The 114,636-nt window shown below is 41.3% G+C and carries 118 protein-coding genes, 1 pseudogene and 1 riboswitch (2 of these 120 running past the window's edge); of the genes and pseudogenes, 89 read left to right on the forward strand and 30 right to left on the reverse strand.

Annotation, left to right across the window (positions count from 1 at the left end):
* From ACY8D0_RS13925 to ltrA, 4 genes and pseudogenes are all read left to right on the forward strand, one after another.
* Positions 1-220 carry the final stretch of a cysteine desulfurase gene (locus ACY8D0_RS13925; protein WP_462411097.1) on the forward strand. Its footprint begins 1,010 nt before the window's first position, so the window shows 220 of its 1,230 coding nt (coding positions 1,011-1,230); its start codon lies off the left edge, out of view; it ends in the stop codon at positions 218-220.
* A complete protein-coding gene (gene sufU, locus ACY8D0_RS13930) occupies positions 210-647 on the forward strand; it encodes a Fe-S cluster assembly sulfur transfer protein SufU (RefSeq protein WP_462411098.1) in 438 nt (145 codons plus the stop codon). The genes ACY8D0_RS13925 and sufU overlap by 11 nt, the downstream gene beginning before the upstream one ends.
* Before the next feature lie 58 nt (positions 648-705).
* Entirely contained in the window at positions 706-2,103 is a 1,398-nt protein-coding gene (gene sufB, locus ACY8D0_RS13935) for a Fe-S cluster assembly protein SufB (protein WP_462411099.1), read from the forward strand.
* Between the two features lie 591 nt (positions 2,104-2,694).
* Positions 2,695-3,956 (forward strand): annotated as a pseudogene (gene ltrA / locus ACY8D0_RS13940) (group II intron reverse transcriptase/maturase).
* 114 nt (positions 3,957-4,070) lie between these two features.
* Here ltrA and pdxR read toward each other — a convergent pair.
* The gene (gene pdxR / locus ACY8D0_RS13945; protein ID WP_462411100.1) at positions 4,071-5,549 is read right to left on the reverse strand and encodes a MocR-like pyridoxine biosynthesis transcription factor PdxR; all 1,479 of its coding nucleotides are present in this window, start codon (positions 5,547-5,549) and stop codon (positions 4,071-4,073) included.
* 106 nt (positions 5,550-5,655) lie between these two features.
* Here pdxR and ACY8D0_RS13950 point away from each other — a divergent pair, with 106 nt between their 5' ends.
* From ACY8D0_RS13950 to yunB, 8 genes are all read left to right on the forward strand, one after another.
* Positions 5,656-6,438, forward strand: a complete 783-nt coding sequence (locus tag ACY8D0_RS13950; protein ID WP_462411101.1) for a PhzF family phenazine biosynthesis protein — start codon at positions 5,656-5,658, stop codon at positions 6,436-6,438.
* A gap of 137 nt (positions 6,439-6,575) precedes the next feature.
* Entirely contained in the window at positions 6,576-7,835 is a 1,260-nt protein-coding gene (locus tag ACY8D0_RS13955; RefSeq protein WP_462411368.1) for an MFS transporter, read from the forward strand.
* A gap of 30 nt (positions 7,836-7,865) precedes the next feature.
* Positions 7,866-8,519, forward strand: a complete 654-nt coding sequence (locus tag ACY8D0_RS13960) for a LysE family translocator (RefSeq protein ID WP_462411102.1) — start codon at positions 7,866-7,868, stop codon at positions 8,517-8,519.
* A gap of 659 nt (positions 8,520-9,178) precedes the next feature.
* Positions 9,179-10,030: a DUF72 domain-containing protein gene (locus tag ACY8D0_RS13965; protein WP_462411103.1), complete on the forward strand. Its 852-nt coding sequence runs from the start codon at positions 9,179-9,181 to the stop codon at positions 10,028-10,030.
* A gap of 56 nt (positions 10,031-10,086) precedes the next feature.
* On the forward strand, positions 10,087-10,911 hold the full coding sequence (locus ACY8D0_RS13970; RefSeq protein WP_462411104.1) for a sulfite exporter TauE/SafE family protein: 825 nt from the start codon (positions 10,087-10,089) through the stop codon (positions 10,909-10,911).
* A gap of 7 nt (positions 10,912-10,918) precedes the next feature.
* Positions 10,919-12,268: a bifunctional metallophosphatase/5'-nucleotidase gene (locus tag ACY8D0_RS13975; RefSeq protein WP_462411105.1), complete on the forward strand. Its 1,350-nt coding sequence runs from the start codon at positions 10,919-10,921 to the stop codon at positions 12,266-12,268.
* 65 nt (positions 12,269-12,333) lie between these two features.
* On the forward strand, positions 12,334-12,636 hold the full coding sequence (locus ACY8D0_RS13980) for a YunC family protein (RefSeq protein ID WP_462411106.1): 303 nt from the start codon (positions 12,334-12,336) through the stop codon (positions 12,634-12,636).
* Positions 12,637-12,744: 108 nt separating this feature from the next.
* Complete coding sequence (yunB, locus tag ACY8D0_RS13985; protein ID WP_462411107.1) at positions 12,745-13,530, forward strand: sporulation protein YunB; 786 nt, start codon at positions 12,745-12,747, stop codon at positions 13,528-13,530.
* A 434-nt stretch (positions 13,531-13,964) separates the two neighbouring features.
* Here yunB and ACY8D0_RS13990 read toward each other — a convergent pair whose 3' ends face one another.
* Positions 13,965-14,957, reverse strand: a complete 993-nt coding sequence (locus ACY8D0_RS13990) for a M23 family metallopeptidase (protein WP_462411108.1) — start codon at positions 14,955-14,957, stop codon at positions 13,965-13,967.
* Positions 14,958-15,201: 244 nt separating this feature from the next.
* Here ACY8D0_RS13990 and lipA point away from each other — a divergent pair, with 244 nt between their 5' ends.
* Entirely contained in the window at positions 15,202-16,125 is a 924-nt protein-coding gene (gene lipA / locus ACY8D0_RS13995) for a lipoyl synthase (RefSeq protein WP_462411109.1), read from the forward strand.
* Between the two features lie 38 nt (positions 16,126-16,163).
* Here the strand turns inward: lipA and ACY8D0_RS14000 are convergent, their stop codons facing one another.
* Positions 16,164-16,805 carry a YhcN/YlaJ family sporulation lipoprotein gene (locus ACY8D0_RS14000; RefSeq protein WP_462411110.1) on the reverse strand — a complete coding sequence of 214 codons (642 nt, stop codon included), beginning with the start codon at positions 16,803-16,805 and terminating at the stop codon, positions 16,164-16,166.
* Positions 16,806-16,918: 113 nt separating this feature from the next.
* Between ACY8D0_RS14000 and ACY8D0_RS14005 the strand changes: the two genes are divergently transcribed.
* Complete coding sequence (locus ACY8D0_RS14005; protein ID WP_462411111.1) at positions 16,919-17,194, forward strand: YutD family protein; 276 nt, start codon at positions 16,919-16,921, stop codon at positions 17,192-17,194.
* A gap of 33 nt (positions 17,195-17,227) precedes the next feature.
* Here ACY8D0_RS14005 and ACY8D0_RS14010 read toward each other — a convergent pair whose 3' ends face one another.
* Both ACY8D0_RS14010 and ACY8D0_RS14015 read right to left on the reverse strand, forming a co-directional pair.
* On the reverse strand, positions 17,228-17,512 hold the full coding sequence (locus ACY8D0_RS14010; protein WP_462411112.1) for a cytosolic protein: 285 nt from the start codon (positions 17,510-17,512) through the stop codon (positions 17,228-17,230).
* A 43-nt stretch (positions 17,513-17,555) separates the two neighbouring features.
* Positions 17,556-17,822, reverse strand: coding sequence for a DUF3055 domain-containing protein (locus ACY8D0_RS14015; protein ID WP_462411113.1), 267 nt, complete (start codon positions 17,820-17,822; stop codon positions 17,556-17,558).
* Between the two features lie 181 nt (positions 17,823-18,003).
* On the opposite strand from ACY8D0_RS14015, the gene ACY8D0_RS14020 reads away from it, so the two are divergent.
* From ACY8D0_RS14020 to ACY8D0_RS14030, 3 genes are all read left to right on the forward strand, one after another.
* The gene (locus ACY8D0_RS14020; protein WP_462411114.1) at positions 18,004-19,308 is read left to right on the forward strand and encodes an EAL domain-containing protein; all 1,305 of its coding nucleotides are present in this window, start codon (positions 18,004-18,006) and stop codon (positions 19,306-19,308) included.
* 22 nt (positions 19,309-19,330) lie between these two features.
* Entirely contained in the window at positions 19,331-19,768 is a 438-nt protein-coding gene (locus ACY8D0_RS14025) for a DUF86 domain-containing protein (RefSeq protein WP_462411115.1), read from the forward strand.
* A 266-nt stretch (positions 19,769-20,034) separates the two neighbouring features.
* Positions 20,035-20,799 carry a TIGR01457 family HAD-type hydrolase gene (locus ACY8D0_RS14030; RefSeq protein WP_462411116.1) on the forward strand — a complete coding sequence of 255 codons (765 nt, stop codon included), beginning with the start codon at positions 20,035-20,037 and terminating at the stop codon, positions 20,797-20,799.
* Between the two features lie 32 nt (positions 20,800-20,831).
* Here ACY8D0_RS14030 and ACY8D0_RS14035 read toward each other — a convergent pair whose 3' ends face one another.
* Positions 20,832-21,338: a phosphatidylglycerophosphatase A family protein gene (locus ACY8D0_RS14035; protein ID WP_462411117.1), complete on the reverse strand. Its 507-nt coding sequence runs from the start codon at positions 21,336-21,338 to the stop codon at positions 20,832-20,834.
* Between the two features lie 197 nt (positions 21,339-21,535).
* Here ACY8D0_RS14035 and yutH point away from each other — a divergent pair, with 197 nt between their 5' ends.
* A complete protein-coding gene (gene yutH, locus ACY8D0_RS14040; RefSeq protein ID WP_462411118.1) occupies positions 21,536-22,558 on the forward strand; it encodes a spore coat putative kinase YutH in 1,023 nt (340 codons plus the stop codon).
* Positions 22,559-22,622: 64 nt separating this feature from the next.
* Here the strand turns inward: yutH and ACY8D0_RS14045 are convergent, their stop codons facing one another.
* Complete coding sequence (locus ACY8D0_RS14045; protein WP_406603197.1) at positions 22,623-22,844, reverse strand: NifU family protein; 222 nt, start codon at positions 22,842-22,844, stop codon at positions 22,623-22,625.
* A gap of 213 nt (positions 22,845-23,057) precedes the next feature.
* On the opposite strand from ACY8D0_RS14045, the gene ACY8D0_RS14050 reads away from it, so the two are divergent.
* The gene (locus ACY8D0_RS14050) at positions 23,058-23,384 is read left to right on the forward strand and encodes a YuzD family protein (protein ID WP_462411119.1); all 327 of its coding nucleotides are present in this window, start codon (positions 23,058-23,060) and stop codon (positions 23,382-23,384) included.
* Positions 23,385-23,423: 39 nt separating this feature from the next.
* Here ACY8D0_RS14050 and ACY8D0_RS14055 read toward each other — a convergent pair whose 3' ends face one another.
* Complete coding sequence (locus tag ACY8D0_RS14055; RefSeq protein ID WP_462411120.1) at positions 23,424-24,491, reverse strand: NAD(P)/FAD-dependent oxidoreductase; 1,068 nt, start codon at positions 24,489-24,491, stop codon at positions 23,424-23,426.
* Positions 24,492-24,731: 240 nt separating this feature from the next.
* Here ACY8D0_RS14055 and ACY8D0_RS14060 point away from each other — a divergent pair, with 240 nt between their 5' ends.
* Together ACY8D0_RS14060 and ACY8D0_RS14065 are read left to right on the forward strand one after the other, a co-directional pair.
* Complete coding sequence (locus ACY8D0_RS14060; RefSeq protein WP_462411121.1) at positions 24,732-24,971, forward strand: YuzB family protein; 240 nt, start codon at positions 24,732-24,734, stop codon at positions 24,969-24,971.
* Positions 24,972-25,099: 128 nt separating this feature from the next.
* Complete coding sequence (locus ACY8D0_RS14065) at positions 25,100-25,465, forward strand: HesB/IscA family protein (protein WP_462411122.1); 366 nt, start codon at positions 25,100-25,102, stop codon at positions 25,463-25,465.
* Positions 25,466-25,569: 104 nt separating this feature from the next.
* Here the strand turns inward: ACY8D0_RS14065 and ACY8D0_RS14070 are convergent, their stop codons facing one another.
* The gene (locus ACY8D0_RS14070; RefSeq protein ID WP_462411123.1) at positions 25,570-26,568 is read right to left on the reverse strand and encodes an NAD(P)/FAD-dependent oxidoreductase; all 999 of its coding nucleotides are present in this window, start codon (positions 26,566-26,568) and stop codon (positions 25,570-25,572) included.
* A gap of 398 nt (positions 26,569-26,966) precedes the next feature.
* Here ACY8D0_RS14070 and ACY8D0_RS14075 point away from each other — a divergent pair, with 398 nt between their 5' ends.
* From ACY8D0_RS14075 to kapD, 9 genes are all read left to right on the forward strand, one after another.
* Positions 26,967-28,193 carry an NAD(P)/FAD-dependent oxidoreductase gene (locus tag ACY8D0_RS14075; RefSeq protein ID WP_462411124.1) on the forward strand — a complete coding sequence of 409 codons (1,227 nt, stop codon included), beginning with the start codon at positions 26,967-26,969 and terminating at the stop codon, positions 28,191-28,193.
* Between the two features lie 320 nt (positions 28,194-28,513).
* Entirely contained in the window at positions 28,514-28,639 is a 126-nt protein-coding gene (locus ACY8D0_RS14080) for a YuiA family protein (protein ID WP_462411125.1), read from the forward strand.
* Between the two features lie 170 nt (positions 28,640-28,809).
* The gene (locus ACY8D0_RS14085) at positions 28,810-29,136 is read left to right on the forward strand and encodes a YuiB family protein (protein ID WP_462411126.1); all 327 of its coding nucleotides are present in this window, start codon (positions 28,810-28,812) and stop codon (positions 29,134-29,136) included.
* 265 nt (positions 29,137-29,401) lie between these two features.
* Positions 29,402-30,010, forward strand: coding sequence for a 3D domain-containing protein (locus tag ACY8D0_RS14090; RefSeq protein ID WP_462411127.1), 609 nt, complete (start codon positions 29,402-29,404; stop codon positions 30,008-30,010).
* A 90-nt stretch (positions 30,011-30,100) separates the two neighbouring features.
* Positions 30,101-30,481, forward strand: a complete 381-nt coding sequence (locus tag ACY8D0_RS14095; RefSeq protein ID WP_462411128.1) for a DUF309 domain-containing protein — start codon at positions 30,101-30,103, stop codon at positions 30,479-30,481.
* 62 nt (positions 30,482-30,543) lie between these two features.
* Positions 30,544-32,052, forward strand: a complete 1,509-nt coding sequence (locus tag ACY8D0_RS14100) for a leucyl aminopeptidase (protein WP_462411369.1) — start codon at positions 30,544-30,546, stop codon at positions 32,050-32,052.
* Positions 32,053-32,568: 516 nt separating this feature from the next.
* Entirely contained in the window at positions 32,569-32,808 is a 240-nt protein-coding gene (locus ACY8D0_RS14105) for a hypothetical protein (RefSeq protein ID WP_462411129.1), read from the forward strand.
* Positions 32,809-33,030: 222 nt separating this feature from the next.
* Positions 33,031-33,411 carry a PaaI family thioesterase gene (locus ACY8D0_RS14110; protein ID WP_462411130.1) on the forward strand — a complete coding sequence of 127 codons (381 nt, stop codon included), beginning with the start codon at positions 33,031-33,033 and terminating at the stop codon, positions 33,409-33,411.
* Between the two features lie 173 nt (positions 33,412-33,584).
* Entirely contained in the window at positions 33,585-34,208 is a 624-nt protein-coding gene (kapD, locus tag ACY8D0_RS14115) for a 3'-5' exonuclease KapD (protein WP_462411131.1), read from the forward strand.
* 37 nt (positions 34,209-34,245) lie between these two features.
* Here kapD and kapB read toward each other — a convergent pair whose 3' ends face one another.
* Positions 34,246-34,629 (reverse strand): kinase-associated lipoprotein KapB, encoded by a 384-nt coding sequence (gene kapB, locus ACY8D0_RS14120; RefSeq protein ID WP_462411132.1) that lies wholly within the window; start codon positions 34,627-34,629, stop codon positions 34,246-34,248.
* 118 nt (positions 34,630-34,747) lie between these two features.
* Between kapB and ACY8D0_RS14125 the strand changes: the two genes are divergently transcribed.
* From ACY8D0_RS14125 to ACY8D0_RS14150, 6 genes are all read left to right on the forward strand, one after another.
* On the forward strand, positions 34,748-35,491 hold the full coding sequence (locus ACY8D0_RS14125) for a peptidylprolyl isomerase (protein ID WP_462411133.1): 744 nt from the start codon (positions 34,748-34,750) through the stop codon (positions 35,489-35,491).
* Positions 35,492-35,569: 78 nt separating this feature from the next.
* Positions 35,570-35,779: a hypothetical protein gene (locus tag ACY8D0_RS14130; RefSeq protein ID WP_462411134.1), complete on the forward strand. Its 210-nt coding sequence runs from the start codon at positions 35,570-35,572 to the stop codon at positions 35,777-35,779.
* Between the two features lie 152 nt (positions 35,780-35,931).
* Positions 35,932-36,252, forward strand: coding sequence for a hypothetical protein (locus ACY8D0_RS14135; protein ID WP_462411135.1), 321 nt, complete (start codon positions 35,932-35,934; stop codon positions 36,250-36,252).
* Between the two features lie 146 nt (positions 36,253-36,398).
* On the forward strand, positions 36,399-37,595 hold the full coding sequence (locus tag ACY8D0_RS14140) for an alanyl-tRNA editing protein (RefSeq protein WP_462411136.1): 1,197 nt from the start codon (positions 36,399-36,401) through the stop codon (positions 37,593-37,595).
* 143 nt (positions 37,596-37,738) lie between these two features.
* Entirely contained in the window at positions 37,739-38,116 is a 378-nt protein-coding gene (locus ACY8D0_RS14145) for a PH domain-containing protein (protein ID WP_462411137.1), read from the forward strand.
* 44 nt (positions 38,117-38,160) lie between these two features.
* Positions 38,161-38,424, forward strand: a complete 264-nt coding sequence (locus tag ACY8D0_RS14150; RefSeq protein ID WP_462411138.1) for a DUF1871 family protein — start codon at positions 38,161-38,163, stop codon at positions 38,422-38,424.
* 366 nt (positions 38,425-38,790) lie between these two features.
* On the opposite strand, the gene ACY8D0_RS14155 is transcribed toward ACY8D0_RS14150, so the two are convergent.
* The gene (locus ACY8D0_RS14155) at positions 38,791-39,015 is read right to left on the reverse strand and encodes a helix-turn-helix transcriptional regulator (protein WP_462411139.1); all 225 of its coding nucleotides are present in this window, start codon (positions 39,013-39,015) and stop codon (positions 38,791-38,793) included.
* 207 nt (positions 39,016-39,222) lie between these two features.
* On the opposite strand from ACY8D0_RS14155, the gene yugI reads away from it, so the two are divergent.
* On the forward strand, positions 39,223-39,621 hold the full coding sequence (gene yugI / locus ACY8D0_RS14160; protein ID WP_462411140.1) for a S1 domain-containing post-transcriptional regulator GSP13: 399 nt from the start codon (positions 39,223-39,225) through the stop codon (positions 39,619-39,621).
* Positions 39,622-39,708: 87 nt separating this feature from the next.
* Positions 39,709-40,911 (forward strand): ornithine--oxo-acid transaminase, encoded by a 1,203-nt coding sequence (locus tag ACY8D0_RS14165; RefSeq protein ID WP_462411141.1) that lies wholly within the window; start codon positions 39,709-39,711, stop codon positions 40,909-40,911.
* A 316-nt stretch (positions 40,912-41,227) separates the two neighbouring features.
* Here ACY8D0_RS14165 and ACY8D0_RS14170 read toward each other — a convergent pair whose 3' ends face one another.
* Positions 41,228-41,458, reverse strand: coding sequence for a DUF378 domain-containing protein (locus ACY8D0_RS14170; RefSeq protein ID WP_462411142.1), 231 nt, complete (start codon positions 41,456-41,458; stop codon positions 41,228-41,230).
* 143 nt (positions 41,459-41,601) lie between these two features.
* Between ACY8D0_RS14170 and ACY8D0_RS14175 the strand changes: the two genes are divergently transcribed.
* From ACY8D0_RS14175 to ACY8D0_RS14185, 3 genes are all read left to right on the forward strand, one after another.
* On the forward strand, positions 41,602-42,765 hold the full coding sequence (locus ACY8D0_RS14175) for an iron-containing alcohol dehydrogenase (RefSeq protein ID WP_462411143.1): 1,164 nt from the start codon (positions 41,602-41,604) through the stop codon (positions 42,763-42,765).
* Positions 42,766-42,918: 153 nt separating this feature from the next.
* Positions 42,919-44,265 (forward strand): glucose-6-phosphate isomerase, encoded by a 1,347-nt coding sequence (locus ACY8D0_RS14180; RefSeq protein WP_462411144.1) that lies wholly within the window; start codon positions 42,919-42,921, stop codon positions 44,263-44,265.
* 106 nt (positions 44,266-44,371) lie between these two features.
* The gene (locus tag ACY8D0_RS14185; RefSeq protein ID WP_462411145.1) at positions 44,372-44,779 is read left to right on the forward strand and encodes a YugN-like family protein; all 408 of its coding nucleotides are present in this window, start codon (positions 44,372-44,374) and stop codon (positions 44,777-44,779) included.
* A gap of 1 nt (position 44,780) precedes the next feature.
* Here ACY8D0_RS14185 and ACY8D0_RS14190 read toward each other — a convergent pair whose 3' ends face one another.
* Positions 44,781-45,767: a potassium channel family protein gene (locus ACY8D0_RS14190; RefSeq protein WP_462411146.1), complete on the reverse strand. Its 987-nt coding sequence runs from the start codon at positions 45,765-45,767 to the stop codon at positions 44,781-44,783.
* 168 nt (positions 45,768-45,935) lie between these two features.
* On the opposite strand from ACY8D0_RS14190, the gene ACY8D0_RS14195 reads away from it, so the two are divergent.
* The 4 genes from ACY8D0_RS14195 to ACY8D0_RS14210 all read left to right on the forward strand — a co-directional run bounded on the left by ACY8D0_RS14195 (position 45,936) and on the right by ACY8D0_RS14210 (position 50,263).
* Positions 45,936-47,609, forward strand: a complete 1,674-nt coding sequence (locus tag ACY8D0_RS14195; RefSeq protein ID WP_462411147.1) for a DUF6044 family protein — start codon at positions 45,936-45,938, stop codon at positions 47,607-47,609.
* Positions 47,610-47,628: 19 nt separating this feature from the next.
* Complete coding sequence (locus ACY8D0_RS14200) at positions 47,629-48,669, forward strand: glycosyltransferase family 2 protein (protein ID WP_462411148.1); 1,041 nt, start codon at positions 47,629-47,631, stop codon at positions 48,667-48,669.
* 134 nt (positions 48,670-48,803) lie between these two features.
* Entirely contained in the window at positions 48,804-49,433 is a 630-nt protein-coding gene (locus ACY8D0_RS14205; protein WP_462411149.1) for a LysE family transporter, read from the forward strand.
* 53 nt (positions 49,434-49,486) lie between these two features.
* On the forward strand, positions 49,487-50,263 hold the full coding sequence (locus ACY8D0_RS14210) for an enoyl-CoA hydratase-related protein (RefSeq protein ID WP_462411150.1): 777 nt from the start codon (positions 49,487-49,489) through the stop codon (positions 50,261-50,263).
* A 67-nt stretch (positions 50,264-50,330) separates the two neighbouring features.
* On the opposite strand, the gene ACY8D0_RS14215 is transcribed toward ACY8D0_RS14210, so the two are convergent.
* Together ACY8D0_RS14215 and ACY8D0_RS14220 are read right to left on the reverse strand one after the other, a co-directional pair.
* On the reverse strand, positions 50,331-51,695 hold the full coding sequence (locus tag ACY8D0_RS14215; RefSeq protein ID WP_462411151.1) for an amino acid permease: 1,365 nt from the start codon (positions 51,693-51,695) through the stop codon (positions 50,331-50,333).
* Positions 51,696-51,763: 68 nt separating this feature from the next.
* Complete coding sequence (locus ACY8D0_RS14220; RefSeq protein WP_462411152.1) at positions 51,764-51,925, reverse strand: hypothetical protein; 162 nt, start codon at positions 51,923-51,925, stop codon at positions 51,764-51,766.
* Between the two features lie 238 nt (positions 51,926-52,163).
* Here ACY8D0_RS14220 and ACY8D0_RS14225 point away from each other — a divergent pair, with 238 nt between their 5' ends.
* On the forward strand, positions 52,164-52,964 hold the full coding sequence (locus tag ACY8D0_RS14225; RefSeq protein WP_462411153.1) for a TraR/DksA C4-type zinc finger protein: 801 nt from the start codon (positions 52,164-52,166) through the stop codon (positions 52,962-52,964).
* 59 nt (positions 52,965-53,023) lie between these two features.
* Here the strand turns inward: ACY8D0_RS14225 and ACY8D0_RS14230 are convergent, their stop codons facing one another.
* On the reverse strand, positions 53,024-53,230 hold the full coding sequence (locus ACY8D0_RS14230) for a YozQ family protein (RefSeq protein WP_462411154.1): 207 nt from the start codon (positions 53,228-53,230) through the stop codon (positions 53,024-53,026).
* Between the two features lie 91 nt (positions 53,231-53,321).
* Here ACY8D0_RS14230 and ACY8D0_RS14235 point away from each other — a divergent pair, with 91 nt between their 5' ends.
* The 6 genes from ACY8D0_RS14235 (at position 53,322) to ACY8D0_RS14260 (ending at position 57,811) form a co-directional block, all read left to right on the forward strand.
* Positions 53,322-53,462 (forward strand): hypothetical protein, encoded by a 141-nt coding sequence (locus ACY8D0_RS14235; RefSeq protein ID WP_462411155.1) that lies wholly within the window; start codon positions 53,322-53,324, stop codon positions 53,460-53,462.
* A 26-nt stretch (positions 53,463-53,488) separates the two neighbouring features.
* The gene (locus ACY8D0_RS14240) at positions 53,489-54,385 is read left to right on the forward strand and encodes a cation diffusion facilitator family transporter (protein WP_462411156.1); all 897 of its coding nucleotides are present in this window, start codon (positions 53,489-53,491) and stop codon (positions 54,383-54,385) included.
* Between the two features lie 226 nt (positions 54,386-54,611).
* Positions 54,612-55,550 carry a magnesium transporter CorA family protein gene (locus ACY8D0_RS14245; protein WP_462411157.1) on the forward strand — a complete coding sequence of 313 codons (939 nt, stop codon included), beginning with the start codon at positions 54,612-54,614 and terminating at the stop codon, positions 55,548-55,550.
* 234 nt (positions 55,551-55,784) lie between these two features.
* The gene (locus ACY8D0_RS14250) at positions 55,785-57,005 is read left to right on the forward strand and encodes a helix-turn-helix domain-containing protein (protein WP_462411158.1); all 1,221 of its coding nucleotides are present in this window, start codon (positions 55,785-55,787) and stop codon (positions 57,003-57,005) included.
* A gap of 176 nt (positions 57,006-57,181) precedes the next feature.
* Entirely contained in the window at positions 57,182-57,358 is a 177-nt protein-coding gene (locus tag ACY8D0_RS14255) for a hypothetical protein (RefSeq protein ID WP_462411159.1), read from the forward strand.
* Between the two features lie 57 nt (positions 57,359-57,415).
* The gene (locus ACY8D0_RS14260; protein WP_462411160.1) at positions 57,416-57,811 is read left to right on the forward strand and encodes a cytosolic protein; all 396 of its coding nucleotides are present in this window, start codon (positions 57,416-57,418) and stop codon (positions 57,809-57,811) included.
* Positions 57,812-57,846: 35 nt separating this feature from the next.
* Here the strand turns inward: ACY8D0_RS14260 and ACY8D0_RS14265 are convergent, their stop codons facing one another.
* Positions 57,847-59,385 (reverse strand): MDR family MFS transporter, encoded by a 1,539-nt coding sequence (locus ACY8D0_RS14265; RefSeq protein ID WP_462411161.1) that lies wholly within the window; start codon positions 59,383-59,385, stop codon positions 57,847-57,849.
* 195 nt (positions 59,386-59,580) lie between these two features.
* Complete coding sequence (locus tag ACY8D0_RS14270; protein ID WP_462411162.1) at positions 59,581-60,144, reverse strand: FAD-dependent oxidoreductase; 564 nt, start codon at positions 60,142-60,144, stop codon at positions 59,581-59,583.
* 155 nt (positions 60,145-60,299) lie between these two features.
* On the opposite strand from ACY8D0_RS14270, the gene pxpB reads away from it, so the two are divergent.
* The 3 genes from pxpB to ACY8D0_RS14285 are packed head-to-tail and all read left to right on the forward strand — an operon-like array spanning position 60,300 to position 62,733.
* A complete protein-coding gene (pxpB, locus tag ACY8D0_RS14275; RefSeq protein WP_462411163.1) occupies positions 60,300-61,028 on the forward strand; it encodes a 5-oxoprolinase subunit PxpB in 729 nt (242 codons plus the stop codon).
* Positions 61,025-61,792, forward strand: a complete 768-nt coding sequence (locus ACY8D0_RS14280; RefSeq protein WP_462411164.1) for a LamB/YcsF family protein — start codon at positions 61,025-61,027, stop codon at positions 61,790-61,792. Before pxpB ends, ACY8D0_RS14280 begins: the two co-directional genes overlap by 4 nt.
* Positions 61,789-62,733, forward strand: a complete 945-nt coding sequence (locus ACY8D0_RS14285; RefSeq protein WP_462411165.1) for a 5-oxoprolinase subunit C family protein — start codon at positions 61,789-61,791, stop codon at positions 62,731-62,733. Before ACY8D0_RS14280 ends, ACY8D0_RS14285 begins: the two co-directional genes overlap by 4 nt.
* Before the next feature lie 256 nt (positions 62,734-62,989).
* On the opposite strand, the gene ACY8D0_RS14290 is transcribed toward ACY8D0_RS14285, so the two are convergent.
* The 7 genes from ACY8D0_RS14290 to ACY8D0_RS14320 form a co-directional block, all read right to left on the reverse strand.
* A complete protein-coding gene (locus ACY8D0_RS14290) occupies positions 62,990-64,201 on the reverse strand; it encodes an MFS transporter (protein WP_462411166.1) in 1,212 nt (403 codons plus the stop codon).
* 13 nt (positions 64,202-64,214) lie between these two features.
* Positions 64,215-64,628 (reverse strand): MarR family winged helix-turn-helix transcriptional regulator, encoded by a 414-nt coding sequence (locus ACY8D0_RS14295; protein ID WP_462411167.1) that lies wholly within the window; start codon positions 64,626-64,628, stop codon positions 64,215-64,217.
* 310 nt (positions 64,629-64,938) lie between these two features.
* Positions 64,939-68,388, reverse strand: a complete 3,450-nt coding sequence (metH, locus tag ACY8D0_RS14300) for a methionine synthase (protein ID WP_462411168.1) — start codon at positions 68,386-68,388, stop codon at positions 64,939-64,941.
* Positions 68,366-70,228 (reverse strand): bifunctional homocysteine S-methyltransferase/methylenetetrahydrofolate reductase, encoded by a 1,863-nt coding sequence (locus ACY8D0_RS14305; RefSeq protein WP_462411370.1) that lies wholly within the window; start codon positions 70,226-70,228, stop codon positions 68,366-68,368. The genes metH and ACY8D0_RS14305 overlap by 23 nt, the downstream gene beginning before the upstream one ends.
* Before the next feature lie 3 nt (positions 70,229-70,231).
* Positions 70,232-71,419: a cystathionine beta-lyase gene (metC, locus tag ACY8D0_RS14310; RefSeq protein WP_462411169.1), complete on the reverse strand. Its 1,188-nt coding sequence runs from the start codon at positions 71,417-71,419 to the stop codon at positions 70,232-70,234.
* Positions 71,419-72,531, reverse strand: a complete 1,113-nt coding sequence (locus ACY8D0_RS14315) for a methionine biosynthesis PLP-dependent protein (RefSeq protein WP_462411170.1) — start codon at positions 72,529-72,531, stop codon at positions 71,419-71,421. The genes metC and ACY8D0_RS14315 overlap by 1 nt, the downstream gene beginning before the upstream one ends.
* 139 nt (positions 72,532-72,670) lie before the next feature.
* Positions 72,671-72,786, reverse strand: a riboswitch (SAM riboswitch).
* 83 nt (positions 72,787-72,869) lie between these two features.
* Positions 72,870-73,223 (reverse strand): helix-turn-helix domain-containing protein, encoded by a 354-nt coding sequence (locus tag ACY8D0_RS14320; RefSeq protein ID WP_462411171.1) that lies wholly within the window; start codon positions 73,221-73,223, stop codon positions 72,870-72,872.
* Between the two features lie 669 nt (positions 73,224-73,892).
* Between ACY8D0_RS14320 and ACY8D0_RS14325 the strand changes: the two genes are divergently transcribed.
* The 20 genes from ACY8D0_RS14325 to acpS all read left to right on the forward strand — a co-directional run bounded on the left by ACY8D0_RS14325 (position 73,893) and on the right by acpS (position 93,915).
* On the forward strand, positions 73,893-75,719 hold the full coding sequence (locus tag ACY8D0_RS14325) for a polysaccharide biosynthesis protein (protein WP_462411172.1): 1,827 nt from the start codon (positions 73,893-73,895) through the stop codon (positions 75,717-75,719).
* A 48-nt stretch (positions 75,720-75,767) separates the two neighbouring features.
* Positions 75,768-76,922: a DegT/DnrJ/EryC1/StrS family aminotransferase gene (locus ACY8D0_RS14330; protein ID WP_462411173.1), complete on the forward strand. Its 1,155-nt coding sequence runs from the start codon at positions 75,768-75,770 to the stop codon at positions 76,920-76,922.
* Between the two features lie 37 nt (positions 76,923-76,959).
* Entirely contained in the window at positions 76,960-77,700 is a 741-nt protein-coding gene (locus tag ACY8D0_RS14335; RefSeq protein WP_462411174.1) for a YveK family protein, read from the forward strand.
* Complete coding sequence (locus ACY8D0_RS14340) at positions 77,681-78,385, forward strand: CpsD/CapB family tyrosine-protein kinase (protein ID WP_462411175.1); 705 nt, start codon at positions 77,681-77,683, stop codon at positions 78,383-78,385. Before ACY8D0_RS14335 ends, ACY8D0_RS14340 begins: the two co-directional genes overlap by 20 nt.
* A gap of 14 nt (positions 78,386-78,399) precedes the next feature.
* Positions 78,400-79,167, forward strand: coding sequence for a tyrosine-protein phosphatase (locus ACY8D0_RS14345; RefSeq protein ID WP_462411176.1), 768 nt, complete (start codon positions 78,400-78,402; stop codon positions 79,165-79,167).
* A gap of 77 nt (positions 79,168-79,244) precedes the next feature.
* Positions 79,245-80,159, forward strand: coding sequence for a beta-1,6-N-acetylglucosaminyltransferase (locus tag ACY8D0_RS14350; RefSeq protein WP_462411177.1), 915 nt, complete (start codon positions 79,245-79,247; stop codon positions 80,157-80,159).
* 31 nt (positions 80,160-80,190) lie between these two features.
* Entirely contained in the window at positions 80,191-80,808 is a 618-nt protein-coding gene (locus tag ACY8D0_RS14355; protein WP_462411178.1) for a sugar transferase, read from the forward strand.
* Between the two features lie 37 nt (positions 80,809-80,845).
* Positions 80,846-81,925 (forward strand): polysaccharide pyruvyl transferase family protein, encoded by a 1,080-nt coding sequence (locus ACY8D0_RS14360; protein ID WP_462411179.1) that lies wholly within the window; start codon positions 80,846-80,848, stop codon positions 81,923-81,925.
* Positions 81,918-83,132 (forward strand): glycosyltransferase family 4 protein, encoded by a 1,215-nt coding sequence (locus tag ACY8D0_RS14365; protein WP_462411180.1) that lies wholly within the window; start codon positions 81,918-81,920, stop codon positions 83,130-83,132. Before ACY8D0_RS14360 ends, ACY8D0_RS14365 begins: the two co-directional genes overlap by 8 nt.
* A gap of 15 nt (positions 83,133-83,147) precedes the next feature.
* Complete coding sequence (locus ACY8D0_RS14370; protein WP_462411181.1) at positions 83,148-84,458, forward strand: nucleotide sugar dehydrogenase; 1,311 nt, start codon at positions 83,148-83,150, stop codon at positions 84,456-84,458.
* The gene (locus ACY8D0_RS14375) at positions 84,439-85,626 is read left to right on the forward strand and encodes an O-antigen ligase family protein (RefSeq protein WP_462411182.1); all 1,188 of its coding nucleotides are present in this window, start codon (positions 84,439-84,441) and stop codon (positions 85,624-85,626) included. The genes ACY8D0_RS14370 and ACY8D0_RS14375 overlap by 20 nt, the downstream gene beginning before the upstream one ends.
* Positions 85,623-87,164: a murein biosynthesis integral membrane protein MurJ gene (gene murJ, locus ACY8D0_RS14380; protein ID WP_462411183.1), complete on the forward strand. Its 1,542-nt coding sequence runs from the start codon at positions 85,623-85,625 to the stop codon at positions 87,162-87,164. The genes ACY8D0_RS14375 and murJ overlap by 4 nt, the downstream gene beginning before the upstream one ends.
* Positions 87,165-87,188: 24 nt before the next feature.
* Complete coding sequence (locus tag ACY8D0_RS14385; RefSeq protein ID WP_462411184.1) at positions 87,189-88,337, forward strand: polysaccharide deacetylase family protein; 1,149 nt, start codon at positions 87,189-87,191, stop codon at positions 88,335-88,337.
* Between the two features lie 65 nt (positions 88,338-88,402).
* Complete coding sequence (locus ACY8D0_RS14390) at positions 88,403-89,398, forward strand: GNAT family N-acetyltransferase (protein WP_462411185.1); 996 nt, start codon at positions 88,403-88,405, stop codon at positions 89,396-89,398.
* Between the two features lie 156 nt (positions 89,399-89,554).
* On the forward strand, positions 89,555-90,187 hold the full coding sequence (locus ACY8D0_RS14395; RefSeq protein WP_462411186.1) for an acetyltransferase: 633 nt from the start codon (positions 89,555-89,557) through the stop codon (positions 90,185-90,187).
* A gap of 30 nt (positions 90,188-90,217) precedes the next feature.
* On the forward strand, positions 90,218-90,460 hold the full coding sequence (locus ACY8D0_RS14400; protein WP_462411187.1) for an acyl carrier protein: 243 nt from the start codon (positions 90,218-90,220) through the stop codon (positions 90,458-90,460).
* Between the two features lie 145 nt (positions 90,461-90,605).
* Complete coding sequence (locus ACY8D0_RS14405) at positions 90,606-92,144, forward strand: amino acid adenylation domain-containing protein (RefSeq protein WP_462411188.1); 1,539 nt, start codon at positions 90,606-90,608, stop codon at positions 92,142-92,144.
* Between the two features lie 73 nt (positions 92,145-92,217).
* Positions 92,218-92,448: a hypothetical protein gene (locus ACY8D0_RS14410; protein ID WP_462411189.1), complete on the forward strand. Its 231-nt coding sequence runs from the start codon at positions 92,218-92,220 to the stop codon at positions 92,446-92,448.
* Positions 92,445-93,509 carry a 3-oxoacyl-ACP synthase III family protein gene (locus tag ACY8D0_RS14415; RefSeq protein ID WP_462411190.1) on the forward strand — a complete coding sequence of 355 codons (1,065 nt, stop codon included), beginning with the start codon at positions 92,445-92,447 and terminating at the stop codon, positions 93,507-93,509. Before ACY8D0_RS14410 ends, ACY8D0_RS14415 begins: the two co-directional genes overlap by 4 nt.
* A 37-nt stretch (positions 93,510-93,546) precedes the next feature.
* Positions 93,547-93,915, forward strand: a complete 369-nt coding sequence (gene acpS, locus ACY8D0_RS14420) for a holo-ACP synthase (protein ID WP_462411191.1) — start codon at positions 93,547-93,549, stop codon at positions 93,913-93,915.
* A 398-nt stretch (positions 93,916-94,313) separates the two neighbouring features.
* Here acpS and ACY8D0_RS14425 read toward each other — a convergent pair whose 3' ends face one another.
* The 3 genes from ACY8D0_RS14425 to ACY8D0_RS14435 form a co-directional block, all read right to left on the reverse strand.
* Positions 94,314-94,790, reverse strand: coding sequence for a VanZ family protein (locus ACY8D0_RS14425; RefSeq protein ID WP_462411192.1), 477 nt, complete (start codon positions 94,788-94,790; stop codon positions 94,314-94,316).
* A 127-nt stretch (positions 94,791-94,917) separates the two neighbouring features.
* Positions 94,918-95,976 (reverse strand): lactonase family protein, encoded by a 1,059-nt coding sequence (locus ACY8D0_RS14430; RefSeq protein ID WP_462411193.1) that lies wholly within the window; start codon positions 95,974-95,976, stop codon positions 94,918-94,920.
* Between the two features lie 221 nt (positions 95,977-96,197).
* Entirely contained in the window at positions 96,198-97,745 is a 1,548-nt protein-coding gene (locus tag ACY8D0_RS14435; protein WP_462411194.1) for a response regulator transcription factor, read from the reverse strand.
* A gap of 315 nt (positions 97,746-98,060) precedes the next feature.
* On the opposite strand from ACY8D0_RS14435, the gene ACY8D0_RS14440 reads away from it, so the two are divergent.
* The 4 genes from ACY8D0_RS14440 to ACY8D0_RS14455 all read left to right on the forward strand — a co-directional run bounded on the left by ACY8D0_RS14440 (position 98,061) and on the right by ACY8D0_RS14455 (position 101,299).
* The gene (locus tag ACY8D0_RS14440; protein ID WP_462411195.1) at positions 98,061-98,771 is read left to right on the forward strand and encodes a DsbA family protein; all 711 of its coding nucleotides are present in this window, start codon (positions 98,061-98,063) and stop codon (positions 98,769-98,771) included.
* A 1-nt stretch (position 98,772) separates the two neighbouring features.
* Positions 98,773-99,183, forward strand: coding sequence for a disulfide oxidoreductase (locus ACY8D0_RS14445; protein WP_462411196.1), 411 nt, complete (start codon positions 98,773-98,775; stop codon positions 99,181-99,183).
* Positions 99,184-99,292: 109 nt separating this feature from the next.
* Positions 99,293-99,574, forward strand: a complete 282-nt coding sequence (locus ACY8D0_RS14450; protein ID WP_462411197.1) for an AbrB/MazE/SpoVT family DNA-binding domain-containing protein — start codon at positions 99,293-99,295, stop codon at positions 99,572-99,574.
* Between the two features lie 54 nt (positions 99,575-99,628).
* Positions 99,629-101,299, forward strand: a complete 1,671-nt coding sequence (locus ACY8D0_RS14455) for an ABC1 kinase family protein (protein ID WP_462411198.1) — start codon at positions 99,629-99,631, stop codon at positions 101,297-101,299.
* Between the two features lie 84 nt (positions 101,300-101,383).
* Here ACY8D0_RS14455 and ACY8D0_RS14460 read toward each other — a convergent pair whose 3' ends face one another.
* Positions 101,384-101,830 (reverse strand): Dps family protein, encoded by a 447-nt coding sequence (locus ACY8D0_RS14460; RefSeq protein WP_462411199.1) that lies wholly within the window; start codon positions 101,828-101,830, stop codon positions 101,384-101,386.
* A gap of 349 nt (positions 101,831-102,179) precedes the next feature.
* Between ACY8D0_RS14460 and ACY8D0_RS14465 the strand changes: the two genes are divergently transcribed.
* From ACY8D0_RS14465 to thrB, 5 genes are all read left to right on the forward strand, one after another.
* Positions 102,180-102,776, forward strand: coding sequence for a cell wall hydrolase (locus ACY8D0_RS14465; RefSeq protein WP_462411200.1), 597 nt, complete (start codon positions 102,180-102,182; stop codon positions 102,774-102,776).
* Between the two features lie 163 nt (positions 102,777-102,939).
* The gene (locus tag ACY8D0_RS14470; RefSeq protein ID WP_462411201.1) at positions 102,940-104,064 is read left to right on the forward strand and encodes an HAD family hydrolase; all 1,125 of its coding nucleotides are present in this window, start codon (positions 102,940-102,942) and stop codon (positions 104,062-104,064) included.
* Positions 104,065-104,299: 235 nt separating this feature from the next.
* Complete coding sequence (locus ACY8D0_RS14475) at positions 104,300-105,592, forward strand: homoserine dehydrogenase (protein ID WP_462411202.1); 1,293 nt, start codon at positions 104,300-104,302, stop codon at positions 105,590-105,592.
* Positions 105,589-106,662: a threonine synthase gene (gene thrC, locus ACY8D0_RS14480; protein WP_462411203.1), complete on the forward strand. Its 1,074-nt coding sequence runs from the start codon at positions 105,589-105,591 to the stop codon at positions 106,660-106,662. Before ACY8D0_RS14475 ends, thrC begins: the two co-directional genes overlap by 4 nt.
* Entirely contained in the window at positions 106,649-107,563 is a 915-nt protein-coding gene (gene thrB, locus ACY8D0_RS14485) for a homoserine kinase (RefSeq protein WP_462411204.1), read from the forward strand. Before thrC ends, thrB begins: the two co-directional genes overlap by 14 nt.
* Before the next feature lie 82 nt (positions 107,564-107,645).
* Here thrB and ACY8D0_RS14490 read toward each other — a convergent pair whose 3' ends face one another.
* A complete protein-coding gene (locus ACY8D0_RS14490) occupies positions 107,646-107,789 on the reverse strand; it encodes a hypothetical protein (RefSeq protein ID WP_462411205.1) in 144 nt (47 codons plus the stop codon).
* 119 nt (positions 107,790-107,908) lie between these two features.
* On the opposite strand from ACY8D0_RS14490, the gene ACY8D0_RS14495 reads away from it, so the two are divergent.
* The 5 genes from ACY8D0_RS14495 to ACY8D0_RS14515 form a co-directional block, all read left to right on the forward strand.
* Positions 107,909-108,658 carry a glucose 1-dehydrogenase gene (locus ACY8D0_RS14495; protein ID WP_462411371.1) on the forward strand — a complete coding sequence of 250 codons (750 nt, stop codon included), beginning with the start codon at positions 107,909-107,911 and terminating at the stop codon, positions 108,656-108,658.
* A gap of 108 nt (positions 108,659-108,766) precedes the next feature.
* A complete protein-coding gene (locus tag ACY8D0_RS14500; RefSeq protein ID WP_462411206.1) occupies positions 108,767-112,015 on the forward strand; it encodes an AfsR/SARP family transcriptional regulator in 3,249 nt (1,082 codons plus the stop codon).
* Positions 112,016-112,266: 251 nt separating this feature from the next.
* Positions 112,267-113,454, forward strand: coding sequence for a substrate-binding domain-containing protein (locus tag ACY8D0_RS14505; RefSeq protein ID WP_462411372.1), 1,188 nt, complete (start codon positions 112,267-112,269; stop codon positions 113,452-113,454).
* 84 nt (positions 113,455-113,538) lie between these two features.
* Positions 113,539-114,294: an ABC transporter ATP-binding protein gene (locus ACY8D0_RS14510; protein ID WP_462411207.1), complete on the forward strand. Its 756-nt coding sequence runs from the start codon at positions 113,539-113,541 to the stop codon at positions 114,292-114,294.
* On the forward strand, positions 114,287-114,636 hold the start of the coding sequence (locus tag ACY8D0_RS14515) for an ABC transporter ATP-binding protein (RefSeq protein WP_462411208.1). Its footprint extends 361 nt past the window's final position; only the first 350 of its 711 coding nucleotides appear in the window; it begins with the start codon at positions 114,287-114,289; its stop codon lies beyond the right edge, outside the window. Before ACY8D0_RS14510 ends, ACY8D0_RS14515 begins: the two co-directional genes overlap by 8 nt.

Consider the following 114,636-nt stretch of genomic DNA (forward strand, 5'->3'; position numbering starts at 1 on the left):
TAATCTAGACGATGTTCATCCACATGATGTGGCAACGGTTTTGGATGCCGAAGGAATAGCTGTCAGGGCTGGACACCATTGTGCTCAGCCATTGATGAAATGGCTGAAGGTTTCGGCAACGGCACGTGCCAGCTTTTACCTATATAATACGGAAGAAGATATTGATAAACTCGTTGAAGGGCTTGTCAAAACAAAGGAGTATTTCAGCGATGTCTTCTAATTTAGATGCACTCTACCGAAGAGTAATTATGGATCATTATAAAAAACCACGTAACCGTGGGGTTTTAGAGGATAGCAGCCTAACGATTAATATGAACAACCCGACCTGCGGCGATCGGATTCAGTTGACGATGAAAGTCGATGAAGGAATTGTCCAAGATGCCAGATTCGAGGGGGAAGGTTGTTCGATTTCCATGTCATCCGCTTCCATGATGACAGAAGCGATTAAGGGCAAAAAGGTCGAGGATGCCTTAAAGATGGCAACCATCTTTTCAGATATGATGCAGGGTAAAGACGTGGACGAGGATCTCGATTTAGGTGATATCGAGGCATTGCAGGGGGTTTCCAAATTCCCTGCAAGGATAAAGTGTGCAACCTTGGCATGGAAGGCCATGGAAAAAGGGCTAAAAGAGGACGGCCAACATTAATACAGGTGTTCGGGGCTAATCAATGGTCCCGTTCATTTAGGAAAGGGAGGAATCGACGATGGCGAAAAAAATGCCGGAAATCGGGGATTATAAATATGGCTTTCACGATAAAGACGTTTCCATATTCCGTTCAAAACGCGGGCTGACACGTGAGATTGTCGAAGAAATTTCCAAAATGAAGGGCGAGCCTCAATGGATGCTGGACTTTCGTTTGAAATCACTGGAGATTTTCTACAGCAAGCCAATGCCACAATGGGGCGGAGATTTGAATTCTTTAAACTTTGACGAGATTACTTATTATGTAAAACCATCTGAGAAATCTGAAAAGTCATGGGATGAAGTGCCAGAAGAAATTAAGGCGACTTTTGATAAATTAGGGATTCCTGAAGCCGAGCAAAAATATCTTGCAGGGGTTTCCGCGCAATACGAGTCTGAGGTTGTTTACCACAATATGAAGGAAGACCTTGAAGCATTAGGCATTGTCTTTAAAGATACAGATTCCGCTTTAAGAGAAAACGAGGATATCTTCCGGGAGCACTGGGCAAAAGTAATTCCGCCGACTGATAACAAATTTGCGGCATTAAACTCTGCAGTATGGTCTGGTGGATCTTTCATTTATGTGCCGCCTGGCATTAAGGTTGATACTCCATTACAGGCGTACTTCCGAATTAACTCCGAAAACATGGGACAATTTGAAAGAACGTTGATTATCGTTGATGAAGGAGCTCATGTGCACTATGTGGAAGGCTGTACAGCACCAGTTTACACAACCAACTCCTTGCACAGTGCGGTCGTTGAAATCATCATCAAAAAAGGCGCTTATTGCCGCTATACCACAATCCAGAACTGGGCAAACAACGTATACAATTTGGTTACCAAGCGTGCCGTTTGTGAAGAAAATGCCACAATGGAATGGATTGACGGTAACATCGGTTCCAAGTTAACTATGAAGTACCCTGCCGTTATTTTGAAAGGTGAAGGTGCCCGCGGCATGACGTTATCGATTGCGATTGCCGGTAAAGGCCAGCACCAGGATGCCGGTGCTAAAATGATTCACCTTGCACCAAATACTTCTTCAACGATTGTATCGAAATCAATCGCGAAGCACGGCGGTAAAGTAACTTACCGCGGTATGGTCCAATTTGGACGGAAAGCCACAGGTGCACGTTCTAATATTGAGTGTGATACATTAATTATGGATAATGAATCAACGTCTGATACGATTCCATATAACGAAATTCAAAATGATAATATTTCACTTGAGCATGAAGCGAAGGTATCAAAGGTATCGGAAGAGCAATTGTTCTATCTAATGAGCCGCGGTATTTCTGAGCAGGAAGCAACGGAAATGATCGTAATGGGCTTCATCGAGCCATTTACCAAAGAGTTGCCAATGGAATATGCTGTTGAAATGAACCGATTGATTAAGTTCGAGATGGAAGGTTCTATTGGATAACAAAGAAAAAACCCTTGTATATCAAGGGTTTTTCTTATGTTGTGTGCCCGGCATGGGTGCAGGCTCTAGGGTGCGAGTCCCGAACGGCGAAGGCAGTAGTAGCCGTAGCTTAAGACAAGGATATGCGGGGTGACCTTCATATCTGAAGGAAGTCAGCGGCAAACTCCCGCTCCGAGGAACACGAATCTCATATAAGGCTAGGTGACTCTGGTTGAGTCTGCAATACAGGACAAAGTCCATACTGTCGAAGGGGTCACAGAGTAAATGAGGCGGAGACATGGAAGGAAAGTCTGCACTCTTACCCGGGGAGAACCTGTCGGTATGCCGTACTCATGCGGTTAGCCTATCCGTGAGGATAGGTTGAACGACAGGCGTTAGCAGAGCAGAAGCCATAGTACCTGTCCGCTTAAGAGGACAGGGAAGGGCTGAACCAGTTATGAAAGATAGGGACTAGGAGTATCTTTCCTTCAATGAAACAGAAAACATGTACCTGTCTAATGAAAGAAACGGTGAATCCGTGGGGGTTGTTAAACAGGGTGGAGAACGGAAAGAACACAAGCAGAACACCTATCTACGCAGGAGGTTATATCGATGTTAATGGAACGAATCCTGTCACGGGAAAACCTACTTAACGCAATTAAAAGGGTTGAAAAGAATAAGGGGAAACACGGAGTAGACGAAATGCCCGTCACGGCTCTACGTGGACATATTATTCTCAACTGGGCGAAACTTAGAAAATCCCTCTTCGAGGGAACCTATATCCCAACCCCCGTCCGTCGAGTCGAAATCCCGAAACCAGGCGGCAAAGGGAGAAGGAAACTAGGAATCCCAACCGTGACAGACCGTTTCATTCAACAGGCAATCACCCAAGTGCTTACTCGAATGTATGACCCAGTATTCTCTGAAAGTAGCTTTGGTTTTCGCCCAAACAGGCGAGCGCATCAGGCAGTTAAATTAGCCCAAAGTTATATAGAAGAAGGTTATAGATGGGTAGTAGACATCGACCTTGAAAAGTTCTTTGACAAAGTTAATCATGATAGACTAATGAGTAAATTAGCCATTAGAATAGAGGACAAGACTCTCCTCCAACTAATCAGACGATTCCTAACTTCGGGTGTTATGGAAGCCGGACTCATCAGTCCTAACCTTGAAGGGACACCGCAAGGGGGTCCGCTAAGTCCCCTTCTTTCAAATATTGTCTTGGATGAACTGGATAAAGAATTGGAACGCCGAGGACATCGTTTTGTCCATTACGCAGACGATTGTAATATCTACGTGAAATCTAAAAGAGCTGGGGAAAGAGTTATGAAGGCGATGACCAATTTTATCGAAGGAAAACTTAAGCTGAAAGTTAACAAGGAGAAAAGTGCAGTAGACCGCCCTTGGAAAAGAAAATTCCTTGGATTCAGTTTTACAAGTAACCTCAAACCGAAGATAAGAATTTCACCTCAGTCAATTAAGCGGTTTAAAGATAAAATCAGACTACTCACAAGCAGACGAAAATCAATTACGATGGAAGTCAGAATTCATAAACTCAATGAATACCTTGTGGTTGGGTCAACTATTACCAATTAGCTGATACTCGCTCAGTAATCACGAAGCTCGAAGGATGGTTAAACCTAAGGTTAAGAATGATTCGATGGAAAGAATGGAAACTTCCACGAACTAAGGTCAAGAAACTAATTAAATTGGGCGTACCGGAAGAAAAAGCACACGAATGGGGAAATACGAGAAAGGCTTATTGGCGAATTTCCAAAAGTCCAATCCTTCATAAAACACTAGGGAAAGCTTATTGGCTTTCCCTAGGACTGAAAAGTATCACTGCAAGATATGACGTACAGTGTTCGACATAATTTGGAACCGCCGTATACGGAACCGTACGTACGGTGGTGTGAGAGGGATAAATGGAGGTTAGTCGCCTCCCCCTATCTCAATTATCTCCAGAAGCTTTTACATAGGAGGTCTATTTAAAAATATGGCGAACTATCTTGTTTAATTTTTGAGTCAATTGCCAATTGAAGGATGTTACAAATGGTTTTTACACCCTGTTCTAATTGTGGCTCATTCATATATGAGAAACTTATTCGTAGATGATGATTTTCCTGGTTTGTAGGAAAACAAGTTGAACCAGGCAAAAAAGTGATTTGTTCATTCTTTGCTTCTAATAAGAGGTGATCCGTATTAAGCCAGAAAGGAAGAGTGAGCCATACATTTAATCCCCCTTTTGGTACGAACCAAGAAACCTCTTTAGGTGAATGTTGTGACAGAATCTCCAGAACAAGATCACGCCTTATCTTTAGAGCTGTTCTTAATTTTTTTAAATGATCCATCATTCTTTTTGAAGTAATAAATGGAATGATGGCTTTCTGTGTAAGCAAAGGACTGCCTAAGTCGGCGTTAGCCTTGGCAGCTAATAGACGTTTAAATATAGAGCCAGAAGCAGCTAATATTCCAATTCTACAGCCTGGAGCTAATATTTTGCTTAAACCTTTCAAGTAAATGACATGACCGTCTTGGTCCAGACTTATCATCGATGCAGGTGGTTTTCTTTCAAAATAGATTTCACTACATGGATCATCCTCAATCACTAAACACTGCGTACTTTTAGCAATCTCAATAATTTGTCTACGACGTTTTGTGGGCATCACAGCACCAGTTGGATTGTGAAAAGTAGGGACGGTATAAATGATTTTAGGTTTATACTTATCACACAAATTCTGAAGTAAATCAACTCTCATCCCATCACTGTCAACAGGTATGGTAAGGATTGTTGCACCTCTCCCACGAAACACATCAATAGCTCCTGGATAGGTCGGGGCTTCCATGACTACCACATCACCTGGTCCAACGAATGTACGAGCAACTAGGTCTATTCCTTGTTGTGAACCACTTGTAGCTAAAATATTATCTGGGGTAGTTGGAACATCCATTCTTTTTAAATACTCAACCATAGCCTGTCTAAGTTCTTTATCTCCTTGAATTTCTCCATATTGTGATAGAACTTTTGGATTCTCAGAAAGCATCTTATGAATTTCTTGCTCTAAATATCGATTAGGTAAGAGTCCAGGATCTATCATAGAAGATGAAAGATGAATTTTTTCAGGGACTTGATGGAAACGAGCAAATTGAGACCTAGGTAAATAATCTTGAATGGAAAGCTGCCAATCGTAGGAAATGGCCCCTTCCTTTTTTTCAGCTTCTTTGATATTTGTCTTTCTTATAAACGTTCCTTTCCCTTGAACAGATGTGATATACCCCTCTTGTTCTAGCTTTTGATAGGCCTTTACTACAGTAACTAAACTTACTCCAATCTGTTTTGAGAGTTCTCTTACAGAAGGTAATTGTAAATCTTCTTCTAAGAGATCTGAACGGATATGATCGAGAATGGAATGGTATATTTGCTTTGTTAATGAAATGTCAGCATTACGTTGAATCTCAATGTGCATGACTTAATCTCCTTTAAGTGTTATACAAAGGGGTTGAGTGTTATATACAAATAAATGTAAACTATCAATAAATTGTTAAACACATTATAACACTGGAGGAATTGTGATGAAATATTTTGTAGTTGATGCTTTTGCTGAAAAAGTGTTTGAAGGAAATCCAGCAGGAGTATGTATCATGAATGATTGGATTTCAGATGAACTCATGCAGAAAATAGCGATTGAAAATAACCTATCGGAAACAGCATTTGCAGTAAAAGAAGGGGCACATTATCGACTGCGATGGTTTACACCTGGTGGAGAGATTAACCTTTGTGGGCACGCCACGTTAGCAACGGCATTTATCATTCTGAATTATTATGAGGAGCATTTGAATAGTGTCAAGTTCAATACAATTAGTGGAGAATTAACGGTAAATAAGCAAGATGATTTATATGAACTGGATTTCCCTTCCGTTCCTTCGGAGGAAATTTGTTCAACTGATCAAATGATCAAAGCCTTGGGAATTGTGCCAAAAGAAACGTACTTAAATAGAGATCTTGTTTTCGTATTAGAGTCCGAGGAAGAAGTGAGAAACGTAACTCCTGACTTTGCCCAATTAGAAAGATTACCAGAAGGATTGGGTGTTTGTGTTACAGCCAAAGGCAGTGAATTCGATTTTGTTTCCAGAGGTTTTTTCCCTAAGTTAAAAGTAAACGAAGATCCAGTAACGGGTTCTTTGCATTGTAGCCTAATTCCTTTTTGGGCAAAAAGATTAGAAAAACAGGAATTAGTTGCAAGACAACTATCTAGCAGAGGCGGTACTCTTTATTGTAAACATGAAGATACACGAGTAAAGATGGCTGGGAGAGCCGTTCTATATTCAGTAGCTGAATTAAATATTGGGATTTAATGTCTAAGACTTTTATTTTTCTTTCGCTTTCTTATACATGATATGAATGCTGCAGTAAAAATCTTTTGCTGTCACATTTGAGTTAGATTTTGTTTATGTTTGAACCAGTATTATTTTTTTTGATGGCGGGTGAAGACTTGAAACGTATTCATTATAGTTGGGTTGTTTTATTTGTCGCTTTTTTTTCAATTCTTATAGCTGGGATAATAAGTTCATCATCAGGTGTGTTCATTGTCCCTTTTGAATCTGACTTTGGATGGGAACGCTCAACAATCTCATTTGCTTTTGCGATTGGGCTTCTACTATACGGTATCTCTGGTCCTTTTATGGCAGCTCTAATAGAAATGACGGGCTTAAAGAAAATGATGATTTTAGCCATGACAACGTTATTAGTCGGTGTGTTGCTCACCTATATTATGGTGAAACCTTGGCAGTTAACCTTGATTTGGGGAGTTATTATTGGCTTAGGTTCTTCGTTATTCCTAACCGTATTAAGCCCATATATTGCAAATACATGGTTTGAAAAAGGAAGAGGATTCGCACTTGGTATTTTAACAGCGAGTACGGCAACTGGACAATTAGTCCTCCTCCCTTTACTAGCGTACATCATAGAGATGCATTCATGGAAATGGGCGATGGGTCTTATTCTTATCCTCAGTGTCATTATGCTGGCAGTCATCCTATTATTTATGAAAAACTCACCAAAAGAAATAGGACTTCTTCCATATGGGCAAGAAAAGGAATTAAGTGTAAGTGAAAAAGTCCAAAAGAAAAATCCTGTAATTATTGCCTTTCAAACCTTATTTGAAGTGGTAAAAGTCAAGGAATTTTGGTTGCTAGCAGTAAGCTTTTTTATCTGTGGACTTTCAACTAGTGGCTTAATCGGAACTCATTTTATTTCTTACTGTATAGGCTTTGGTTTTACTGCTGTTGCGGCGGCATCCATGCTTTCATTGATGGGCGTGTTTGATTTAATAGGAGCCACTCTTTCTGGTTGGCTATCTGATCGATTTGATAATAGATGGTTGTTGTTTTGGTATTACGGTTTGAGAGGAGCTTCACTTGTATGTCTCCCATTTGCTCTCTCTGAAGGCTCAATACCTTTGATTATTATTTTTTCAATATTTTATGGACTAGATTGGGTTGCAACCGTACCACCAACAATTAACATTTCAAGACAGATCTTTGGAATAGAGAAAAGTGTTGTAGTGTACGGTTGGCTCTTTGCATCCCATCAATTAGGCTCAGCCCTGGCAGCAGGCGGGGCAGGAATCATATATAAGATATTCAATTCATATTCATGGGCATTTGCTTTAGCAGGAATGTTTTGTGTACTAGCAAGTCTATTTGTGATAGTTATAAAAAAACAACGCAAGGTTGAGATTCAATCCATGTAGCTAATTAAGAATGGAAGGAGATTTGCTTGTATGTCCCATTATTATATGTTTATTTTTGTATCCCTTATTATCATTATCTCTCCAGGGCCTGACTTTATTTTGATTACTAAAAATGCACTTACAATTAATAGACATGCAGGTCGTATGACTTCATATGGAGTTGTGACAGGACATATTATTTATGCAACAGCTTCTATCCTTGGGTTCACGGCCATTATTGCAAAATCTATAGTGCTTTTTGAAGTCATCAAATATACTGGAGGTGTTTACCTTTTTTATCTAGGAATTAAAGCAATCCTGACCAGTATAAAGAATAAGGAAAAAGAAAACACAGAAATTAAATCGAATTTAGAGGCTGAATTACAAGTTGCTCAAAAAAATTCAAAAACTAAAACTTCTTATTTCCAAGGATTAGCAAGTACACTTCTAAATCCTAAAGCCATTATGTTTTATATTTCTTTTCTTCCACAGTTTATTGATTTAAAAGGAAATATAATTCCGCAGTCCGTGATGCTCGCAGGGCTTTTTATAATAACTGTTTTATTGTGGTTTACTTTATATCTTTACATTCTTACTTACATTAGTTCGTGGTTTAAAAAACCTTCTGTAGAAAGAATCTTTGACCGAGTTTCTGGTATAGCACTAATTTATTTAGGAATAAAGTTAGCACTTGGAAAAAATTAATTTTAGATTATTGTTTCAATCTTAGTTATAGGTAAGGATGATATTGGTACTTTGCACTAACTGGGGACATGAATCTAAAGTGAAAAATATGTGAATTTTTTCACTTAAACTATAGGGTGCATTACTTCAATAAAAACGGTCGTCGAAAGACGTTTTTTATTTAGAAAGGAAAAAAAACAGCCAAAAAAGGCTGCTGCCTATTAGCAGCCTGTTGCTTGGTTTGGCTTCTTGACCATTTATATTTAATATTGCATGTGCTAAAATTTTATGTTCAAAATCCTTATTTTATACGGCTCCAAGCTATGCCATGCCGTGCAAAGTTCGTGCAAAGATTAGTTTATAACAACAGTTTGAAATAATTCCCAAAAGTCTATATATCAATAGTTGTAGGGGCTTTTTTGGATGTGGTTTGATGCTATTTTAAGTACTTTTAATCAAGTTCGAGATGGAAGGATCCATCGTTAATTGCAAAATTACCCGCTTGCTGTAAATGGCAAGCGGGTTTTTGCATTATAAATGAGTACTCTAAGATGAGAAATATTTACTCCGGATAAATGCCTTCCACTCTCGGATAGGCTGAAATCACTCTCGTGCAGGACTAAACCATTTACAGGTAGTAAAAAGGTTATGCTATTATAAATGAAAAGGAGGTGTGCCAAGTGATATCTATCGGATTAACAGGCTGGGGAGACCATGACAGTCTTTATCCGGGAAAAATTGCTGCCAAGGATAAATTAAAAGAATATGCCGGACACTTTCCGATTGTCGAGGTAGACACTTCATTTTACGCCATTCAGCCAAAGCGCAATGCGTTAAAATGGGTCAATGATACCCCGCCCGGCTTTCAATTTATTGTCAAAGCCTATCAGGGTATGACCGGCCACATGCGCACAGAGATTCCTTTTGATACCAAACGGGACATGTTCCATGCTTTTAAAGATCCGCTGGAACCATACATTATCAACAAAAAACTGGCCATGGTCTTGTTCCAATTTCCTCCCTGGTTTGATTGCAAACGTGAGAATGTTGACTATTTACGTTGGTGCAAGCAGGAAATGGAAAAGATCCCTTGTGCCCTCGAATTTCGGCATCAGTCATGGTTTGCCCCGGAGTATCGCCAAGGTACGCTCGATTTTATGAAGACGGAAAAATGGATTCATAGTATCTGTGACGAACCACAAGCGGGTGAAGGTTCCATACCAGTTATATTGGAAACGACCTGCCCCAACAAGGTACTTGTCCGATTCCACGGACGTAATGTCCATGGCTGGCAAAGGCAAAAGCGGAGTACAGCAGATTGGCGGGATGTCCGTTATCTCTACCGCTATAATCAACAAGAGTTAGAAGAATGGGTGGAACAACTGCAAACACTCACAGCACATTGTGAGAACATCTATTTGTTATTTAATAATAACTCAGGCGGAGATGCCGCTGACAATGCGAAACAAATAATCGACCTCTTACATATAGAATACGAAGGCCTAGCCCCAAGGCAAATGGATTTATTTTAAAATGACAAGCCCGCTATGTAATAAATAAACAAACACAGAGGGTGGACCTAAATCTCATGGAATGGATTTTATTAGTGGTAATAGGAATAGCGGGCAGCTCGATTGGGTCACTAATTGGCATGGGAGGAGGAATTATTGTTGTTCCGGCCCTGCTCTATTTATCCACCCTTACATCAACATTCAGTCATCTTACACCGCAGATTGTCGTGTGGACATCCCTGTTCACAATGATTTTTACGGGCCTGTCATCGACATTGGCTTACATGAAACATAAGACAGTCGACTATAAAAGCGGCTTAATCTTCCTAATCGGCAGTGGCCCGGGAAGTATTCTCGGTGCCTGGGTGACAGAAAAACTGGGCTTGCACTCATTTAGTATTTACTTTGGAGTATTTATCCTGTTTGTATCTTTTATTTTGGTGATAAAAAATAAATTACGTCCGCTTCCTTACCAAAAGGACAGGGGGATTAACCGGACGTTCACTGATAACAGCGGCAAGACCTTTGAATATGGTTTCAATCCGGTTCTTGGCATTGTCATTTCACTGGTGGTGGGGTTTTTATCAGGAATATTTGGAATAGGCGGCGGTTCATTAATGGTGCCGGCCATGATATTATTGTTCTTTTTCCCGCCCCATGTGGCAACAGCCACATCGATGTTTATGATTCTTCCAACCTCAATCCTAAGCTCAATTACGCATATTGCATTAGGAAATGTAAACTGGCTTTATGCATTGGCCTTAGTGCCAGGAGCTTGGATAGGGGCCAAGGTGGGAGTTTGGTTGAATACCCGGCTAAAAAGCAAAACCATTGTTTTGCTCATCAGAACCATCCTTATCATTGTCGGGATCCGGTTAATTTATCAAGGAATAATGGGGTAAGTTGAGAATGGAAACGATTCATATCTATCATACTAATGATCTTCACAGCCATTTAGAAAATTGGCCGCGAATCGAACAGTACTTAAAAAAAAATAAACACCGGCATGAGCAGAATGGGGAGGATGTGTTTACATTCGATATTGGCGATTTTATTGACCGATGGCACCCCTATACGGAGGCGACCATGGGAAAGGGGAGTATTCCACTTTTGAATGATTGCCAATATGATGCGGTTACCATTGGAAACAATGAAGGTGTCAACCTGCCTCACCATGATTTGGACCATCTTTATGATGACGCAAGATTTGCGGTTGTTACGGCTAATCTTTACCATGAAAATGGGGAATACCCTAACTGGATTAAGCCCTTTACCGTTTATCAATCAAAGCGGGGAACACGTATCGGTGTCCTTGGACTGACTGCACCGTTTCCACAGCTTTATCAATTGCTCGGCTGGAAAGTGACCGACCCGTTTTCAGAACTTAAAAAGTGGTTGAAACCCCTGAAGAAAGAGGCGGATGTGATCATTTTATTATCTCATCTTGGCATTCGGGATGACGAACGAATTGCCGATGAATTCCCGGAAATTGATGTCTTGCTTGGGGCACACACGCACCATGTTTTTGACAAGGGGAAGGCAATCGGGAACATGCTTATGGGGGCTGCGGGGAAATTCGGCTACTATGTCGGTGAAATGACGTTAACGCTAAGCGATGCTAAAGAAGTCATCCAAAAACAAGCTGTAGTCCACGGTGTTGAGGATCTGCCGCCAGTACAGGATGAAACAGAGCGGGTCAACGGGTATTTTGAAGCAGGTAAAGGGATGCTGAACCAAACCATTACGATTTTACAGCAGCCTTTGACCGCCGATCCGTTTAAAGAAACGGAACTATCAAAGCTTCTGTGCGGGGCGCTTAAAGACTGGTGCCAAACTGACTGTGCCATGTTGAATGCCGGGCTTTTGTTAGGCCCGTTAACAGGATCTGTCACAGACTTTGATTTGCTGGCCATATGTCCGCACCCCATCAACCCATGCAAAGTGGAACTGACGGGACTTGAACTCCAGGCTATATTGGAAGAATCAAAGGAACAGAGCCTGCATCAAAGGCAAATTAAGGGGCTTGGTTTTAGAGGGGATGTCATCGGGAAATTCGTCTATGATGGTCTCGAATTCAGTGGTCTAACCATTAAAGTGGCCGGTAAGGAATTGGACCCGTCTATGACCTATTCATTGGCCTTGCCGGATATGTTTACATTTGGACATTTTTTTAAGGATGTACTAGCTTCTAAACAGAAGCATTATTTCCTGCCCGAGTTCCTGAGGGATATCCTAAAATGGAAGCTGCAACAGCTCTAGGTACCTGCATTACACGCTTTCTTGACTCTTAACATAAATTGTATGGAGGAAAGGAGTGTGGAACAGTGATTAATCTTTCACCAGTGGAAATTGGCGGCCATACCTTTTTGGCTGTCACGGTTTTACTCCCAAAAACGACTTTGCTTGCCGTGACAAGCGATAAGGGATATATCATGTGCGGTGCTTTGGACGTCGCGCTGCTTAATGATAAATTGAAGGACAGGGGAATCATAGCTGGACGGGCTGTAGGCGTCAGGACAATCGAACAATTATTAGATGCCCCGCTCGAGTCAGTTACAATAGAAGCTGAGAAACTGGGAATTTATCAAGGAATGATGGGCAGGGATGCCTTGCTGAAAATGATATGAAAGCCTGTTTAAATTGCAGGCTTTTACATAATCCTATGATGATTTTGTTATTTTCAGGGCTAGTTCACTTCTTCCAAGCATACATATAGCTTGAAGGGGTGATTTTTTTTGGCTAAATTTCGTAAATATCGCCGGCCGCGGGGCCCGCTGCCTTTTCGGTATGTTTTACTGATATCATTTATTTGCTTCCTTCTTACAAGCGTGATTGGGGTGTGGTTAGTCAACAAAGGCATTGAACCCACTCTCATGAGATATGCGGAAACAGAAACTAGAAACATTGCTTCATTGGTCATCAATAGGGCCATCACAAAGCGAACTACTAACATTGGGGAAAATAATGAAGTGATTAAAATAACCCCGGGACAAAATGGAACAGGACAAAATGCGCAATTAAATACGGACTTAATCAACAGGGTATTGGCAGAAACCACCGCACAAATTCAGAAAAACTTAAAATCGGCCAGACAGGGAAATATCGCTTCACTCGAGCAGTTTACAGACGTGGAAATTGAAACGGAAGATACAGGAGAAGAAGACGGGATTGTCTGGTATGTCCCGTTAGGGCAGGCCACCAATATTACCTTATTGGGGAACCTCGGTCCTAAAATTCCGGTAAAATTTACCGCCATAGGTGAGGTGGAGCCGGATGTGCATATTGAATCGGAGAGCATTGGCATTAATAACACTTGGATTAAAGTTTCAGTGGATATACAGGTTTCCGTGCAAATCATTACCCCGTTTGCCACAAAAATTACCAAGCTCAAACAAAGTATTCCCGTTGGCAACGCCCTTTTAGAGGGAGAAGTGCCGCAATTTTACAATGGTGGTGGTGGTACCACTCCATCCATTCAAATTCCTGATAAGCAGACGGACACAAAGAAATCCGGAAATTAAGCATGTTTAGTACCATTCTTGGCCGCAAAAACGCTGTTGAAAGTACTCAGGCAGCGTTTTTGTTAGAAGGACCCTCATTTATTTAGATAAGAAAGTATATAATGTTTGACTTTGAGAATTGTCCAGCTTCAGCGCCCTAGCACCTAGTGTCCTTCGGTCGGTCTCCGCCCTACGATAAGTCAAGCACGAATGCGCTCCGCTCTTCGTGTTTCCTTTATCCCGTTCAACGGGCAGTAGATTCTCAACTGCCCGTAAGAACCCGATTGGTTCAACTAACAATCAGCGAGAAAAACGTTCGCTGATTGACGTTTCACCTTATCTCAGTAGGAGCCCTCCACAAAGGAAAGCTTCGGAGCATAAGCTTCGCACGAAGGAAAAGCGTTAGCTTTTTCGAGGAGGCCAATGCGGTGCTGACCAGAGCGCTTGCGCTTTTCTTATTTTCGCAGGCTCATTCTTTCTAAACGTTTCCATTTGGCCAAATGCGGGTATGGGTCAAATGACCACTCTGTTAATCCATTGTCCTTATACATTCCATAATGCAAGTGAGGCGGGAATTTGCCTGAGGTTCCCGGCGGGCCGTAACCGGTGCTTCCAACCCCGCCAATCACCATGCCTGGCTCGACAATTTGCCCCACATGGAGCCCCTTGGCAAAACCACTTAGATGGGCAAAATAATGATAGGTGTTATTGATATCACGGATGCCGATTCTCCAGCCCCCGAATTTGTTCCACCCCTTCATTTCAATGATCCCATAACATGTGGCTCTAACCGGTACCCCATATCCGGCAAAGATATCTGTGCCTTCATGGATCCTCCGGCCACCCCAGCCGCGGGCATCCCCCCATGTGCTTCGATAGCTGTGATTGCTGCGCAATGGAACAGGAAACACATTTTTATCCAAATCAATACGGCCAAAATGCCGGTATACTTTTGCTTTCCCGACTATGATCCCAACGGTTTTATCTCGATGATAATAATTCCATAAACCAATTTTTAAATTATCTTCGTCCACCCCATAGGTGAGAAGGTAGTTTGCAAATGCATATAAGGTATCTTCATCGCTTTTTAGGCTGGCTCTGCCATCCCCGTCCCCATCTACCCCAAATCCGTTAAAAAACTGAATAATGGCTGGATTTTCATCATTGGGATTTGGATTCGTCAAACCTGCCCATTTTTCTGGTGGAAAGTAAATGGCAATCGGATTTTCAGGTTTTGGCAAATCCCGGCGGACTTGGCGGATGCTTCTTTCGTATTGGTCAACTGCAGCCAAGTAGTACCATGGAATTTGCGTGACCGTCTCCACTTTTTGGTAAAGCTTCATTCTTTCCTGATAGGGGTCCGCTTCAGATGGGGCGGCCAACGCTTTCGTGACACACCATTGCGGGATTAGAAGCAGAAAAGCTGCAATAAATATAACAGTCCGCACGGAAATTCTCCCTTCCCATTTATTGTACGAACTTAGTTTATGAATTCTAACTTAATTCATTATCGCTAATAATTGGTAAACTATAAATATTTACCCAATTGACCGGTTAAATCGCTTTAAATCAAGTATAGACATCGGTTATGCGGCCTTATTTGCTTGTGAATCCTATTTGCAATATGTTAAAGTGACAAGAGACACTCATTTGTTATACATATAGACAGAAGTAAAGCAAGGAGGGAATCAAATGAGCAAGAACGAGGAAATACTTAGAAAACCGGACTGGTTAAAAATAAAGCTTAATACAAACGAATCTTATACAGGTCTAAAAAAACTAATGCGGGAAAAAAACCTGCACACGGTATGTGAAGAGGCACGCTGTCCTAATATCCATGAATGCTGGGGCGTAAGAAGAACGGCTACTTTCATGATCTTGGGAGATGTCTGCACTCGTGCATGCCGTTTCTGTGCTGTTAAAACCGGGCTGCCAACCGAATTGGATTGGAAGGAGCCGGAACGTGTGGCAGATTCCGTTCAGATTATGAACTTAAAACATGTGGTCGTCACCGCAGTGGCCCGCGATGATTTAAAAGATGGGGGCTCCGCTGTTTTTGCGGAAACGGTCCGGGCTATCCGCCGGAAAAATCCATTTACCTCAATTGAGGTCCTGCCTTCCGATATGGGCGGAAAGGAAGAAAATTTACGGACTTTAATGGATGCCAAACCGGATATTCTTAATCACAATATTGAAACGGTCCGGAGGTTAACACCAAGAGTCAGGGCCCGCGCCAAATATGACCGATCACTGGAACTCCTGCGCAGAGCAAAAGAGATGCAGCCAAGCATCCCGACTAAGTCCAGCCTCATGGTGGGTCTTGGTGAAACGAAAGAGGAAATCTTAGAGGTCATGGACGATTTAAGGGCAAACCATGTCGACATCATGACAATTGGCCAGTATCTGCAGCCGACAAAAAGCCATCTGAAAGTTGTCAAGTATTATAGCCCTGATGAATTTAATGAGCTCAGGGAGATTGCTCTGAGCAAGGGATTTAACCATTGTGAAGCTGGTCCACTGGTCCGTTCATCTTATCATGCGGATGAGCAAGTCAATGCCGCTGCCAAGCATCGGCAGCTGCTTGGGGAACAAAATGCCCAACAGGAACAGGCATAGAAAAAAGAGTTCAGGCAATGGTCTGAACTCTTTTTTCGTTACTTCAAGTTATTTTTCATATTGTTATCATCGGCTGTACGTCCATTTGCATCTTCATTGCTGTCAACCGGGTTTCCTTGCGGGCTTTTTAGCATCCGCTTAATCAAAGAAGTTACTTGATTTCTTGCTTGTGCACTGCCTGAATCCAAATGGGCCAAATTCTCCACGTCCCGCATTAACGTTTTATTATCGGAAACATACACATGATAATATCGGGGAACAGCCGACATTGCGGTTCTTTTGACTTGGTCTGCCGTATAATTACGGTCCTTCGTGTTGGAATCATAAACAACCAATACTTCTTGGTCCGTCACGAGTGTTGCTACATCATTGACGTTCGGCATACTGGTGCTGTACTTGCTGATGATATTGGCCAACTGTTCGCGGTCAAGCGCGGCATAATGATCATCCACCTCATTATCGTTCATAACTGGACTTTTCTGATGCCGGACAAAACCATAATCTTTGCTTACATCCCGAAGATTCTTTCTGGCTCCCTCATTATAGAGTTCGTGCCGTTTATTATTGACATTTATCGTATTACCGCTTTCTTCATAAACATCCCGGTTTGTGCTGTCTTTTGAACAGCCCGACACGGCTGTTATGGCACATAATCCGAGGATCACGAATAATTTTTTCAATTCAATCGACCTCCTTTTTTTAGATTGGCCAATCGGCGTGATTTTTTACTTAGTAATTGATGGTGAATCGGTTATAATGGAAATAAGATGTGCCCGCAAAATGAGGTGAAACCATGATTGTTTTGAATAACACGGGGTATGAACTGGTACAAGAATACAGGGACGGATTTAATGAAGAGGCGATTAAAGCAAGGTATAGTGATATATTATCCAGATATGATTATATTGTGGGTGATTGGGGCTATGGCCAACTTCGATTAAAAGGCTTCTTTGAGGACCAAAATCAAAAGGCAACTTTCGATACAAAAATTAGCACACTGAGTGAGTATCTATATGAATACTGCAATTTTGGCTGTGCGTACTTTGTCTTGAAAAAGTCCAAAAAGTAACGAAGGATCCAGAATAGGACCCTTCGTTTATTTTTACTCACTATATTGGCCTTGTTCATCTGTTTTCGGGTCATCATGTGGTGGGTGCGCACCTGGCATTTGCCGTGGCAGGCCCTCATGCAAGGCCTTGTTTTCATAATTGAAACTGCTGTAGCGGCGCTGCCCCTGTTTCCATGAAGTACTTTTCAGCTCGACTCGCTTATCCTTGTTAATCGGAGAGCCAAACGGGCCATCCGGAAATTCTTCTGCGGTTAAGTAATTTCTTTGTTTCTCTACATTGGAAAAATCGGAATAGAGATTTTCATCCTGATTAAGCATGACCTCACTCCTTTTCGATTATTATGACTTACCTTATAGCATCCTAAACAATTTCTTGTAAGAAGGATCTTAGTTCCTCTGCTTCTTCCTCACTTATTTGAAAAGCGTATTCCAGATAACCTTCCTCTTCCAAATCATCCGGACCAATAATCGCAAATCGATTCCCCTGCATATTTAATACAAGGTATTTCCCGTAATGTCGATCCGATTGGACAATGGCTAAATCATAGCGCTGGTTTTCACCAACAAAGCTGACAAATCTGGTCTTGGTATTCTCTTTATCATCATATAAAAAAAAACGCTCTTTCACCGATTACATTCTCCTTTTATTTTCAATTATTCCCTAACTTATATAGTATCAAATTAAGCTTAATGTGGGGAGTATGGAATTTTCCCAATATGCTTTTCAAAGAATTTCTAAGTAAAAAAATTCGAATATTGTCAAAATATGCTACAATATACCTAACCAAATCAGCGTAAGGGATGATTAAATGGTTCGGAAGTATTTTCAAAAGGTGAAAAATATCCTGAGTTGGGGTAAAATTTTTATGCCATTATCCTCATTGCGCATTTATCCCCCGCAATTTGTCCTGCGCGATCCGGTGGTAGAAGGGGTGAAAGCCGCTTTTGAAGCAGGCGTTGATGTAGCGGTGATTGTATTCAATGTCCAATATTATAACGAATTGGCTAAACTGCAAGGTCAATCCGAATATTTTATGTTGATGAATTCATTAAAAGAGTCGTTTCGGTCCGCTGTGCTAAAGGAAATTAACCAGCAGCAGATTATTACCCTTCATGATTTTTACGGGGACGGACTAACTCTGTTTATTCGGGTTGATTCCGAACAGCACCTGGTTTTCGAAATAGAAAGGGTTAAGGATAAATTGATTCAAGAGGTGGAAGGGTATTTAGTAAAGTTATTTCCATCGGTTCGGTTTCAATTTGAAAGTGGTTATATGTTTGTGGATAAAAGATATGGATCGATTCAGGATTCTGTGTTGAAAGCCCATATGCAGGCCATCGCCATCGCGGAGAAAAAATTGTCATCCAAATACAACAACATGATACATACCATTAAACAAATTATTTCCCAAAAAAATATCAGGTTGATGGCGCAGCCGATCATTGATGTCGCAACCAATGAAATTCGTGCTTGGGAGATGCTAACACGAGGTCCAAAGGGCACATCTTTAGAAGACCCGCTACCGCTCTTTTCCGTTGCGAAACAAACCGGTACGTTATATGATTTGGAATTGCTTGTCATTGAAAAAGCATTTGAACAAATAAAAACAACCAGATGCCGCCATGAAATTTTTGTTAACTGTACTCCCCTTACCCTTGCAAACATTCTTTTCACAAGGGATTTACAAAAATTAATGCAGAAATATACCACAATTTCACCAAAACAAATAACAATAGAAGTGACGGAAAACGATTCTATCGAAGGATTGAAGAATTTCATTTATAATATAAAAAGGCTGCGGTTGATGGGATTTAGAATTGCCATTGATGACACAGGCTCGGGTTATTCCAACTTGAATACCATCACTGAAATCATGCCAGATGTCATAAAAATTGACCGGTCATTAATTCAGAATATTGATAAAAATTCTGTCAAGGAATCAATGTTGAAAGGATTGATGCTAGTGGCCAGAGAGGCAGGGTCAATTGTGGTGGCGGAAGGGATTGAAAATGAAGCGGAAGCCTATGTCCTAACAAGAAATCAAGTAGATTTAGCCCAAGGCAATTTCTATGCTCCCCCGACCATTTTAAGGCCGGATATTGCAACCTGGTAAATACCTAAAGGAAGTGGCGTACATGTATTTTGTTGACCGCGATCAAATTGAAACGAGATTAAATTATTTAGAAGCACAAATCAACCTGTTTGAAGAGCAGCAAAATTGGCCCGATGCTTTAAGTCAAGCTGCCTTGGAACGACTCACGCAAATGATGCTGGAATCCGTGCTGGACGTAGGAAACGCTATGATTGATGGGTTTATTATGCGCGATCCGGGGAGTTATGATGACATTATTGACATATTAATGGATGAAAAGGTTATTTCAGCTGGGACAGGCAGCAGTTTGAAAGTCCTTATCCCGTTCCGTAAAAAGCTGGTCCAACTTTATACCGATATTGACCATGCGGAGCTGAAAGAACAATTCACACAGCATCTGAAGGCTTTAAAGATTTTCCCAAGAAATGTCCGTGACTATTTGCTAAACGAGCTGGGACCTGTATCAGCCTTCAAAAATTAATTGGACCGTTTCAGGACGGTCTTTTCTTTTTGGATGACCCTGTTAAACAATATGGCCGATATTTAAAAATTCTGTTGATTGGAGCAGATAAGCTCGCCTCCAGCGGGAGTACGGGGCAGGGGAGACCCTCACGCAGGTGCTTCCAGGAGGCTCTCCCGGCACGCCCGCGGGTTTGCTGAGCGACTGGAGCGGAATCAACAGCTTTTTAACAGATCCTTTTGGACAAGACATCAACGGGCAATATATACATAACAGGAGGCTTACAAATGAAAAGCTACAAAGGTTATTTAATTGATTTGGACGGAACGATGTATCGGGGCACAGAAAGGATAGAGGCTGCTTCTGATTTTGTTAAAAAACTAAAAAATAAGGGAATTCCCTACCTATTTGTGACCAATAATTCGTCCCGGACGCCTGCACAGGTGGCTGAAAAACTTCGCGGTTTTGATATACCTGCCGAGGAGAAATTGGTGTTCACCACCAGCCAAGCTACCGCCAATTACATTTATCAAGAAAACCCGGAAGGCACGGTTTATGTCATTGGTGAGGAAGGCCTCCATACGGCCATAAAGGAAAAAGGTTTTCAAATGGCAGGAGAAACAGCTGATTATGTGGTAATCGGGATTGATCGGGATATCACCTATGAAAAATTGGCAACAGCCTGTTTGGCTGTCCGCAATGGGGCAGGGTTCATCTCGACCAATGGCGATATTGCTATTCCGACTGAAAGGGGACTGCTACCAGGTAATGGCGCATTGACATCCGTGGTCACCGTTTCCACTCAAATAAAGCCTGTGTTTATTGGAAAGCCTGAAGCCATTATTATGGAGCAGGCATTAAAGGTGTTAGGTTCGGCAAAAGAGGAAACTTTGATGGTTGGCGACAACTATGATACCGACATTACGGCCGGGATCAAGGCCGGAATGGATACTCTGATTGTCCATACAGGCGTGACCACCAAAGAAATGCTGACTGGTTACGCCGAGCAGCCTACGTACTCAGTTGATTCACTCGACCAATGGGAACCATAAGAAAAGGATGGGGAATTCCCATCCTTTTCTATTTAATCATCCTTATTTACTCCTGCTGCTCTGTGCGCCAGCCTGCTGGAGGCCGCAGCCGCGATGGCGCCCACGATATCATCTAAAAATGTATGGCACTCGCCAGTTGATTTGTCATTTAAACGGGCTAAAATGCCAGGCTTTTGTTTATCAATAAAGCCATAGTTGGTAAAACCTATGGATCCGTATACGTTTACGATTGAAAAAGCCAGGATTTCATCCACTCCATAGAGGCTTTCATCCGTGGCGATGATGGTTTGCAATGGTTCTTCCAGCATCTTTTTTTCTCCAAGAACATCCAGCTGGATGCCAGTAATAATGGCATTTTGAACTTCGCGCTTGGACAGGACCCGCTCGACGTTCTGGATGCAATCTTCCATTTGCAAGTTTTCATGGTATTTTTCCTGCAGGTAAAAAACTAAGTCCGCGATGTCCTGTATTGTGACTCCTCTTGCATTGAGCCATTTTCTGGCGGTTTCTTCCACAATGTCCATATTTCTTTCTGCCATGTTTAATCACCTATTTCTTCAATTTTCACTATATATATACTGCATTTCCATAATATATGCAATTTTACCACTTGCAATTGGAGAAAAACAATTTTCAGCATTTTTTAGTTTTTTGTTAAACATCCCACCGGAAAAACAAGTTTCCCAGTTATAAAACATATACTTGATGTAGATGCCAATCCTAGGGAGGTGGAGGAATGTTTCAAAATATGCTCGAGCAGCAATATGGCATACAGGTTGAGCAGGGGCAGCTAGAGATAAACCGTTGTCCTGCCCTAAAAGGAAATGGCTGGATTTATCTAATTGCTAATCCGGGCAGCCGAGAGGCAACTGATATAGATGAATTAGTCCAGATAACAGAGCATTTGAATCAGTTGGGAGATAAGGGCGTCCCTATTTTCTTGGCAGACAAAAATGGAAACCGGGTGACCGAATGGGAACATAAACAATTTTGTGTACTTGCCAGCCAACAAACGACAGATTTTCAGAGGCGGCCAAGATTAGGAAGAAAGCTGGCTAAATTCCATGAGCGGGGCAGGAGGATGCCGTTTCAAATTCAGCGGACCAGCCGTATCGGGCAGTGGAAACGCTTTTGGGAAAAGCGTCTTGAACAAATGGAAGGCGTGTGGAATGGACTGTTGTTCCAATCTCCAGAAGATGAGTTTGAAAGACTGTTTATCGAATCTTTCCCTTACTATATGGGGTTAACGGAAAATGCCATTCAATATTTAGTGGATACCGAACTGGATGATGATCCCCTGGAAACTGACAATGGGACAGTCTGCCATGAGCGGTTCACCCAAAAGACCTGGGAGCCGTCTTCCGGTTCTTGGTCGATAAAGTTTCCATTTGAATGGGTATTTGATCACCGCAGCCGGGATTTGGCAGAGTGGACAAGGGAGAGGTATCTGCGGAACATACAAACGTATGATATAGATGTTAGAAATTTTTTTGAACAGTATCAAGGCGTGGCCCCATTGTCTTCATTTTCGTGGCGTTTGCTATTCTCACGTTTGATTTTTCCGCTCCATTTCTTTGAGTGTGTGGAGGGCTACTATATTACTGAATCCGAGCAGGAGAAAAAGCTGTTAGAGGAACGGTTGGGAAAAATCCTTAAACAGTCTTCCGAATATGAAAGGTTTCTTGCACAGTTTTACCAATTGGCGGGCGCCCCCGTCAGGAGAATGAACCTTCCACAGTTAGAGTGGCTCTATCAATGAATGTGAATGCCAGTTAACAAAAAAGCGATTGCTAAAAACAGCAATCGCTTGAAACTTTGTCTAATTAAAATACCTGTTCTACTTCCATAACTCCGGGAACTTCTTCTAAAAGGGCTCTTTCAATACCGGCTTTTAGTGTAATGGTCGAGCTTGGGCAAGAACCGCATGCGCCGAGTAAGCGTAGTTTTACAATGCCCTCCTCCACATCAACTAATTCGCAATCCCCGCCGTCGCGAAGAAGAAATGGGCGTAATTTATCTAGTACATCTTGAACTTGTTCAAACATCTCTTTATCTTCCAAACTAATCGACTCCTTTCCTAATTATATTATAATGGTATTTACATTAAAAATCCATTCCTAGAAATGGGGGATTGTGCAAGAACCGGCTTAATTTTTTTTCGGTACTAAAGGGAGAATGGAGGAGGTAAAAGAGCACACAGTTTGGTATATGTTTGGCCGTATTGATAAAATGAAAGAAAAATGATAGGGAATGGTTGAATGGAAAACGAAAAGGTGGAAATTGTCCTTTATGGTGCTGAGCAGCTATGCCCCAGCTGTGTGAACCTGCCGTCCTCAAAGGAAACATTTGAATGGCTAGAGGCTGCCATTGCCAGAAAATTTCCCGGCCAGGCTGTCAAAATGACTTACGTGGACATCTATCAACCTGCAGGGGACTGCGGGAAAATCACTTTTGCCAAACAGGTCATTGATGAGGAGATGTTTTATCCGGTTGTCGTTATCGGGGAAAGGGTAGTCGGTGAAGGAAATCCCCGGTTAAAAACCATATTTGCGGAACTGGAGAAACTTGGATTTAAGCCGGAGTGAATAATTAGAGGCTGACTCAATGGAGCCAGCCTCTTTGCTTCACCCATTATGAAACTTATACATCCATAATACCCCGGATTTTAGCAGCCGGGCTACACGCCCTGTGATCGGCCGCTCTGCCATTAACCCAAATCCTTGTTTTTTACCAAGAGAGCCAAGGACGCCTTTCAGCTTAATCGGTGGAAATTCCACAGGAGGCTCTTCATCATTCCATCTTTTTCTTAACACGTCTACAATCTGCAATGCCTGTCCTTCGGCAAGTTGTGCGCTTGGGGCATGGGGAAGACTGGCGCAATCCCCCACCACAAAAATGTGTTCATCTTCGGGCAGGTGGTGCAGGGGCGTCACCACGAGCCGCCCCATGGCATCCTTTTGGGCATCGAATTGCCGGACTACTTTGCTGGCCTGAATGCCTGCAGTCCAAACGATTACATCGCAATAGATTGGCTTGTCATGATTATAAAGCGTATTTTCTTCTACTTTAGTAATGTTCGAGTTATTGATGATCACAACGTTATGCTTGAGGAACCAATTTTCTACGTAAGTGCTAAGTCTAGTGGGAAAAGCAGAGAGAATATGTTTGCCCCGATCAAATAATTTGATTTGAAGGTCCTCCCGGCTTTCACTCAGTTCGCTGGCCAGTTCAACACCGCTAAGACCAGCACCAACAATTCCCACCACAGAGCCGGGGCCCAGATTGTTTAAGGCTGCATAGGTGCGGCGGGATTGACCAATCGATTGGATGCTATAGGTAAACTCTTCAGCACCTGGTACACCATGGTATTTGTCCTCACAGCCAAGTGCGATGACCAAATCATCATAGAAGAGCACTTCGTTGTCTTTAAGGTATACGATTTTTTCAACCGGTTCAATTCGGGTTACTTCTCCATACTTAACGGTAAGTCGTGGATGCTCCGGGAAACTAACACGGATTTCTTTGTCTGAAACCGTTCCGGCGGCCAACGCATAGTATTCGGTTTTTAAACAGTGATAAGGTACCCGGTCGACAAGTGTAATCGATACATCCTCTGGAAGCTGGTTAGGTAACAGCTCGTTGAGAATCTTCATCCCCCCGTAACCGCCTCCTAGTACAACAAGGTTTTTCATTTTTATATCCCCTTTTATTTGCTTTCTCGTCCCCTAAACGCGAAAAAAATAAAAATTGTTTGATTTACCTAATAATCATAAATTTTCAGTCCATTTAACACCAACTACGAGTATAACGAAAGTGTTACAAAATCACAACAAATATAACGTGTGAGCCTTGACAAGGTTTTCATGCTTTCCCCTGTTGACGTGGAACTAAGATTTGGAGTACGCTAAATAATTAGCGGAGAGGTGAAATAAATGATCCAGATCATCGTCGAATTTTGCGTCAGCAATCTAGCAAATGGTGCCCAACAGGCGTTTGAAAAACTAAAAAAAGATCCTAATTTGGACGTGATTGAATATGGCTGTTTGAGTTACTGTGGTAAATGCGCACGTACACTGTATGCCCTTGTCGATGGCAAGGTTGTAACGGGGAATACACCGGATGAGCTGGTTGAACATATTTACCAACATCTCGAAACCACCAGTGCTTATTAAATAGGAACAAGCCCGATTCCAGTTCTATGGAAACTTCATAGTATATATTGAAGCTTAAACAGTTGAGGAGTTTACAGTATGTGTATATACTATATATAAAACCTCATGGAAAAGGAGGGAATACCATTATGAGTAACGATGTTATCGTTTTAACTGAAGCAGCTTCACTGCAAATAAAAGACATGATGAAGCATAATGAAGAAGAGGGTGCCTTTTTGCGTGTCGGGGTAAAAGGCGGCGGCTGCAGCGGCTTATCCTATGGCATGGGCTTCGACCACGAGGTCAAGGAAGACGACATCCAAACTGAACAGTTTGGCATAAAGGTTCTAGTTGACCGTGAAAGTGCCCCTATCTTAAAAGGCACCAAGATTGATTTTAAACAATCCATGATGGGCGGCGGCTTCACGATTGATAATCCAAACGCCATCGCTTCCTGCGGCTGCGGTTCGTCATTTAGAACAGCAGCAGTGTCCGGAACTCCGGAAGAATGCTAACTGTATATAAGAAAAGCGCAAGCGCCCTGGAGCTAGACAATTCTCAAAGACTGGATATACTTGCTGATACGACCAAAAAGGCGCCCCAAAGGCGCCTTTATTATTTATTTATCAAACATGGAAGAACTATGCAGGGGTTGGATTCTTGCTTTTGGATCCATAAAGGCCTTGGCGTTGTTAACCGCAGTCGGGGCTTCTCCAAAGCCGCAGGCAATTAATTTTACTTTACCCTCGTAGGTGCAAATATCACCAGCAGCGTAAATTCCCGGTATATTGGTCTCCATTTTGGAGTTAACCACAATGGCATTCTTTTCAATCGTGAAACCCCATTCCTTGATCGGGCCTAACGAAGAAACAAAGCCGTAATTACAAATAACCGCATCAACATCAAGGGTTTCTGTTGCGTCGCCGTTTGCACTCTTCAGTACAACTTGTTGAATCCCTTTTTCATCCCCGATTAATTGTGCAGGGACAAATGGTGTTTTTACGTCTACTTTCGAGTTGAATAAATTTTCTACACTGTGTTCATGTGCCCGAAACTTGTCGCGCCTGTGCACGATGGTGACTTTTTCAGCAATCGGCTCAAGCATTAGCGCCCAGTCAACAGCTGAGTCGCCGCCGCCAAATACCACGACTTTTTGTCCGGCAAATTGGTTTAGGTCTTCAATGAAGTAGTAAAGGTTTTTCTTTTCATATTGTGCGGTATCTTCAAGCTCCAGTCGGCGGGGCTGAAATGCACCATTTCCGGCAGTGATAATCACTGTTTTGGAATAATGCTCTTCTTTATCGGTTGTTAGCTTAAACGTGCCATCTTCTTGCTTTTCAAGTTTATCTACGGATTGCTCCAAAACAACAGTTGGCTCGAATTTAGCCATTTGTTCTTTTAAGTTATTAACTAATTCTTGTGCTCGAATTTTGGGAAACCCGGCTACATCATAAATGTATTTCTCTGGGTATAGTGCTGATAATTGGCCGCCTAATTGTGGCAGGCTTTCAATTATTTTCACGGATGCTTGTCTCATACCTCCATAAAAGGCAGTAAAAAGGCCAACTGGACCTCCACCGATGATCGTTATGTCAAAAACCTTCTGATCTTCTTGCACTCCGATATCCCCCTAACTAGTAGTAACAACTCCACACACTATCATATCACAAATTCATTATTTCCTCACATTTTTCCTTGACCCTCCACGCTTGATTCGCTTTTAAGTCAGATGAAAAGTAATATGCAATAATTGGGAGTTTTTTATGATATAAATGACTTGAATTTTCTTGGCAACTGGCATAAGATGTAATGTGGATATATTGTTAACATTGTGTGACAAAATAGGTACATTAATTTGAACAAATGTATTTTATTTCTAACCAATGGTCAGAAGTACTCCTTTCTATAGATTCATTCGTGAATTTTATCACATACTTTTTATTTTTCAGTAAATTAATACTCACCAAAGAAGTGTGCAAATTATTAAGGAGTCAAATTATACTTAAAAAGGTGGAAGTGATCACTTTGAGAAAGCCAAAGATTGTAATTCTCGGTGCAGGATACGGCGGGCTTATGACTACTGTACGATTGCAAAAGCAAATCGGTGTAAATGAAGCCGATCTTGTATTAGTCAATAAAAATGACTACCATTATGAAACCACTTGGTTGCATGAAGCTTCAGCTGGTACGCTTCATCATGACAAGGTTCGGTATGATATCCGCGATGTCATTGACCGCAGTAAAGTGGATTTTGTTCAAGACACGGTAGTGGAGATCAAAAAAGATGAGAAAAAAGTCATCTTAGAAAATCAGGAAGTGGAATATGACTATCTTGTCATTGCCTTAGGCGGAGAGCCTGAAACATTTGGCATTAAAGGTCTAAAAGAATATGCTTTTGGCATTGTTAACGTAAATTCATCCCGGCAGTTGCGTGAACATATAGAATATCAATTTGCTACCTATAATATGGAAGCTGAGAAAGACGATACACGTTTAACTATTATAGTGGGCGGAGCCGGTTTCACAGGAATTGAATTTCTTGGCGAGCTAACTAACAGAATTCCTAAGTTGTGCCGTGAGTACGACATAGACCCTCATAAAGTAAAAATTCTTTGTGTAGAGGCTGCACCGACTGTACTTCCTGGTTTTGATCCGGAACTAGTGAAATATGCAATGTCCCAGTTAGAGCGCAAAGGTGTAGAGTTTTTAATCGGAACAGCCATTAAAGAGTGTACTCCAGAAGGAATCTTTGTGGCAAAAGGAGACGCAGAGCCTTACGAAATTAAAGCCGGTACTGTCGTTTGGGCAGCGGGTGTCCGCGGTAATGCCATTATTGAAAAATCAGGATTTGAAGCCATGAGAGGCCGGGTGAAGGTTACTCCGGAACTTCGGGTACCAGGTCATGAAGATGTGTTTGTGATAGGTGATAGTTCACTTGTCATCAACGAGGAGATTAACCGTCCATTTCCTCCAACTGCGCAAATTTCTATGCAGCAAGGTGAGAATGTGGCGCGCAATATAGCCAGATTGGTTCGTAATAAACAGGACCTCGAATCGTTTGAGTTTGATAATAAGGGTACGGTTTGCTCCCTTGGTGAAGACGATGCGATTGGTGTCGTATTCGGCAAGAAACTTACAGGTGCACCGGCTTCCTTTATGAAAAAAGTCATCGACAACCGTTCATTGTTCATGATTGGCGGCGTTGGTCTTTTACTGAAAAAAGGGAAATTCAAAGTATTTTAAAGAAAACTCGCTGATTCGCGAGCCTTAAGGGCGAAGACAGAGGCGAAGTTCGTCGAAAAGCACAGCTTTTCGATTGTGATGCTGATGCTTGAAGCTTTAGTGAACTTATGACTGATAGGAAGTTTTTTACACTTTCCTATCGTAAAAAAGGGCAGGGGAACCTGCTCTTTTTTCTATAAAAAAATGCGACACCTGAAATTACGAGGAAACTGCGAAATAACTGCTTTTCTTGCTGGTTTGTAAAAACTTCACTCTTTTCTTTTTTGATTATTCATGATATATTATCTGAAAATTAAGTTAATACGAAGGAGGAAGCTGGGATGGCAGTGAAGAGTGTGGATACAAAACCGTGTGATTATTGCTCTGGCGTTGGATATTTCCAATTACTGCTGGGGGGATCGGAAACTTGTTCCTCCTGTGAGGGTACGGGGAAGAAAAAGGAATAACTAAAAACATTGACAAAACCTCTTCGGCATGATTTGAAGAGTTATTTTTTTTTTGCTGCATTTCTTAAGTACCGGTTTTTATGTCGATAGTTTGCAAATACTAATCTGTTTTTATTGACTCCCTTTTTGACATTCAGTACACTAAAAGTTGATGCAAAGGGGGAATTTCCATGCAACAAATGAACATTGTTGTCCTGATTATATCGATTGTGCTATTTTTTGTGTTATTTTTTGGAATCGCTTTTATACTGAATATGCTTCTTCGCATGTCGTGGATTATGGCAGTCATTTATCCGATTGTGGCGATCTTTATTGTGGACAAAGTACGGTTTATTGAGTACTTTACAAATAGTGAAACTTCTTTTTATGAGTTAGGACAGCGGATTAGTTCGCTTGCTACGGCGGATATTCTCATCCTATTGAGCGGACTGGCAGGTGCCATTGCGGCAGGGTTTACAATAAAACAATTACGAAAAAACGGCTATCAGATGTTTTAGACCGTCCCGGTGGGATTGGTCTTTTTTATTTTTGGCTCAGCGAACCGCGGGCGTGCCGGGGAGCTCCTCAGCGCTATAAGCGCCTGCGGGGTCTCCAATGCCCCGTACTCCCGCAGGAGTCGAGCTTATCCGCTTTAATCAACAGAGTATATAAATATCAACTATATCCTTTAACAGAGCCTTATTTTTTTAAGATTTCTAGCATCCTCCCTGAATATTTCCGGTTTTCTTGGGAATGAATATTTTGGGAGGAGTGAAATTTTTAATGAATATAATGAAAAATTGGATAAAACGTTTTTCCATGACTTGTTTATTCTTAATGGCATCCTTCGTTACGTTCCAATCGATTTCGGGTGTGGATGCCCATACATTGATTTCGCGGTTGTCGGATAGATTCTCTATTAGCATGGCAGTTGCCGCCCCATCGTCATCTTTGGAGGATGCTTTTGATTGGTCCAAATATCCAAAACAAACTGTCACAGCTACCGGATATACGGCCGGAGTGGAATCAACAGGAAAACAGCAAGGTCACCCGGAATATGGAATAACATACTCGGGGGTTAAGGTGAAGCGGGATTTGTTTTCGACGATCGCTGCTGATTTATCGGTTTTCCCAATCGGGACAATCCTATTTATTCCCGGCTATGGTTATGGAGTGGTAGCCGACAAAGGGGGAGCCATCAAAGGCAATCGCCTAGACCTCTATTACGAAACGGTAGAGGATGTTTATCAGCAGTGGGGCAAAAGAACGGTTGATGTGTATGTTGTCCAGAAAGGCACGGGGAAAATAACCGAAAAAGAGCTGCAAGCCTTGAATGAGGATAAATCCTTACAGGTTTTTAGACAGCAATATATCCATTCCGAAAATCGATAGCAGGCCGAGGGGCCTGTTTATTTTTTATAGCATATCTCTCCTTCCTTCCTTAAAATAAAAATATAATCGAAAATAAAGGGGAAGGATATCATGGCGGACTACCCGATGGAATATTATGAGTTTTTTGTCTGTTTTAACGAAGGAGATTATTACACATGCCATGACTTGCTCGAAGAAATGTGGATGACGGAAAAAGACAATTTGTTTTTAAAGGGCCTGCTGCAAATGAGTGTGGCAATCTACCATTATGAGTATGGCAATGTTAAAGGGGCGAGAGCGATGATGCGGACGGCCCATGAGTATTTACAAACCTACCTGCCCAAGTTTTGGGGACTCGACTTGGAAAAGGTATATCCCTTCATTGAACGGGCATTAGACATCTTTCCAAAGGAAATTGACCGTGTCCCGTTTGAACATGTAAATCAACTGCCCCAACTGGCCAGGCTGTTTTTGTATCTGGAAGATGATTAGATAGTCGAAATAAAATTACTTTTCCGATATAATATATTGGAAGTTTGCGGAGGTGAAAGATGATGTTTGAATTTAAAAAAGAATTGTCAGCAGCGGATAAACACGAAGGATTGATTATCGGATTGTTTGATAAACCGGAAAAGTTTTCAGGGCCACTCGCGATATTGGACGAATCTTTTGATGGTCAGCTGACCGAACTGGTGAAAGCAGGAGATATTTCAGCCAAGCTAAAGCGGGTCAGCAAGGTACATAGTTTAGGGAAATTCGGGGCTAAACGAATTTGGTTTATCGGATTAGGCAAAGAAAAAGAGTTAACCTTTGATCAATTAAAAAACGCCTTTGGTAAAGTTTTTAAAGAAGTAAATGGGAGCAAACTGAACGAGGCAGCTATTTATTTGGATTCCTTTTTGGCAGAGAGATTGGACGGTTCAGATGCAGCCCATGCAGCCGGAGAAGCGTTTGCACTGTCCACTTACCAATATGAAGGATATAAACAAAAGTCAAATGAACCGGAACGAAGGATTGAGACTTTAACTTTTTACGGCGAGTCCACAGAGGAAGAGGAGCTGCGTGCTGCGGTAACGGTTGGATATGCGTTTGGAGGAGGGACCAATTCGGCAAGAAGCTTGGTTAATACCCCAGGTAATCTTCTAACCGCAACGGATTTAGCCAATTATGCGGCCGACTTGGCAGCCAAGTACCAATTTGAAGTAGAAATACTGGATAAAACGGAAATTGAAAAGCTCGGCATGGGAGCTTTTTTGGCGGTCAACCAGGGATCAGTCGAGCCTCCAAAAATGATTGTTTTGAAATATCAAGGGAAACAGGAATGGACTGACGTGATTGGTTTAGTCGGCAAGGGGATTACCTTTGATACAGGTGGATATTCCATCAAAACAAAAGCCGGAATTGTCGGTATGAAAACTGACATGGGCGGTGCGGCTGCGGTCCTTGGGGCAATGGAGATTATCGGGGAAATAAGACCTGAACAGAATGTTGTTGCTGTTATTCCTTCCACTGATAATATGATTAGCGGCAATGCTTTTAAGCCAGATGATGTGATTACATCGATGAGCGGCAAAACCATCGAAGTTTTGAATACGGATGCCGAAGGCCGCCTTGTTCTAGCTGATGCCATCACCTATGCTAAGCATCACGGTGCCAACTATTTAGTGGATGTGGCCACACTAACAGGAGGAGTCATTACCGCCCTTGGCCTCCACACAACAGGAGCCATGACCAACAATGAACCGCTATATGAACAGGTTTTAGAGGCTTCCATGGAAGCGGGGGAGCAAATGTGGCAACTGCCGTTATTTGAGTCGGAAAAGGAACGGGTCCGAAACAGCCCGGTAGCGGATTTGAACAACTCTCCAGGCAGGGAAGGGCACGCCATTGTGGCCGGTGCCTTTATTGGTGAATTTGCGGAGGAAACCCCATGGGTCCATTTGGACATTGCGGGGACCGCGACTTCCTCAAAACCGTATGATTTGGGTCCTGCCGGGGCGACGGGAGTTATGACCCGGACACTGGCATTGTTTGTCGAGAGTTTTGAGCCTGTGAAAAAATAAATAATACAAGGGCTGGCCTGCGAAAGGGTCAGCCCTTTTTCAAAAGAAAAAAGCATTAATCTTTTGGGAATTACCTAGCTCCAGCTCCCTTGCGACGAGGCGCCTTCGCTCTCCTCCTTACGATAGGTCAATCACGAATGCTCCTCCTGCTCATGTGCTCATGCGCCAAAGCATATTCGGAGAAGCGGCTGTTCAGCTCGTCGTAAAGCCAAGGATGACTATTTCAGGTAGTTGCTTGGCTCTCCGTGTTTCTTCCTTTAGCTAATCGGAATTTATTGCCTAAATTCTGAACGCATGAGTTCAACTATGCCTCTGTCAGCAACGGCTTGCCAGTCCCAGTCGGCAAGTTTTCACTTATCTCAGTTGGAGAGCTCCGGGTCTGTCGAGCGCTGACCAGGGCGCTTACGCTTTTCTAAGTACAGGTACTAGGCTGTCAGCCCACGCCAAACCTTGCCTTACTGCATATGAAGTAATATAGGTAAAATAGAACCTAATACAAAAGGAGGTAAGGCCTCAATGTACCCATATTATCGAAGCTCCTATCCGGTTGGTGACCAAAGGTTTCTCGGTTGGGGATGGGGGTTGCCGTTGGCAATTGGCGGTCTCAGTTTTTTAGGGGGACTGATTGGAGGCGGATTAGGCGCAGCTTCAGCACGCCCGTTTTATCCGGGTTTTGGTTATCCAGGTTTTGGTTATCCAGGTTTTGGCTATCAAGGGTTTGGCTCTCCCGGATTTGGCTACCCAGGGTTTTATTAAAAAAGGAAACAGCTCGTATCCATGGGCTGTTTTTTCCTTGGACAATAGTTATTTGCAAAACTCTGTTAAACCGACTGAAAATAGAAAATCAGTTTATTGGAGTGGAAATCTCCAGCCTCTTTTCATTTAGCAGTGCCATTTGCAAAAAAAATAAAGGTAATCCAATAAAATTATAGAATATTTAGATTAATATAAACGATACATAAGAGAGGAAGGAAAAACGTGCAAGATACGTTAATTGCCACACTCGGGATTGAATTAGTTCAAGTTGAAAAGGGAAAAGTCATTGCCACCATGCCGGTAGATGAACGGACCCGGCAGCCATTTGGCATTCTGCATGGAGGAGCATCGGTTGCATTGGCTGAGACGGTTGCCAGTATCGGGGCCTTTGAATTAGTCGACCAAGAAACGGAAGTTGTTGCAGGGCTTGAAATTAATGCGAACCATGTTCGGCCTAAATCAGACGGAACAGTGACGGCCGTAGGGACTATTTTGCATAAAGGGAAAACAACCATGGTTTGGGATATCAAAATAACAGACGAACAAGACCGGCTGATTTGCGTTTCCCGATGCACGATGGCCATTATAAAAAAGAAAAATTAATAATGGACTAGGAAGGGATAGAAATATTTTCTATCCTTTTTTTGCCTTTGTTTATTCAAAATTTAAAAAATTTATTGTGGATTCATGCTATAATGTAAGATATAAGCACAATTTTTTAGTACAGGTTTTTTATATAATGTATTGTGAATATCAATGAAAAGGTGGTGAAATGGATGGCCGGAAAGAATCAGTATCTATTTATTGATTTTGAGTTTACGATGCCGGAACGAAATACCCGGGGAAAGGATTTTTATGCTGAAATCATTGAGGTTGGCATTGTTGCCGTGGTTAATGATCAAATAACGGAACAGTTCTCATCGTTTGTCACGCCACTTAAATTTTCCAAATTATCGGAACGGTGTAAAACATTCTTACATATCTCGCAGGAGCAAGTAGACACGGGCTTGTCTTTCTTTGAATTTATCCGTAAATTGGAGGAATTTAATAAAAGTAAACTGGACACCACCATTGTTACTTGGGGAAATATGGACATGAAGGTGTTACGGCAAAATTGTTTAGCTGCAGGAATCCCCTTTCCGTTCAAGGCACATGAATTGGATTTGTCTATGGAGTACAAACGGTTCTTTGGAGACCAAAATCAGACAGGACTTTGGAAAGCAGTCCAAGAGTATGGAAAAGAAGGAACGGGCCGGCATCATCGTGCCTTGGATGACGCTTTGACCACCTACAATATCTTTAAACTGGTGGAAAAGGATAAACGATATCTGGAAAAGCCAAAACCCACCACAATCGGAGACCGGGTTGATTTTTCAAAACTATTAAATGAATTCGCATAAAAGGCCAAATCCTCTAAAAAGATTTGGCCTTTTATTATTATTCTTTGAAATAATCCTTTTCCAACGAATTAATGGATTGCAAGCTTTTTTCTGACCACTCTGATAATTGACCACTCAGTTCGTCTTTCATCTTAAGAACCGCATTTTGCAGCGATTGTTTATAATCCGGTACGTCTCCGTCGAACGGTTTAACCATTTGTTTTGGTATGTTGGCCTGCTCCCTGTAACTAAGAGCCCTGCGTTCATGGAAAAAGCCTACATCAGCCTCTTTTGGATGATGCAAGTCACCTTGCATCGGATGTTTGACGACTGCCAATACTCTAACTAAATAATGTTGCAGCCGGACTTCTGTGATTTCCCCGATATACTTTCCTGTTTTGTAGATTCCCGTTACGATTGTACCTGCCTGCATGTCCTCCACATAATCACTCCTTAATCCCAAGATATGTTTCTTTCATTTTATTATGAAAAAGGCTAAATTAAAAATATAGTGCTGTCCATGATTTTGATTAAAGTCAAAAATTCGGAGGAAAACTAATATGAGAAAGTATGGGGTAATTAGTTTGATAGGCATCATAATGGTTATGTTCCTTGCTCTCGCTGGCTGCGGGACAAGCAGTAACAAGGGGGCGAAACCGGAAATTTCTAAACCTAAGACGGATCAGAAGGAAGGAGACAGCCAAGTGGCAAACGCAGTTTATCCCCAGTTGACAAATGAGGTTTCGGATACCGAGCGGCTGGTGGAAATGGAGACATCTATGGGGAATATCAAAATTAAATTGTTCCCGGAATATGCTCCGAAAGCAGTCGAAAATTTTATCACCCATAGTGAACAGGGTTATTATAATGGGCTGATTTTTCACCGGGTTATTAAGGATTTTATGATTCAAGGTGGTGACCCAAAAGGGAATGGAACCGGCGGGGAAAGTATCTGGGGGAAACCGTTCGAGGATGAATTCTCACAGAATCTGTTCAATGTCCGCGGGGCATTATCCATGGCAAATGCCGGGGCCAATACGAATGGAAGTCAGTTCTTTATCGTTCAAAGCACGAAACTGGACCCGTCTATGAAAGAACAATTGAAAAAAGCCGGTTATCCGGACGAAATCATCAAGGCATATGATCAGAATGGCGGAACACCATGGCTCGATGGCCGGCATACTGTATTTGGCCAGGTGGTTGAAGGAATGGATGTGGTTGACGCCATTGCCGGCACTTCTGTCGATGCTAAGGACAAGCCGGAAAGTGATGTGACGATAAAGGAAATTAAGGTCTTAAAATAAGCTGATTAGTGGATGGAATTATTTCATATTGCTATAATTAGTTATTAATATGTGTTCTCTGCAGAAAGGGAGAATAAAATGTTTCATTCACTGGTGTTGTCTTTATTCCTTTATTTTCCAGAGGATAAATCGGAATATGTACCTGCCGTCATTTCGTTGGTAATCTTTATGGCGGGAGCCATTGTTGCCATGCGTTTATTTGTGAAAATATCCAAACGGGAAGAGCAGCAGGCAAAGCAATTAGAAGAACGCTTAAAAAACAGTCAAACCGGACCAAAGGACAGCTGAAAAGAGGCTGTTCTTTTTTTTTGTCGTTATGTTGAAATGGATAAGCCTGTTTTCGTGGATTGGTTTAATTATTTAACAAACTTAGGTGAACATCTAAGCTAATCCAAAAAGAAAGACATACTCTATCATGAGACACAAAGGAGGCGATCACTATGACAAAACGACAATTTCCAGGAGGGTTACAAGGAATGCCTGGCCAAATGGGAGGATTCCCGCAAATGGGAGGATTCCCGCAAATGGGAGGATTCCCGCAAATGGGAGGTTCCCCGCAAATGGGAGGATTCCCGCAAATGGGAGGATTCCCGCAAATGGGAGGTTCCCCGCAAATGGGAGGATTCCCGCAGATGGGAGGTTCCCCGCAAATGGGAGGATTCCCACAAATGGGAGGTTCCCCGCAAATGGGAGGCTTTCCGCAATTACAGTCCGGCCAATATGGGAGCCAGTATCCATTTAGGAAGGACAAGAAAAAATAACAGCTTTAGAATATGTTCAAATGGACATAATCCCTAAACTCATTCTAAGACCTGCCTTCTCCTTAGGGGCAGGTTTTCATTTTGAATGGGTTCTACTATACTGAAGTTATAGGTGAAATGGGAACAAAAGACGAGGAGTGTTTAAATTGGCTACAAAACTTTATTATGATGATGCATATATAAAGAATTTTACTGCTCATGTTATGAGACAGGAACAGGACAAAGACGGCAAATGGCGGGCAGTATTGGACCAGACCGCTTTTTATCCCACTGGAGGGGGCCAGCCGTACGATACTGGTTTTATCGGAAATCAACAAGTGGTTAATGTCGAAGAAATAGACGGAGAAATTTTTCATTATCTTGAGAGTCCTTTACATAATCCTGATAACGAGATACGCTGCACGATTAACTGGGAACGACGGTTTGACCATATGCAGCAGCATGCAGGTCAACATATCCTTTCTGCAGCCTTTGAACAATTATTTGAATATAAAACAATTGGATTCCACCTTGGGAATGATGTGGTTACCATTGATCTGGAAACTGAAGAGCTGACAGAAGACCAAGCTGATGCCGCTGAACGTTTGGCAAATCGAATGATTTTGGAAAACCGAGCCATTGAGACGAAGTGGGTAACCGAAGCGGAGCTATCAAAATACCCTCTCAGAAAGGAAACAAAGGTAAAGGACAATATTCGGTTGGTCATTATTCCAGAATATGATTATAATGGATGCGGCGGCACCCACCCCAAAGCCACTGGTGAGGTACGTGCGATTAAAATATTGAATTGGGAAAGGCAGAAGAAAAAAGTCCGTCTTACGTTTATATGCGGGGAGCGGGTTTTAACCCAGTTTGGCCAAAAACAAAAAATTCTCTTGGAATTAACGAAATTATTAAATGCACCAGAACGAGATATGGAACAAGCCGTTAATAGGATGTTGGAAGGGGCAAAAATAACCGAAAAGCAGCTTGAAACACAACAAGCAATGCTGCTTCAATATGAGGCAAGAGAGCTGCTCGAAAATAGGGACGATCGTTTTGTAGGAGCGGTATTTCAAAATCGTACCATACAGGAGCTTCAAAAGTTAGCACGATTAATGGTTGCAGAAAATAGTCAAGCCGTTGTGTTCCTGATCTCAGAAAATGAAAATCGTCTTCAGCTTGTATGTGCACGGGGGGAAGCGCGGGCTGAGAGCATGAAACAAATACTGACTCATGCCCTTACACTTATCAACGGAAAAGGCGGCGGCAGTGACCAGTTTGCCCAAGGCGGCGGAGATGCGCTGATTTCTGGAGAGCAGCTATTGGAACATGTGCAGCAATCTGCCTGCGAAAGGTCATAGTGGGTATACTTCAAAGGCATAATAATATCAGGTTAAAGAAGATATCACTAATGATGAAAAAATATAGGTAATAGGCACTGGTGAGTTTTCTAACCTGGGCTCATTATGTATACTTACACTATTAAAGTATGAGGGTGATATGTATGGGTTTCTTAGATGGCTTAATGGGCAATGCCTCCGAGGTCAATGCAGCTGAAATAGAGAAGGAATATGTTAAAATTCTGGCCCCTGGTGAAAGGATTGAAAAGGCTTATAAGCTAATCCGGGATTTGTTTATTTTTACGAATAAGCGGTTAATTTTAGTGGATAAACAGGGAGTAACCGGCAAAAAGGTAGAATATCATTCCATCCCTTATAAAAACATAACCCACTTTAGTATCGAGACAGCTGGAAACTTTGATTTAGATGCGGAATTGAAAATTTGGATTTCCGGAAACGCTCTGCCGCTGCAAAAGCAATTTAATAAGAACTTAAATATTTACGAGCTTCAAAGTGTCCTCGCTGCCTATGTGCTAAAATAAGATACTTTGAACGACACAAACCGAAAAAAGTAATAGGTGGAAACATGAGAGAAGAAGTTCAAACCAATTTAAAGTTTGTCGATATGTTAAACGAATGGGACCCATTCAAACTAAGTGCCGGAAGCTATGAAACGGAAATTGCCGATGTGATTCAGGCAGTTCATGTAATAGATGATCCGGACAAACTAGCAAGAAATATCCAAGGTATTTATGAATTTTCATTTGAAAAAGTCATTCCCTTTGAGAGCTGTTACCATGTAGCTTTAAAATTATTAGAAATTAAGGCAAACCAATCCTGTTCGTTATAGCTTTGCTTTTGCAATAGGCTCTGTTAAACAATACTATTGATTTCTGTCATTCTGTTGATGGGAGCAGATAAGCTCGACTCCTGCGGGAGTACAGGGCTAGGGAGACTCCCCCGGCACGCCCGCGGGGTTCGCTGAGCTTCATTCGCTGCAATTAACAGCCGATTAACAGAGCCATGCAATAAAAAAACGGACAACCATACAACAGTTGTCCGCTCAAAAAGGGGGGGAATACTAGAAAGCTTATACAATAAGTTTATCCAGTAATTTCTACCCTTATACGTCTTCCATGAAAAAATGAAAGAGAATGAAGAAAATCCTGCAAGGTTTAGTCCTTATTCTCTTTTATTATCATTGTCGGCAGGTCCGTTATGAGGAGGCTGTACGATGTTTCAGGCTGTCATTGAGCACGGAAGCGGGGATATCTAATACAGTGGACAGCCTTAATATAGTCTCATTACTCGGAATTTGCTCTCCGGATTCATACTTTTCAATCGTATGAATTCCCACTCTCATTCTCCTTGCAAGCTCTTCCTGGGTCATCTTCCTTATTTCCCTTGCGTCTTTTATCGTTTGCCCCATTGATTGACTCATCCTGATCACCTCTTTTTTAAATATAGTTTAACGCTGGAATGCTCTCTGGTGTCGGAATTGTTATGAATATTATGTTACAAATTATGGGTATTTTTTCGTTAATTTCACATAAGATACGGATACTGCTTTGATTTGGGAGTCTAATTATGATATAATTTTTTATTGCATATAAATAGGAAATTAATTTGTATATTTAGGAGTGTTTTCATGTCAGAAAAAATTGAACCAGGAAGTATCATAACAGGAAAAGTAACAGGAATTCAACCATACGGAGCATTCGTGGCATTAGACGAAAATACGCAGGGTCTTGTTCATATTTCAGAAATTACCCATGGGTATGTAAAGGATATTAATGACCACCTTAAAGTAGGCGACGAAATTAAGGTAAAGGTTTTATCTATTGATGAGAATGCAGGGAAAATCGGTCTTTCCATCAAAGCTACGGAAGAGGCTCCTGCACAAACCGTAAAGGCTAAAAAACCCCGGAAGCGCCAGGCAGCCGCCATTATCCCAGAAGTTGAAGGACAACAGGGATTCAACACGTTAAAAGACAAGCTGCAAGAGTGGATTGACCAATCACAGCGAGAAGACTTAATAAAAAAATAACCATAATAAGGCCTAGGACTTGCATATTATTTGTTTGTACTAGTCCTTATTTTTTTAAATTCACTATCGGTAAGGGGAGGAATGGTTATGTCATCCATCGAAGATAAGTCAAAGGAAATTATTGAAGTGACAGACAAGTATGGAGCAAAAAACTATAACCCGCTGCCAATTGTAATCTCTTATGCCGAAGGTGTATGGGTCAACGATCCCGAAGGCAATAAATATATGGATATGTTAAGCGCATATTCCGCTGTTAACCAAGGTCACCGGCATCCTAAAATCATCCATGCATTAAAGGAACAGGCAGACAAAGTCACGTTGACTTCCCGTGCCTTTCATAATGATCAGCTTGGACCATGGTATGAGAAAATCTGCCGGTTGACCAACAAAGACATGGCTCTTCCGATGAATACAGGAGCCGAAGCCGTGGAAACCGCTATAAAAGCAGCACGCCGCTGGGGTTATGATGTAAAGGGAATCGAGGAAAACCAGGCTGAAGTAATCGGTTGTTCCGGCAATTTCCATGGGCGGACAATGACAGCGGTATCATTATCATCAGAGGAAGAGTATCAACGGGGGTTTGGCCCGATGCTTCCGGGCATCAAACTCGTTCCATATGGTGATTTGGAAGCATTAAAAGCAGTGATAACGCCGAATACGGCTGCCTTCATAGTGGAGCCAATCCAAGGGGAAGCAGGAATCGTCATCCCGCCGGAAGGGTACCTAAAATCTGCCTATGAGCTTTGCAAGCATAATAATGTGTTATTTATTGCTGACGAAATTCAAGCGGGTTTAGGAAGGACGGGAAAAATGTTTGCCTGCGATTGGGAGGGAATTGAGCCGGATATGTATATCCTTGGGAAAGCACTGGGCGGAGGTGTGTTTCCGATTTCCTGTGTTGCGGCTGATAAGGACATTTTAGGCGTATTCAATCCAGGTTCACATGGGTCGACATTTGGAGGAAATCCAATGGCTTGTGCAGTTTCAATGGCCTCCCTCGATGTACTGGTGGGTGAAAAGCTGGCGGAACGATCACTCCAACTGGGAGAGTATTTCATCCGTGAGTTAAGGCAATTAAAAAATCCGAAGATTAAAGAAATCCGCGGACGGGGATTATTTATTGGCATGGTACTTGACGAACCGGCCAGAAAATACTGTGAACAGCTAAAAGAACAAGGTCTATTGTGCAAGGAGACACACAACACGGTTATCAGGTTTGCCCCGCCATTGGTCATCACTAAGGAAGAATTGGATTGGGCCATGGAAAAGATTCGGAAAGTATTTGGTTAAGATCCAAAAAAGAAAGTCTTGATCAAAAGAAATTGTTGATTTTATAAATCTCTGTTGATTGGAGCGGATAAGCTCGACTTCTCGAAAATCCTCAATGATGCTATCGCATTTTCTTCGTGCGTGGGCAGGGTTCCGAGGTTGAATTTCAATGTTCTGCGGGAGTACGGGGCAGGGGAAACCCTGCAGGTGCTTCCAGCGCCGAGGGGCTCCACAGCACGCCCTTGAGTTCGCGGAGCTTCTTTCGCGGCAATCCACAGCCAATTTAAAGACAAAAAGAAAAGCCGGCCAATTTTGCCGGCTTTTCGGTTGTGCTTACTTATGTCTGGCTTGTTTCAGGAGACCTTACAGTTTCACGATTTGGCTTGAATAGAAGGCCGAGGTTAATCAGACCTGCAATGCCGACCAAACCATATATAATTCTGGAAAGGGCACTGTCTTGGCCGCCAAAGATGCTGGCGACTAAATCAAATTGAAAAAAGCCAATCAGCCCCCAGTTGATGGCGCCGATAATGGTAAGAACAAGTGCAATACGTTGGATAGCGCTCAAAATGGTTCCTCCTTTTTTAGGTAATATTCATATCAGTTATAGAATTAGATAATGGCCTTAAAATATTCATGGAAAAAGAACAAATTTTTTTGGCAAAACAACAGACTATACTATAATGAAGAATGGAAAGGATGGTGTTGAATTTGCAAAATTTCACTTTTAGAAACCCGACTAAACTAATCTTTGGAAAAGAACAACTTGAACAATTAAAAACAGAGGTACCCCGTTTTGGTAAAAAGGTATTGCTTGTCTATGGCGGCGGAAGTATTAAACGGACCGGTCTATATGAGAACGTCATCAACCTGTTAAAAGAAATTGGGACAGAGGTTTTTGAACTTTCCGGTGTGGAACCGAATCCACGAATCACAACTGCCCGCAAAGGTGTTGAAATTTGCAAACAGGAAGGAATTCAATTTTTGTTAGCAGTAGGCGGCGGAAGTGTCATCGACTGCACAAAACTAATCGCTGCCGGTGCAAAATATGACGGTGACGCTTGGGACCTTGTGACCAAAAAAGCATTTGTCAAAGAAGCTCTTCCATTTGGAACGGTATTGACTCTTGCGGCCACTGGATCTGAAATGAACTCGGGCTCGGTCATCACCAATTGGGAAACCAACGAAAAATATGGCTGGGGAAGTCCGTTAACATTCCCGCAGTTTTCTATTTTGGACCCGGTACATACATACTCCGTACCAAAAAATCAAACCATTTACGGTATCGTCGATATGATGTCACACGTTTTTGAACACTATTTTCATTTAGAAGAAAACACGGACTTTCAGGACCGCATGTGCGAAGGATTGCTTTTGACAGTGATGGAAACCGCGCCAAAATTGCTGGAGGACCTTGAAAACTATGATTACCGTGCCACAATTCTTTACAGCGGCACAATGGCGTTAAACGGAATGTTGAATATGGGTTACAATGGGGATTGGGCCACCCACAATCTCGAGCATGCGGTTTCTGCGGTTTATGATATCCCGCATGGCGGCGGATTGGCGATTTTGTTCCCACATTGGATGGAGCATAATCTAAACGTGAAGCCGGAACGGTTTAAAAAATTGGCTGTTAGGGTATTTGGGGTGAACCCTGAAGGAAAAACACCGGAGGAAGTGGGATTGGAAGGCATTCGCAAACTTCGCGAGTTCTGGAACAGTATCGGGGCACCATCGCGCCTGGCAGATTATAACATTGATGACAGCAAACTCGATGTGATGGCAGACCGTGCAATGGTAAACGGTGAATTCGGCCGATTTGCCAAACTAAATCGTGAAGATGTTCTAGCCATTTATCGCGCTTCATTATAAAAACCAAGAACCCGGATTGAACGGTCCGGGTTCTTTTTTACCATGTAAAAAAATTATCGTGAATGGGCACGCTTACATCATATGGGTAATCTTGATATTCTGCTTGTCATTCGATAAAGTGGTTATTGAAAATAAAATTTTGGAGGAGTATGCATGACACACGTTCGTTTTGACTACTCAAAAGCACTTACCTTTTTTGGAGAACATGAAATTACATATATGCGGGACCTGGTGAAAGTGGTCCATCATTCCCTGCATGAGAAAACAGGAGCAGGCAGTGACTTTATAGGCTGGATTGACCTTCCAACTAATTATGATAAAGAAGAATTTTCACGGATTCAAAAAGCTGCTGTGAAGATTCAATCCGATTCAGATGTCCTTCTGGTAATAGGAATTGGCGGCTCTTATTTAGGGGCCAGAGCTGCCATTGAAATGCTTCAGCATAGTTTTTACAATGCGCTTCCTAAAGAAAAACGGAAAACACCACAAATTATTTTTGCTGGAAATAATATCAGTTCCTCTTATATGAGAGATGTAATGGATTTGCTTGAAGGGAAAGATTTTTCCATCAATGTTATTTCCAAATCAGGCACGACAACGGAACCAGCTATTGCTTTCCGGATTTTCCGCAAGCTGCTGGAAGAAAAATACGGAGTGGAGGAAGCGCGCAAACGGATTTATGCCACCACTGATAAAGAAAGAGGCGCGTTAAAGACACTTTCTAATGAGGAAGGTTATGAGACATTTGTGATTCCAGACGATGTCGGAGGCCGTTATTCAGTCCTTACAGCCGTTGGTTTGCTGCCGATTGCTGTCAGTGGGGCGGACATTGAAAAAATGATGACCGGCGCTGCTCAAGCACAAGAGGATTTCAGCAGCTCTGAATTGGAGCAAAATGCTGCCTATCAATACGCAGCCGTTCGCAACATTCTTTATAATAAAGGGAAAACCATTGAAATGCTCATCAATTACGAGCCAGGGCTGCAATATTTTTCAGAATGGTGGAAGCAGCTGTTTGGGGAAAGTGAAGGGAAAGACCAGAAAGGAATTTATCCTTCATCCGCTAACTTCTCCACTGATTTGCATTCGCTCGGACAATATGTTCAGGAAGGCCGCCGCGATATATTTGAAACAATTGTCAAAGTGGAGAAGCCACGCCATGAATTAACCATTGAAGCGGTTGAAAATGACTTGGATGGTTTAAATTATCTGGCAGGCCAAACCATTGATTTTGTTAACAATAAGGCTTTCCAAGGAACTATGCTTGCCCATACGGACGGCGGGGTTCCAAATTTAATTGTGACTATCCCACAAATGGACGAGTACACATTTGGCTATCTTGTGTATTTCTTTGAAAAGGCCTGTGCGATGAGCGGCTATTTGCTTGGTGTGAATCCGTTCGACCAGCCTGGCGTCGAGGCTTATAAAGTGAATATGTTTGCCCTGTTAGGTAAGCCTGGATATGAAGAGAAAAAAGCCGAGCTTGAAAAAAGGTTATAAGAAATATTGATATCAAAAAGTGCTGATCATCATGGTCAGCACTTTTTTAATGGAATTTGTTCGATTGGAGAAACTAACAGGGAATGGTTGAAAGGGGGTAACGACAATGATTGAATTGCAATCGAAAGTCGAAGGTAAGCAGTTTGACCTATATGAATTGGAGCAAAAATTAAAACCAATCGGCTATACGATTGGCGGCAATTGGGATTATGACCATGGCTGCTTTGATTACAAGCTGAATGATGAACAGGGCTACCAGTTTCTAAGGCTGCCATTTTCAGCAGTAGACAGCCAGCTCGATGCCGATAATTGTATTGTGAAGCTGGGAAAGCCATTTCTGTTATCCCATCAATATGAGTCTGGAGTGGATGAACAAGGAGAGGTGGGTAACTTCTCTGCTTCATTCAATCAATTCCAAGAGCCGGTAGATAAGGATGACGGTATTCCAAGTGAATATGTTGAGGCTGGAAAAGCACTGGTCTCCAAATTGGAAACCTTGCTTCTGCCTGACTAATTTAGTGAAGGGCCAACAGCAAGTCATTTTCCTTAATTTCAATCGAGCGGGGAGGGTTCAGCAGTGTTTCCTCTCCTCTTTTTATGCCAATTAGAAGGCAGCCGTTTTCGGTCCTTTTCTCGCCAAGTTCTTGAAAGGTTTTGCCAATATCAGAATCGGAGGCAAAAAAGGTGGACAACCGATTTTCCTGGAGCAATTGAACGATGGTGGATAACAGTCCATCTTCATTGGCGTGGATGCTATTCAGCATCACAATACTGGTTAGCTTATTGGACTGGATTACTTCATCGGCACCTGCCCGTTTGGCATTGATAACTTGTTCGGCTGTTAAAATCTCAATGATGCATTTTAACGTCGGACAGAGCCCCTTAATGGTGAGTAAGGTAAGAATACTGTTCATGTCTGCCTGGAGTTCATCATTTCCCCTGTCCGCGGTAATTAGGACCTTCTCGGCATTTTGAATATCGCTTTTTATAATCGTCTCGTCAACATGGGCTTTACCCTTGATAAAATGCAGGTAACGGGAGGGGATTGGATTTTCCTCTAGTGTTTCGTCAATGAGCACGACCATTCTGGGCTGTCTCATTTGAATAATCTTTTGGATGATTTCTTTTGACCTTTCGTTCCAGCCGATGATAATGATATGGCCTTCCCCTTTAAAGGCAATTCTCCCCTCCAAAAAGGCATCCTGCTTGGTAACGGCAGCGGCAGCCAATGTTCCAAAATAAGAGGAGACAAATCCCACCCCTAATAAAATCAAAATGAGAGCGGTGATTCTTCCCAGCAAGGAATGGGGCACATAATCGCCGTACCCAACCGTCGAGGCCGTAATGATGGCCCACCAGATGCCATCAAACACCGTTGGAAAGGTATCCGGCTCCAATAAATGAATAGAGACTCCAAATGTCAAGAATACCAGCAATGCAATAAATAGAAATCGGATGAGCATCGGCATTCGCAAGAATCCGATAAACATTCGGTTGGGCATCGGTGTCACCTCTTCTTTGATTCACACCTTTTATTATTTGCGAAAAATGATCTTCTAATATTCTACTTATAAACAATTTAAAGAGGAAAAAGGAATAATCTTGTGACTTTATGCAGATTTTAAGAAGGAATAACCCAGTACTTACCATTTATGAGGTGTCAATAAGTGATGATCGCTGTAAAAAAAGAGCAAAAATATATCCTTTTTGCCCTGCTCGTTCTGGCAATCTATCTTTCACCATTGTTTATCCTGCAGGAAAACGCCCACATCCGTGTCCACGATAATTTGGATTCCAATTTGGCGTGGTATAAAGTGCTGTCACGTAGCGGCCAAATGTTTGGCGGGATGTCTGGGGTGATTCCCCAAATTATAAATGGATACCTGCCAAGGAATGCGTTTGGGACGGAATATAGTATCATCGTGTGGCTGTTTTCATTATTCCCGACCATGGTCGCTTATGGACTAAATCAAGCGTTAACCAGAGTGGCCGCGTTTTTCGGCATGTACTTATTGCTAAGAAAACATTTCCTTCCCGGCGATAAATGGCTTCCCATGAACACTGCTGCTTCTTTGGCTTTTGCCTTGACCCCGTTTTGGCCATCGGGGATGTTGAGTACACTGGGGATGCCGCTTGCCCTTTGGGCGTTTCTCAACATCAGGAAGGGAGAGGAGTCGCTAAAAAATTATGCGGTGCTCACCTTCCTGCCGTTTTACGCGAGTATAGTATTGGGGTTTTTCTTTTTCTTATCTGCAATGGGGCTCCTGTGGATATCCGATGCAATGAAACGGAAGGGCTGGAATCTCCGGTTTTTATTCTCCATTGTGTATATGGTATTTGTGTTTATGTTAGTAGAGTATCGGCTGGTTTACTCCTTCCTTGTAAAGGGGGAGCCCAACAGCCGTGATGAATATTTTCACGCCCATCTTTCATTTTGGCATGCTGTCAGGTTGACATTCAAAAACTATTTTCTTGGACACACGCATGTTATGACTGTCCATACGTTATTTATTGTCCCTGCCACGTTTATTGCGTTTTATTTTGTCTTCTCCAAAAAGCTTTGGAGGCAGGAACGAGTCTTTGTATTTTTATTTGTCCTGAATTTTGTTTTGTCATTATGGTATGCTTTTTGGTTTTATGAAGGATGGCTGCCATTAACGCAAAAGTTCCATTTTATGAATACGTTTAATTTTGCCCGATACCACTTCTTGAGGCCTATGATCATTTACGCCAGCTTTGCACTTGCTCTAAAAATAATCTCGCTTCAGGGATTCAGTTGGTCACAAACGGCAAGGTGGCTGGCAGCCCTGCAAATCTTGCTCTTATGTTTATTCAATGATGAAGTCATTTATCGAAATAAACCAACGGTAAAGGAATTTTATGCCCAAGAATTATTTCATGACATTAAAGAATATATCGGGCAGCCCCAGGAAAAATACCGCGTCGCCAGCATTGGAATCCATCCGGCGATTGCACAGTATAATGGGTTTTATACCCTTGACACCTATAACAACTTTTATCCGCTAAGTTATAAACATCAATTTAGAAAAATTATTGAAAAAGAATTGGCCAAAAATAGCACCATCCGTAAATATTTTGATAAGTGGGGTGGACGGTGTTACCTATTTACCGCCCAGCTCGGGAAAAGATACATGGTAAAAAAAGATTCCAAACGGCATTTGAAAAACCTGGAACTCAATACCGAAGTTTTTAGGGAAATGGGCGGCCGTTACATTTTTTCTGCCTTGCCGATCGATAATGCGGAGCAAAATCAGTTGAGGCTGGAGAAGACCTTCGTCTCGAAGTCTTCCGCTTGGAAAATATACTTGTACAGAACATTTTAAACATCGGGGGTAAACGCTGATGATCGAACCTATATTAACGATAGTAGTACCCTGTTATAACGAAGAAGCTGTATTGCCGGAGACGTTTGTTAGGCTCAGACAGCTGTTAAAAGATCTCATCGCCGAGGAACTGGTCTCTGCTAATAGTAAAATTTTATTTGTGGATGACGGGAGCAAGGACCAAACCTGGAATTTAATCTACAAAGAAGGACTGCGCAACCCGTTAATCCGAGGTCTGAAGTTAGCCCGAAATGTCGGGCACCAAAACGCTTTGCTTGCGGGATTGAGTTCGGCAAAAGAGGTTTCCGATTGTGTGGTTTCCGTTGATGCTGACCTCCAGGATGATATACGAGTTATCCGGGAGTTTATTGTAAAATTTCAGGAAGGCTGTGACATTGTATACGGTGTCCGTAAAAGCCGCGAAACGGATACATTTTTTAAACGGAGTACTGCACAGGGTTTTTATCGTTTGATGAAAAAGCTTGGTGTTGACCTGGTCTACAACCATGCAGATTTCCGGCTGATGAGTAAAAGAGCTTTACAGGAACTGGATCGCTTTAAAGAGGTCAATTTATTTTTAAGAGGAATTGTACCTTTACTTGGGTTCCGCTCGGATACTGTTTATTATGATCGTTTGGAAAGACAAGCAGGTGAAACCAAATATCCGCTTAAGAAAATGCTGGCGTTCGCCTTTGACGGGATTACCTCTTTCTCTGTATCCCCAATCCGCTTAGTGTTAATTATTGGTCTGCTCTCCTTCCTGGCCAGTTTGTTATTTGGAGGTTATTTTGTATTGCTAAAATTTTGGGGGGCAACCCAAACCGGTTGGACGTCGTTGATCATTTCCATCTGGCTAATCGGTGGTCTGCAATTGATTGCAATCGGCCTGATTGGAGAATACATAGGAAAGATTTATAAAGAAGCCAAACAGCGCCCTAAATATATCGTTGATATTGATACGTTAAATCTCCCAATCCCAAGACGGCATTTATTGGAGTCTATTGCAGAGGATGATTTGTACAATATGGATAGCAAAAAAGTCTCGGAAACAAAGCAATAGATTTTTTGAGTCAATTTTTTCAGGAATCACTTAGAACAGGCTGATTTATAGGCGGCCTGTTTATTTTTTTGTGGTACAACCTCCCCTTACTGAATAAATATGGGTAGACAGGCTTTTAGGGGAGGGTAGAAAGAATGAATGTATTTATAAGTTATATCTTATTAGGGCTATCGCTGGCTGCCCCCATTGGGCCGATTAATGCGGCACAGATTGACAGAGGAATCCGTAACGGCTTTATGCATTCCTGGTTAATCGGGGTCGGTGCGGTTATAGCCGATGGTATTTATATGCTTGTGGTCTACATAGGGGTTGTGAGATTTCTCGAGGCGGAAATTGTCCAAACCTTTCTCTGGCTGTTCGGCTGTTTTGTCTTAGTCTACACAGGCGTAGAAACGATGGTGAACGCCGGTAAAATATCCTTAGAGCAAGCGCGGGGAAAAGAACCATTGGTAAAATCGTTTTTTACCGGTTTCTTTATGTCCATCTCGAATCCTTTAACCATATTGTTTTGGCTGGGAATCTATGGTTCGGTGCTGGCCAAGACAGCGGCTACCTATGAGACAAGTCAATTGATACTTTACAGCAGCGCTATTTTTATCGGGTTATTGATTTGGGATATTACGATGGCTGGTGTGGCAAGCAGTTTCCGCAATTTTTTAACATCCAAGCTGTTGGTGTTTATTTCCTTCATCTCGGGGTTATCCTTAATTGGCTTCGGAATATATTTTGGTTTCCATGCCTTTCATCTATTATTTGACAGGTGAAAAATACCTCAATTACTATGAAGAAAATGCCATATCCATTAAGGAGGGAGAATATGAGCAAAGTAAAGTTAACATTGGATGATCCGTTTGCCGTGATTACGATTAACCGGCCGGAGCAGCTGAATTGTTTTGATTTGGAGAGCCTCACACAGCTTAGAGATATTGTCGACAGTTTGAAGTTTGATAAAGAAATCCGGGCCGTTATAATTACCGGAGCTGGAGAAAAGGCATTTAGTGCGGGTGCTGATTTAAAGGAACGAGGAACACTGGACGAAAAGGGTGTACGGAGAAATGTCAACTTGATACGGGACATCTTCACCATGATTGAAGAACTGCCGCAGCCAACCATCGCGGCCATCAATGGCTATGCACTGGGAGGCGGGCTGGAGCTTGCGCTTGTCTGCGATTTTCGGATAGCTGTTAAGGAGGCTGTAATGGGATTAACAGAGGTCAGTTGGGGCATCATCCCGGGAGCGGGAGGAACCCAGCGTCTTAGTCGATTAATCGGAACATCCAAGGCAAAAGAATTAATCTTTACCGCAAGAAAAATTGGCGCCTATCAGGCCTATGAACTTGGGATTTTAAACAAGGTGGTGGAGCGGGAAGAATTAATGAAGGCAGCCATTGATTTAGCCCAGGAAATCACCCGGAATGCACCACTAGCAGTAACCCAGGCCAAATATGCCATCCAATTTGGCAGCAACGTCGACATCAAGACCGGCCTTGCCATCGAATCCAAAGCTTACGAAGTCATCATCCCCACCAAAGACCGCATCGAAGCCCTAAACGCCTTCAAAGATAAACGAAAGCCTAACTTCAAAGGTGAATAAGGGGCCTGTCCCTCAGCGCTTTAAAGCGCTGGGGGACAGGCCCCCGCTGCGTTAATACGGTAATGCGTTAGGCGGTTGGCCATGGTTTAAGGATGCTTTTTCTTTTTTTGTTTTCTGCTTTTTTCCATTTTACTCTCATCATTAGTGTGATGAGGCCGATGACAGCAATGAAGGCCATGCTGATGAAGAAACCGGGCCGGCTCGTGTCGTGGAACAGGGTGCCGCTGACGGCGATAAGAATGAAGATGACTCCGATGATATATTTGATTTTATCTTTGGTTTGTAAATCCAAGATTTTTCTTGAAGATGCCAATATAAATATCCAATTATAGAGCAGCATGAGTCCGGCTGCGGTTGTGATATATTCGTATATCCGGTTAGGCATCAATAGAGCCGCCAACACCGATGCCGCAATGCCTGCCATGGTAATCAAAAGTGTGGGCCATGGGACCTTTAGTTTTCCTTTTTTTGCACAGCTTGCCGGTGCATCTCCTTCTTTTGCCAGGGTGACGAGCACACTGGTGACCCCATAAAGGGAAGCGGTCATCGTTGAAAAGCCCGCAATAATTAAAGCCGCATTAAAAAAATGAGGCACGAAAGCTAGATGATAGGCATCCAAGGCAATTACGAACGGACTTTCCTTCGTCGAAAAATCTTTCCATGGAACCATGGTTACAGCCAGTCCGATGGAGAGGGCGTATAATACCATTAGGGTAAACAGCATAAATTTCCCTGCTTTCGGCGCTTCTTTCGGATCCTTTAGATTTTTTGCCATCAAACCAAGAATCTCAATTCCCCCAAACGCATAGAAGGCAAACAGGACGGCGGACCATAATCCCGAAAAATTCCCTGGAAAAAAGTCCTTTGTTTCATCCGGGTACCGGATTGGACGGTCGCCATCGATTACACCAAAAATGGCCAGTGCCGCAATAACAATGAACATGACGATCGCGGATATTTTTAAAACGGCCAAAATATTCTCGATTTTGTTTAAAACCCCTACCCCGATCAAAACTATTGCTAGCCCAAGGATTGCATAACAACCCGCAAACAGCCAAAGAGGCACCTTTGGAAACCAAAACCGTGAAAAAATGGATAGGGCCGTCATTTGGCTTCCCATAATCAACACCTCGGAACACCAATAAACCCAGCCGCTGCTAAATCCGGCCCATTTCCCATAAGCCTTTTTGGCATAGGATCTAAAGCCGCCCTCAAGAGGTTCCTTGGCCGTCATTTTGGAAAGAGCATCGAACACAAAATAAGTACCCAAGGCGGCAATCATATAGCCAATCAAAATGGCTGGCCCCGCCATCTTAATCGCTAAACTGGAGCCAAGAAAAAAACCTGTGCCAATGGTGCAGCCCACGCCAAATAAAGAAAGCTGCCACCACTTTAATTTATCCTCATGTCCCCCGGTCTTTGAATTACCCATTGATATTCTCCTTTTTGAGTAGCTTTTTCGTCAAAAAGGGTTGAGGCTTTCCCCCAACCCTTGTACCACTACAGGTCCCTTCCAGTGGCACCAATTGATTTATCAGTGTTGCTTTGGTTATTATAGTCTCTATCATTTACTCCGCGCTTCTGTTCATGGTCTGTTCCTAAATACGCTGATTCATGCTTTTGTTGAACTTTTCTAAACTTATCAAAGTTTTCATTTACCAAATTGATCCCCCCATTTCTTATTGTATTTTATTTTTAAGATACACGGACAAACTTAACTTATTCAGAATAATAAAGGTGAATACTGGAATTGGTTTGACGATAACGGGAAAAACTCCCACTTTTTGAAGCATCACTTTGGTACATATTCAACCGTAAAAACAATGACAATATAAAAGAACTATATAAAAAACAACATACATTCCGAACCGCGCTTTTCTAAATGAAAGGGGTATGCAAAATGTTAACGACTGAGCAGTTAGCCGATTTGCGGATACAATTATTGCAGGAAAAAAATGATATAGAAGACCGTCTTGAACAGAATGATTTTTTTCAATTGGAAAGAGGGCATGCTCATGAATCAGTGGGGGAATTGTCCAGTTACGACAACCACCCTGCCGACGAAGGCACAGAGCTGTATGAAAGGGAAAAAGACATTGCCTTAAAGGAACATTATGAACTGCAGCTGAAAAATGTGGAACGAGCTTTGGCTGCGATGGAGAACGGGACATACGGTCAATGTGCCGTTTGCGGGAAGGACATTCCATTGGAGCGGCTTAAGGCCCTCCCAAACACCACGCATTGTATTGAACATAGTCCTGACAAAGTCATTTCCCGTGAACGCCCGATTGAAGAAGGGGTATTAATGCCGCCGTTTGGCAAATTTGATATGGATGAACAGGATGAGAACGTGGCCTTTGACGCAGAGGATGCATGGCAAGTCGTTTCACAATGGGGGACAAGTGAATCTCCCTCCGACTTTTTATATCCCAAGGACCATTACAATGATGTCTCGACGGAAGCAGAAGAAAACGAAGGCTATGTAGAGGACTATGAGAATTTTGTTGGTACCGATATGTATGGAAAAAATATTACGGTTTATCCGAATTCACAGCATGAACGATATGAAGAGGCACTTGATGAAGAAGGAACCATGACCATCTTCGGCGATCTGCCCGCTTTTGAACATGAACCGTATGTAGAAGATGATGACAATTATATAGAACCTCACGATCCAAACAGAATTGACCAAAGACCCTAGGTTGTAAAAAAAGAAAACAGCTTTCAACCAAGAAAGCTGTTTTCTCTGATTTTGATTGGCTATTTGGAATCGTTCTGCCCAAGGGGAATATCTTTGCCGGCCACGTCTTCCATGACACCGCCAATTTCCCCTTCCATATAGGCGTCCATTGCCTGTTCATGGGTAGTGGCAAGGCCGGAAGATACGGAGTCCCCTTTTTCATAATCATTTTCACGAAATACACGTCCGGCAATTTCTGAACTATTTTGTTGATTCTTTTTGGTCAAATGAACCACTCCTTTTTTAATATGATTCATGGCTATTTTTTTCTATTTCCTTTAGGATTACTCTAAAAACTTTCTTTGAAAGGTTGATGAAATGATGAATCGCAAAAAAAATTTCCTATCCAGAAAACAATTAGACCAGGCCTTTCACTTCCTCCATGACCAAATTAACCGGATTTCCGTGGATGAGGAAGTTGAAAGGTTAAAACAGGAAAAACAAGGGAATGAAGAGTAAGGGAGTTTAACACAAAGGTGGTCAATATGGGAACGAGAGAGGCACTGGCAAAAAAAATTGCCTGGATTAGCGTCATTAGCAATGTCATTCTTACACTAGGAAAAGTCATCATTGGACGGTACGGAAACAGTGATGCTGTTTTTGCCGATGGAATTCACTCAGCGGCCGATGTGTTTGCATCGGTCATCGTCCTTTTGGTCATTAAAATCGCCAACAAGCCTGCGGACAAAGAACATCCATACGGACACGGCAAAGCAGAAGTCATTGTTTCGGGCATTGTAGGTATCATGCTTTTCTTGGTTTCTATCTATGTTGCGTACGAGGGAATGCTTGGATTTTTTAAAGACGCCGAATCCCCGAGCATTCTCGCGATGTGGGTGGCGGTTTTTTCGTATGTGACCAAGGTGATTTTGTATCGAAGTTCATTAAAAGTCGCGGAACAAAATAACAGTAAGGCGATTGAAGCGATAGCGTTTGACCATAAAGCAGATATCGTCGCTTCGATTGCTGCCGGTACTGGGGTCATTTTATCGATTGCAGGCGAACGTCTGAATATTGGAATCTTAATGTACGGAGACAGAGCAGCGAGCATTTTTGTCGCATATCTGATTTTTAGGATAGCAAAAGATATGTTAACAGAGGCATTTGATATTTTATTGGAACGGAATATTAGCACGGAGAAGATTCAGGAATATATTGCTGTTATAAACGAATTTCCCGAAGTGAAACGAATCGACCGGATTCGTGCAAGGGAACATGGCCATTACATTCTCGTCGACCTGCGGATTGCGATTGATCACTTTAAAACCATAAAGCAAGGACATGACCTCGCGAGAACGATTAAGCGGAAACTTATGGACCAGAACGATAATATTCGTGAGGTTTTAATCCATCTGAACCCTTATTTTCCAGAAGAAAAATAATTTCCAAAAAAAACTGATTTGTACTTTCGGATATAAGGGTTTATGATTAGTATGGATAAAAAAGTGAAAAAGGAGTTGATATTGTTGAGTTACTCTATGGACCCGGACCCCAGCAGTCAAGGGGAAGTCAATCGTTTCTTTCAATTGATGGAGTTGGTTTCTACAATAATATTAACTCTAAGAGGTAATTGGCTTCCTCAAACAAAGTAAGTGAGGAGGTTTTTGCATGCTGGAAATTTTTAATAGTACCGAAACTAGGGTTTTGGAAAAAGTGGATGTGATTTCTAAAGGCTGCTGGGTGAATATGTATGCGCCGACAGTGGAGGAAATTGCACGGGTATCATCGGATGCCCAAGTGGATATTGACATCATAAAAGACGCGCTGGATGATGAAGAACGTCCGAGGATTGAACGAGATGAAGGCAGGGTCTATATTATCGTCGACTTCCCATATATCGTCCACGATGAAAACGGATTGGAAGTTTATGAAACGATACCAATTGGCATTATTCTAACGGATGACAACATTATTACGGTATCTTTAAAAGATTCACCGATTATTGACGAGTTTAGGAAAAACCGAGTAAAAGAATTTTATACGTTTAAAAAGACGCGCTTCGCATTGCAGCTTTTATTTGTCATCTCGTCCTACTATCTCCGTTATTTGAAACAAATTAATAAGAAAACAAATGATATTGAACGCGTGGTTCATCAATCATTGAAAAATAAGGATCTTTACGCTTTTCTATCTTTAGAAAAGAGCTTGGTCTATTTTACGACCTCTTTAAAATCTAATAAGGTTGTTTTGGATAAAATTTTGCGTTTCAACTATTTGAAAATGTATGAGGAAGACAAGGATTTATTAGAGGACGTTATCATTGAGAAAACGCAGGCCATTGAGATGGCTGAAACCTATCATACCATTTTAACCGGAATGATGAATGCTTTCGCCTCCATTGTTTCCAATAACTTGAACATTGTCATGAAATTCTTAACCTCCATTACTATCATTCTATCGTTCCCGACAATGGTATTCAGTTTGTACGGGATGAATGTGGAACTGCCATTTCAGCATAGTCCCCATGCGTTCCTGATTGCCCTGCTGATTTGCGGCATTCTGTCTTCTATAACGGGATATGTGTTTTGGAAAAAGAAATATTTCTAGAGTACCAGCCTTGAATAGGTTGGTTTTTTTTAACCTGCAATTTCAATCGTTATTTTTTCTCATTTTTTTAAAAAATATAGTCTTAAGTGGCAAGAATTTAAAAAATTTCCCAATATAAGTGATTGGAAATCAGCGACCCCACAAAGATTTGTTATTTTAAAAATTATCAGTGTATTAATCGCTTTTTTGTAGTAAAATAAGGAAAAATAAAGAAAGGCAAGCCTGGTGGTCAAAATGGAATTTGGAGCCCTGATCAAATACTATCGAACACAAAAGGGAATCACACAAGCGGAGCTTGCTAAAGGGATTTGCTCGGTTCCGCATCTAAGTAAAATTGAAAACAACTCAAAAGAAGCCAACAAAGATACCATTGCACTGTTGCTTGACAGGCTGCAAGTCAGCCTTGAAGAAATAGAAGAAAAAGAGGGAGAAATTCAGGCTCTCTTAGGACAGTTTAGTGATAAGATTAATTATTTCTTGATTGGTGAAATAGATGAGATCTATCATAAACTTCAAGAAATGGAGCATATTATTCCATTCTCACAATATATCTATACATATGAATTATATAAATATAGGTATTTATTATTTAAAGGTTTTCTAACTGAAGCCGAACCTCAAAAAGACCTATTATATAAACAAAAGAAAAATTTTTCCCAATATGAAGAGTATTTATTTCATTACTATAATGCGGTATTTTTAATATTGAGAAACCAATATAAGGAAGCTGATGAATTATTAGAAAGTCTTTATAATGAATTTCATTATGAATCACTAAGTGGTGAATTCCTTTACCACCGTGCGCTTGTAAAAATGTCACTGGACGAATCAAGCCATGCCATCCACTTTGGCAAAATGGCATTGGAGATTTATTCTAATCAGTACAATTTTATTAGGGTTCTTCATACTTTAATTCTTCTCGGCATTAGCTACACTCATTCATATATCTATGAAGAGGCACTGGAATGCTATAGGCATTCGATTCGCAATGCCGAAATATTAAAAGAAGAAAAGTTGCTTCCGCAAATTTATAATAATATGGGGCACTTGCAAAGTAAATTAAACAAGTATAAAGAAGCGCTTTACTACTATGAGAAGAGTATTGCTTTACAGAGTGAAGTTAATGAACATTATTTAGCCACGCTTTACTCTATGGGTGAACTGCATTATTATAACGAAAAAGTAGATCAGGCTATAACCTGTTTTCAAAAAGTTAATTTACATTCTAAGGAACTTAAGATAAGAAAATTCCATTTACTGTCTGAGTTTTATCTGCTAAATATAAATTCACAAGACAAGGCAATAAAGTATTTAGAATCAAAAGTAATTCCTTACTTTGAAGAAATCAAGGAATATAAGGATTATTTAATTAAATTTTATAAAATGCTAGCAGAGCACTATACCCAGAAGGGAATGGCTTTTGCAGCAGTCAAATATTTACATAAAATTACTTAGGAGGTATTCCACATGAAAAAGTATGCAGTCATTGTATACACTATTTCAGTACTAGCGCTATTTCTTGCAACTCAAGGTGCAAATGTTCCTATTCTCCCTCCAGTATGATAGAAAAATCCCTGATTCATGTCAGGGATTTTTTTTGTGCATAATACATGATAAATGGGGTGATTTAGATGAATGGGACCGGAAAAGAGCCGCAATTTCAAAGCGGCCATTCGGCAGATAAAATGGAGAAAGGACTGTACGGCCTAGACCCGGAAATGAGCCTGCTGTCCGTCAGCTTTGCCTCCACGGAAAATCCCTATTTAAATGAACATTATCAGGAAGATCCCAAGGACAAGGAGAATTGATTTTGGGCTTTATAGGGAACACTAACATTATTATGGCAAAGGATTAAGGAGGACAAAATGCAATCATTTGTAGTAAGTTTTCATCAAGAAGACAATGTCGATACGATGCAGGTCCAAAAGCTGAGCGAGGAGGACTTCGAAAAAGCAACCGAAGGTGGTACCAGGCATCTATTTGAACTGGATACCAATATTGGCCTATTTGTGTTTTTCGATGGTGCCGATGAAGATGGGACGATTTCCTATATGATGCTTCATTATGTGGAAGGCAATGAGGACCCTGCAGGCTGCTATGCCTATCAGCTAAGTGACTTTTATGAATTCATGGCCCTGTTTTTACAAGACATGAATTTTGATGAGGATTCAGAAGAGGAAGACGAGGCATACGGACCGGTTCACCATTTGGCCCACCTCATTTTTCACATTGTGGATGCCGGAAATGACATTCAGGTTTAAACTCTTTGCATTAAAAATAAAAAAAGCACTGGGCCTCACTGGGCACCAGTGCTTGAATGATGATGGTCATCTGTTTTTGGAGCTGCGGGAACACGTGCATTACCCATGAAAAATATGGTAATAGCTATCAAGGCAATGGGTATTAAGGTAAGCATAAAAGTATAGGTAATGGAATCCGACATGGCATGAATGATTTTATCCAATACAAACCCCGGTATCTTTGACCGTTCCTCAGCTTGAAAGATTTCTCTCGGGTCACCGACAGAAAAATTACCTCCCCCTTGCATTCCCTTAAAAGCTTCTTTTAATTCGGCAGTAAACCGATTCCCCTGTATTGTCCCGAAAATGGTCACTCCCAGCGTCATTCCAAACGAACGCAGAAACGAATTGGTGGAATTTGCCGTACCACGATATTGGGGTTCTAGGTTGTGATTCGAAGCCGTTGGCAGGAGAGAAAAAGAAAACCCAACCCCAAAGCCTACCAAAACCATATAAAGGGTAAGCAGCCAGCGTGCTGTATTGACATCCATTATCCCAAGCAAGTACATGCCGGCAATATAAGAAACAATCGAGAGAACCATAAGGTTCCGGTAAGATGTCTTAGTCATAAAAATTCCGCCGATTGAACTGCCGGCAACAGAACCAAGCATCATGGGTGTTAAAATTAATCCGGAATTTTTGGCTGTCCCGCCATATACCGCCTGAACAAATATGGGGATAAATACAGTTAGGATAATAAATGTTCCTCCATATAAAAAGGCCAGTATTTGTGAGGCGGCAAATAACCGTTTTTTAAACAGCCACAGAGGCAGGATCGGTTCGGTAGCTTTTAATTCAGCAGCGAAGAAGCAGATAAAAAACACAAAGAAGCTGATGAACAGGCCGATAATTTGGACAGAATCCCAATCGTACTCTTTCCCGCCAAGTTCTAGTGCGAACATCAGGCTGACAACAGAAATGACCAGTGTGATGGCCCCAAGCCAGTCAACCCTTTGTTTCGAGTGCTCCATGGATTCATGATAATACCTGACAATCAAAAAGATGGAGAGTATTCCAATTGGCACATTCACATAAAAAATCCAGTGCCAGCTCATATAGTCCGTAATATAAGCACCAAGCAGCGGGCCAAGGATACTGGAAGAGCCAAATACGGCACCCAAAAGTCCTATCATTTTCCCGCGATTTTCAGGAGGAAAAACATCGAAGACGATGGTAAATGCGATGGGCATTAACGCCCCGCCGCCAATCCCTTGAATGGCCCGATAAATGCTTAACTGAACAATGGTCTGGGCAATTCCGCAAAGCGCCGAGCCAGCAAGAAAGACAATCAATCCAAAGATAAAAAAACGTTTTCGGCCATACATATCGGACAGCTTGCCGAAAATCGGCATGCCGGCCATAACGGCGACCATGTAGGCCGAGGTTACCCATATAAACTTGTCAAACCCCCCTAAATCAGCCACAATCGTCGGCATTGCCGTGGCCACAATCGTATTGTCCATGGCAGACATTAATATCGCTAATAATAATCCGGCGACTACAGGTTTTAGACTCGTTTCTTTCGTCATTAACATTCTCCTTTAAGGAAAATAGGATACCAGGCTCATTCAGTTTAATGGGTGGGACCAAAAAATGTCAATTTGAAATTTAAGATTTTGAGAGTCTGCCGAAAAGAAAGACTGTTAATGTATTAGAACGGGGAACTACCGGATGTGGAAAGATATAAAAAAACCAGGCCCGTTTAATGGACCTAGTTCTTATAATCAAAGTTATGCTTTTAAAATATCGTGGTCTACGTATCGTTCGCCATTTAATTCACTGATCAGGTTAATGGCAACTTTTGCACCGTCTCCGGCAGTAATAATGGTATGCATGCTGACACCGGCAATGGTTCCGGCTGCCCAGACGCCTTCCACATTCGTTTTACCGCTGGCATCAACGTCAAGAATGGTTTTTACCCTTGGCTCGGTGCCAGGCTTCGTGTTTAATCCAGCTTTTTCAGCCAAGTCAGCCAACATGCCAGTAGCAATCACCACATGCTTTGCCTCGTAGGCAGCTTGTTCGGTTTCAATTTTTAATCCGCTTTCAGTTTTTGTAATATTCGTAACCGTTGCTTGAACAATTTCTGCACCAAATTTTGCAGCTTGGTCTTTACCGGTTTGAACAAGATCAGGACCAGTGACTTCTTTTACCCCATAATGGTTTTCAATCCAGGCCCGTTTTGTCACACTCTTGTCATTATCGATAACTAATGTTTGTTTTCCAGCCTTCGCTGTAAAAATAGCCGCGCTTGCACCGGCAGGACCGGCGCCAACAATTACTACATCATACATGCTAATAACCTCCCAAATGAATGTCTAACACTAATATTATTAGCCAACCATTTTTGAAAGTAAAATATATTGCTTAAATCAAAAATTTCAGGAGACGAAAAAAAAACGGTTGAAATCTTATCCCATAACAGATACGTTAAGAAGAGGTGATGAGGATGATTCGATTAGAGCCGCTAGGAGATATGGGAGTAAGAGTTACTTTCGGTGATAAAATTAGTGTGGATATACATAGGGAAATCCAGGAGTTTATTTCCCGTCTTAGAGTCGAAAAGATCCAAGGCATTATCGAATGGGTACCAGCCTATACAAATGTTGCCATTTATTATCGTCCCGAAATAATTGGTTATCATACGCTGGTTTCGAAGCTGACAAAAACATATGAACAAAACCATCAACCGGTTGCTTTAACTTCAAAGGTATATGAGATACCTGTTTATTACGGTGGCGAGGCAGGTCCTGATTTGTCATATATCGCTAGTTACACCGGATTAAGCGAAGCGGAAGTGATCCGGCTCCACTCAAGTCAGGAATATCTAATCTACATGATGGGTTTTGTCCCAGGGTTTCCGTATCTTGGAGGTCTGCCGGCTGAGCTTGCCGTTCCAAGATTAACGCACCCAAGGCTCAATGTTCTGCCAGGTTCTGTGGGAATTGGAGGCAGCCAAACGGGCATCTATCCTTCCGGAGTCCCGTCGGGGTGGAGAATCCTTGGAAGAACCCCAATTAAATTGTTTGATATGGAGAGTTCGCCGCCGGTTTTACTTTCGGCTGGGAACTTTCTTAAATTTGTTCCAATTACTGAAACGGAGTTTTACAGAATCAAGCAGTTGGCAGATGATAAAAAATATAATGTCACAACATATCAAAAGGTGGAAGCAAGATGAATGTCATTGATTTGAATAGCGATCTTGGAGAGAGTTTTGGAGCTTATAAGATTGGCAATGATCGGGAGGTATTAGCCCATATTTCAAGTGCAAATGTGGCCTGCGGCTATCACGCGGGTGACTATAATGTGATGTTCGAAACCGTCCTTCTTGCAAAGGAATCAGGTGTCAGGGTTGGTGCGCATCCCGGCTTTCCCGACCTGGCGGGTTTTGGCCGGCGGGAAATGAATCTCTCACCCCGGGAAATCTATCATTTAACAGTTTATCAGATTGGGGCGTTATCCGCTGTTTGTAAAGCAAGCGGCATCGGACTGTCCCATGTAAAGCCTCACGGAGCTTTATACAACATGGCAGCAAAGGACCCAGCCATAGCTGAATCGATTGCACAAGCGATCCGTGACACAGATTTCTCTTTGGTTCTTTATGGATTGGCGGGGAGCCAATTGGTAAAGGCGGGTCAAGCGAATGGCCTGTTGGTTGCCGAGGAAGTGTTTGCCGACCGCACCTACCAGCCGGATGGTACTCTCACATCAAGGAAAGAAAAGAATGCGATGATTCATGACCCCAAGCTGGCCATTCAAAGAGTCATTCGTATGATTAAAGAAGGCAAAGTGGAAGCGGTAGATGGAACCGATATTCCAATCAAAGCTGATACCATTTGTGTGCACGGCGATGAACCACAGACAGTTGAATTCGTGAAACAACTGAAACAAGCATTTCGGCAAGAAAATATCTCTCTCAGAAAAAGCTGGCGGGACCAATGAGACAACCTCTTTTTAAAGTAATTAAACCAGGTCTGCAAACCACTGTCCAGGACTTGGGTCGCTTTGGCTGCCAGCAGTATGGCATCAGCCCATCGGGAGCAATGGACCCGTACTCCATGCAAATCTCCAATATCCTTGTCGGAAATTTACCAGGTGAAGCCGTGCTGGAGGTTTCCTTAATTGGACCGGAATTGCTGGCTTGCACCGACCTGGAGGCGGCTGTTTGCGGTGGGGAGTTTTCGGTTACAGTGGATGGAAGCGACGTATCAATGTGGAAGAGTTTTTTATGGCGAAAAGGTCAAACCCTATCCTTTGGTACCTGCAAACGGGGAGCACGAGCTTACCTCGCAATAGGAGGGGGAATTGATGTTCCAGTGGTAATGAACAGTAAATCTACTTTCTTAAATGGAAAATTTGGAGGATACGAAGGGCGTGCCTTGCAAAAAAAAGATATCATTCAAGGAAATCCGATCATAAGGAAACCTCTCAAAGCACTGCATCCCATGCAGATTCCTTCCTATAAAAATTGGCTGGATATAAGAATTATACTTGGCCCACACCAAAATATGTTTACGGAACAGAGCCTGGGACGGTTTTTTAATGAAGACTATGTGGTTACAACAAAATCCAACAGAATGGGTTACCAACTAACAGGGCCAAGGCTAGAGCATGTGGATGGACCGGATATCATCTCAGACCCAATACCGCTTGGCGGCATTCAAGTCCCGGCTAGCGGCCAGCCAATTATTTTGATGGCCGACCGGCAAACAACCGGAGGCTATACTAGAATCGGAACGGTCATTTCGGTGGACATACCATTGCTTGCTCAAGCCGCCCCCAATTCCGTCATCCGGTTTTCTCCGGTTTCACTTGAGGAAGCACAGGGATTGTATCGGGAGAGGCGAAGTTTTATCAAACAACTAACATTATGGACAAAATAAAAAGAACCATCATTTCCATCTTGGAATTGGTGGTTCTTGTGTTTTGGCCTGCATAAATGTCCCTTTTTGGTTTTCGTGGTTCTGGTCCGCATGTCCGCGAAAACAAAGGGGCTTCTTCTTTCTTCCGGGTTCATTTTTCCTTCGCGGGCAAGTTTTTCGCGAAGCTTTTTGGCTTGTGATTTTGCCATTTCTAACACTCCTTTAAATGGTCTTCCAAACCATTATATACCATTTAAAGGAGATTAAAAGTAAAAGATTAAACTTCTTGTACCTTTGATGCCTGCTCGGTACGGGATTTTACCCCCTCTTTTCTCTTGGTATGAAGGAAGTAGAAAAGGATGACCCCAATCAGTACATAAAAGGCAAATAAGAAATACAATGAGCTATAGTCCATATGGGCAGCGATAACGCCGACCAAAAAGGAGCCTAATGCCACGCCGATGTCATAAATGGACAAAAAGGTGGCTGTTGCCAAACCTCTTTTCCTAGGCTCGGCATTTTGGATGGCGATGGTTTGAAAGGTTGGGAATAAGGTTCCCCACCCTAAACCAATCAATCCGGCTGAGACTAAAAACATCACTTGGCCAGTGCTCTGACTTAACACAAACATGCCGATGGCAAACAGAAAAATACACGGATAGCTAATCACGTTAGGGCCATATTGATCAAGCCATTTTCCGGTAAATGGCCTTGACATTAACAGTATGACTGCATAAACAACAAAGAAAAGGCTGGATACTTCTTCTACGTGTATCTCAATGGCATAGATGGATACAAACGAAAGAAGAGCGGAATAGACGATGGCAAAAAAGCTGCCGACAATGGCAATTGGAACAGCTGATGCTTCAAAAAGTCCGCGAAATGAAAAACTTGAAAGCACCTCAATTTTGCTTGGTTCCTCAGGTTTCTGCACTTTGACGCTTAATCCGGCAAGCAATGAGCCGAAAGCCACGATAACGCTAAGAATAAATACCATTTTTGGTCCCCAGTGCTGAATGGTCATAAGCCCGACAAATGGTCCTAAGACCATTGCCATATTCGTAGATAAAACAAAGTAACCCATTCCTTCTCCACGACGGGATGCTGGTATGATATCGGCTACAATAGCCCCGACGGCCGTTGTGGCCATCCCAAAACCAACTCCGTGGAGCAGCCGGATAACTAGAAATCCGACTACATTGTCAGGAATAAAATAAAGCGGCGATGCTGCGGCAAAAAGAATTAAGGCTGTCATAAGCACTTTTTTATTGCCAGCGCGTTCAAGCCATTGTCCGGCCAGCGGACGTGAAATGATGGCAGACAACAGGAAGATGGTGGTCATTAAGCCTGCTTGTGATGCACTGCTGTGTAATTCATCTAATGCATAGCTAGGCAGTGTGACCAACAAAATATAAAATGTCAAAAATACAAAAAAGTTACTGGATGAGATGCTGATAAAATCCTTCGTCCATAATTTTGGTTTGTTCATTCGATGCACTCCTTCAAACTAATTGTTCTAACCAAGTTTTCTGCAACCGCAAAAGCTCCTTTTGAAAGGACTCCGGCAAGCCGCTAAGCATGGATTCATTTACTTCTGTTACAATCTGTTCCCAGTCCGGATAATGGACCAGGGCCTCCTCTGTCAATTGAATATGCTTTTCCCGTTTATCGTGACCGGGGATTTGGCTTACATATCCTTGTTTCACCAGACGCTGAATGGTCCGTGTCATGGGTGGAGCCTCGACAGAGAGGTATTGGCAAAGCTCTTTTTGAGTGAGAGAGCCTTTCTTTTTTAATACAAAAATAACGGCCCATTGGGAACCGTATAAGCCAGCTGGTTTCAGTGCTTCATTGAGTTTATTGGTGAGATGACGTGAAAGCTGGTGAAGGGTATGGAATAATTCGTGGCTAATCATAAGATTTCTCCGATTATAATAAAATAGTTACCTAGGTAACTATAAGACAATAATCAAAAAATGTCAAGAAATGTTCACAAATAGTAGATGGGTTGTTAATCTAGGAATCTAAAGAAAAGGTAATTCCAATAAAAGTAAAAAATAGGTTGTAAGTGCACGGAAATAGGTCGTAAAGGATTAATAATAGGTCGTAAATGCACAAAAATAGGTGGTAAACGAAAATATATAGGCCGTAAGCAATCAGTGCCATCAATAACAGCCAAAAAGCCGCTAAGGTCCACATAACCTTAGCGGCTTTTTGGATATATGACTATCTCATGACGTTAAAATACCTTGCCTCCGGATGGGCAAATACCATGGCAGATACAGATGCCTCCGGTTCCATCATACAGCCTTCAGTCAATTGAACACCGATTTCCTCAGGCGCAAGCAGCTTAAATAGCTTCTTTTGGTCCTCCAAATCAGGACAGGCCGGATAGCCAAAAGAATAGCGCTGCCCTTGATAATGGGCGGCAAAACGCTCCTGCATTGTAAAATCAATCGGGTCCGGAAAGCCCCAACGATCGCGGATCTGCCGATGGATTAGCTCGGCAAATCCTTCGGCACTCTCAAGGGCCAAAGATTGGAGCGCATGACTTTCTAAAAATCTCCCTTGGCTTTTAAATTCATCCGCTTTTTCCCGGATACCCCGGCCAGCGGTTACGGTAAAGAAGCCGACATAATCCATCTCACCGCTGCCAACAGACTTTAAATAGTCTGCTAAACAAAGATATGGTTCCGATTCTTGCCGTGGGAATTCAAACGTCTCCAACACCTGTTCGTGATTTTCCGGGGCGTAAATATATACTTTATTTCCATCAGATTGGGCAGGGAAAAACTGATAGACTGCCTTCGGTACGATCCATTGGCTGGCACTGGCTTCTTTAATTAACTGGTCAACGACTTCTTTGACCTTTAATGCCTTTTCATCCTTTTCCTCAATCAGCTTATTGATTTTCCCTTTCACCCCCAGGTGATGGCCCAAGAGCATTTGCATATTGATATAGGGCTCAATATGCGCAAGCGTATAAGTTGTTAATACGTGCCGTTTCGTGTCTTTGGGAACAAACACAGGCACCTGAGTGGAAACAGCTGGCTTTACCTTCACGGCTACTGAGCTGGAAGTACGGCTTGGTAAGTCTCTTGGCACCTCAGCGGCAGCAAGCTTTTCCTGTTTCTCCTGCAGCAGCTTCTGCTGATCTTCAGGGGACTGGAGCTGATTGGCCAGAGATAACCCAGCCATGGCATCCTTGGCATATAGCACGAGTCCATCATATTCTTTGGCGATTTTTGTATCGGTAAATTTCCGGGAGAGAGCGGCCCCTCCCACTAAAATTGGCAGGGAAATTCCGGCTTCTTTCATATCCTGCGCTGTTAAAAGCATTTGTTGGGCTGATTTGACAAGCAGTCCTGACAAGCCAACCATATCCGGCTGCTCTTCACGAATCGCTTTGATTAATTCTGAGGAAGTAACCTTAATCCCCAGGTCATGTACCTGGAAACCGTTGTTGCTAAGGATGATGTCAACGAGGTTTTTCCCGATGTCGTGGACATCTCCCTTAACGGTAGCCAGCAAAACTTTTCCTTTGATGGAAGCCGTATCGCCTTTCTCCATATGAGGCTCCAAATGTGAAACCGATGCTTTCATGACTTCCGCACTTTGCAAAACCTCCGCGACAATCAGCTGGTTGTCATTAAACAGTCGGCCGACTTCCTTCATCCCGTCCATTAGCGGTCCATTAATAATATCAAGCGGGTCAGCGTAGGAGGCCAGGGCCTGATCCAAGTCAGGAATCAAACCTTCTTTCGTTCCTTCCACAACATAATAAGCCAGACGTTCTTCCAAGCTTAAATTCACAACAGTCGCTTTGGCTTCCTTCTTTTTATCGCGATAAAAATCAGTGAAAACTGCTAGAGTCTCATCTGTGGTGTGAAATAACAAGTTTTCAGCTAATTCGATTTCTTCCTTGGAAATGGAAGCAAACCGCTCCAGCTTTTCTGTGTTCACGATGGCATAATCGAGCCCGGCTTGTGTGCAATGATAAAGGAAGACAGAGTTTAATATTTCTCTCCCAACCGGCGGCAGGCCAAAGGAAACATTACTGATTCCCAAAATCGTTTGAACCCCAGGAAGCTGTTCTTTGATTAGTCGAATCCCATCAACTGTAGCCTGAGCTGAACCAATATATTGTTCGTCTCCTGTACCGACAGGGAACACTAACGGGTCAAAGATGAGATCCTCAGGCTTTAGCTTGTACTTATTAACTAACAGGTCGTAAGAACGTTTGGCAATCTCCAGTTTTTTTTCGGCAGTGACACCCATGCCTTTTTCATCAATGGTTCCGACCACCACAGCAGCCCCGTACCGGTGGATTAACGGCACGACAGCTTGAAACCGGTCTTCGCCATCTTCCAGGTTAATCGAGTTAATAATCGCTTTTCCTTGTGAATATTTCAGTGCCTTTTCAATCACCCTGTCATCGGTGGAATCAATCACCAGCGGAACTTTCACTTTTTTGACGACTTCTTTAATAAAATTCTCCATGTCGGTAAGCTCATCGCGGTCCGGGTCGGCTAGGCAGATATCAATGACGTGGGCGCCACCTTTTACCTGGGCTCTAGCAACTTCGGCTGCTTCTTCGAACTTTCCATCGGCAATCAGCCGCTTAAATTTCCTTGAGCCGATGACATTGGTCCGTTCGCCAACCATGATCGGCCGAAGTGTAGGATCATCGTAGATGAACGGTTCAATCCCGGAGACCTTATGCAGCGAATTGTGATGGAACTCCCTTGGCGGATACGGTTTTACAGCTTCACTGATCGCCCTAATATGTGCTGGAGTGGTGCCACAGCAGCCGCCGACAATATTCAACCAGCCATGGGCAGCAAAATCGGCCAGTTTTTTCGAGAGAGTTTCCGGTGTTTCGTGATAGTGTCCTTCTTCATCAGGCAAGCCAGCATTGGGGTAGCAACTCACAGCTGTTCCAGATAGACTGGCTAGTGAGCGGATATGATCCTGCATGAATTCGGGTCCAGTGGCACAATTGAGGCCGACTGCGACCGGGTTCATATGTTCCACGGAAATATAAAAGGCTTCAATGGACTGGCCGGCAAGTGTCGTACCCATTGGTTCAATCGTACCGGAAATATATAGCGGCAGTTTTTTTCCGGCTTTTTGAAAGGCCCGCTCAATTCCTGTAAAGCCTGCCTTGACATTCAGCATATCCTGGCTGGTTTCGAGCAGAAGCAAATCGACCCCGCCGTCGATCAGACCGAGTGCCTGCTCTTCATAAGACCCGGCAAGTGCATCAAAAGTGGTTCCGCCAGTGACGCTTAATGTTTTCGTAGTCGGACCCATGGAACCCGCTACATATCGGGGCCAATCCCAGGTTGATATGTTTTCGGCCTCTTTTACGGCAATCAACGCGGCTTGTTTATTGATTTCATAAGCTCTATAGCCTAGATGATATTCATCCAAAACGATGCTGGTAGCCCCGAAAGTATTGGTTTCAATAATATCGGCACCAGCTTCCAAGTATTCACGGTGAATGTCCGCAATAACGGACGGTACGGTTAAATTAAGGTTTTCATTACAGCCTTCAAAGGCCTCTCCGCCAAAGTCATCAGCTGAAAGTCCTGCTTGCTGCAACATTGTTCCCATGGCCCCATCCATAACGAGAATCCGCTTTTTCAGCTGTTCAGTAAATGGTGGTTTCGACATAGCTGTTTCCCCTCCGTTCATGCGCACGCTGACGGGCATAATGGGCCAGTTCGGCTGTAAGCTCATAGCGTAAGAATGGTGTGATTAAATAAATTCCATTGAATAAATCAAGTGCTGTGTCAATTAATGATTTGGTAATAGCTACACCTTCGCGGGCTGCCTGTACTGGATTATCCTTTAACTCGGCCATGCGTTCCCGGATGGAGTCGGTAATTTTTATTCCCGGCACTTCATTATGAAGAAATTCGGCATTTCTGCTGCTAGTTAAAGGCATTAAACCGATATAGATAGGAGCTTTTAAATGTTTTGTATTTTCATAGACTTCTATCAGCTTTTCTTCTGAATAGACTGGCTGGGAGATAAAGTAGTCGGCACCGTATTCGATTTTTTTTTCAAGCCGTTTGACAGCATTTTCAACTGAGCGGACGTTTGGATTAAACGCTGCCGCGATGCTGAAGGCAGTTTTTTGGCCAAGGTCCTTTCCGGAATAGGATAAGCCCTCGTTCAACTGTTTAATCATATGAATAAGCTCAAATGAAGAAACATCATAAACGGAGGATGCTCCCGGAAAATCTCCGACTCTCGCCGGGTCTCCGGTGATTGCCAGGATATCATGCATTCCTAAAGTGTGGAGCCCCATCAAATGGGATTGCAGACCGATAATATTGCGGTCACGGCAGGAAATATGGATCAACGGCCTTATCCCTAATTCCTTTTTAACTAAATATCCCAATGATTCATTGGAAATTCTGACTTGCGCCAGAGAATTGTCAGCCATGGTGATGGCATCGATTCCGGCCCCTTTTAAGGCTTTTGCTCCCTCGAAAAATTTGCTTGTATCCAGCTTTCTCGGCGGATCTAATTCAACGATAACGGAGGGCCTTTCCTTCACAATTTCTTGAAGGGGGATAAACTCCCGTTTTGGTTCATGGTGTATTACGGTAACGGATTCTGTTTGGTGTTTTATTATTTTTTCGGTAACAGGTTGACTATTTCTTAGCTCCAAAGCGAACGCCCTAATGTGTTCTGGGGTGGTCCCGCAGCAGCCCCCTAGCAGCCGGACACCTTGATGGCGAAATTCAGCGGCCGACTTTCGGAAATATTCTGGGTCCCCTTCATAGTGGAACTTGCCATCCGTATAGGCGGGCAGGCTGGCATTTGGATAGGCCGAGAGATAGGCCTGTTTTGGCAGTTCAATTTGTTCCAAAGCCTGAAGCATATGATGCGGACCCAGCCGGCAATTGAGACCGACCACGTCGGCCCCCAATTCATCCAAACGTTTCAGGGCCGCATTTACCGGAGTGTGGTTTTGCAAAAGTCCTGGCTCTTGGAGGGAAACTTGGGCCACAATTGGTAGATTGGTCTCTTTTCTGGCGATTGTCAGTACCGTTTCGAGCTCTTCTAAATCATAAAAGGTCTCGAGCAGTAACCCATCGACCCCTTCCAAGAGCAGACAATACAATTGTTCACGAAAGCTTCGTTTGATCTCATCCATTGAAATGGCAGTGGGCTTCACACCCCGATTTCCGCCCATTGTCCCGAGAACAAAGGCTTTATTGCTGGCTGCTAGTTTCGCATGCCGGACTGCGGCACTGTTAATTTCTTTCACCGAGTCCTCCAGTCCATATCGCTGCAGTTTTAAATAGTTGGCTGCATACGTATTGGTTTGTACTACATCAGCCCCTGCATCAATATAAGCCCGGTGAATGTTTTGGATCTGTTCCGGCTGAGATAAATTTAATTCTTCAGAACAAGAATCTACACCGTAAGAATATAGTAACGTTCCCATGGCTCCGTCGCCGATTAGGATCTGATTTTTTAATTTTTCGAGAAAGCTCATCATTTATTCTCCTTGTTGGAAGGCAAATAGGTTCTGGTGAAGCTTTTCTAAGCTTTGTGAAAAATCTTTTATGATATCTTCCGGATTTTCAAGTCCTACCGAAAGGCGAAGCAGGCTGTTTTTAATACCGCGCTTTTCCCGCTCTTCTTGGGGCATGGCCGCATGGGACATTTTGGCCGGATAGGAAAGAATCGATTCTACCGCACCCAGGCTGACCGCAAATACTGGAAGTTCAACATTTGAGACAAATTCGCGAAGGGCTGCCTCATCCTTAAGTTCGAAAGATAAAACGGCCCCGGCCCCGCTAGCTTGGGATTCCTGCAATTCATTCTGGGGATGGCTGGTTAATCCTGGATAATATACATTTTCAATTAGTGGATGTCCAGCCAGAAATTCTGCGATTTTTAAAGCCGATTTCTGTGATTGCTCTAGACGGACATGAAGAGTTTTAATTCCTCTGAGAACAAGCCAGGCATCTTGTGGGCCAAGGACTGCGCCAAATGCGTTTTGCAATGAATAGAGCCTTTTCCCTAGTTCCTCATCATTGACAACAGCTAAACCCGCAAGAACATCACTATGGCCTGCCAAAAATTTGGTGGCACTGTGAAGCACAATATCCGCTCCGAGCTCCAAAGGCCTTTGCAGCTGGGGAGTCAAGAAAGTGTTATCCACAAAGGTTAGGGCTCCAACTTCCTTGGCTATTTCGCTGATGGCCCTGATATCAGTCACCTTTAGTAACGGATTGGACGGTGTCTCTACATAAAACGCTTTTGTATTTGGCTGAATGGCCTGTCTGACTTGTTCAAGGTCGGTCATATCGACAAACGTATGCTCAATACCGAAGCGGGTCAATACTTGTGTCACCATGCGGAAGGTTCCGCCGTAGACATCCTCGGTAATTACAATATGGTCACCGGATGAAAGCAGGAGGAAAGCAGTAGAAATGGCTGCCATACCTGATGCAAAAGCAAAGCCTCTCACTCCGCCCTCCAATTCAGCAATAACATCTTCCAGTGCTTCCCTTGTCGGATTTAAACTGCGTGCATAATCATATTTACCAAAACTATCAACATCGAACTGATGGAAAGTCGACGCGTGTTGGATGGGTACGCTGACGGCACCAGTTGTTGGATCGATTTTATGCTGGTTGTGCAAAAGTTTGGTTTCAAAACTGTAATCTTGGGAAGCCATTATGCTATCACTCCTTCTGTCAATATGGATAAAGCCTGTTTAAGGTCGCCAATTAAATCTTCTGCATCCTCAATGCCGACAGAGAACCGTAACAAGCGGTTATCGACACCTGAAGCAATTCGTTTTTCTTCCGGGATATCGGCATGGGTTTGCGTAGCCGGATAAGTGATAAAGCTTTCTGTTCCTCCAAGACTTTCAGCAAACGTAATCAGCTCGATACTTTGTAAAAATGGGTCTACCCAAGTCTCTTCTTTAAGCCGGAAGGAAAGCATTCCGCCTTGCCCAGGGTAGAGGACATCTGCAATGGCTTCATGACTTCCAAGGTATGCGGCGATGGCTTTTGCATTTTTCTCATGTTGTTTCATTCTAAGCGACAATGTTTTCATGCCGCGCATGAGCAGCCAAGAGTCAAATGGGCTTAACACGGCTCCTGCGCCATTATGATGGAACGCTAAAGCTTCACATAATTCCTTTCCTTTAGCCACCACAAGCCCGGCCAAAACATCATTATGGCCGCCCAAGTATTTGGTGGCACTGTGGATGACAATGTCTGCACCAAGCAGAATTGGCTGCTGCAGGACTGGAGTGTAGAACGTGTTATCAACAATCAGCAAGATGCCGTGCTGATTGGCAATTTGTGAAATCGCAGCAATATCAGCCTGCTGCATTAAAGGATTGGTAGGTGTCTCAAGAAAAATCGCTTTGGTATTTTCGTTAATTTTCTTTTCCACTTCTTCGGGGCTGCAAGTATTCACATAATGGCTGGTTAAGCCCCATTTTTTAAAGCCTTGCTCCAGCAGTCGGTAGGTTCCGCCGTATAAATCTTCACTGACAATCCATTCGTCGCCTGATTGGAATAAAGACAGGATGGTAAGGATGGCGGCCATGCCGGAACTGCAGGCAAATCCTTGGTCGCCGCCTTCAAGGTCAGCAATCGTTTTTTCAAGAAGCTGGCGTGTCGGATTTCCTGTCCGGATATAATCAAATCCGGATGACTGCCCAATTCCCTCATGCCGATAGGCAGTAGAGAAGTATACTGGCGGATTCACGGTTCCTGTTGTTGTTTCACTGCGGTTGCCGATTTGAGCAAGTTTGGTTTCAATTTTGTACATGACGCACACTCCTTGGAAAGTATCAATAAGTATTTTTAATGAAAGCGAGGCTTTAACGAGATAGGGTGTTAAAGCTTTACTCAATAAAAAAAGTCTTCTTATAAGAAGAAGACTTTTGAAATCACAGCAATTGTCATTCTTCTTATCTTGCAAACCACCAAGTAATTTGCAGGACTTAGCACCTTTTCAATGAAAATGCCATTGAAGGTTGCTGAGGTGTCATCGGGCCCTTCCCTCAACCTCTCTTGATAAGAATATCATATTTATTAGATTATTTGGATAAAATTACTACAAGGAGCGTGTTGTGTCAATCCATTTCTTTCAATAGGACTAAGTTGTTATTGGTTTTTTTCCCAGATTTTGAATTTAATATAATTGATATATTCTCTAAAATCTTCTTTGTTAATTCCATCTACAATCGCCTGTTCGATAATTCCTTTCCATTCTCTATCCAAGAGCTCTTTATCTTGCATGTCTGTTTGAGGTTCTACCCCTTCAATTCCAGTCAGCAAATACTCAATTGATACATCCAAGGGTTTGGCAACCTTCATTAAAAAGTGAATCGACGGATTTTTATTTAAGTTCCGTTCAATATAACTTAGGTAGGACTTTGAAACGTTAGCAAGGGTTGCCAATTCAGTAATAGAGAACCCCTTATGTTCTCGTAATCTTTTTATTCGTTCTCCGATCATATTCTTCTCCTCATTTTACATTATTTTGTTATCCTTAGCTTTTTTATGTGCTCACGAAAAACCTTCATATTGAAATGCCATTTACAGTGTGCTGAGAAATTTTCACCAGAGGAAATGATGATTTATGTACATTTTATAAGTTAAATACAGATAGCCTAATGGTATTATATATGATTAAAGGTTCTTTTTAAAGAACGAAAAAATGAGGAATATAAACCAAATTGAAGTATTGGGTAAAAAGAGTAGGAAAAATAACCTAAAATAAGGAAATTTAAATTTGTTTTTTGGAGAAAAAGATTTATAATGTTCTTCATATAGAATAAAAATATGCTATAAAAAGAATAACAAAACAATTTAGTTCTTTATAAAGAATAAGCCCAATAAATTATGATATATCGTTAATAAGAAAATGAACCTGACTGTATAGGTCTAATCAGGTAAATCAAGTTGGTGATGTCTACTTACCGCTATCAATGTAGGCACTCGGTCATGCTGTGGGTTTAAAAGCCTTAGACGCCAGTCGTCGAAAGTGTGATGTGAGGAGGGGTTAAATGCCCCACAATTAAAGATTTTGATTAGAAGTTCTTATATGGACTCGGGACTCTTAATCAAAGTCCTTAATTTTTTTGATTTAAACATAATGTAATTTTAAATTTAGGGAGGAAAAATATGACTTATCGTCAGAGACTTTCAGTATTTTTTATAGCCGATTCAGTAATTGTTTTGACTGCAATATTTTTCAGCTCTTTCTTAGTAAATGCTTCTATTTATGTTTTTACAATGCCTATCATCGTCACATCTTTCACCATTTTAATTAGCCACCATCTTTTTTCAATTAATCTAAAACTTTATAAAAAAGCATGGGAATATGCAAGCATTGGAGAGTTAGTCATTATTTTCAAAGTGGTAACAGGCTCGATTATTGTGGCTGCAGTTTTACAGAAAGTGTACCTAGGTGAAATCTTCTTTAGACTTTTGGCGGACACTTGGTTACTTCATATGTCACTTATTGGTGGATCTCGATTTTTCTGGAGGATGTACCGTAATACTTATATACAAGAAAAGAATGATAAGAAGCGAACCATCGTGGTTGGTGCCGGTTCAGCAGGGACCATGCTGGTTAGGCAGCTGTTAAAAAACCGGGACGCTGAGCTTTTGCCGGTGGGGTTTATTGATGATGATATCCACAAACAGAAACTAGAAATATTGGGAATTCCGGTGGTGGGGGGAGTCCATTCGATTGCCGGGGTTGTTCAATCCATGAATATCGATAATATTGTCATCGCAATTCCATCATTAAGTAAGAAAGAATTGAATTATATTTTCCAAGAATGTGCCAAGACATCGGCCAAAACGCAAATTCTTCCAATGCTGGAAGACTTGGTTACCGGAAGAATTTCAGTTAGTCAGTTCCGTGACGTTCAAGTAGAGGATTTATTGGGCAGAGACCCCATTGATTTGGATATTGCTTCTATTTCCAATTATCTATCAGGTAAGTCCGTCCTTGTGACCGGTGCCGGGGGGTCAATTGGTTCGGAAATTTGCCGTCAAATTGCCCAGTTTCATCCGAAAAAGCTGATCCTTCTAGGCCACGGTGAAAACAGTATTTATTCAATAGAAATGGAACTAAAAACAAGTCTCAAAGGAGCGTCTACCCAATTCATTACTGAGATTGCTGACGTTCAAGATGCACAAAAAATGGATTCAATCATGCGTACCCATCTTCCTGATGTTGTATATCATGCTGCAGCACATAAACATGTTCCGCTTATGGAACGAAATCCTGAAGAAGCAGTAAAAAATAACGTAATTGGGACCATGAATGTGGCTAATGCTGCAAGTTGGAATGGGGTTAAAATCTTCGTTATGATTTCGACTGATAAGGCGGTGAATCCAACGAGTGTTATGGGGGCAACCAAAAGAATCGCAGAAATGATTGTTCAATCCATGAATCATACAAGCAAAACAAAGTTTGTTGCGGTTCGCTTTGGTAATGTGCTGGGCAGCAGGGGAAGTGTCATTCCTTTATTTAAGAAGCAGATTGAAAAAGGAGGGCCTGTTACGGTAACCCATCCAGAGATGATTCGTTATTTTATGACAATACCTGAAGCTTCGAGGCTGGTCATTCAGGCTGGTGCACTTGCAAAAGGAGGCGAAATTTTTATCTTGGATATGGGAGACCCTGTTAAGATTGTTGACCTTGCCAGAAACTTAATTAAACTATCCGGCAATTCAATAGAAGAAGTAGGGATTGAATTTACGGGAATAAGACCTGGTGAAAAACTTTATGAAGAGTTATTAAAAGAAGAGGAAGTTCAAGACAATCAAATATATCCAAAAATATACGTCGGGAAAACCACCGAGTATAGAGTGGAGGAAATCGATCATCTTTTGACTCATTTTTTAAGTATGGAAAAGGAAGACCTAAGAAAAGAAGTATTAGGAATTGCAAACAACAAACCGCTTACCAAGTCTTACGTGCCACTAACAAGTTAGGGATATGGAGAAGAGGAAAAGCAGGTCTTGAAATTGGAGGTGCAGGAATTGCTGGAAACGCAAAAGAAAACTAGGATCTTTCTTTCTCCGCCCCATATGAGCGGTAATGAAATGAAATATATCCAGGAGGCATTCGAATCGAATTGGATTGCTCCATTAGGGCCCAACGTGGAATCCTTTGAAACAGAAATAGCCTGCTATGCAGGAGTGAACGGAGCTGTTGCGGTAAGTTCTGGGACTGCAGCCATTCATTTAGCACTTTGTTTATTGAATGTCCAAAAAGGAGATATTGTTTTTTGCTCAAGCCTTACCTTTGTAGCAACAGCCAACCCTATTTTGTATCAAGGGGCTAAACCTGTTTTTATAGATTCAGAGCCGGATACATGGAATATGTCCCCTTCAGCGCTTGAAACAGCTTTTAAAGATGCTGCTTTGGAAGGTCATCTTCCTAAGGCCGTAATCGTAGTAAATCTTTATGGACAGTCAGCCAAGATGGATCAATTAATCAAAATTTGTGATGACTATAATGTCCCTATTATTGAAGATGCAGCAGAATCTCTTGGTGCTACATTTAATGGAAAAGCAAGTGGAACCTTTGGAAAATATGGGATTTACTCGTTTAATGGCAACAAAATTATTACCACTTCTGGCGGCGGCATGCTGATTTCGAATGATATGGAATCATTACAGAAAGCACGCTTTTTAGCCACTCAGGCAAGAGATCCCGCTCGACATTATCAACATAGCAAGGTCGGATTCAACTATCGGATGAGTAATATCTTGGCTGGAATAGGTAGAGGCCAGCTAGAGGTACTAGATGAAAGAATTCGCGCAAGAAGACGGATATTCGAAATATACAAACAAGAATTAGCTGATCTCCCACTATCATTCATGCCAGAATTGCACGATAGTTTCTCTAACAGATGGCTCACGTCATTTACCATTAATCAGGAAAATGTGAATCTCTCAACATCTGAATTGCTTTCTGCACTTGAAAACGAGAATATCGAAGCAAGACCAGTATGGAAGCCACTGCATCTCCAGCCGCTTTTTGCAGGCTGCCAATATTATTCGCATACTAGCGAAAAAAGTATTTCCGATACACTCTTTCAAAATGGTGTTTGTTTGCCATCCGGCTCCAATCTAACGATAGAGGACCAAATGCGAGTGATTCACTGCGTTAAAAAATCTTTTGAGAAATAATAGCGGTTCAAAAATATAGAAAAGTATGGAGGGTAAAATGCACCGTACAATAGGCATATTAGACTTGTTAAAAATCCTGCTAAAACATTGGAGGCTCATTACACTTCTCACATTGGTTGCAGTATTGCTCAGCGGTGTAGTTACGTTTTATTTAATTACACCTAAATTTCAGGCCTCAACACAAATTCTTGTGAATCAAAAAAATAATGAAAATCAGATCGATTACTCATCGCTCGATAAAAATATTGAACTTATTAATACCTATAGTGTCATCATAAAAAGCCCTGTTATTTTGGAAAAAGTAATTGAAGAGTTAAATCTAAAACAAAATTTGGAACAACTAGAGAATAATCTGACCATAACAAACAAAGAGAATTCCCAGGTCTTTACATTGACAGTTCAAGATACGAGCATGGCCAATGCAGTTGAAATTGCGAATACCATATCGGAAACTTTTCAACAAGAAATTAAGGGTATTATGAACGTTGATAATGTAAGCATCCTTGCAGAAGCCAAAATAAAAGAAAATACAAAACCCGTAAGCCCTAATTTACTCTTAAATATTGCTGTATCATTCGTAATCGGATTACTGGTTGGTATGGGAATCTCATTTCTTTTGGAATTTATGGATAATAGCATAAAAAATGAGGAAGATGCTGCGGCCTATTTAGGGGTGCCTGTTCTAGGAACCATACAGAAAATACCAAGAGTCCATAAGAATAAAGGTAAAGAATTATCCGAAATAAAAAAAGCGGGAAGTGAATCTGTTGTCTCTTAGACGGAAACAAAATCAAAAAGAAAAAAAGGTGACCCGGTTAATATCCTTGGATAATCCGAAATCTGCCATTTCTGAACAGTATCGTCTCATAAGAAGCAATTTGCATTTCTCTTCGGTTGATAGAGAAATTAAATCGATCGTCATAACATCACCTGATCCATCAGAAGGAAAAACCACAACGTCTTCTAATTTAGCCATAGTTCTCTCCCAGCAAGGTAAACAAGTTTTACTCGTTGATGCGGATTTAAGAAAACCATCCGTCCATCATACTTTTAATGTAAGTAATCTAGAAGGTTTGACAAGTGTGCTGACCAAGGAAACTAGTTTGAACCACGCCATCTTAAAAACATACGTACCTAACCTGGATATTTTAACAAGTGGGCCGATACCTCCAAACCCTTCGGAACTTTTAGAATCAAGAGCGATGGAAATTCTAATGAAACAATTAAAAGAAACATATGAATATATCATTTTTGATACTCCGCCTATATTGGCGGTAACAGATCCTCAAATTATGTCAAATAAGTGTGACGGTGTGGTAATGGTAGTGGCAAGTGGAAAGACAAAAAAGGACCGGGCGTTAAGAGCCAAGGACTTGTTGCAGAAAGCTAACTCGCTAATGCTTGGAATTGTAGTAAATGGGGTTGAGGGAAAGCAGAATAGTTTTTACGGTGAATATAAATAAGGGAGTTTTAATACATGATTGATCTGCATTGTCATATTCTCTCAGAACTTGATGATGGTCCCCAACATTTTACTGAATGTCTTAATATGGTAAATGCAGCAGTAAACGCTGGAATTACCCATTTGTTTGCAACACCGCATCATATGAATGGGCAATTTGAGAATCCAAAGATTCATATCCTAAAACGGGTCTTTGAACTAAATCAGTATTTACGTAGTGAGAATATTCCCTTAACTGTACATCCAGGACAGGAGTTAAGGCTGCATCGGGATATATTTTTATTACTTGAAAATGATGAATTACTGACACTTGATGATAAGGGAAAATTTTTACTGTTAGAACTTCCATCATGGGAAGTTCCAAAATATACTCGGGATGTTGTCTATGAGCTGCTATTAAAAGGGATTACACCTATTATTGTCCACCCAGAAAGAAATAGGGGATTTCTTGATGATTATAATCTACTATTCGAGCTGGTTCAGGAAGGGGCTTTGACACAGCTTACAGCTGGAAGTATTTTAGGTCATTTTGGAAAAAAGGTTAAATCCTTTTCTGAAAAAATCGTTGAACATCATTTGGCACATTTTATTGCCTCTGACGCCCATAATACAATCTCAAGGGGATTCCTGCTCAAGGAAGCAGAAAAAACAATCACCAAAAAGTTTGGCATTGAACGTACCTTTTATTTTAAAGAAAATGCTGAGCATCTTCTAAACGGTCAACAAATTAGTATCGAACAGCCAGTTCCTATTAGGAAATTATTAGGTATCTTTAAAATATAAATAAAGAAAACTCACTGATATGAGGATGGGTTACTTGGGGGGAAAGATATTTATTAATTTTTGAAGGGATTTTTTGAATGAATACTAGTCAACGAACAGCCTATATTTTGCAAGTCCACAAAAATCCAGAACAAGTGAATATGTTTATTGAACAACTGATTTCAGAAGAATCAGCTGATGTATTTGTCCACATAGATAAAAGAAGTTATGAGAATATGTATCCGAAAATTATCAAAAGTCCATCTGTTAAAGTCATTGAACAGAGCATTATTTGTGAATGGGGAGATATTAGCCAGGTTACGACTACTATTCTACTGCTAAGAGAGGTATTACGGACCAATATCCAGTACGATTTTGTATGCCTTCGAAGTGGCCAGGATCTACTTGTAAAAAATGGCTTTAAAGAATTTCTTATGGATAACAAAAATAACCTCTTTCTTTCTTTAAAAGAGGTTAATAGTAAAAATCTTGGCTTATTAAAGATTAAATTTCCTAAGGTCACACGAAGACGGCATCCAGTTCTTCATCCGTATCGAATTTTTAGGCGATTTCTACAAACCATGTACCGGAAAGGGATCAATTTATTACCTAATAGAAATTATTGGCCAAAGGAGTTTACATTCTTCCGTGGTTCACAATGGTTTACTATTCCTTATGAAGCTGCTCAATATATCATAGATTTTTTAGATCAAAATGAGTGGTTTTATAGATTTTTTAAGAATGCACTGATACCGGATGAATGGTTTTTCACTACGTTAATTATGAATTCCCATTTTAAAAAGAATGTGGTCAATAATAACTTAGTATTCCTGATGATGGGGGAAGGCTTTGATTCAAATTCTCCCCGGTTCTTAAGAATGGAAGATAAAAATTTGATTAGTGAATCAGGGCAATTCTTCGCAAGAAAATTTGATCAAAATATTGATAACTCTATCATAGAATATTATGCCAAAACGGTCCGATACATTCAGAGTGAAATACTTAGTTCCTAAACTTTGATCATGTAAAGAAGGAGGGATAGGTTTGAAAAGGATACTCGATCTCATTTTGGCATCAGCCGTTTTAGTAATCTTTAGTCCGGTCTTCATAATCATTTCCATACTTGTTCGAATAAAATTGGGCTCGCCAATCATGTTTAAGCAACAACGGTCCGGCATGAATGGTAAGCCTTTTACTTTGTATAAATTTCGAACGATGACAGACCAAAGAGATAAAAGTGGGGAACTGTTAGAAGATGAATTTAGATTAACCCCATTTGGGAAATTTCTCCGCAAATATAGTGTAGATGAATTCCCTCAGTTGTTTAACGTTTTGAAAGGCGATATTAGCTTAGTGGGACCGAGACCATTGTTAATGGAATACCTCGCTTTGTATTCCGAAGAACAAGCGAAGCGGCTTTTGGTTAAACCGGGGATTACAGGCTGGGCACAGGTAAATGGGAGAAACGCAATTTCCTGGGAAGAAAGATTTAAATTGGACGTATGGTATGTTGAAAACCAAAGGTTTTTATTGGATTTAAAGATTCTTTATTTAACAGTTATTAAGGTTATCAAATCAGAAGATATAAAAAATGATCAACATGCTACCATGCCTTCCTTCGAAGGGAATTCTGTTAATCAAAAGGGGAATATTTCCATGTGATTACCGATTGGGATTGAATTTATGGGAGCGGATAGGAATGTCAAGAATTATTAATTGGTTAAAGCAATCAAATATTACAGACAAAGTTCCTATCTGGTTGATATTAAAAATAAAATATTTATTTTCCAGGAGAATTAGTTATCCATTAATCACGAATAACATTTTTAAAATCGTTGTGGCATTAGCAGCTGATTATGGAAACCTTGGTGATAATGCCATTACCCTTGCGCAAATTTGCTTTTTAAGAGAATTATTCCCTGAATCTGAAATATTGCCAGTCTATGTTCAGGATTTTTACATGCTGCCAGCATTAAAAACCGCAATAAACTCTCAAGATGTTATTACAATTATTGGTGGGGGGAATATGGGGGATGTTTATGAGGGGTTTGAAAAACGCAGGCGTTTTATCGTCAAGCTATTCCCTAATAATAAAATAATCTCATTTCCCCAGTCCATTGATTTTAAAAGTAAGAAATCACTGAATAAAAGCATAAAAGTGTACTCCAAACATAATGACTTGCACATATTTGCAAGAGAGCCTGTCTCTTATGAAATGATGAAAGAAAGTTTTATTAAAAATAATGTCTATTTAACGCCTGATATTGTCTTATCTCTTAATAGGATAGAACCGAATTTCGAGCGGGATGGGATCGTTCTTTGTTTACGGAATGACCGTGAAAGGAGAATACCATGCAGCTATTCTAACCACTTTGCATTATCGATTAAAGAGAAATACCCAAAAGTTATCCATTATGACACTTATATTGATAATTTCTCTAAAGAATTAGCTGTAAAGGAATTGTGTACTATTTGGGATGCTTTTAAACACGCGAAAGTGGTCGTTACGGACCGGCTGCACGGGATGATTTTTTGTGCAATTACCCAAACGCCTTGTGTCGTCTTGCCCAATAGCAATCATAAAATCGAAGGTACCTATCATAAATGGTTAGCTCATTTAAACTATATTATTTTCGTTGAGAATTTTGATGGAAAAATAATATTAGAGCATATAGAAACGCTTTATCATCTGAAAAACGATGAATTTACAAGCTTGGATTTAACCGATAAGTACCTCCCGTTAATACAGGCTTTAAAAAGTTCGCTAATGAATGTTTGAAGTGAAAAAAATAAAACAAGCAAGGTTGGTTAGGGACATGAAAATATTATACTTACATCAATATTTTTTAACTAACACTTCTAGTGGGGGAACAAGATCATATGAGTTTACAAAATATCTATCTGACAATGGATATAAAGTAAATGTGATTACAGGAACTGACAGTGAAAAAAAATATGATGAATTACAAGAAGGGTTGTCTGTATATTCAACCAGGACAAAATATAATAATAAAATGCCAAAGTGGAGAAGAATTATCGCTTTTTTTGATTACATTATTAAAGCTTTAATTAAAGGTCTAAAGACAAAAAATGTAGATATTGTGTTTGCTACGTCTACTCCACTGACCATTGGGATCCCGGCAGTCTTGATTGCAAAATTACTTAGAAAAAAGTTAATCTTCGAGGTAAGGGATGTTTGGCCGGATGTGCCGATTCAGCTCGGTTATATCAATAACAAGTTCGCGGCAAAATTTTTATCAAAACTAGAATTCTGGATTTATAAAAATTCAAAACATGTCATCGTTCTCTCTGATGGAATGTATCAAAATCTATTAAGAAAGGGAATTCCTGCAGAAAAGTTATCCGTAATTGAAAATATGTCTAATCTATACCTATATGATAATGTCACCAACAAATATCGGGATTCTGCTCTAGAAGGAAAGTTTGTATGTATCCATCCAGGGACTATGGGACATGTGAATGGGCTGGATTTTGTACTAGATGTTGCAAAGGAAATCATTGAAATCGATAATGATATCCTTTTTTTGTTAATAGGCGAGGGGAATCGAAAAGAACAATTAATTAAAAGAGTAAAGGAAGAAAATTTAACGAATGTCCTGATAAATGATGCGCTGCCCAAAAAAGAAATTGTAAGTGTAATCAAATCCTCCGATCTTGGAATTATGTGTGTCGATAATCAATACAAAATTTTGGAAGATAATAGTGCGAATAAATTCTTTGACTTCCTTGCTGCCGGGCTGCCCATATTAATAAATTATGGTGGCTGGCAAAAACAAGTCTTGGAAGAATCCAATTGCGGGCGGGCAAATATGACTCCAAAAGAAATGGCAGCTGCCATTCTTGAGATAAAAAGGAACCCCAATCTTCAATTGGAAATGTCCAATAATTCAAGGAAACTCGCAGAAAATAAATATGCTGATTCTATAGCTAAGAAAAAGTTGCTTACGATTATAAAAAATATTTAAGAGGAGAATATCGACATGGATTTGTTCACAAAAATGACAAATAGGGAAGAAAAAATTTCTGTTGTGGGTTTAGGGTATGTCGGACTTCCATTAGCTATTGAATTTGCCAAAAGGTTTGATGTGGTGGGATTTGATATAAACCCTAATAAAATTGAAAAATATATAAAGGGATTAGATGTAACAAATGAGGTTGGAGAGGATGCCTTAAGAAATACAACATTGCATTTTACTAATAGTGAAAGCAACCTGAGAGATTGCAAGTTTCATGTAATAGCGGTTCCGACTCCAATCAATAGTGATAAAACACCGGATCTAACACCTGTCATTCAGGCAAGTAAGATTGTAGGTGGAAATCTGACTAAAGGATCTATTGTAGTATACGAATCTACTGTTTATCCTGGAACAACGGAAGAGGTTTGTATCCCCATTTTAGAAAAGGAATCAGGACTAAAACTGGGGAAAGACTTTAAAGTGGGGTATTCACCAGAAAGAATCAATCCTGGGGATAAAATAAATACACTTACGAAAATTGTCAAAGTAGTATCTGGTTCCGACGAAGAGGCACTTCATATGATTTCAAGTATATATGAGTCCATTATTGAAGCCGGGGTTCATAGAGCTGGATCCATTAAGGTAGCTGAAGCAGCCAAGGTCATTGAGAACTCACAGAGAGATATTAACATTGCCTTTATGAATGAACTCTCGATGGTTTTTAATAAAATGAACATTGATACAAAAGCTGTACTGGAAGCCGCAGGTACAAAGTGGAATTTTTTAAAGTTTACCCCTGGTCTAGTTGGCGGGCATTGTATCGGAGTGGATCCCTATTACTTCACCTATAAGGCAGAGCAATTAGGGTATCACTCTCAAATTATCCTTGCAGGCAGGAAAATAAATGACGATATGGGAAAATATGTGGCTTACAACATTATTAAAAATTTGATTAAAGCCGAACTGCCAATAAGTAAAGCGAAAGTGGCCATTCTTGGGTTGACCTTTAAAGAAAACTGTCCGGATGTCAGAAATACCAAGGTAATAGATATTATCCATGAATTAGAGGAATTTGGAGTCCATGTTGTGGTACATGACCCTATTGCTGATAAAGATGAAGTTTGGGATCAATACAGAATAAACATAGTGGATAAAAATGGATTAAAAGGTTTGAACTGTATTGTATTAGGTGTTGCCCATAGTGAATTCACCGAATATGGTTATGATTTCTTCGATAATTTGTATGCCAGCAGTAAAAAAGTGTTAATTGACGTAAAAGGTGTGCTAAATAGAAAAGAATATGAGAGCAATGGATATGTTTATTGGAGTTTATGATGCAGAGGAAAATGAAAAAATAAATGCCTACATTATGGCATTGTTTATTTTTCAGTTTGGTCTGCTTCAACCCATTGCATCCATTGTGAATTCGCAAATCCCTGTTGCTGCATTTACCGTTGGACTGGTAATAGTCATGCTTATAAGAAATAGCTTTAAAATTAAGCTATATGTCATAGCTTTTTTTATCATTATAAGTTTGTTCTATTTATTAAACGGTTTGATATTGAGTCAGAACTTATGGTTAACCGTCACATTATTTATTGGTTTTATCCTTAAAGGTTTTTCAGGATTTTTATTAGGAAGTGTGGATACTAATTCAAAAGAACTTTATAATGCCTTTCTGAAAATTGGGGTTTTAAATTTTCTTGCAATCGGAACGTACCCATTCTTTATGGGTTTCTTTGATTCAATGGAATACATGAGATTTGGATACGCAATGGTTCCATCGGTCATAATGTTTTGGTTCCAGGTTATGGGTGAAAAGAAATTCAATCCCCTATGGTGGGCAATGGCCATTTATTCTACTGCAGTCACCATTATTTACGGCAGTCGTGGTACGATTCTGGTTCTTTTATTAGTCATTTTACTTTCTTTCCTTTTCAGTAAAAAATTGCAAATAGGAAAAAAACTTTTTATTTCTGCTACTCTCGGTATTGTTATTTACTTGGTCGTCAAGAACGACATTTTAATCAAAATTGTAGATTATCTATTTTTTGATTTAGGAATTAAATCCTATACGCTGGAAAAGTTGAGAATGATGATCATAGATGGAATCGCGGCCTCCAGTTCGGGACGGGACACACTCTATAGTTCGATTCTTCTTTATATCAAACAAAATCCAGTAATCGGGTATGGGATCGGTTATTCCGATAGTGTTTTAGGCTTATTTCCACACAATATCATTCTTCAAATTATGTTGGAATCAGGTTTAATTGCATTAACCTGCTGGTTTTGCTTATGGGTATTCTGTGGTTATAAATACAGGATTATGTCGATGGAAAAAGACGCTGGATTATTTATTATCACTACCCTTGTCATTGCAGTGGGATTAGGTCGATTGCTAGTCAGTTCAGATCTTTGGCTTAGGCCTGAATATTGGTTTATGTTGTCCATTCTAGTAAATTACCAGAGGGAAGAATCGATAATAAAAGGGATAATGGCATGAAAAAAACTGTGATTTTTCTAATGGTCCTTACCATGTTTACAAAAGTCTTAGGTTTCCTGAGGGACATCATCTTATCCTATTATTATGGTACTTCCCCTATCAGTGATGCCTATTTGATTGCGGATTCCATTCCCGTCATCATCATTTCATTAATCGGAACCGGTTTAGCAACCAGTTATATTCCGATGTACACAAAGATTGAAAAAGAGGAAAGTGCTATAGCCTCTGACCGGTTTACGAATAATCTAATTGGATTCGTTATTTTATTGTGCACCATTATCCTTCTGCTTTCTCAGCTATTCCCGGTTGGGATTGTCAAACTATTTGCATCAGGATTTAAGGGTGAAACGTTAACATTAGCCGTTCAGTTCACCAAAGTCAGTATATTTGGGATTTACTTTTCATGTTTAGTCTTTATCTTTAGTGGTTACCTGCAACTAAAAGAAAGGTTCGTTGCAACTTCGCTTTTAGGGTTACCCTATAATATCGTTGTTATTGCTTCGGTTGTTTTAAGTGCTGGTGTAAATAAAGTGATTCTTCCAATCGGTGGTGTATTTGCTGAAGCTTTTAAATTCCTGTTTTTATTGCCATATATCATCAAGAGCGGCTTCAAATTTCAAAAGGTTTTAGATTATAAAGATAAACACTTGAAAAACCTAATGTTCCTGGCAGTACCGGTTATCATTGGGGTATCGGTGAATCAAATTAATTTAATCGTGGATAAAACCTTAGCTTCCAGGATTGTGATTGGTGGAATTTCAGCCTTAACTTACTCCAGCAGAATTAGTCAATTGATACAAACCGTATTTGTTATAACTATTGCCACCGTGGTTTTTCCAATGATGTCTAAAGCAGCGGCTGAACGTAATATGGATGACTTTAAAACACTAATGACAAAATCATTCTGTTTTATTAATTTGATCGTTATGCCTGCTTCTGTAATATGTATGTTATTTTCTGAACCAATCGTAAAGATATTATTTGGCAGGGGTGCATTTGACCAAAATGCATTATTGCTTACTTCGAGTACATTATTGTTTTTCTCAATAGGAAACACCGCCATGGGAATTCGTGAAATATTGGCACGTGCTTTTTATTCCCTGCAAGATACTAAAACACCTATGATTAATGCAAGTATTGCGCTTATATTCAACATTATATTAAATCTGACTTTAACAAGATTTATGAACTTAGCAGGAATTGCTTTAGCCACAAGTATTGCGGCTATCATAGGAGCAATTCTGTTATTTATTAATATCCAAAAAAAGATCGGAAAGTTTAGCTCAAAAGAAATTTATCCGTCTTTCTTAAAAATTTCATTTTCGTCCATTATTATGGGGGCAGTTACAAAATTTGTTTTCGAAAGATTCTTAAAACTGGTTGGTTTAAGCTCTGCGTTAATGATTTCATTTGCCATAGGCATTTTATTATATTCCATCCTGATTTATTTCATGAAGATAAAAGAAGTGGAATCCATTATCCAGATGGCTAGAAATAAGTTCATTCATTTCAATAAAGAAAAGGGTATAGCGGGTTAGGAACTAAATATTGGGGGGGATAAGTTGTTGTTGGAAAAGATAGCCCTTATTAAGAAAACATTAAATTATGTCAAAGAATATAAGTATGTAGGAAGATATCGAGCTGAAAAAATAATTTCTAATATGGAGCGTTCTAATGATGAAAACCCCTATCACTTAACCGAAAATTTAGTCCCGTATATGAATAAGAGTGGCGTCGTATTGTCATTTGATGATAGTTTTCGGGTCAAACATTGGGTTGATTATGGGAAAGAAATTTTCGGCTTTTATGATGTCAAGGCAACATTCAATATTAATGCTTTTCATCCATATGAAAATAGTAGGATGCACACGCAAGAGGAAATTGATATGCTGCTGGAATTACAAGCGAATGGTCATGAAATCGTTCATCATGGATACAAACATAGGAATGCCAGTCACTATTCAAAGGAATTTGGTGTCAATAAATGGATTGAGGATGATATTATTCCTTTGTTCGATTGGATGGAAAATCAATCGCATTCACAAACAGGAAAAAAATTCAAAAGACCAATTTCGTTTGCCTTTCCTGGAAGCGCTTATGACGAGAACTTAATCTCAGCAATAATCCCAGATTACTTTAAAGCTGCACGTGGACATATATGGGGCAATAACTTGGCAGCATTTGGCCAAACCGGTTTTATTCCTTCTATTTGTATAGATGAGAATTATTTTTTTGAATTAAAAAATATTAAAAAAGCCATCCAAATTGCAAAAAGTGCCGGTAAAAATTTGGTTCTGATGTGCCATTCTATTTTACCGGATGAATGTATATGGGATGACTTTGGGTGGGGAAAAGAGTCAGAAATTGCTGGTAAATATAGAGTGTCACCAAGAATTCTGAAAGAGATTATTCATGAGGTTAAAAGCAATGATATGGAGTTTTATACGCTAGCAGAGGTTGCAGGAGTTGCAACCTTTATCGACCGAAAACTTGAAATGGGAATCAGGGACATATTATCATGCCAAGATGATTGGGTCATGATTAAAGATTTAGTTTATCTAAAGGAATTGGATCTCAGTAATCAAGGTATTCATAATCTGGATGGCATTCAATATTGTTTAGAGTTAGAAAGCATTGATTTGCGGGGCAACGATATAGAGGATTATCGATTACTGAAGAAACTCCCTAAACTAAAAAGGATATTAACTTAAGCCAATTGTGGACCAAAGATAAACGGTGGAAAATGAACTGGAGAGGGAAGATGAAGGGATATCATATGTACGAGGTTAAGGAAGTAAGCTTAGATTTACTTAATAGTATTCGAGAGAATGGGGATATAAAACAAACCGTGTTTATGACAAAGGATTGGTTAACCTTCCTTGAAAGCAATGGAAAAGGTAAGCCGGTTGTGTTACAAATTACCGAAGGAAATGAGACTATTGCCTTTTTCGTAGGTTTGGTCTTTAAAAAATTTGGAATCAAAATCATGGGAAGTCCATTTGAAGGTTGGGCAACATGCAACATGGGCTTTAGTGGAAGAGAAACGGTGGATAGGGTAAAACTTATTGAAGTTGTAAAAAAGTATGTTTTTAATCAATTAAAATGTGTATATATGGAAATTGCGGATGCTCAAATAAGCTGTGAAAGCTTAAAGGACGCAAAGTATCATTATTTACCCCAAAAAACATACGTTTTAGATATTAATCGTGATGAAGAAGAAGTTTTCAAATCTTTTAAATCGAATTGTCAAAGATTAATTCGTCAGTTTGAACGACGCGGTGCAACCATTTCGCGGGTAGAACCTACCATTGAATTTGCGAACGAGTATTATGATCAATTAATCGATGTTTTTGAAAAGCAGAATCTAAAACCTAACTATAATAGACAAAAGGTTATTGATTTAATCCAAGCATATCAAGATAATCCTGAAGATCTGCTATGTTTAAAGGTATGTGATCCGGATGGGAAATGCATTGCAACATCCATTTTCCCGGGTTTCAATGAAACGTGTTATTTTTGGGGGGGAGCCAGTTATAGAGAGTATCAAAATTACAGACCAAATGAATATATGTTTTGGTACGCCATTCAGCACTGGCGTAACCGGGGAGCAACAGCAATGGACATGGTTGGACTACGGGACTATAAAAAGAAATTCAACCCAGATTTAGTTGTGTATCCTCGTATTATTTTATCAAAATATAAATCTCTTATCACCTTACGAAATGGAGCTAAAAAATCAATACAGTTGTTTAGAAAAATCCGTGGTGCCTAATGAAAGTATTCTTCTAAAGAGGAATACTTTTTTTGACTCCTAAGAAAGTATAAATTCAACTATGACTCTGTCTTCGTCTTACGGACTCGCCAATCGGCGTCATTTATATCACGGTAATCCTTTGAAGCACTTTTTATGGGGAGGCAAGAGGCCATTATGAAGAGATTAATCATTGTCGGCGCAGGTGGTTACGGCAGGGAAATGTTAACTTGGGCTAAGGATATTCAAAAAGAAAATCATGTATGGGAAGAAATAGGTTTTATTGATGATAATGTGGATGCGCTAAATCCGTTTAGTCTGGATCATAAAGTCGTCAGTACAATCGAGGAATACCATCCCCAAGAGGGTGATGAGCTAATTTGTGCGATCGGCAGTGTCGCGGATAAACTTCGGATATGCGGCCAGCTTTTAGAAAAGGGAGCAAAGTTCACTAATTTAATTCATCCAACAGCAATAGTGGCTGAAAATGCTGTCCTGGGAGTAGGTGATATCTTATGTCCCTATTCCATTGTTTGTACCAATGCTACTATGGGTGATTTTGTTATATTAGATAGTTACTCCATTGTCGGTCATGATGCAATAGTCGGTAACGGCTGCATGGTTGCTGGACACAGCAATATCATGGGAAACGTCAGGATTGAAGACTCTGTTTATGTTGGAGGGGGAGCCACAGTTTTACCTCAAACACATATACGAAAAAATGCAACAATTGGTGCCGGGAGTGTCGTAATACGTAATGTAAAAGAAAATACAACCGTATTCGGAAACCCCGCAGTAAAAGTTTATTAAATCTAAAATTACTTCGAAAGGATGATTTTAATGGTAAAGGAAGAGTTAATTAGCAAGATTGCTGAAGCTTTATTTGAGGACGAATCAATTTTAACGGATGATACGGTTTTAGATGAATTGGACGGTTGGGATTCCTTGGGACGATTAGGTATTGTCGCCATGGTTAAAGAGGAATTTGGAAAAACAATCGATTCTAAGTCCCTTCTTGATTGCAACAAGGTTGAAGACATTCTGAATTTGGTATTAGTTCTAAACAACAGTTTACCTAAGTAAATAACTTTCCATCTCTCTTAAAGGGGATCCCTATCTGAAAATAAACATAAAGTGATGGTAGGCCATCCCCTTGTCCTTTGTTAACACTAACCATTATCAAAAAGTTCTTTTAGGAAACAGGAATAAGCTTGAGGGGGGTATTGTTTTGAAAATTAATGTATTGGAGTATTTAAGAGATACAGCAGCACAGTATCCAGATAAGACAGCCATCATTGATGGAAACAGGAGTATCACATTTTGTGAGCTAAATTTAAGAGCAAAATGGTTAGGATTTGCCATAAATAAAAGAGTCAATAACATCAATAGCCCTATTGGAATATTTTTACCAAAAGGATTGGAAAGTATTATTTCTTTTATAGGTACCCTCTACAGCGGGAACTTTTATGTGCCAATCGATATCAAGTCACCACAGGCAAGAATTCATGCCTTATTATCCAATCTGAATCCATCTTTAATCATAACGAATCAACAATATAAAAGTATGCTGCTTGCTTATGGTGTATCTGAAAGTATCATCATCCAAGTAGATGATTTTGAAAAAGAACCATGTGTGTTAAGTCAGGTATTTGCCAATCAAATTCTTGATCATCTGATTGATACAGATCCCATTTATACCATCTATACCTCTGGATCAACAGGAGTCCCTAAAGGTGTTGTGATTTCGCATAGGGGTGTGATCGATTATATTGATTGGGCAATAGCAACTTTTCATATAGATGCTGACACGATCATTGGTAACCAGGCTCCTTTCTACTTTGATAATTCAACTTTGGACATTTATCTTACCATGGCCACTGGTGCCACGTTAGTCATTATTCCTGAACAGTACTTTTCCTTCCCTATAAAACTAATGGAATATGTAAATGAGCTTAATATTAACTTCATATTCTGGGTACCATCCATTTTAATCAATATCGCCAATCTGAATATTTTAAATCAATTACCTCATTGCAGTTTAACAAAAGTATTGTTTGCCGGAGAAGTAATGCCTAATAAGCAGCTGAATTATTGGAGACGAAATCTCCCTGATGCGCTGTATGCGAATCTGTACGGACCAACTGAGATTACAGTTGACTGTACATACTATATTGTTAATCGGAATTTTGATGATAATGAACCATTGCCAATTGGATTTCCTTGCCGTAACAGCAACATCCTTATTCTAAACAATGATAATAAAAGGGTCCAGCCCAATGAAATTGGTGAGTTATGTGTAAGGGGGAGTTCATTGGCACTGGGTTATTGGAATGATCCAGTAAAAACGAACGCCAGCTTTGTCCAAAATCCTTTGAATAATCATTACGCAGAGAAAATATATAAAACTGGTGATTTAGTTTTTATAAATGAAAACGGGGAAATCATATATGCGGGCAGAAAAGATACACAGATCAAACATATGGGGTATAGAATCGAGCTTGGGGAAATCGAAACCGCAGCATTAAGCATCGATTCCATCTATAATGCCTGTGTTTCCTATAATCCGGATAAGAAGGAAATTGTCTTAATATACGAATCAAAAGAGGAATTAAATGTTTCTTACATAAAAAGACAATTGATAAGTTTAATTCCAAAATATATGATTCCAACCACAATGATTCGGTTGGATAAATTACCCCTAAATCCAAATGGAAAAATTGATCGATTAAAATTAAAGGAGTTAGCTAATGCATCCCCAATAGTCTAGAAAGACATTTTAATCGTTGACTATGTTGAATATTTACAAGGTAGAAAAATATATTAAGAGGGGATGAATAGAGATGGAGAAAGTATTGAGTTTTTTAGAAGAGATAAGACCTGAATTTGACTTCGGAAGCTCCGATCATTTTATTCAAGATGGGTTTTTGGATTCGTTCGATATCATTTTACTAGTTAACATGCTGGAGGAATCTTTTCATATTTCCATAAGTGGAACAGATATTATTCCTGAAAACTTTGAAAATATGGAAGCAATAAACAAACTTATATTGAAATGTGGTGCTATTGCATGAACCTGACTTTCCATGACAAAAAAATAACAGGTATACTGACTGTGGTTCCAAGTAATGAAGTAAAGTTTGAAGACGAGGCTGCAAACTATAACTTTCCCATTGCAAAGTCTTTAAGGCTAAAAAAAATTATGGGATACGATAAACATAGAATTGTTAATGAAGAGACATGTGTTTCGGATTTATGTGTTTTTGGTTTGGAACATTTAATAGAGTCCAAATTATTAAACAAAGAAGAAATCGACGCGTTAATTTTAGTCACGCAAACCCCTGATTATTTTATGCCTCCCACTAGCAATATCATTCAAGGGAGACTTGGTTTAAAACAAGACATGATTTGCATGGACATCAATCAGGGATGTGCCGGATTTTTATTGGGGTTGATTCAGGCATTTATGCTTTTGGAACAAAACTCAATAAACAAAGTTGTCTTATTAAATGCGGATGTATTGAGCAGAAAGACGTCCTCAAAGGATCGTAATAGTTTTCCACTTGTAGGTGATGCTGCTTCGATCACAGTTGTTGAAAAAGGGGATAACAGTATCCCTATATTCTGCAACATAAAAATGGATGGGGGACGAGGGGATACTTTGATTATCCCTGCAGGGGGATTAAGGATGCCTTCCACAACGGAAACCCGGGAACTTGAAGACACTGGTGATGGTAACCTAAGAAGCAAGGAAAATGTAACAATGGATGGGACTGGTGTATTTAACTTTGTTCAAACAGAAGTTCCCCCATTGATTAATGATTTATTAGAATTTAGTCATGTAAATAAAGATGAAGTGGATTACTTTATGTTCCACCAGCCTAATAAGTTCATCCTTGAGAAGCTGGCGGACCAGATGGAAATACCTTATGAGAAAATGCCCAATAATATTGTAGCGAGCTTTGGAAATTCTAGTAGTGCATCCATTCCCACCAATATTGCTTTTAACCTTGGCGGGAAAATGCAAGAAGAATCGTACAAATTATGTTTATCAGGATTTGGTTCAGGTTTAACGTGGAGTTCTATGTTAATTGAGATGGGGAATTTAGGATTCTGCCATATAATTGAATATTAAAACCATTGAAGATTGTTTAGGAGTGGGGAAAACTTTTATGTACATTGGTGTTGATATCATTGAATTAGAAAGAGTTTCAAAACTTCTAAATTTCGAGAACCAGTTGTTAAATATTTTTACAAAGAAAGAGTTGGATTTTGCCAATAACTTAGCAGCAAAACGGAAAATCGAAACTTTAGCTGGTAAATTTGCTGCCAAAGAAGCAACAGCAAAAGCACTTGGAACAGGATTTGACGAGCTAATTAAACCTAATGAAATTGAAATTTTAAATATGGATAATGGAAAGCCCTATCTTGTCCTGCACAACGGGTCATTTGAATACGCGAATAAGTTAGATATCCATGAATATCACATATCTATATCCCATAATATGACAACTGCTATTGCATTTGTCATACTCATATAAGGTGTCAAAGGATATTGAGAGGGTGTCCAAATAGTATGACTTTTTGAGGCACCCTTTTTTATGTACATGAATGATGCCGCGCCAGAACAACTAGTATGAATATTAAAGTTTTGATCCCCGAACTCTATCTTCCCAGATTGTTGAATTCATAACTCCCAACACTTTTCGCTCTTCATCCCAGTGGCAGTCGTCCACCATACTATTCTAAATTGATGTTAAAAACTATGCTAAATGCCTACGTCAATCTCCCATCTTTGAGGAATTTGGTAGTTAAACCAATTTCTTCTGCTGACCATCTCCGACCAATAATGGCCAATAAATCATCCTAAAGAAAAGGGCTGATCCCTAAAAAGTCGTTTTTAACAACCTTTTGGGTCAGCCTCCTTTTATTTAATTTATCACAAACTTGGTTTAAAAGATTTTTTTCGAAATCGGTACCAAAAGTATATTGTTAATATACCAAATGTATCAATAATAAAATCATAGAAACGCCCGTCTCTGTCAAAAAATAATTGAAGAAACTCTGTTAAAAAAGCAAAAATAGCAGAAATCATAATAGACCATCTATGCTTTTTAAGTAGGTTGAAAATGAGAAAATCCAATATAGCAAAACCCAAGAAATGTCCTAGTTTAACCAGATAAACATGGTTGTGATACCAAGTGAAGTCCATGAAATAAAAAAAGGACATTAAGTTTGGATGAGGAACCCAACTAAATTCGAATGACTGAAAGGTCAGTAATCTTTCTACACTGTCTGTCAATGTGGCCAGCAATAAAAACAATCCCCAAATTAGAATCAATAATAATTTGATGAAATAAATTTGGGGTTGTTTCCTTTTATTTAATTTACTCGCTAGAGTTAAGCGGTGATCCATATTGATGGTTCCTCCTGATCATGATTTCCTTAGTACCATTATAGAAAAAAACCTATAGGAAAAATGTCAAACGGAGTTGTCGAAAAAGAGAAAAAGTACGATCACCGCAGTAATTTAGAGAAAATAATTACACGTGCAGGAACTTTACGCAAACCGGACTCGGTACTTTAATATCGGATTGAATTAATGTGAGCCTTCCGGAAAACTCATCCCTTGCATATAGAACGATATTGTTCGACTCCTGATTGGAGGCGACGATAAATTTTTCCGAAGGATCCAGCGAAAAATCCCTTGGCCAATCTCCCTCTGAAGAAGTATGTTCCACAAAAGTGAGCTCCCCTGATGTCTGGTCCACACTAAATAACGCGATGCTATTATGTCCGCGATTCCCCGCATAAACAAACCGTCCGTCTGATGAAATGTGAATAGCACTGCCTTGGTTATTTTCTTTAAAATCATCCGGAATGGTAGAAATATATTGCTTTTCGGTAAAATGACCATTTTCAGAATGGTAGTCGAGTACAATTACTTCAGAGCTAAATTCGGTCATAAGATAAGCAAACTGTCCGTTTGGATGGAAAGTCAGATGCCTTGGGCCGCTCCCTGCTTTTAAAGGAAGAAGATTCACTTTTTCAAGTTTGGCATCATCTCCCACCTTGTAAGTGAAGAGTGCGTCAGTTCCCAGTTCGCACACCGCAATAAATTTTTCATCGGGAGTGACGTTGGCGTAATGGGTATGAGCTTTCTCCTGGCGCGGGTCCGGCCCCTTCCCTTCGTGCTTCATTGTGGAAACGGCAGCTTGAATCGAGCCATCCTCTTGGTTGATTGAAAAAGAGTCAACAGTACCTTTATGATAATTGGCACTGAAAAGATATTGATTGCCGCTGTCTACACTTACATAACATGGTGGGGACCCGGCAGCCATTACCCGGTTAATTTCTTTCAATTCTCCACCTGGCTGGATGGAATAAGCTGCAACCCCGCCATCTTCCCCTTGCTTGGCGACAGAGTACAGAAAACGGTTATCCTTGCTAATGTTCAAATAGGTAGGATTCTCAAGGGTTGCCGCAGCTTTAATATCTGTTAATGCTTTTTCCGCGGGATTTAATGCGAAGGAATAAATGCCTTTGCTTTCTCCTTTTGTATAAGTTCCAATGAAACCTATGTATTTTTCGTTGTCAGCCATGATTCATTCTCCTTGCTGTTTAGAAATTATGCACCGTTATTATGATAACCCAAATCCGGCATAATTTTCATTTCATTCGACTCGGGAGGAGAATTAGCAAGGAATTATCTTATGATACGTCAACTGTCGGAAAAGGAGACCCAACTGTCGGAAAGGAAGCGTCCCAACTTGAATAATCCTTTGGAAGACTAAAACGCCCCAGGGTAATAAAACCCTGGGGATTAGATAAATCCCTGCCTAATCGCCTCAGCAATCGCCTGTGTACGATTTTGGGCATTTAACTTTTTCTTTATAATGGTAATATAATCACGAACAGTGTATTTGCTTAGATATAACAGTTCTGCCGCTTCATCAATCGTTTTACCGTCAGCGATTAATTTGAGAATTTCGATTTCCCGGTTTGAGAACATGGCTTTGTTGGTAATCGACCATATATATTCTTTTTCCGGGGTATATTTTGCCAAAATTTCTCCGGCGTGCTGGCCAAATTTCGTGATCACCGACAACATGGCAGTGGAGATGGCGAACTTTTCGCCTTCCCCTTGGTCTAAAAAGACAGCACCAAGAATTTGCTGGTTAAAAGCGCTGTAAATTGGGACAATCACCAATGATTCCAAACGAAATTGCCGGACAAACCTGGTTGGCAGGACTACGTCTGCTTTAGGAAGATATAATGGCTGAATATTGAGCATCGTTTTCGTGATTTGCGGCAGGTTAACAAGGTTTTCACGGATACTGCGGATTTCCTTCGTGGCGATTTTATGCCCCATCACGCCCATGCCAATATCATCACCGGTTTCTGTTTTTGTATAATAAAACAAGGCCGCGCGTTCAAAGGGGAGGTATTTAGTGAATCCGCTTACAACGTTTTCAATTGCCTCTTGAAAATTGCGTGCCAACATAATCCATTCATCAAATAAAATCAGGGAGTCTTTCCAATCGTTCTTCACTTCCAGAATTTCGGAAAGCTTTTCATTCTCTTTGAACATACGTAGTAACATCGAGAGTACCGGTTTGAGTTTTTCCCCATCCGGTTTTGTCAGGCAGTATATATAACAGTCTGTATCGGATGCTGCTGGGACAACCTCCAAGCCAACTTCAGATAATGAATCGGATAATAATCTTAGTATCGCCTTAGACAAAAGCTCGATGGATGGTCCTTGTAACGAGGAAATCATTTTTTGGTATGTTTCATCAATTTCCAGAGAAGAATTCGCTTTGAAACTTTCTATGGACACCCCTTTGTCTGTCATAAGGATTTTGGCAAACCAAAGGAAGGGGCCTTCGTGCGTATCAATCATTCTATTGAAAAAGTCTTCAATCGTAAGGGATTTACTTCTACTTTCTACAAGCAGGTGTTGGAGGATCAGCGAAAAGAAATGCTGAATCGACTGATGAATGTGGATATCAGTTTTTCCATGCGTATTAATGGTCTTTTGGGTGGCCTGTTCCAATAAAGTGAACAGCAACATCAGTTTGTGCGGCTGTACCGAGTTTCGGTTTACGGTTTCCCAATCTGATTGGAGCTTGTGAAGGACTTCACTGATATCCTCTTCTGTATTGAATTTGGGAATAGAGTCCCAAAATAATTGATGAAAATGAAGAAGAGACAGCTGTTCCTCCGGGCTCACATCAATCAGTCCATTACACCGGATAAGCCCCTTCAGCATATTCTCCCACTCCAGCTTAATCTCTTTTCGATGCTTATAAATTTCTAGACCAGCCAGCCGGATTAGCTGATTCATTTGATCTTTAATTGAAACAACCAAGCCTGCCACCCCTTAATTATATTTTCAGAAAATTCCCATTAATATAAAGGATAGTAGATAGTATAAAATCAGTCAAGGAGGATATCAAATTTTGCAAATAAGGAAAAATTTATGATAGGTATATACTAGGGATAAATGTTCAGGAAAACCCGGTTTATGACGGTGATTGGTGCCTTTTTCCTGATTAAAATTTTGTTTAAGACGATGGGAATCTTTTATTTGCAATATTTTGCCGGATAAGTGATAGTAAAACTAATTGGATGTAAACACAAGGTTACTCCATTCCCAATAGTTTATGATAGAAGGAGTCTGATTATGGCAAATCAAAAAAACAAAGTGAAGAAGAAAGACAATGGTTCGTCATCGAAATTTATCTTTTGGGTCATTGGTTTGATTGCAGTAGGAATCTTAGCCTTAATCTTTTTCGGTAACCTGCCGAATAAGCAGGAATCAGACCAAAAGGCATCAGAAATTGATTATAGCAGTCAGCCATTTCTCGGTGATAAGTCAGCCCCTGTCTCCATCATCGAGTTTGGGGATTATAAATGTCCTATCTGCAAAAATTTTGCCAGCACATCAATCCCGATTATCCAAAAAGAGCTGGTTGATACCGGCAAAGCTAAATTGTACTTTATGAATGATTCGTTTATTAATGTTGATTCGGAACGTTCGGCTAAATTTGCAGAATCCGTCTTTCATGAGCTAGGAAATGAAACGTTTTGGAAATTCCATGAGCTTCTTTATGAAAAACAGCCGGAAGATAGCAAATATGAAAAAATGGACTATTTTACAGAGCAATTTTTAACGGATACATTAAAGGAAGTGGCCAGTGACGAAGAAGTGGACAAGGTGGTCAAATATTTCGATGCTGAAAAATCAACAGCTGCTTGGCAAAAGGATATGGATTTAGTTAACCAGCTAGGAGTGACAGGAACCCCCACTTTGTTTATAAACGGAGAAAAGTTTACCGGCCAAACGATTGATGATTTAAAAGATATGGTAGAATCAGCGGCAAAGGAGAAGTAATATGAATAAATCTTTGCTCTTGGCATGGATTGCTGCCATTATTGCCACTTTGGGCAGTTTATACTTTAGCGAAGTGATGCATTTTATCCCTTGCACGCTTTGCTGGTATCAGCGAATCTTTATGTACCCTTTAGCCATCATCCTCGGTATTGCTGTCTATCGTAATGATAGGGGCATTTATCGATATGTTCTCCCGCTGTCGGCCATTGGCATGCTGATTTCCGGCTATCATACATTGCTGCAAAAAGTTCCTTATTTGCAGCAATTTGAAATGTGCACTACCGGAGTCCCGTGTTCACAGGATTATATCAATTGGCTTGGTTTTATTACGATTCCTATATTAGCATTTATAGCCTTTACGATTATCACCATTAGTCTGGTAGTCTTGGCACGTTCCCAAAAGAGAGGGTGACACACGTCATCCTCTTTTTCTATGGACACAATAATGCCATATGTACTTTGTGTGAATTGTATGGTTCGTATGAAAAGTATGAACTATCATACAAGTGAGGTGATGAACCATGATGAATCATGGGAAAATTTTTGGAACAACCAGCATGGGTGAAAGAGGCCAGGTTGTGATTCCGGCAGAAGCAAGAGAAGAGTTGGGAATTAAAGCAGGAGAGAAATTTGTAGTATTTGGAGATGAGAGAAAAGGCACCGTGATTCTCGTTAAATCAGAAATCGTCAACAAGTTTGCCAATTTCTTCTTCAACAAGTCCAAACGTTTTGAAAAAATGGCACGGGACATTTATGAAAAAACCGGGACCAACGCGGAGGAAGACAAGGAACAAGAAGATTAACATGGGATACCACGCAGGCTTGTCCTGTGTTTAGCTATAAAAGGAGTGGACAAGATGCGTGAAGCAGCACGTCTTATGGGAAACAAACGGTTTCGGGCCATCTTTTTTATGTTTATCGGCTTCTTTATCCAGTTATGGTGGCTGGGAAAAACAAAAAAAGTTTTATCAAAAGAAACAGCAGCCAAAAAGTCCAAGGGCATTTATGCCGCCCAGGCCAAAAAGTTTACGAAAACTGCGGAAGACCTGGGCGGTCTAATCATCAAGCTGGGGCAATTTGTCAGTTCCCGGGTCGACATTCTCCCCAAGGAATACACGGATATTCTATCCGAACTGCAGGATGCAGCTTCCCCTGTACCATCAGAATTGATTATGAAACGAATGGAAGAAGAGCTTTCCGGAAAGATAACGGACCTATTTTCAAGTTTTGACACCACACCCATTGCTGCAGCTTCCTTGGGACAAGTTCACAAAGCCGTGTTAACGAACGGTGAAACAGCGGCCGTAAAGGTCATGCGCCCAGGAATCGAGGAGATTGTCGAACTTGATCTTGCAACATTAAAGGTGTTAACGTCTCTCGCTAATCGTTTTACCAAAATCGGTAGATTTGTGGATTTAAAAGATGTATATGATGAGTTTGAAGAAGTCATCTCCGAAGAACTAAATTATCTGACAGAAGCAAAAAATCTACAGTCGTTTCAAACAGCTTTTCAGGACTTTCCCGGAGTGGCAACGCCCCGTATTCATAAGAAACTGACGACGGAAAAAATATTAGTCATGGAATACATTGACGGGGTGAAAATCAATGAAGTTAGCAAATTGAAAGAGGCCTCTGTTGATAAGAGGAAGCTTGCGTCCATTCTTTATATAGCCTATTTGAAGCAATTTTTAGAGGACGGCTTTTTCCATGCAGACCCTCACCCGGGAAATTTGTTAGTAACGGGTGATGGGACGCTTTGGTTCATTGATTTTGGCATGGTTGGCAAGGTTACCCATCAGATGAAAGAAAATATGGTGAAATTGGCTATGGATATTTACCTAAAGGATGCAGGGGGAATCACGGATGACTTGGAGCAACTCGGTTTCTTAAGGAAAAATACTGAAAAGTCCACTCTGAAAAAAAGCGTTAATGTTGTACTTTCGGGATTTTCAGAAGGCCAGTTTAATTATGATGCCATTAATAATGAAGTATTCTTGGAAAGTATGCGGGAATTTCTTTATGAGCAGCCATTTCAAATTCCTACACGGATGACCTTTTTTGGTAAAGCCGTGATGACTGTTATAAGCATTTGCAACGGACTGGACCGGGAATTTGATATCATTGCAAGCACCAAACCATTCGTTGAGGATGTGATTGCCAGTGAATCCAGCAGGCCGGCAAAAGCATCCGTTGTGAATCAAGTAAAGGAAACATTCTTAAAGATAATCCCTGCGACGCGAAAATTCGCCCTATTGGTGGATCAGCTTGAATCCGGTGATATCCGGGTCCAGCCATCGAAAGCGTTCGAGCGCAAAATCATCATGCAGCAGTCCTCGCAAACCAACAAAATGATTCTTGCGGTATTCGGTACAGGTTTATTAATCGCTGGCTCGCAAATTTTGCAGCCATACCAAACCCCAGGTCTGATCATGATGGCTTTTGGGGGATTCCTGACGCTAATCCAAGTGATTCGAAAACCCGGTAAAAAACGAAGGAGGCCACATCCAAAACCGCCATTCACCACTTAAAAAGAATGCAAAATAAAAAAGGCTGATCCGGATGATGTACACCGGCTCAGCTTTTATTATTTAGGGTGTTTGGATAACCAGACATTAAACGGTTTTTCCAAGAAAGGCCTTAAGCATCCATACATGCTTTTCCAAAGTGGAATGAATGGCCAAGAGCATGTCCCCGGTTGTTTCATCATTAATTTCATCGGTAAAACTCATTCCTTCTTTTAGTTCACCAATGATAATCGAGAAGTCATTGACAACGGATTGTACCATTTCCTGCGCCGTTTCAGTGCCGAATGCTTCTTCAACCGTGGAAAGTTCCAAGCATTCCCTCATGGTGGCAACAGGCTGACCGCCAACAGCCAAGAGGCGCTCTGCTAATTCGTCCACGTGCAATCCAGCTTCGTTATATAGTTCCTCGAATTTGGCATGCAAGGTGAAAAATTGGTCGCCTTTCACATACCAGTGATAGTTATGTAACTTAATATACAACACAGACCAGTTGGCGATTTGTTTGTTAAGCATATTGACTAACTGAGTGTTCATTTTTATAGCCTCCTTTTTAGTACATGTTTATTTTACCCATTTACATTGTGATATTCTTGCGGTATTTGCGGAAATTGTTTACAATCCCGTTAACTCAGAGGAATAATGACGAAAATCCACTGTTACATCCTTTTTACAGGTTGTAATATATGACCCAGTTAATTCCAAAGGTGTTGATTTTAGACGATTAACCTTATGTGGATAACATTTCCAAGTATTTTTTGTTAGTTAACTAGCAAAGGGTTTGGCGGCTATTCTATCTTTTACCACTTTTTGGACCATGATTATAAATATTACATCTGATAGGTTAATAGTAGACAAATAAACGACTACTAGGAGGTTCAAATCCGTGAAAAAATTAAAAAAACTAATAGTAGCCGCTGGATTAATGTTTTCTATTTCAGCATTTACTTTAACGAATCAAACAGAGGCAGCAACCACTCACAAAGTTCAATCTGGTGATACCTATTGGAATGTGGCAACAGGCTTCGGTATTCCTGTGAACAGTCTAATGAAAGCAAACAATAGTAAGACACTTGTTTCGGGTCAATATATGACTCTGCCAAACTCGATCATATCAACATCAGATAAAGATTTAATGGCACGTTTGGTTCATGCAGAAGCAGTTGGAGAGCCCTATGCCGGTAAAGTGGCTGTCGCGACTGTCGTTTTAAACCGTGTATTTATGAGCTCCGACTTCCCTGACACGGTCCCAGGAGTTATCTATCAAATCGCAAATGGACACTATGCTTTCACCCCTGTTGCCAACGGCCAGATTAACCAGCCTGCTGATGCAGCATCCAAAAGAGCTGTCAATGAGGCAATAGCATTATTGGGTAAAGGGAACGGATCATTATTTTTCTATAATCCAGACACCTCAACAAGCTCATGGGTTTCATCACGCCAAGTGACAGTCAGAATCGGAAATCATGTATTTGCCAGATAATAAAAGTATCTCCGGATGGATGATATATTATGTATAAGCGGAAAATTCCTTTTTGGAATTTTCCTTTTTTTATGCTGAAAAATTAGACAAATTTACTTTTAATCACACTGTTTAATATGTTACGATAACGTACAAAGCGGTTCTGGAAATGAGGTTGTCGTCATTGTTTAAAACAATATTGTTTGATGTGGATGGAGTGCTTTTGAGTGAGGAGCACTATTTTGACGCTTCGGCCCTATCAGTATGGGAAATGTTGATTAGTTACAATTATTTGGGTCTTTCACCTGAACAATTTAAGACTGACTATACCGAAGCTGAAATAGACCAAATAAGATCCAGAGTGTTTGAGCAGGATCAAATCCTTAAATTTCAAAAATCACGCGGTCTAAATGCCAACTGGGATATGATTTATTTAACCTTTAGCCATCAATTGATCCACTTATTAGCGCAAATAAAGGAGACAGAAAATGAAAAAATCAGCCAATGGCTCCAGACCCCTATCACTCGGGAAACACTATTGGAAATTGGCAGGGTATTGAACAATTACCCCGTCAAGATGGATTTTTCAGCTTTTGTAAAAGATTTCGGGCGTTCAACTGCGGTCAAGCAGGATTTGCTCGAGTATTTAAACGAGCTGGCAAGTGAGAAGCTGGGAATCAATACTTCCGCATTCAGCAAGGGGGAGCTGTGGTCAGTTTGTGAACATGTCTGCCAGGAATGGTATGTGGGGGATGACAATGTCCAGGCCTCTACCGGCAGGCAGTCCGTTCAAACCGGAAAGCAGGGATTTTTGGCAAGCGAAACAACCCTTGCTCCACAGGAAGATATAGCCGGTCTGTTTCAGGAACTTACTCAATCCGGTTATCAAATAGGCATTGGAACAGGACGCCCGGAATTGGAGACGATTCAGCCGTTTCGGCATTTGGGGTGGATCGAGTATTTGGATGAACGGCGAATTGTAACAGCTGATGATGTACTGGCGGCAGAAAATGAACTCCCGGAAATAACATCCCTTTCGAAACCACACCCGTTTACATACATCATGGCACTCCATAACAAGGAACTCACGGCACAACAAGCTGTCACATTCCCACTGCCAATGGAGGGTGCCGAACAAGTGCTGATCGTTGGTGATTCGTTGGCAGACTTGCTGGCGGCCAGAAGTCTGGGTGCGAAGTTTGCCGGAGTACTAACCGGTCTCTCCGGTAAAGCGGCAAGGGCCGAACTAGAGGACCATCAGGCGGATTATATTTTTGATTCGGTCATTGAGCTAAAAAAAATACTGTAAAATTGCGGCTGGCACCAGAAAGTTAGGGTCCGGCCATTCTTACAGCATAAGTTTCCAGACTTTATCGAAAATTTTTTATTTGAAAGAAAAAACCTAGAACCACGCGGTGGTAAACGATTACAATCAAGTAAATTGAAAAACATAACTATTGTAAAAAAATCAAGAGAATCATATAATGTCTACAATACAAATACAATTGTTTATCCTGTGAGGACAATGGCGGGAGGGGAAATATGTGAAAGCAATCTCGATTGGGCTATTGGGTATGGGCACCGTAGGTTGTGGTGTTGTGCAAATCATCAAGAAAAATCAGGATAAATTGATGCACGAAGTCGGCTGTCCAGTTGTAATCAAGAAAATCCTTGTGAGGGATTTAAATAAAAAACGCCCCATTGAAATGGAAGCCGAACTGTTAACGGACAATCCGGATGAAATCTTGTTTGACCAGGAGATTGACGTCGTCATTGAGGTGATGGGCGGTGTTCAGGATACAAAGGATTATTTGATAACAGCTCTTCGTCAAGGAAAGCATGTCGTAACAGCTAACAAAGACCTAATGGCTTTACATGGGTCCGAGTTGTTAACTGTTGCCTCTGAATATGGATGCGATTTATTTTATGAGGCCAGTGTTGCCGGAGGAATCCCGATTTTAAGAAGTTTAGTAGATGGACTTGCCTCCGATCGAATCACTCAAATGATGGGTATCGTCAATGGAACAACCAACTACATTTTAACCAAAATGACCAATGAGGGTAAATCCTATCAGGAAGCCCTGAAAGAAGCGCAGGAATTGGGCTTTGCCGAGTCAGACCCAACCGCGGATGTGGAAGGTCTCGATGCCGCCCGCAAGATGACGATATTATCCACTTTAGGATTCTCGATGCATATTGATTTAGAAGATGTTTTAGTGACTGGGATTTCGAATGTGACAGAAGAAGACATCAATTACGGAAAACAGCTAGATTACACTATGAAACTAATCGGCTATGCGCATCGGGATGGGGATCAAGTAGAAGTCAGTGTGGCACCGACATTCTTATCGAACAGCCACCCGCTCGCCTCCGTTCAAAATGAATATAATGCCGTTTATGTGTACGGGGAAGCCGTTGGCGAGACCATGTTTTACGGTCCCGGTGCCGGCAGTTTGCCCACCGCAACGTCTGTTGTATCGGATCTTGTCGCTGTCATGAAAAATTTACGGCTTGGAGTGAATGGTAAAAGTGCGGTTACACCACAATTTCCAAAGCAGTTAAAAGGTGATGGTGAAAAATACTCCAAGTATTTTCTTCGAATCCATGCACAGGATGAAGTGGGTGTGTTCGCAGATATTACCAGTATTTTTGCTAAGAATGGAGTCAGCTTTGAAAAGATTTTACAGCTGCCGATTAAGAAAAATGAAACATCTGAAATTGTATTAGTTACCCATGAAGCGTCTTTGACAAGTTATGATCAAATTATCCAAGAGTTATACGATTTATCAGCAGTTAAGGAAGTAAAATGTGCATATAGGGTTGTGAGAAAATCATGAAAAGATGGCCAGGATTATTAGAAGCGTATAAAGACTATTTACCTATCAATCAAGAAACTCCAAAGTTAACATTAAATGAGGGAAACACTCCATTAATCAAGCTGGAACACCTTTCCGAGGAGTGGGGTGTTGAGCTGTACGTGAAAACGGAAGGAGCAAATCCGACTGGTTCCTTTAAGGACCGAGGCATGGTAATGGCCGTTGCCAAGGCCGTGGAAGAGGGAAGTAAGACAGTGATTTGTGCCTCAACAGGAAATACATCAGCAGCTGCCGCCGCTTATGCCGCGCGTGCCGGCATCAAATGCATTATCGTGATTCCGGAAGGGAAAATTGCTTTAGGCAAGCTTGCCCAAGCCATGATGTACGGGGCGGAAATCATCTCCATCGAGGGCAATTTCGACCAAGCGTTGCAAATGGTCCGAAATATTAGTGAGACTGAGCCGGTTACCCTCGTGAATTCGGTCAATCCGTTCCGTCTTGAAGGCCAAAAAACGGCTGCCTTTGAGATCTGTGATCAGTTAGGCCAAGCCCCGGAAATCTTGGCGATACCGGTTGGAAACGCCGGCAATATAAGTGCCTATTGGAAAGGGTTTAAAGAATACGCTGAAAAACAGGGAACCGGACTGCCAAGAATGTTTGGCTTTGAAGCAGCCGGAGCTGCCGCACTTGTCCATAACCGAGTGTTTGAAAATCCGGAGACCATTGCGACAGCAATCCGAATCGGCAACCCGGCAAGCTGGAATTTAGCAGTTGCCGCGGTGGAAGAATCGGATGGACAATTTGATGAAGTCACCGACGAGGAAATTGTTGCCGCCTATAAAAAATTGGCATCGTCAGAAGGCGTGTTTGCCGAACCGGCGTCATGTGCCTCTATTGCGGGTGTTTATAAAGCCATCCAAAATGGGAAAATCAAGAAAGGAACAAAAATTGTTGCCGTTCTTACTGGTAATGGACTGAAGGATCCGGATACGGCGATCCAAAGCAGTCTAATCAAGCCTGTTCAATTGCCGAACGATGAAAAGGCAGTTGCGGACCATATTAGAGGAGTTATGCTCCATGCCGCTCAATAATCGCTTTATCATTAAAGTGCCGGCGAGCACCGCCAATCTTGGACCCGGATTTGATTCGGTAGGTTTGGCTGTGGATTTGTTTTTGACATTAGAGGTTGAGCGAAGCGGCAGCTGGGAGTTTTCTACGAAAAATGATGAGTTGCGGGAGTTCCCTGCCGATGAACAGCATTTCATTGGTCAGGTTGCGCTCACGATTGCGAAGCGATATGGAAAAGTGCTGCCGCCATGCAGGGTATCCATCGATAGTGAGATTCCCTTGGCACGTGGGCTTGGTTCCAGCGCTTCTGCCATAGTGGCCGGCATTGAACTTGCAGATGCCATCCTCGTACTCGGATTATCTAAACAGGAAAAATTGCATCTCGCCACAGAATGGGAAGGGCACCCGGATAATGTCGGAGCCTCCCTGTATGGAGGGCTTGTGGTTGGCTGTTATCAGCAAAATGAAGTCGATATGTTGTCGTTTAACGATGTGGATTTTGATTTGGCCGTGGTGATTCCCAAAGAGGTCCTGCTAACAAAGGATGCTCGTGAAGTACTGCCAAAGTCCTTTTCAAGAGAGGAAGCGGTACAGGCCTCCGCGGCTGCAAATCTTCTGGTTGCAGCGCTTCTCAATCAAAACTGGAACATGGCAGGGAAGATGATGAGCAGCGACTTGTTTCATCAGCCATATCGTAAACCACTTATTCGCGGTTATGAGGAAATTGAACAAGCAGCTAAAGCGAGCGGTGCCTTTGGCGCCGCCCTTAGTGGAGCCGGTCCAACGGTAATCTGCTTTACGGAAAAAGGGAATGGACATCAGCTCGCACAATCCTTGCAAAGGGAGTTTCCGGATATGACGGTGAAACATCTGCAAATCGCAGCCCATGGAAGCTGTGTTAAAGTAGACAGTATTGTGGGATAAATAGGACAGTAATCAAAAAAGGATAAACAGACAGTGTCTGTTTATCCTTTTTTATGATTCACATATATTTGCTGCCAAAGCATTAACCTTTAATCCCATGCAACCATTCTTGGTAACATTCGTCACAAAGGGACTCTTGTCGTTCTTGATTCGAAGAAAAGAACGATACGGTATGCAGTTGCTTTTCTTCAATATCATTAGAGCAATAAAAGCATATTTCGTTCATGACAACCCACCTGTCAATTAGTTTGATGAGTTAGTTTCTTCAATTGTCCGGTCTTTTATTACATATTTCCAATTGGTAAAATGAACAAGGAAGGTTTAGTGATGAAAGGAGCGAAGAAAATGGATTTTGCTGGTAAGGTTATTGTAGTGACAGGTGCAGGAAACGGGATTGGCCGCGGCGTGGCTGAAGCCTTTGCCAAAAACGGCGGAAAAGTCGTGATTGCCGATATCGACGCCCAAGCCGGACAACAAACCCTAGAACGGATTCAGGTGAGTGGCGGCGAGGCTGTGTTCATAAAAACAGATGTCCGAATAGAGCCAGATATCATTCAGTTGTTTGAAGAAACAAAGCGGAATTTTGGAACAGTGGATGTGTTAATCAATAATGCCGGAAAAGGCGGCTTTTTCCCTTTTTATGAACTAACGGTTGAACAATGGGAGGATGTCATCAATACTAATTTAAGAAGTGTGTTCCTCTGTTCACGTGAAGCGGCCAAGCTTATGCGGGAGAACGAAGCGGGAGGTTCGATAGTAAATATTGCATCCACACGTGCTTTGATGTCTGAGCCAAACTCGGAAAGCTATGCAGCTACTAAAGGGGGAATCGTGGCCATTACCCATGCATTGGCGGCCACATTGAGTGAAGATAGGATTACAGTGAATGCCATTTCACCAGGCTGGATCCATACCGGGGACTATTCAGATCTGACAGCCGCTGACCATGAGCAGCATTTTTCCAAGCGGGTGGGAAAGCCAAGTGATATTGCCCAAGCCTGCCTGTACTTAGCCGCACCGGAAAATAATTTTGTCACCGGGATAAATTTAGTGGTTGATGGCGGCATGACCCGGAAAATGATATATGATGAATAATCATGATGCCCAACGTGTGTTGGGTATTTTTTTGCACTCTACAAAGGTCCATAATATGATAAAATAATGTAAAAATTGGGAAATTTCCAGCGGAGGAGCTATGATAGGATGAAGCTTCCGATTATTCAAACAAAGCTGCGCATACCTGTTGTCAAAGATGAATTCATTAGGAGGGCCAAGCTCACCCAAAAACTCAAAAAAATCCCTGATTTTCCTTTGACTATTCTCCATTCTGCTGCCGGCTTTGGAAAAAGTACTGCACTTGCTTTGTTTATGAAGGATGAAAAAATTCCTGGATGCTGGTATTCGATATCATCCATGGATGACGATATTCTGCCATTTCTGTCCCATATCATCCATTCCATCCGGAAAGCCGCTCCTGATTTTGGGATGGAACTATTAAACTATATAGAAACAATGGACCGGTATATCCGTAGTGAAGAACTTAGTATACTGTGTTCTTTGTTTATCAATGAATTGATGGAAACCAATCGAGAAATAACGTTAATATTGGATGACTTTCATCAAATAGAGCAGTCTTACACCATCAATGCCTGGATGGAAAACTTACTTGAGCATATACCGGCCAATTTGCATCTTGTAATCTCCAGCCGCAGCCGTCCCGTCTGGAAATACCTAACCAAAATGAAAGTGTGCGGGCAGCTGTTAGAGATTACGAAAGATGATTTAGCCCTGACGATGGAAGAAATGGAATTGCTGCTAACAGACCTTTATGGGTTGGAAGTGGAAGAACGCCACTTGCAGATGATTTATCAATTGACCGAAGGCTGGATTATCGCCCTGTGCATGATTGCCCAGCAGATTCCCCTTAAGAATGACATATCTGATTTATTTGAGCACTCTTCCCAATCATTGCAGGAGTTTTTTCAGTACCTGGTCATGGAAGTGTTTTCAAAGCAATCGCCGATTATTCAGCAGTTCCTTGAACAAACTGCCATCTTTGAGGAAATCGACGAAGAATTATGCTCAGAAGTTATTGGGATCCAAGCAGCCGCCAGCATGTTGGAACAGCTGAAGGACCGGAATTTATTTATTCAAAAAACCGGGGCAGCCCACTATCGATACCATGCCTTGTTTAAAGAATTTTTAGAAGGATTCTTCCAAAAAAATCACCCTGAACAATTCCGGGCCCTTCATGAAAGATGCGCCCGGTTTTATGAAAAGCGTGAATCCTGGGAAAAAGCCCTTTATCATTATAAAAAAATTCAGCATGTCCAAGCAATTGCAGCGATATTACAAGACCACGGCTTTCGGATGCTTGAGGGAGGCAAACTGGAGAGCTTAATGGATTTATTGTCGTTAATGGGTAAAGAAGAGATGGGGGCCCATTTTCCGCTCTGGTTATTAAAAGCGGAGGTTTATCGGTATCGCTCTCAATTCCAAGAGGCAGAAGCCTGTTATGACAAGGCGCATGAAGGGGCGAAGCAGCGGACCAATCATTTGGGGATGAGTAAGGCGCTTGAAGGTAAAGCGATGATTTATTTGGACACAATTCAGCCCCACCATGCAGAAAGGCTGTTATATGAAGCCATCGCCCAACGTGAAAAAAGCAATGGTGAAGCAGAGGAAATCGGTAAATTGTATGAATTGTTATCAGAAAACTTGCTGAACTCAGGAAAGGCCAGTAAAGCTGAAAAATGGCTTCAAAAGGCGAAGGAATTAAATATCGCGAGTATGGACGGCAATTTGGAGGCGAGATTGTATTTACGAACAGGCCGATATGAGGAAGCAAAAAGGCTGCTTTATTTAAAGAAGGATGAAATGCGGTCGGCTGACCTGTTATCCTTGCCGCAGGCACATCGCGAGACTGACCTGTTATTATCATTAATCGAGGCATTTACCGGTGAGGGGAATAAGGCGAAAGAGCTGGCACAGGCGGGGATTCGTCAGGGAATCAGCTTAAAGGCGCCTTTCGTGGAAGCGTGCGGATGGATTCGGATGGGCCATGCCGTTCAGATTCTAAATAAATATGATATCGGACTTGCGGAAAATTGCTATCAAACTGCATTAGAAATAATGGAAGCGCTTCATGTCAGCCGTGGGAAAGCAGAGCCGTTAATGGGGTTGTGTGTTCTTTACGGGCGAAGGGGAGAGTATGAGCGGGCAATGGAGGCAGGCCAAAAAGCACTGCAGGAAACCGAAAAGGTCCATGACGTTTGGTTGTCGGCGCTTATTACCTTAGGAATTGGAATCACGTGCATGTATAACGGGCGATATTCCAAAGCCCTGAAGTTTTTGGAACAAGCAAGCAGTTTATTTGACCAATGCGAAGATACCTTTGGACAAATGTTAGTAAAGTTCTGGCTGGCTTATCTGTTTTTCCAAGAGAAAAAACTAGATTCCTATTACCAGAATGCCGATTCCTTTTTAAGCTTGGTGCAAATCCATGAGTATGACTTCTTTTTTCATAAACATTCCGTTTTCAGCCCCGGGGATTTGCAAGTGTTTGTCCCGCTGTTAATCGAATGCATGAAACAGGATGTCCAAAAAGCCTACGCTGCCAAGATTCTTCAGGATATGGGAATGACCGCCCTCGATAATCATCCCGGCTACTCCATCAGGGTGAAAACACTCGGCCAATTTAAGGTATGGCTTGGCGAAAAAGAGGTTGGGGATAAGGAATGGCAACGGGAAAAGGCAAAAGGCATTTTTCAATTATTAATTACTAGAAATGAGCCGATGCCTAAGGAACAAATTCTTGGGACGCTCTGGCCCCATCATGATAAAAAAAGTGCCGACCGTGATTTTAAGGTGGCATTAAATGGCTTGCATCATGTGTTAGAGCCGGCAAGAAAAGCGAGGTCAGATCCTTTTTTTATTATTAGAGAAGGCGGATCCTATGGATTTAATCCACTTGCCGTTATCGAACTGGATACGGTTCAATTCCAAGGCTGGATTCAGGCAGGACTTACGGAGACAGATCAAGAAAAGACCATTCATTTCTTAGAGAAAGGGCTGGCATTCTATCAAGGGGATTATTTGCCTGACCGGCGTTACGACGATTGGTGTATCAGCAAACGGGAAAGTATGCTGGTGTATTTTTTACGGGGTGCCGAAAAAATGGCGCAGATTATGGTGCGCAAGGAAAATTATGATTCCGCCATCTATTGGTGTGAACAAATTTTAGCGAGGGACCGGACCTGGGAAGAGGCTTACCGTTTGTTGATGTACTGTTATTATCGGAAAAATAACCGTCCGCAAGCGGTGAAATGGTTCCGAAAGTGCACGGAAGTCTTGGAAGAGGAGCTTGGCGTGACACCATTAGAACCGACTAGGCATATGTACGAAATGATTATTGATTCGGAAAATTACCATCACTCAATCCAGCAGCCTTAAAGTGGCTGTTTTTTTATTGTCTTGCTCCAGGCCATACGGCGCTGATCACTAAGGAAAGCTTCTTAGAGTGCAGCTTGGCGGAACAATGGTTTTTTGCTTGTTCCGAGGGTGCTTCCGCTTTTCTATTTTGTAACTCTTTTGCAACTGTTGTCTTATATCCTAATTTCAAAGCTGTACAAAAGAATGATAAAAATTTTTAGGGGGGAAAGATTGTGAAAAAAAGATGGGCATTATTAGGGTTACTTATTTTCATGATGGTTTTTGCAAGCGCATGCAATTCTAAAGATTCTTCAACAGAATCAAAAGGAGATGGAGGAAAACAAGAAACCAAAGAGACGATAAAGATTGGTGTACTTGCTTCCAAAACTGGCGCCCTCGAGTCGTACGGAAAGCAAACATTAAGAGGGTTTGAATTGGGATTAGATTATGCAACAGATAGCAAGATGGAAGTAGCCGGCCACAAAATTGAGTTCATTGTGGAAGATACGGAAACCAAGCCGGAAGTGGCCGTCCAAAAAGCTACCAAATTATTAGAAGAAGACAAGGTGGATTTCTTAGTTGGCTCGTCCAGCTCGGCTGATACACTGGCTGTTCTGCCGCTGGCTGAAGAATATCAAAAAATTATGGTCGTAGAACCTGCTGCTGCTGACAGTATTACAGGTTCAGAGTTTAATAAGTACATCTTCCATTCAGCCCGTAACTCCTCTCAGGATGCTGTTGCCGGTGCTGCCGCAATCGCTAAAAAGGGTGTCAAGATTGCTACCCTGGCCCCGGATTATTCGTTTGGCCGTGACGGGGTAGCTGCCTTTAAGGAAGCCGCTAAAAAACTGGGTGCGGAAATTGTTAAGGAAGAATATGCTGATCCGGCAGCAACAGACTTTACTTCCAATATTCAAAAAATCATTGATGCTAAACCGGATTACCTATTTGTTGTCTGGGCAGGAGCCAACTCCCCTTGGAAACAAATCGCTGATATGAAGGTACAAGAAAAAGGCATTAAGATTTCAACCGGTGCCCCGGATATTGCCGCATTATCGACAATGGAGCCGCTTGTGGGCATGGAGGGGTTCACCGTATATTATCATGACCTGCCCAAAAATAAAATCAATGATTGGCTCGTAACGGAGCACAAGAAACGCTTTAACGGCGACGTACCTGATTTATTTACACCTGGCGGAATGAGTGCTGCCATCTCCATTGTGGAAGCGTTAAAGAAAACAAACGGGGATACGGATGTTGATAAACTAATCAAAACCATGGAAGGAATGAGCTTTGATACACCGAAAGGCAAAATGACCTATCGCCCTGAGGACCATCAAGCGCTGCAGGCCATGTACGCGATCAAACTCGAGAAGAAGGATGGAGTTTCCTATCCGGTTCCGACCCTGATCCGCGAATTGACCCCTGAAGAAACTGCACCTCCCATCCGTAACAAATAAACAGTCATTTTAGGGAGGGGGTGGCGAGCAAATTTTGCCAGCCTCTCTAATTTCTATCAAGCTTTCTAACTAGGTGGTGAACCAATGACAACCTTAATTGAAACCAATGATTTATCCATTACATTTGGTGGGCATACGGCTGTTGATTCCGTCAGCATCTCGGTTCCAGAGAAACATTTCAAGTCCATCATTGGGCCGAATGGGGCAGGCAAGACAACATTCTTTAATTTGTTAAGCGGACAATTAGCGCCAACCAAAGGAAAAATCTATTATCGGGGCAACGATATAACCCATTTTTCTCCGACCAAGCGGACAAGGGCAGGGATTGGCCGGTCCTTTCAGATTACCAATGTTTTTCCCAACTTAACGGTCCTCGAAAACGTTCGCCTTGCTGTGCAATCACAGGCAGGTGTCCGTTACCAAATGTTATTTCACTATAAAAAATACCGCCATTTCGAGGAAAAGGCATTAGACTGGCTGCGGCTTGTGCTTTTGGATGAGAAAAAAGATTCGTTAGCCAGTAACTTGGCCCACGGCGAGAAACGAAAACTGGAAATCGCCATGCTTCTTGCATTGGAAACGGAAGTACTTTTACTGGATGAACCCACTGCGGGAATGTCTTTAGAGGAAGTACCCGCCATTTTGGAGGTTATTAAAAGAATTAAAAATCAGGGTAACCGGACCATCATTTTAATTGAACACAAAATGGATATGATTTTGGATTTATCGGATTCCGTCATGGTGTTATTTAACGGGCGGCTGTTAGCGGACGGCTCACCTGAGGAAATTATGAAAAATGAGACCGTCCAGTCTGCTTATTTAGGAGGTCATTATGCATAGCAGCCTACTGAAGCTTAACCAAGTCGAGACATATATCGGGCAGTATCATATCCTTCAAGGTGTCTCATTTGAAGTAAGAAAAGGAGAAGTAACGGTTTTGCTTGGAAGAAATGGGGCAGGCAAAACGACAACGCTCCGAACGATTATGGGGCTTAATCCCGCATCAAAAGGAAGTATTGTATTTAACGGGGAAGAAATTCAAACATTGCCAACCTATACGATTGCCAAAAGAGGGATTGGCTATGTCCCGGAAGATCAGGGGATTTTTGCTGGATTAACGGTTGAGGAGAATATGAAAGTTGCCATACAAAAAGATAATGAAGAAACAGCCAAGCGGATGGA

The sequence above is a fragment of the Neobacillus camarae genome (assembly GCF_054950115.1).

What these genes read in the sequence shown, in the direction of transcription:
- sufU (WP_462411098.1), top strand. Translation starts at nt 210, where the DNA reads ATGTCTTCTAATTTAGATGCACTCTACCGAAGAGTAATTATGGATCAT.
- sufB (WP_462411099.1), top strand. Translation starts at nt 706, where the DNA reads ATGGCGAAAAAAATGCCGGAAATCGGGGATTATAAATATGGCTTTCAC.
- pdxR (WP_462411100.1), bottom strand. Translation starts at nt 5,549, where the DNA reads ATGCACATTGAGATTCAACGTAATGCTGACATTTCATTAACAAAGCAA.
- ACY8D0_RS13950 (WP_462411101.1), top strand. Translation starts at nt 5,656, where the DNA reads ATGAAATATTTTGTAGTTGATGCTTTTGCTGAAAAAGTGTTTGAAGGA.
- ACY8D0_RS13960 (WP_462411102.1), top strand. Translation starts at nt 7,866, where the DNA reads ATGTCCCATTATTATATGTTTATTTTTGTATCCCTTATTATCATTATC.
- ACY8D0_RS13970 (WP_462411104.1), top strand. Translation starts at nt 10,087, where the DNA reads ATGGAATGGATTTTATTAGTGGTAATAGGAATAGCGGGCAGCTCGATT.
- ACY8D0_RS13975 (WP_462411105.1), top strand. Translation starts at nt 10,919, where the DNA reads ATGGAAACGATTCATATCTATCATACTAATGATCTTCACAGCCATTTA.
- lipA (WP_462411109.1), top strand. Translation starts at nt 15,202, where the DNA reads ATGAGCAAGAACGAGGAAATACTTAGAAAACCGGACTGGTTAAAAATA.
- ACY8D0_RS14005 (WP_462411111.1), top strand. Translation starts at nt 16,919, where the DNA reads ATGATTGTTTTGAATAACACGGGGTATGAACTGGTACAAGAATACAGG.
- ACY8D0_RS14010 (WP_462411112.1), bottom strand. Translation starts at nt 17,512, where the DNA reads ATGCTTAATCAGGATGAAAATCTCTATTCCGATTTTTCCAATGTAGAG.
- ACY8D0_RS14020 (WP_462411114.1), top strand. Translation starts at nt 18,004, where the DNA reads ATGGTTCGGAAGTATTTTCAAAAGGTGAAAAATATCCTGAGTTGGGGT.
- ACY8D0_RS14025 (WP_462411115.1), top strand. Translation starts at nt 19,331, where the DNA reads ATGTATTTTGTTGACCGCGATCAAATTGAAACGAGATTAAATTATTTA.
- ACY8D0_RS14030 (WP_462411116.1), top strand. Translation starts at nt 20,035, where the DNA reads ATGAAAAGCTACAAAGGTTATTTAATTGATTTGGACGGAACGATGTAT.
- ACY8D0_RS14035 (WP_462411117.1), bottom strand. Translation starts at nt 21,338, where the DNA reads ATGGCAGAAAGAAATATGGACATTGTGGAAGAAACCGCCAGAAAATGG.
- yutH (WP_462411118.1), top strand. Translation starts at nt 21,536, where the DNA reads ATGTTTCAAAATATGCTCGAGCAGCAATATGGCATACAGGTTGAGCAG.
- ACY8D0_RS14045 (WP_406603197.1), bottom strand. Translation starts at nt 22,844, where the DNA reads ATGTTTGAACAAGTTCAAGATGTACTAGATAAATTACGCCCATTTCTT.
- ACY8D0_RS14050 (WP_462411119.1), top strand. Translation starts at nt 23,058, where the DNA reads ATGGAAAACGAAAAGGTGGAAATTGTCCTTTATGGTGCTGAGCAGCTA.
- ACY8D0_RS14055 (WP_462411120.1), bottom strand. Translation starts at nt 24,491, where the DNA reads ATGAAAAACCTTGTTGTACTAGGAGGCGGTTACGGGGGGATGAAGATT.
- ACY8D0_RS14060 (WP_462411121.1), top strand. Translation starts at nt 24,732, where the DNA reads ATGATCCAGATCATCGTCGAATTTTGCGTCAGCAATCTAGCAAATGGT.
- ACY8D0_RS14065 (WP_462411122.1), top strand. Translation starts at nt 25,100, where the DNA reads ATGAGTAACGATGTTATCGTTTTAACTGAAGCAGCTTCACTGCAAATA.
- ACY8D0_RS14080 (WP_462411125.1), top strand. Translation starts at nt 28,514, where the DNA reads ATGGCAGTGAAGAGTGTGGATACAAAACCGTGTGATTATTGCTCTGGC.
- ACY8D0_RS14085 (WP_462411126.1), top strand. Translation starts at nt 28,810, where the DNA reads ATGCAACAAATGAACATTGTTGTCCTGATTATATCGATTGTGCTATTT.
- ACY8D0_RS14090 (WP_462411127.1), top strand. Translation starts at nt 29,402, where the DNA reads ATGAATATAATGAAAAATTGGATAAAACGTTTTTCCATGACTTGTTTA.
- ACY8D0_RS14095 (WP_462411128.1), top strand. Translation starts at nt 30,101, where the DNA reads ATGGCGGACTACCCGATGGAATATTATGAGTTTTTTGTCTGTTTTAAC.
- ACY8D0_RS14100 (WP_462411369.1), top strand. Translation starts at nt 30,544, where the DNA reads ATGTTTGAATTTAAAAAAGAATTGTCAGCAGCGGATAAACACGAAGGA.
- ACY8D0_RS14105 (WP_462411129.1), top strand. Translation starts at nt 32,569, where the DNA reads ATGTACCCATATTATCGAAGCTCCTATCCGGTTGGTGACCAAAGGTTT.
- kapD (WP_462411131.1), top strand. Translation starts at nt 33,585, where the DNA reads ATGGCCGGAAAGAATCAGTATCTATTTATTGATTTTGAGTTTACGATG.
- ACY8D0_RS14125 (WP_462411133.1), top strand. Translation starts at nt 34,748, where the DNA reads ATGAGAAAGTATGGGGTAATTAGTTTGATAGGCATCATAATGGTTATG.
- ACY8D0_RS14130 (WP_462411134.1), top strand. Translation starts at nt 35,570, where the DNA reads ATGTTTCATTCACTGGTGTTGTCTTTATTCCTTTATTTTCCAGAGGAT.
- ACY8D0_RS14135 (WP_462411135.1), top strand. Translation starts at nt 35,932, where the DNA reads ATGACAAAACGACAATTTCCAGGAGGGTTACAAGGAATGCCTGGCCAA.
- ACY8D0_RS14145 (WP_462411137.1), top strand. Translation starts at nt 37,739, where the DNA reads ATGGGTTTCTTAGATGGCTTAATGGGCAATGCCTCCGAGGTCAATGCA.
- ACY8D0_RS14150 (WP_462411138.1), top strand. Translation starts at nt 38,161, where the DNA reads ATGAGAGAAGAAGTTCAAACCAATTTAAAGTTTGTCGATATGTTAAAC.
- ACY8D0_RS14155 (WP_462411139.1), bottom strand. Translation starts at nt 39,015, where the DNA reads ATGAGTCAATCAATGGGGCAAACGATAAAAGACGCAAGGGAAATAAGG.
- yugI (WP_462411140.1), top strand. Translation starts at nt 39,223, where the DNA reads ATGTCAGAAAAAATTGAACCAGGAAGTATCATAACAGGAAAAGTAACA.
- ACY8D0_RS14165 (WP_462411141.1), top strand. Translation starts at nt 39,709, where the DNA reads ATGTCATCCATCGAAGATAAGTCAAAGGAAATTATTGAAGTGACAGAC.
- ACY8D0_RS14180 (WP_462411144.1), top strand. Translation starts at nt 42,919, where the DNA reads ATGACACACGTTCGTTTTGACTACTCAAAAGCACTTACCTTTTTTGGA.
- ACY8D0_RS14185 (WP_462411145.1), top strand. Translation starts at nt 44,372, where the DNA reads ATGATTGAATTGCAATCGAAAGTCGAAGGTAAGCAGTTTGACCTATAT.
- ACY8D0_RS14190 (WP_462411146.1), bottom strand. Translation starts at nt 45,767, where the DNA reads ATGCCCAACCGAATGTTTATCGGATTCTTGCGAATGCCGATGCTCATC.
- ACY8D0_RS14195 (WP_462411147.1), top strand. Translation starts at nt 45,936, where the DNA reads ATGATCGCTGTAAAAAAAGAGCAAAAATATATCCTTTTTGCCCTGCTC.
- ACY8D0_RS14200 (WP_462411148.1), top strand. Translation starts at nt 47,629, where the DNA reads ATGATCGAACCTATATTAACGATAGTAGTACCCTGTTATAACGAAGAA.
- ACY8D0_RS14205 (WP_462411149.1), top strand. Translation starts at nt 48,804, where the DNA reads ATGAATGTATTTATAAGTTATATCTTATTAGGGCTATCGCTGGCTGCC.
- ACY8D0_RS14210 (WP_462411150.1), top strand. Translation starts at nt 49,487, where the DNA reads ATGAGCAAAGTAAAGTTAACATTGGATGATCCGTTTGCCGTGATTACG.
- ACY8D0_RS14215 (WP_462411151.1), bottom strand. Translation starts at nt 51,695, where the DNA reads ATGGGTAATTCAAAGACCGGGGGACATGAGGATAAATTAAAGTGGTGG.
- ACY8D0_RS14225 (WP_462411153.1), top strand. Translation starts at nt 52,164, where the DNA reads ATGTTAACGACTGAGCAGTTAGCCGATTTGCGGATACAATTATTGCAG.
- ACY8D0_RS14235 (WP_462411155.1), top strand. Translation starts at nt 53,322, where the DNA reads ATGATGAATCGCAAAAAAAATTTCCTATCCAGAAAACAATTAGACCAG.
- ACY8D0_RS14240 (WP_462411156.1), top strand. Translation starts at nt 53,489, where the DNA reads ATGGGAACGAGAGAGGCACTGGCAAAAAAAATTGCCTGGATTAGCGTC.
- ACY8D0_RS14245 (WP_462411157.1), top strand. Translation starts at nt 54,612, where the DNA reads ATGCTGGAAATTTTTAATAGTACCGAAACTAGGGTTTTGGAAAAAGTG.
- ACY8D0_RS14250 (WP_462411158.1), top strand. Translation starts at nt 55,785, where the DNA reads ATGGAATTTGGAGCCCTGATCAAATACTATCGAACACAAAAGGGAATC.
- ACY8D0_RS14255 (WP_462411159.1), top strand. Translation starts at nt 57,182, where the DNA reads ATGAATGGGACCGGAAAAGAGCCGCAATTTCAAAGCGGCCATTCGGCA.
- ACY8D0_RS14260 (WP_462411160.1), top strand. Translation starts at nt 57,416, where the DNA reads ATGCAATCATTTGTAGTAAGTTTTCATCAAGAAGACAATGTCGATACG.
- ACY8D0_RS14265 (WP_462411161.1), bottom strand. Translation starts at nt 59,385, where the DNA reads ATGTTAATGACGAAAGAAACGAGTCTAAAACCTGTAGTCGCCGGATTA.
- ACY8D0_RS14270 (WP_462411162.1), bottom strand. Translation starts at nt 60,144, where the DNA reads ATGTATGATGTAGTAATTGTTGGCGCCGGTCCTGCCGGTGCAAGCGCG.
- pxpB (WP_462411163.1), top strand. Translation starts at nt 60,300, where the DNA reads ATGATTCGATTAGAGCCGCTAGGAGATATGGGAGTAAGAGTTACTTTC.
- ACY8D0_RS14280 (WP_462411164.1), top strand. Translation starts at nt 61,025, where the DNA reads ATGAATGTCATTGATTTGAATAGCGATCTTGGAGAGAGTTTTGGAGCT.
- ACY8D0_RS14285 (WP_462411165.1), top strand. Translation starts at nt 61,789, where the DNA reads ATGAGACAACCTCTTTTTAAAGTAATTAAACCAGGTCTGCAAACCACT.
- ACY8D0_RS14290 (WP_462411166.1), bottom strand. Translation starts at nt 64,201, where the DNA reads ATGAACAAACCAAAATTATGGACGAAGGATTTTATCAGCATCTCATCC.
- ACY8D0_RS14295 (WP_462411167.1), bottom strand. Translation starts at nt 64,628, where the DNA reads ATGATTAGCCACGAATTATTCCATACCCTTCACCAGCTTTCACGTCAT.
- metH (WP_462411168.1), bottom strand. Translation starts at nt 68,388, where the DNA reads ATGTCGAAACCACCATTTACTGAACAGCTGAAAAAGCGGATTCTCGTT.
- ACY8D0_RS14305 (WP_462411370.1), bottom strand. Translation starts at nt 70,228, where the DNA reads ATGAGCTTTCTCGAAAAATTAAAAAATCAGATCCTAATCGGCGACGGA.
- metC (WP_462411169.1), bottom strand. Translation starts at nt 71,419, where the DNA reads ATGGCTTCCCAAGATTACAGTTTTGAAACCAAACTTTTGCACAACCAG.
- ACY8D0_RS14315 (WP_462411170.1), bottom strand. Translation starts at nt 72,531, where the DNA reads ATGTACAAAATTGAAACCAAACTTGCTCAAATCGGCAACCGCAGTGAA.
- ACY8D0_RS14320 (WP_462411171.1), bottom strand. Translation starts at nt 73,223, where the DNA reads ATGATCGGAGAACGAATAAAAAGATTACGAGAACATAAGGGGTTCTCT.
- ACY8D0_RS14325 (WP_462411172.1), top strand. Translation starts at nt 73,893, where the DNA reads ATGACTTATCGTCAGAGACTTTCAGTATTTTTTATAGCCGATTCAGTA.
- ACY8D0_RS14335 (WP_462411174.1), top strand. Translation starts at nt 76,960, where the DNA reads ATGCACCGTACAATAGGCATATTAGACTTGTTAAAAATCCTGCTAAAA.
- ACY8D0_RS14345 (WP_462411176.1), top strand. Translation starts at nt 78,400, where the DNA reads ATGATTGATCTGCATTGTCATATTCTCTCAGAACTTGATGATGGTCCC.
- ACY8D0_RS14350 (WP_462411177.1), top strand. Translation starts at nt 79,245, where the DNA reads ATGAATACTAGTCAACGAACAGCCTATATTTTGCAAGTCCACAAAAAT.
- ACY8D0_RS14360 (WP_462411179.1), top strand. Translation starts at nt 80,846, where the DNA reads ATGTCAAGAATTATTAATTGGTTAAAGCAATCAAATATTACAGACAAA.
- ACY8D0_RS14365 (WP_462411180.1), top strand. Translation starts at nt 81,918, where the DNA reads ATGTTTGAAGTGAAAAAAATAAAACAAGCAAGGTTGGTTAGGGACATG.
- ACY8D0_RS14370 (WP_462411181.1), top strand. Translation starts at nt 83,148, where the DNA reads ATGGATTTGTTCACAAAAATGACAAATAGGGAAGAAAAAATTTCTGTT.
- ACY8D0_RS14375 (WP_462411182.1), top strand. Translation starts at nt 84,439, where the DNA reads ATGTTTATTGGAGTTTATGATGCAGAGGAAAATGAAAAAATAAATGCC.
- murJ (WP_462411183.1), top strand. Translation starts at nt 85,623, where the DNA reads ATGAAAAAAACTGTGATTTTTCTAATGGTCCTTACCATGTTTACAAAA.
- ACY8D0_RS14390 (WP_462411185.1), top strand. Translation starts at nt 88,403, where the DNA reads ATGTACGAGGTTAAGGAAGTAAGCTTAGATTTACTTAATAGTATTCGA.
- ACY8D0_RS14395 (WP_462411186.1), top strand. Translation starts at nt 89,555, where the DNA reads ATGAAGAGATTAATCATTGTCGGCGCAGGTGGTTACGGCAGGGAAATG.
- ACY8D0_RS14400 (WP_462411187.1), top strand. Translation starts at nt 90,218, where the DNA reads ATGGTAAAGGAAGAGTTAATTAGCAAGATTGCTGAAGCTTTATTTGAG.
- ACY8D0_RS14410 (WP_462411189.1), top strand. Translation starts at nt 92,218, where the DNA reads ATGGAGAAAGTATTGAGTTTTTTAGAAGAGATAAGACCTGAATTTGAC.
- ACY8D0_RS14415 (WP_462411190.1), top strand. Translation starts at nt 92,445, where the DNA reads ATGAACCTGACTTTCCATGACAAAAAAATAACAGGTATACTGACTGTG.
- acpS (WP_462411191.1), top strand. Translation starts at nt 93,547, where the DNA reads ATGTACATTGGTGTTGATATCATTGAATTAGAAAGAGTTTCAAAACTT.
- ACY8D0_RS14425 (WP_462411192.1), bottom strand. Translation starts at nt 94,790, where the DNA reads ATGGATCACCGCTTAACTCTAGCGAGTAAATTAAATAAAAGGAAACAA.
- ACY8D0_RS14430 (WP_462411193.1), bottom strand. Translation starts at nt 95,976, where the DNA reads ATGGCTGACAACGAAAAATACATAGGTTTCATTGGAACTTATACAAAA.
- ACY8D0_RS14440 (WP_462411195.1), top strand. Translation starts at nt 98,061, where the DNA reads ATGGCAAATCAAAAAAACAAAGTGAAGAAGAAAGACAATGGTTCGTCA.
- ACY8D0_RS14445 (WP_462411196.1), top strand. Translation starts at nt 98,773, where the DNA reads ATGAATAAATCTTTGCTCTTGGCATGGATTGCTGCCATTATTGCCACT.
- ACY8D0_RS14450 (WP_462411197.1), top strand. Translation starts at nt 99,293, where the DNA reads ATGATGAATCATGGGAAAATTTTTGGAACAACCAGCATGGGTGAAAGA.
- ACY8D0_RS14455 (WP_462411198.1), top strand. Translation starts at nt 99,629, where the DNA reads ATGCGTGAAGCAGCACGTCTTATGGGAAACAAACGGTTTCGGGCCATC.
- ACY8D0_RS14460 (WP_462411199.1), bottom strand. Translation starts at nt 101,830, where the DNA reads ATGAACACTCAGTTAGTCAATATGCTTAACAAACAAATCGCCAACTGG.
- thrC (WP_462411203.1), top strand. Translation starts at nt 105,589, where the DNA reads ATGAAAAGATGGCCAGGATTATTAGAAGCGTATAAAGACTATTTACCT.
- thrB (WP_462411204.1), top strand. Translation starts at nt 106,649, where the DNA reads ATGCCGCTCAATAATCGCTTTATCATTAAAGTGCCGGCGAGCACCGCC.
- ACY8D0_RS14490 (WP_462411205.1), bottom strand. Translation starts at nt 107,789, where the DNA reads ATGAACGAAATATGCTTTTATTGCTCTAATGATATTGAAGAAAAGCAA.
- ACY8D0_RS14495 (WP_462411371.1), top strand. Translation starts at nt 107,909, where the DNA reads ATGGATTTTGCTGGTAAGGTTATTGTAGTGACAGGTGCAGGAAACGGG.
- ACY8D0_RS14500 (WP_462411206.1), top strand. Translation starts at nt 108,767, where the DNA reads ATGAAGCTTCCGATTATTCAAACAAAGCTGCGCATACCTGTTGTCAAA.
- ACY8D0_RS14505 (WP_462411372.1), top strand. Translation starts at nt 112,267, where the DNA reads ATGATGGTTTTTGCAAGCGCATGCAATTCTAAAGATTCTTCAACAGAA.
- ACY8D0_RS14510 (WP_462411207.1), top strand. Translation starts at nt 113,539, where the DNA reads ATGACAACCTTAATTGAAACCAATGATTTATCCATTACATTTGGTGGG.